The sequence below is a fragment of the Acinetobacter sp. YH01018 genome, assembly GCF_013420295.1.
Lineage (GTDB): Bacteria > Pseudomonadota > Gammaproteobacteria > Pseudomonadales > Moraxellaceae > Acinetobacter.
Window position 1 is genome coordinate 1 of the sequence record NZ_VOYL01000002.1, and the last position, 115343, is coordinate 115343.

At 42.9% G+C, this 115343-nt stretch carries 104 protein-coding genes, 4 tRNA genes, 1 pseudogene and 1 riboswitch (1 of these 110 running past the window's edge); of the genes and pseudogenes, 73 read left to right on the top strand and 36 right to left on the bottom strand.

Annotated features, from left to right (window positions below):
• The first annotated feature begins 1059 nt into the window (after positions 1-1059).
• A complete protein-coding gene (locus tag FTT83_RS00965; RefSeq protein ID WP_086196545.1) occupies positions 1060-1524 on the top strand; it encodes a MarR family winged helix-turn-helix transcriptional regulator in 465 nt (154 codons plus the stop codon).
• Between the two features lie 367 nt (positions 1525-1891).
• Here the strand turns inward: FTT83_RS00965 and FTT83_RS00970 are convergent, their stop codons facing one another.
• A complete protein-coding gene (locus FTT83_RS00970) occupies positions 1892-2083 on the bottom strand; it encodes a DUF3565 domain-containing protein (RefSeq protein ID WP_086196544.1) in 192 nt (63 codons plus the stop codon).
• Positions 2084-2199: 116 nt separating this feature from the next.
• On the opposite strand from FTT83_RS00970, the gene gshB reads away from it, so the two are divergent.
• From gshB to lpxC, 8 genes are all read left to right on the top strand, one after another.
• Complete coding sequence (gene gshB, locus FTT83_RS00975) at positions 2200-3150, top strand: glutathione synthase (protein ID WP_166170600.1); 951 nt, start codon at positions 2200-2202, stop codon at positions 3148-3150.
• A 326-nt stretch (positions 3151-3476) separates the two neighbouring features.
• The gene (gene murG / locus FTT83_RS00980; RefSeq protein WP_180174310.1) at positions 3477-4574 is read left to right on the top strand and encodes an undecaprenyldiphospho-muramoylpentapeptide beta-N-acetylglucosaminyltransferase; all 1098 of its coding nucleotides are present in this window, start codon (positions 3477-3479) and stop codon (positions 4572-4574) included.
• A 14-nt stretch (positions 4575-4588) separates the two neighbouring features.
• The gene (murC, locus tag FTT83_RS00985; RefSeq protein WP_180174311.1) at positions 4589-6037 is read left to right on the top strand and encodes a UDP-N-acetylmuramate--L-alanine ligase; all 1449 of its coding nucleotides are present in this window, start codon (positions 4589-4591) and stop codon (positions 6035-6037) included.
• A gap of 56 nt (positions 6038-6093) precedes the next feature.
• Positions 6094-7023, top strand: a complete 930-nt coding sequence (locus tag FTT83_RS00990; protein WP_086196540.1) for a D-alanine--D-alanine ligase — start codon at positions 6094-6096, stop codon at positions 7021-7023.
• A 3-nt stretch (positions 7024-7026) separates the two neighbouring features.
• Positions 7027-7881, top strand: coding sequence for a cell division protein FtsQ/DivIB (locus FTT83_RS00995; RefSeq protein ID WP_180041877.1), 855 nt, complete (start codon positions 7027-7029; stop codon positions 7879-7881).
• A gap of 71 nt (positions 7882-7952) precedes the next feature.
• A complete protein-coding gene (ftsA, locus tag FTT83_RS01000) occupies positions 7953-9215 on the top strand; it encodes a cell division protein FtsA (protein WP_086196538.1) in 1263 nt (420 codons plus the stop codon).
• A gap of 159 nt (positions 9216-9374) precedes the next feature.
• Positions 9375-10565, top strand: coding sequence for a cell division protein FtsZ (gene ftsZ, locus FTT83_RS01005; protein ID WP_086196537.1), 1191 nt, complete (start codon positions 9375-9377; stop codon positions 10563-10565).
• Positions 10566-10689: 124 nt separating this feature from the next.
• Positions 10690-11592, top strand: coding sequence for a UDP-3-O-acyl-N-acetylglucosamine deacetylase (lpxC, locus tag FTT83_RS01010; RefSeq protein WP_166170614.1), 903 nt, complete (start codon positions 10690-10692; stop codon positions 11590-11592).
• 97 nt (positions 11593-11689) lie between these two features.
• Here lpxC and FTT83_RS01015 read toward each other — a convergent pair whose 3' ends face one another.
• A complete protein-coding gene (locus tag FTT83_RS01015; RefSeq protein ID WP_166170616.1) occupies positions 11690-12130 on the bottom strand; it encodes a DUF721 domain-containing protein in 441 nt (146 codons plus the stop codon).
• A gap of 109 nt (positions 12131-12239) precedes the next feature.
• On the opposite strand from FTT83_RS01015, the gene FTT83_RS01020 reads away from it, so the two are divergent.
• The 10 genes from FTT83_RS01020 to recJ all read left to right on the top strand — a co-directional run bounded on the left by FTT83_RS01020 (position 12240) and on the right by recJ (position 25997).
• On the top strand, positions 12240-12929 hold the full coding sequence (locus FTT83_RS01020) for a M23 family metallopeptidase (RefSeq protein ID WP_180041879.1): 690 nt from the start codon (positions 12240-12242) through the stop codon (positions 12927-12929).
• Between the two features lie 268 nt (positions 12930-13197).
• Entirely contained in the window at positions 13198-15912 is a 2715-nt protein-coding gene (gene aceE / locus FTT83_RS01025) for a pyruvate dehydrogenase (acetyl-transferring), homodimeric type (protein WP_180174312.1), read from the top strand.
• A gap of 2 nt (positions 15913-15914) precedes the next feature.
• On the top strand, positions 15915-17909 hold the full coding sequence (locus FTT83_RS01030; RefSeq protein ID WP_180041883.1) for a 2-oxo acid dehydrogenase subunit E2: 1995 nt from the start codon (positions 15915-15917) through the stop codon (positions 17907-17909).
• 225 nt (positions 17910-18134) lie between these two features.
• A riboswitch (yybP-ykoY riboswitch) is annotated at positions 18135-18279 on the top strand.
• 74 nt (positions 18280-18353) lie between these two features.
• Complete coding sequence (locus tag FTT83_RS01035) at positions 18354-18932, top strand: TMEM165/GDT1 family protein (RefSeq protein WP_180041885.1); 579 nt, start codon at positions 18354-18356, stop codon at positions 18930-18932.
• Positions 18933-19113: 181 nt separating this feature from the next.
• Entirely contained in the window at positions 19114-19911 is a 798-nt protein-coding gene (locus FTT83_RS01040; RefSeq protein WP_086196618.1) for an MBL fold metallo-hydrolase, read from the top strand.
• Positions 19912-20006: 95 nt separating this feature from the next.
• Positions 20007-20372 carry a YkgJ family cysteine cluster protein gene (locus tag FTT83_RS01045; RefSeq protein WP_180041887.1) on the top strand — a complete coding sequence of 122 codons (366 nt, stop codon included), beginning with the start codon at positions 20007-20009 and terminating at the stop codon, positions 20370-20372.
• A gap of 332 nt (positions 20373-20704) precedes the next feature.
• Positions 20705-22171 carry an IMP dehydrogenase gene (gene guaB, locus FTT83_RS01050; protein WP_180041889.1) on the top strand — a complete coding sequence of 489 codons (1467 nt, stop codon included), beginning with the start codon at positions 20705-20707 and terminating at the stop codon, positions 22169-22171.
• Positions 22172-22296: 125 nt separating this feature from the next.
• Positions 22297-23628 (top strand): phosphoglucosamine mutase, encoded by a 1332-nt coding sequence (gene glmM / locus FTT83_RS01055; RefSeq protein WP_180176157.1) that lies wholly within the window; start codon positions 22297-22299, stop codon positions 23626-23628.
• Between the two features lie 9 nt (positions 23629-23637).
• Positions 23638-24294, top strand: coding sequence for a pyridoxamine 5'-phosphate oxidase (gene pdxH / locus FTT83_RS01060; RefSeq protein ID WP_166170627.1), 657 nt, complete (start codon positions 23638-23640; stop codon positions 24292-24294).
• On the top strand, positions 24294-25997 hold the full coding sequence (recJ, locus tag FTT83_RS01065; RefSeq protein ID WP_180042028.1) for a single-stranded-DNA-specific exonuclease RecJ: 1704 nt from the start codon (positions 24294-24296) through the stop codon (positions 25995-25997). The genes pdxH and recJ overlap by 1 nt, the downstream gene beginning before the upstream one ends.
• A gap of 43 nt (positions 25998-26040) precedes the next feature.
• On the opposite strand, the gene FTT83_RS01070 is transcribed toward recJ, so the two are convergent.
• Both FTT83_RS01070 and FTT83_RS01075 read right to left on the bottom strand, forming a co-directional pair.
• A complete protein-coding gene (locus tag FTT83_RS01070; protein ID WP_180041891.1) occupies positions 26041-26874 on the bottom strand; it encodes a putative porin in 834 nt (277 codons plus the stop codon).
• A gap of 173 nt (positions 26875-27047) precedes the next feature.
• A complete protein-coding gene (locus tag FTT83_RS01075; RefSeq protein WP_180176158.1) occupies positions 27048-27836 on the bottom strand; it encodes a putative porin in 789 nt (262 codons plus the stop codon).
• Between the two features lie 419 nt (positions 27837-28255).
• On the opposite strand from FTT83_RS01075, the gene prfB reads away from it, so the two are divergent.
• The 5 genes from prfB to FTT83_RS01100 all read left to right on the top strand — a co-directional run bounded on the left by prfB (position 28256) and on the right by FTT83_RS01100 (position 33310).
• Positions 28256-29351 (top strand): peptide chain release factor 2 gene (gene prfB / locus FTT83_RS01080; RefSeq protein ID WP_143222687.1). Its coding sequence is split into 2 segments (ribosomal slippage): positions 28256-28327 and positions 28329-29351, totalling 1095 coding nucleotides; the frame shifts between segments, so codons are not numbered across the junction.
• A 232-nt stretch (positions 29352-29583) separates the two neighbouring features.
• Positions 29584-29886 (top strand): helix-turn-helix transcriptional regulator, encoded by a 303-nt coding sequence (locus FTT83_RS01085; protein WP_086196522.1) that lies wholly within the window; start codon positions 29584-29586, stop codon positions 29884-29886.
• A gap of 39 nt (positions 29887-29925) precedes the next feature.
• Positions 29926-31002 carry an alkene reductase gene (locus tag FTT83_RS01090; RefSeq protein WP_180176159.1) on the top strand — a complete coding sequence of 359 codons (1077 nt, stop codon included), beginning with the start codon at positions 29926-29928 and terminating at the stop codon, positions 31000-31002.
• Positions 31003-31112: 110 nt separating this feature from the next.
• A complete protein-coding gene (locus tag FTT83_RS01095) occupies positions 31113-32393 on the top strand; it encodes a 3-deoxy-D-manno-octulosonic acid transferase (RefSeq protein WP_180176160.1) in 1281 nt (426 codons plus the stop codon).
• A gap of 203 nt (positions 32394-32596) precedes the next feature.
• Positions 32597-33310, top strand: coding sequence for a 16S rRNA (uracil(1498)-N(3))-methyltransferase (locus FTT83_RS01100; protein WP_180041899.1), 714 nt, complete (start codon positions 32597-32599; stop codon positions 33308-33310).
• Here FTT83_RS01100 and FTT83_RS01105 read toward each other — a convergent pair.
• Both FTT83_RS01105 and FTT83_RS01110 read right to left on the bottom strand, forming a co-directional pair.
• On the bottom strand, positions 33293-34270 hold the full coding sequence (locus tag FTT83_RS01105) for a mechanosensitive ion channel family protein (protein ID WP_180041901.1): 978 nt from the start codon (positions 34268-34270) through the stop codon (positions 33293-33295). The two genes, FTT83_RS01100 and FTT83_RS01105, sit on opposite strands and share 18 nt — an antisense overlap.
• 110 nt (positions 34271-34380) lie before the next feature.
• Positions 34381-34962, bottom strand: coding sequence for a DUF805 domain-containing protein (locus FTT83_RS01110; RefSeq protein WP_180041903.1), 582 nt, complete (start codon positions 34960-34962; stop codon positions 34381-34383).
• A 296-nt stretch (positions 34963-35258) separates the two neighbouring features.
• On the opposite strand from FTT83_RS01110, the gene acs reads away from it, so the two are divergent.
• A complete protein-coding gene (acs, locus tag FTT83_RS01115) occupies positions 35259-37202 on the top strand; it encodes an acetate--CoA ligase (RefSeq protein WP_180041905.1) in 1944 nt (647 codons plus the stop codon).
• Positions 37203-37332: 130 nt separating this feature from the next.
• On the top strand, positions 37333-38514 hold the full coding sequence (locus FTT83_RS01120) for an acyl-CoA dehydrogenase family protein (protein ID WP_180041908.1): 1182 nt from the start codon (positions 37333-37335) through the stop codon (positions 38512-38514).
• A 1151-nt stretch (positions 38515-39665) separates the two neighbouring features.
• Here the strand turns inward: FTT83_RS01120 and FTT83_RS01125 are convergent.
• From FTT83_RS01125 to msuE, 3 genes are all read right to left on the bottom strand, one after another.
• Entirely contained in the window at positions 39666-41081 is a 1416-nt protein-coding gene (locus tag FTT83_RS01125; RefSeq protein ID WP_180041910.1) for a sorbosone dehydrogenase family protein, read from the bottom strand.
• A 232-nt stretch (positions 41082-41313) separates the two neighbouring features.
• On the bottom strand, positions 41314-42420 hold the full coding sequence (sfnG, locus tag FTT83_RS01130; protein WP_180041912.1) for a dimethylsulfone monooxygenase SfnG: 1107 nt from the start codon (positions 42418-42420) through the stop codon (positions 41314-41316).
• Between the two features lie 35 nt (positions 42421-42455).
• On the bottom strand, positions 42456-43190 hold the full coding sequence (gene msuE / locus FTT83_RS01135) for an FMN reductase (RefSeq protein ID WP_086196511.1): 735 nt from the start codon (positions 43188-43190) through the stop codon (positions 42456-42458).
• Positions 43191-43566: 376 nt separating this feature from the next.
• Between msuE and FTT83_RS01140 the strand changes: the two genes are divergently transcribed.
• The gene (locus tag FTT83_RS01140) at positions 43567-44217 is read left to right on the top strand and encodes a response regulator transcription factor (RefSeq protein WP_086196617.1); all 651 of its coding nucleotides are present in this window, start codon (positions 43567-43569) and stop codon (positions 44215-44217) included.
• Between the two features lie 70 nt (positions 44218-44287).
• On the opposite strand, the gene FTT83_RS01145 is transcribed toward FTT83_RS01140, so the two are convergent.
• Positions 44288-45055, bottom strand: coding sequence for a hypothetical protein (locus tag FTT83_RS01145; protein ID WP_166170780.1), 768 nt, complete (start codon positions 45053-45055; stop codon positions 44288-44290).
• A gap of 425 nt (positions 45056-45480) precedes the next feature.
• The gene (locus FTT83_RS01150) at positions 45481-48972 is read right to left on the bottom strand and encodes a PAS domain-containing hybrid sensor histidine kinase/response regulator (RefSeq protein ID WP_166170778.1); all 3492 of its coding nucleotides are present in this window, start codon (positions 48970-48972) and stop codon (positions 45481-45483) included.
• Between the two features lie 182 nt (positions 48973-49154).
• Here FTT83_RS01150 and FTT83_RS01155 point away from each other — a divergent pair, with 182 nt between their 5' ends.
• The 3 genes from FTT83_RS01155 to FTT83_RS01165 all read left to right on the top strand — a co-directional run bounded on the left by FTT83_RS01155 (position 49155) and on the right by FTT83_RS01165 (position 52174).
• Positions 49155-49484, top strand: coding sequence for a DUF485 domain-containing protein (locus tag FTT83_RS01155; protein ID WP_092820469.1), 330 nt, complete (start codon positions 49155-49157; stop codon positions 49482-49484).
• Between the two features lie 4 nt (positions 49485-49488).
• Positions 49489-51204: a cation acetate symporter gene (locus tag FTT83_RS01160; protein ID WP_180041914.1), complete on the top strand. Its 1716-nt coding sequence runs from the start codon at positions 49489-49491 to the stop codon at positions 51202-51204.
• Between the two features lie 274 nt (positions 51205-51478).
• On the top strand, positions 51479-52174 hold the full coding sequence (locus tag FTT83_RS01165; protein WP_218948839.1) for an ion channel: 696 nt from the start codon (positions 51479-51481) through the stop codon (positions 52172-52174).
• A 47-nt stretch (positions 52175-52221) separates the two neighbouring features.
• Here the strand turns inward: FTT83_RS01165 and omp33-36 are convergent, their stop codons facing one another.
• Entirely contained in the window at positions 52222-53100 is an 879-nt protein-coding gene (gene omp33-36 / locus FTT83_RS01170; protein WP_180041916.1) for a porin Omp33-36, read from the bottom strand.
• Positions 53101-54486: 1386 nt separating this feature from the next.
• On the opposite strand from omp33-36, the gene FTT83_RS01175 reads away from it, so the two are divergent.
• Complete coding sequence (locus FTT83_RS01175; RefSeq protein WP_180041918.1) at positions 54487-56190, top strand: GGDEF domain-containing protein; 1704 nt, start codon at positions 54487-54489, stop codon at positions 56188-56190.
• Positions 56191-56221: 31 nt separating this feature from the next.
• On the opposite strand, the gene FTT83_RS01180 is transcribed toward FTT83_RS01175, so the two are convergent.
• The 3 genes from FTT83_RS01180 to uvrA are packed head-to-tail and all read right to left on the bottom strand — an operon-like array spanning position 56222 to position 60032.
• Positions 56222-56656, bottom strand: coding sequence for a hypothetical protein (locus tag FTT83_RS01180; RefSeq protein ID WP_166170774.1), 435 nt, complete (start codon positions 56654-56656; stop codon positions 56222-56224).
• Complete coding sequence (locus tag FTT83_RS01185) at positions 56646-57146, bottom strand: hypothetical protein (RefSeq protein ID WP_166170773.1); 501 nt, start codon at positions 57144-57146, stop codon at positions 56646-56648. The genes FTT83_RS01180 and FTT83_RS01185 overlap by 11 nt, the downstream gene beginning before the upstream one ends.
• A gap of 54 nt (positions 57147-57200) precedes the next feature.
• Positions 57201-60032 (bottom strand): excinuclease ABC subunit UvrA, encoded by a 2832-nt coding sequence (gene uvrA, locus FTT83_RS01190; protein WP_180041920.1) that lies wholly within the window; start codon positions 60030-60032, stop codon positions 57201-57203.
• A gap of 246 nt (positions 60033-60278) precedes the next feature.
• Here uvrA and FTT83_RS01195 point away from each other — a divergent pair, with 246 nt between their 5' ends.
• Together FTT83_RS01195 and FTT83_RS01200 are read left to right on the top strand one after the other, a co-directional pair.
• On the top strand, positions 60279-60632 hold the full coding sequence (locus FTT83_RS01195) for a DUF1304 domain-containing protein (RefSeq protein WP_180042032.1): 354 nt from the start codon (positions 60279-60281) through the stop codon (positions 60630-60632).
• A 64-nt stretch (positions 60633-60696) separates the two neighbouring features.
• Positions 60697-61012, top strand: a pseudogene (locus tag FTT83_RS01200) (GlpM family protein).
• Positions 61013-61348: 336 nt separating this feature from the next.
• On the opposite strand, the gene tenA reads toward FTT83_RS01200, so the two are convergent.
• Positions 61349-62020 (bottom strand): thiaminase II, encoded by a 672-nt coding sequence (gene tenA, locus FTT83_RS01205; protein ID WP_180041922.1) that lies wholly within the window; start codon positions 62018-62020, stop codon positions 61349-61351.
• A gap of 242 nt (positions 62021-62262) precedes the next feature.
• Here tenA and FTT83_RS01210 point away from each other — a divergent pair, with 242 nt between their 5' ends.
• The 7 genes from FTT83_RS01210 (at position 62263) to FTT83_RS01240 (ending at position 69983) form a co-directional block, all read left to right on the top strand.
• On the top strand, positions 62263-63348 hold the full coding sequence (locus FTT83_RS01210) for a DUF475 domain-containing protein (RefSeq protein WP_180042034.1): 1086 nt from the start codon (positions 62263-62265) through the stop codon (positions 63346-63348).
• Positions 63349-63495: 147 nt separating this feature from the next.
• A complete protein-coding gene (locus FTT83_RS01215) occupies positions 63496-64860 on the top strand; it encodes an MFS transporter (RefSeq protein WP_180041924.1) in 1365 nt (454 codons plus the stop codon).
• 51 nt (positions 64861-64911) lie between these two features.
• Positions 64912-65499, top strand: a complete 588-nt coding sequence (gene ssb / locus FTT83_RS01220) for a single-stranded DNA-binding protein (protein WP_180041926.1) — start codon at positions 64912-64914, stop codon at positions 65497-65499.
• A gap of 214 nt (positions 65500-65713) precedes the next feature.
• Entirely contained in the window at positions 65714-66277 is a 564-nt protein-coding gene (gene ahpC / locus FTT83_RS01225; protein ID WP_180041929.1) for an alkyl hydroperoxide reductase subunit C, read from the top strand.
• A gap of 268 nt (positions 66278-66545) precedes the next feature.
• Entirely contained in the window at positions 66546-67421 is an 876-nt protein-coding gene (locus FTT83_RS01230; RefSeq protein WP_180041931.1) for a pirin family protein, read from the top strand.
• Between the two features lie 426 nt (positions 67422-67847).
• Entirely contained in the window at positions 67848-69146 is a 1299-nt protein-coding gene (locus tag FTT83_RS01235) for an FAD-dependent oxidoreductase (RefSeq protein ID WP_166170758.1), read from the top strand.
• A gap of 3 nt (positions 69147-69149) precedes the next feature.
• Positions 69150-69983, top strand: a complete 834-nt coding sequence (locus FTT83_RS01240; protein WP_180041933.1) for a cyclopropane-fatty-acyl-phospholipid synthase family protein — start codon at positions 69150-69152, stop codon at positions 69981-69983.
• Positions 69984-70063: 80 nt separating this feature from the next.
• Here the strand turns inward: FTT83_RS01240 and FTT83_RS01245 are convergent.
• Positions 70064-70139 (bottom strand) — tRNA-Thr (locus tag FTT83_RS01245).
• 131 nt (positions 70140-70270) lie between these two features.
• On the bottom strand, positions 70271-70498 hold the full coding sequence (locus tag FTT83_RS01250) for a hypothetical protein (RefSeq protein WP_086196493.1): 228 nt from the start codon (positions 70496-70498) through the stop codon (positions 70271-70273).
• 186 nt (positions 70499-70684) lie between these two features.
• Between FTT83_RS01250 and FTT83_RS01255 the strand changes: the two genes are divergently transcribed.
• The 3 genes from FTT83_RS01255 (at position 70685) to FTT83_RS01265 (ending at position 71463) form a co-directional block, all read left to right on the top strand.
• A complete protein-coding gene (locus FTT83_RS01255) occupies positions 70685-70825 on the top strand; it encodes a hypothetical protein (RefSeq protein ID WP_180041935.1) in 141 nt (46 codons plus the stop codon).
• A gap of 60 nt (positions 70826-70885) precedes the next feature.
• Positions 70886-71077 (top strand): hypothetical protein, encoded by a 192-nt coding sequence (locus FTT83_RS01260; RefSeq protein WP_180041937.1) that lies wholly within the window; start codon positions 70886-70888, stop codon positions 71075-71077.
• Between the two features lie 128 nt (positions 71078-71205).
• The gene (locus FTT83_RS01265; protein WP_180041939.1) at positions 71206-71463 is read left to right on the top strand and encodes a hypothetical protein; all 258 of its coding nucleotides are present in this window, start codon (positions 71206-71208) and stop codon (positions 71461-71463) included.
• Between the two features lie 172 nt (positions 71464-71635).
• Here FTT83_RS01265 and FTT83_RS01270 read toward each other — a convergent pair.
• Positions 71636-71726: transfer RNA gene (locus FTT83_RS01270), tRNA-Ser, on the bottom strand.
• Between the two features lie 121 nt (positions 71727-71847).
• Here FTT83_RS01270 and FTT83_RS01275 point away from each other — a divergent pair.
• Positions 71848-73725, top strand: a complete 1878-nt coding sequence (locus FTT83_RS01275; RefSeq protein WP_086196470.1) for a potassium transporter Kup — start codon at positions 71848-71850, stop codon at positions 73723-73725.
• An 86-nt stretch (positions 73726-73811) separates the two neighbouring features.
• Here FTT83_RS01275 and FTT83_RS01280 read toward each other — a convergent pair whose 3' ends face one another.
• Entirely contained in the window at positions 73812-74513 is a 702-nt protein-coding gene (locus FTT83_RS01280) for a hypothetical protein (RefSeq protein ID WP_180041974.1), read from the bottom strand.
• 255 nt (positions 74514-74768) lie between these two features.
• Between FTT83_RS01280 and FTT83_RS01285 the strand changes: the two genes are divergently transcribed.
• Both FTT83_RS01285 and FTT83_RS01290 read left to right on the top strand, forming a co-directional pair.
• Positions 74769-75878, top strand: a complete 1110-nt coding sequence (locus tag FTT83_RS01285) for a DNA/RNA non-specific endonuclease (protein WP_180041976.1) — start codon at positions 74769-74771, stop codon at positions 75876-75878.
• 69 nt (positions 75879-75947) lie between these two features.
• Positions 75948-76193: a hypothetical protein gene (locus FTT83_RS01290; RefSeq protein ID WP_166170710.1), complete on the top strand. Its 246-nt coding sequence runs from the start codon at positions 75948-75950 to the stop codon at positions 76191-76193.
• A gap of 153 nt (positions 76194-76346) precedes the next feature.
• Here the strand turns inward: FTT83_RS01290 and FTT83_RS01295 are convergent, their stop codons facing one another.
• A complete protein-coding gene (locus tag FTT83_RS01295) occupies positions 76347-77348 on the bottom strand; it encodes an AraC family transcriptional regulator (protein WP_180041978.1) in 1002 nt (333 codons plus the stop codon).
• Between the two features lie 105 nt (positions 77349-77453).
• On the opposite strand from FTT83_RS01295, the gene FTT83_RS01300 reads away from it, so the two are divergent.
• Positions 77454-78050, top strand: a complete 597-nt coding sequence (locus tag FTT83_RS01300; protein ID WP_166170706.1) for a sterol desaturase family protein — start codon at positions 77454-77456, stop codon at positions 78048-78050.
• A gap of 376 nt (positions 78051-78426) precedes the next feature.
• On the opposite strand, the gene hisF is transcribed toward FTT83_RS01300, so the two are convergent.
• Complete coding sequence (gene hisF, locus FTT83_RS01305; RefSeq protein WP_320159621.1) at positions 78427-79188, bottom strand: imidazole glycerol phosphate synthase subunit HisF; 762 nt, start codon at positions 79186-79188, stop codon at positions 78427-78429.
• 110 nt (positions 79189-79298) lie between these two features.
• Here hisF and FTT83_RS01310 point away from each other — a divergent pair, with 110 nt between their 5' ends.
• Genes FTT83_RS01310 through FTT83_RS01320 form a run of 3 tightly spaced genes read left to right on the top strand, consistent with a single transcriptional unit; the run spans position 79299 to position 81311 of the window.
• Positions 79299-80249: a homoserine kinase gene (locus tag FTT83_RS01310; RefSeq protein WP_180041983.1), complete on the top strand. Its 951-nt coding sequence runs from the start codon at positions 79299-79301 to the stop codon at positions 80247-80249.
• A gap of 14 nt (positions 80250-80263) precedes the next feature.
• Positions 80264-80887 carry a DUF1294 domain-containing protein gene (locus FTT83_RS01315; protein ID WP_086197727.1) on the top strand — a complete coding sequence of 208 codons (624 nt, stop codon included), beginning with the start codon at positions 80264-80266 and terminating at the stop codon, positions 80885-80887.
• A 31-nt stretch (positions 80888-80918) separates the two neighbouring features.
• On the top strand, positions 80919-81311 hold the full coding sequence (locus FTT83_RS01320) for a hypothetical protein (RefSeq protein ID WP_166170700.1): 393 nt from the start codon (positions 80919-80921) through the stop codon (positions 81309-81311).
• Positions 81312-81620: 309 nt separating this feature from the next.
• Here FTT83_RS01320 and FTT83_RS01325 read toward each other — a convergent pair whose 3' ends face one another.
• Positions 81621-81980 carry a helix-turn-helix domain-containing protein gene (locus FTT83_RS01325; protein ID WP_166170698.1) on the bottom strand — a complete coding sequence of 120 codons (360 nt, stop codon included), beginning with the start codon at positions 81978-81980 and terminating at the stop codon, positions 81621-81623.
• 96 nt (positions 81981-82076) lie between these two features.
• Here FTT83_RS01325 and FTT83_RS01330 point away from each other — a divergent pair, with 96 nt between their 5' ends.
• Positions 82077-83408 (top strand): APC family permease, encoded by a 1332-nt coding sequence (locus tag FTT83_RS01330; RefSeq protein ID WP_180041985.1) that lies wholly within the window; start codon positions 82077-82079, stop codon positions 83406-83408.
• A gap of 47 nt (positions 83409-83455) precedes the next feature.
• Positions 83456-84868: an FAD-binding oxidoreductase gene (locus tag FTT83_RS01335; RefSeq protein ID WP_166170694.1), complete on the top strand. Its 1413-nt coding sequence runs from the start codon at positions 83456-83458 to the stop codon at positions 84866-84868.
• A gap of 184 nt (positions 84869-85052) precedes the next feature.
• Here the strand turns inward: FTT83_RS01335 and FTT83_RS01340 are convergent, their stop codons facing one another.
• The 5 genes from FTT83_RS01340 to hisB all read right to left on the bottom strand — a co-directional run bounded on the left by FTT83_RS01340 (position 85053) and on the right by hisB (position 88829).
• Positions 85053-85955, bottom strand: a complete 903-nt coding sequence (locus FTT83_RS01340) for a DMT family transporter (RefSeq protein ID WP_218948842.1) — start codon at positions 85953-85955, stop codon at positions 85053-85055.
• Between the two features lie 78 nt (positions 85956-86033).
• Entirely contained in the window at positions 86034-86765 is a 732-nt protein-coding gene (gene hisA, locus FTT83_RS01345) for a 1-(5-phosphoribosyl)-5-[(5-phosphoribosylamino)methylideneamino]imidazole-4-carboxamide isomerase (protein ID WP_086197722.1), read from the bottom strand.
• Positions 86766-86832: 67 nt separating this feature from the next.
• On the bottom strand, positions 86833-87510 hold the full coding sequence (locus FTT83_RS01350; protein WP_180042038.1) for a 3'-5' exonuclease: 678 nt from the start codon (positions 87508-87510) through the stop codon (positions 86833-86835).
• Positions 87511-87618: 108 nt separating this feature from the next.
• Positions 87619-88236 carry an imidazole glycerol phosphate synthase subunit HisH gene (gene hisH, locus FTT83_RS01355; protein WP_166170690.1) on the bottom strand — a complete coding sequence of 206 codons (618 nt, stop codon included), beginning with the start codon at positions 88234-88236 and terminating at the stop codon, positions 87619-87621.
• Positions 88236-88829 (bottom strand): imidazoleglycerol-phosphate dehydratase HisB, encoded by a 594-nt coding sequence (hisB, locus tag FTT83_RS01360; protein WP_086197720.1) that lies wholly within the window; start codon positions 88827-88829, stop codon positions 88236-88238. Before hisB ends, hisH begins: the two co-directional genes overlap by 1 nt.
• An 88-nt stretch (positions 88830-88917) precedes the next feature.
• Between hisB and FTT83_RS01365 the strand changes: the two genes are divergently transcribed.
• The 6 genes from FTT83_RS01365 (at position 88918) to FTT83_RS01390 (ending at position 92472) form a co-directional block, all read left to right on the top strand.
• Positions 88918-89295 (top strand): GNAT family N-acetyltransferase, encoded by a 378-nt coding sequence (locus tag FTT83_RS01365; protein ID WP_166170689.1) that lies wholly within the window; start codon positions 88918-88920, stop codon positions 89293-89295.
• 195 nt (positions 89296-89490) lie between these two features.
• Positions 89491-89566, top strand: a tRNA-Phe gene (locus tag FTT83_RS01370).
• Positions 89567-89701: 135 nt separating this feature from the next.
• Positions 89702-89777: transfer RNA gene (locus FTT83_RS01375), tRNA-Phe, on the top strand.
• 332 nt (positions 89778-90109) lie between these two features.
• Entirely contained in the window at positions 90110-90610 is a 501-nt protein-coding gene (locus FTT83_RS01380; protein ID WP_225530211.1) for a hypothetical protein, read from the top strand.
• A gap of 325 nt (positions 90611-90935) precedes the next feature.
• The gene (locus tag FTT83_RS01385; RefSeq protein WP_166170688.1) at positions 90936-91670 is read left to right on the top strand and encodes a class I SAM-dependent methyltransferase; all 735 of its coding nucleotides are present in this window, start codon (positions 90936-90938) and stop codon (positions 91668-91670) included.
• Between the two features lie 271 nt (positions 91671-91941).
• Positions 91942-92472 carry a hypothetical protein gene (locus FTT83_RS01390; protein WP_180041987.1) on the top strand — a complete coding sequence of 177 codons (531 nt, stop codon included), beginning with the start codon at positions 91942-91944 and terminating at the stop codon, positions 92470-92472.
• Between the two features lie 94 nt (positions 92473-92566).
• Here FTT83_RS01390 and FTT83_RS01395 read toward each other — a convergent pair whose 3' ends face one another.
• Entirely contained in the window at positions 92567-93175 is a 609-nt protein-coding gene (locus FTT83_RS01395; protein WP_166170687.1) for a hypothetical protein, read from the bottom strand.
• A gap of 397 nt (positions 93176-93572) precedes the next feature.
• Here FTT83_RS01395 and FTT83_RS01400 point away from each other — a divergent pair, with 397 nt between their 5' ends.
• Together FTT83_RS01400 and tehB are read left to right on the top strand one after the other, a co-directional pair.
• Entirely contained in the window at positions 93573-93845 is a 273-nt protein-coding gene (locus tag FTT83_RS01400; RefSeq protein ID WP_086197715.1) for a hypothetical protein, read from the top strand.
• Between the two features lie 203 nt (positions 93846-94048).
• Positions 94049-94915 carry an SAM-dependent methyltransferase TehB gene (tehB, locus tag FTT83_RS01405; protein ID WP_180041989.1) on the top strand — a complete coding sequence of 289 codons (867 nt, stop codon included), beginning with the start codon at positions 94049-94051 and terminating at the stop codon, positions 94913-94915.
• Positions 94916-94936: 21 nt separating this feature from the next.
• Here tehB and FTT83_RS01410 read toward each other — a convergent pair whose 3' ends face one another.
• The 5 genes from FTT83_RS01410 to FTT83_RS01430 form a co-directional block, all read right to left on the bottom strand.
• On the bottom strand, positions 94937-96046 hold the full coding sequence (locus FTT83_RS01410; RefSeq protein WP_180041991.1) for an ImmA/IrrE family metallo-endopeptidase: 1110 nt from the start codon (positions 96044-96046) through the stop codon (positions 94937-94939).
• Positions 96047-96085: 39 nt separating this feature from the next.
• The gene (locus FTT83_RS01415; protein WP_180041994.1) at positions 96086-96787 is read right to left on the bottom strand and encodes a hypothetical protein; all 702 of its coding nucleotides are present in this window, start codon (positions 96785-96787) and stop codon (positions 96086-96088) included.
• A 159-nt stretch (positions 96788-96946) separates the two neighbouring features.
• On the bottom strand, positions 96947-98119 hold the full coding sequence (gene fadA / locus FTT83_RS01420) for an acetyl-CoA C-acyltransferase FadA (RefSeq protein ID WP_180041996.1): 1173 nt from the start codon (positions 98117-98119) through the stop codon (positions 96947-96949).
• Positions 98120-98131: 12 nt separating this feature from the next.
• Positions 98132-100285 (bottom strand): fatty acid oxidation complex subunit alpha FadB, encoded by a 2154-nt coding sequence (gene fadB / locus FTT83_RS01425; protein WP_180041998.1) that lies wholly within the window; start codon positions 100283-100285, stop codon positions 98132-98134.
• Between the two features lie 439 nt (positions 100286-100724).
• The gene (locus FTT83_RS01430; RefSeq protein WP_180176161.1) at positions 100725-101774 is read right to left on the bottom strand and encodes an AAA family ATPase; all 1050 of its coding nucleotides are present in this window, start codon (positions 101772-101774) and stop codon (positions 100725-100727) included.
• A 189-nt stretch (positions 101775-101963) separates the two neighbouring features.
• On the opposite strand from FTT83_RS01430, the gene uvrC reads away from it, so the two are divergent.
• From uvrC to pgsA, 3 genes are all read left to right on the top strand, one after another.
• Entirely contained in the window at positions 101964-103763 is a 1800-nt protein-coding gene (gene uvrC / locus FTT83_RS01435; protein ID WP_180042002.1) for an excinuclease ABC subunit UvrC, read from the top strand.
• A gap of 109 nt (positions 103764-103872) precedes the next feature.
• Complete coding sequence (locus FTT83_RS01440) at positions 103873-104667, top strand: acyl-CoA thioesterase II (RefSeq protein WP_166170680.1); 795 nt, start codon at positions 103873-103875, stop codon at positions 104665-104667.
• Between the two features lie 108 nt (positions 104668-104775).
• Positions 104776-105363 (top strand): CDP-diacylglycerol--glycerol-3-phosphate 3-phosphatidyltransferase, encoded by a 588-nt coding sequence (gene pgsA, locus FTT83_RS01445; protein WP_166170679.1) that lies wholly within the window; start codon positions 104776-104778, stop codon positions 105361-105363.
• A gap of 628 nt (positions 105364-105991) precedes the next feature.
• Here the strand turns inward: pgsA and FTT83_RS01450 are convergent.
• Positions 105992-106264, bottom strand: a complete 273-nt coding sequence (locus FTT83_RS01450) for an oxidative damage protection protein (protein WP_180042004.1) — start codon at positions 106262-106264, stop codon at positions 105992-105994.
• A gap of 11 nt (positions 106265-106275) precedes the next feature.
• Positions 106276-107706 (bottom strand): argininosuccinate lyase, encoded by a 1431-nt coding sequence (gene argH, locus FTT83_RS01455; protein ID WP_180042006.1) that lies wholly within the window; start codon positions 107704-107706, stop codon positions 106276-106278.
• On the opposite strand from argH, the gene FTT83_RS01460 reads away from it, so the two are divergent.
• The 10 genes from FTT83_RS01460 to FTT83_RS01505 form a co-directional block, all read left to right on the top strand.
• Entirely contained in the window at positions 107697-108854 is a 1158-nt protein-coding gene (locus FTT83_RS01460) for a sensor histidine kinase (protein WP_180042008.1), read from the top strand. The genes argH and FTT83_RS01460 overlap by 10 nt on opposite strands.
• A gap of 52 nt (positions 108855-108906) precedes the next feature.
• Entirely contained in the window at positions 108907-109647 is a 741-nt protein-coding gene (locus tag FTT83_RS01465) for a LytTR family DNA-binding domain-containing protein (protein ID WP_166170677.1), read from the top strand.
• Between the two features lie 107 nt (positions 109648-109754).
• Positions 109755-110672, top strand: coding sequence for a hydroxymethylbilane synthase (gene hemC / locus FTT83_RS01470; RefSeq protein WP_086196451.1), 918 nt, complete (start codon positions 109755-109757; stop codon positions 110670-110672).
• Between the two features lies 1 nt (position 110673).
• Positions 110674-111453, top strand: coding sequence for a uroporphyrinogen-III synthase (locus FTT83_RS01475; RefSeq protein WP_180042010.1), 780 nt, complete (start codon positions 110674-110676; stop codon positions 111451-111453).
• Positions 111450-112292, top strand: coding sequence for a hypothetical protein (locus FTT83_RS01480; protein ID WP_180042012.1), 843 nt, complete (start codon positions 111450-111452; stop codon positions 112290-112292). The genes FTT83_RS01475 and FTT83_RS01480 overlap by 4 nt, the downstream gene beginning before the upstream one ends.
• Positions 112293-112299: 7 nt before the next feature.
• Entirely contained in the window at positions 112300-113493 is a 1194-nt protein-coding gene (locus FTT83_RS01485) for a heme biosynthesis protein HemY (RefSeq protein ID WP_166170672.1), read from the top strand.
• An 11-nt stretch (positions 113494-113504) separates the two neighbouring features.
• Positions 113505-113939 carry a thioesterase family protein gene (locus FTT83_RS01490; protein WP_086196447.1) on the top strand — a complete coding sequence of 145 codons (435 nt, stop codon included), beginning with the start codon at positions 113505-113507 and terminating at the stop codon, positions 113937-113939.
• Between the two features lie 139 nt (positions 113940-114078).
• Positions 114079-114405, top strand: a complete 327-nt coding sequence (locus tag FTT83_RS01495) for an H-NS family nucleoid-associated regulatory protein (RefSeq protein WP_086196446.1) — start codon at positions 114079-114081, stop codon at positions 114403-114405.
• A gap of 184 nt (positions 114406-114589) precedes the next feature.
• Positions 114590-115333 (top strand): type II secretion system protein N, encoded by a 744-nt coding sequence (gene gspN, locus FTT83_RS01500; protein WP_180042014.1) that lies wholly within the window; start codon positions 114590-114592, stop codon positions 115331-115333.
• Positions 115334-115335: 2 nt separating this feature from the next.
• Positions 115336-115343, top strand: the start of a protein-coding gene (locus tag FTT83_RS01505) for a type II secretion system protein N (protein ID WP_180042016.1). 835 nt of this gene lie beyond the right edge of the window; only the first 8 of its 843 coding nucleotides appear in the window; its start codon is at positions 115336-115338; the stop codon falls past the right edge of the window.

Genomic DNA, 115343 nt, shown 5'->3' on the forward strand with positions numbered 1-115343 from the left:
CTCATGAAATACGGTATTCTGATGTGACAAAACCTGAATCCTGGTCGTTAAAGTGTTTGTTTGCACTCATATTTTAACTGTTAGGACTCAGGTTTTTTTATTTAAAGCAAACTATGGGACAGCAGTGGCCATGTGCTTCCTTTTTTGTCATTTTAAGAAAATAAGAGATAACTTAAAAAAATCGACTAAAAAAGTACTCAGGCTTTAAACAAAGCTCTAGTCATATTCATCTTTTGTTTGTTTTTAGGTTGAAAGAAGACGCCAATACATGCTATTGAAGTTGAGCACCGTTTTAATCTATACCCTCTAAACCGGTATTTATTTAGGGCTAAGACTAGAAGATTTAAGAGAGACTTACCCCTTTTGCTCAGGCTCCGTATACGGATAGCTCTTAAAATTTTGCGACAAAGAAAACCCGATTTTTCAGAGTAAAATTCCACTTTAAATTTATTCTGTATAAAAATATCTAATAAATTCATGATTAGTTAATAAATTATACAAAATGCATATTGTAAGTTAGTAAAAATAGATTATTTTTCATTCTATTTTATAAGGTACTGTGATTTTATACCCTAAAGGTATAAAATTTTTATAGATAAAAATGCTAAATTAAACAGTATTTTATTTTTATTAATAAATATAAAAAGACTATAAATTAAATTATAACTTATTTTTTGATAATAAAAGTGCAAAAAATGGAGGATTTTTCCAAAATAAATTACTGTAAACTTTGTCAAATTTTTACACATTTTCAGAAATAAAATGGTATTTTTGTGATAGATCATTTAACCATTAAAATGATTTAATCGGCTTGCATAATAACAATAGATAAATATAAAAGGGATCTTCATTTAAACTTTGGCTCTCTAATTCTTTTTATAAAAAAGAGGCTCACAGAAGCGAAAAAGAATTAGAGAGTTAATATTAACTGAGAGTGAGTAGAAAATCTTAATACCAGATATTAAATGGATAAAAGTGTAACCTAAAACTAAAGAAGCTAAAATACAATGCGTCTTTAAAATAATTTTAATGGTCTTAATATATTAAAAAGGTGAGATTATGGCAAAAAAGTACAATAAATTTTTATCTGGATCTGCAGATTTTAATTTAGAAAATTCTCTGTATCACTGGATTACTCAAGTACATGCTCAATATATACAAAATGTTGATCATGCATTAAAGAAATATGGTTTAGATAATTCGCGCCGTCGTATCTTGCTGGCATTACAATCCAAAAATAAGGCTAGCGTATCTGATCTGTCGGAAATGTTGATTTCTAAAATGTCGACCACCACCAAAGTGGTCTATCGCTTAAAAGAAGAAGGATTAGTAAATACTTATTGTTGTGAAGATGATGCTCGAATTACGCGAGTATTATTAACAGATAAAGGACAACAAATGATTCAAAAAATTAATGATCTCAGCCTGGTCGTATTAGAACAATCTTTTGATGGCTTAACACCGCTACAAATTGAAAAAATGCTGGATAACCTGAAACATATTTTTAAAAATCTTGCCCCTTAAAATAAATTAAAGTGCATAGCTATTTAAATAAATTGCTCATGATTTTTTATTGTGAGAATAAAGAGGATTTTTTTTATATTAGAAATAAGTTAATCGTTATAATTTTAATAAAATTATGAAAGGTTATATTCTTTAAGGTTAATAAGGTAAATTTTTTGTTAAATAAAAATTAAACTGGTTGGGGTGAATATGATTGATGAAAATTTTATTTTTTAAATATTTTGATTTAAATTATCTGTACTTTATTATTTAAGCAGTTTTAAATTTCATAAGGTTAAAATAAAATTATTTTTTAAGATGGGGTAAATAAGATAGAATATTATATTCTGCATAAGTATTTTATTATTTATCCTTTATGGATTTATAATTAAATTGGTTCTTCACATTTCCTACACTCCAACATTATTCCTAGTTTCTCTTTTCGACCTTGTTCAGTTATCACCCATGGGCGGTTTTGCCAAGGCGGATTATGTCGAACATGCTGGGTATGGCCACAGGCCAGGTCTGCAACCCAATGGTTTTCTTCATCTAAATGAAATCCAAGAATCGCTTGTTGCATGAGGTACTCCTTGCCGCTTTCAAATGATTCGATACAAGCTTTATTAAAATTGAGAAAAAAGAAAGATTAAACTCCGTTATACTTTTCTCAAGTTAAAAATACATGAGCAGATCGATATGCGCGTACTTGTTGTGATGGATCCCATCGAAAATGTAAACCTGAAAAAAGATTCTTCTATGGCCATGCTGTGGGCTGCCAGCCGTCGTGGGCATGAGTTGGGTTATGCATTACAGCAAGATTTATATATCGATCAAGGTAAAGCCTTCGGTTTGATTTCACCCCTGAAAGTGTTTGAAGACTATAACCATTATTATGAATTGGGTGAAAAGAAAAAAGAATCGATTGCAGCTTATGACGTGGTGTTGATGCGTAAAGACCCACCTTTTGACATGAATTTTGTTTATACTACGTATATTCTGGAACAGGCTGAGCGTGAAGGGGCGTGGATTATTAACAAGCCGCAAAGCCTGCGTGACTGCAACGAAAAATTATTCGCCACCCAGTTCCCTGAACTTCAGGTTCCGACTCTGGTGACCTCAAATGAAGGGCTAATCCGCGAGTTTCTAAAAGAACAGGTGGATGTGATTGTAAAACCACTGGACGGGATGGGTGGTACAGGCATTTTCCGTTTGTATCAAGATGGCATCAATATTGGATCGACCATTGAAATGCTGACCAATAACGGTACCCGGCCGATTATGGCGCAGCGTTATATTCCGGAAATTGTTGAGGGTGATAAGCGCATCCTGATGGTAAATGGTGAGCCTATACCTTACTGTTTAGCCCGTATTCCGCAAAATGGTGAAGTGCGCGGCAACCTGGCAGCCGGTGGTCTGGGTCAAGCCCGTCCCTTAACTGAAAATGATAAAGCGATTGCGGCAAAAGTAGGCCCTTATCTCAGAGAAAAAGGCCTGATTTTTGTGGGATTAGATGTAATTGGCAATTATGTGACAGAAATCAATGTTACTAGTCCAACCTGTATTCGTGAGATTGATGCACAGTTTGGTACATCTATTGCCGACGATTTATTTGCTGTTCTGGAAACAGGTTTAAAAGTAAAAGCATAAGTCTGATGTTTATAAAAAAGAGTTCCTAAAATAGGAGCTCTTTTTTATTCTGTTTGATCCGTTCCTTTTCTTGCTTTTTATTTTGGGATACAAAGGGACTGGAATTTATGCATTGTTCAAAAGACGGGTCATAAAATTGCTTAAAAAATATATATTTTGCTCGATTATCAATAAAACTAGTTTAAACTTTAAAATCTGAAGAAAAAAACAATGAAACGCATGTTGAAAAAAAGTAAATAACCTTTCACGGTTATGCGTTTGTGATTACAATTGTTAGCTTAAAATCAAATTTCGTTATTCCTATTTTAGAATTGAAGAATTAGACTGTGACCGAAGCAACGCAAACAAAGCCGAAACATGTGATGATGATGGCTGCCGGAACCGGTGGGCATGTTTTTCCAGCACTTGCTGTTGCCAAAGAATTACAGCAGCAAGGAATTCAAGTGTCCTGGTTGGCAACGCCGACAGGCATGGAAAACCGCTTATTAAAAAATCACAATATTCCAATTTACCAGATTGATATTCAGGGTGTACGTGGTAATGGTGCTGTGCGTAAGTTATTGGCACCGTTTAAAATTTTAAAAGCTACCTTAAGCGCCATGCGCTATATGAAACAGCTGAAAGTCGATGCCGTAGCCGGTTTTGGCGGTTATGTGGCTGGTCCTGGTGGTTTGGCTGCCCGTGCCTTGGGCATTCCCGTGATTATTCACGAGCAAAACGCCATTGCAGGTTTTACCAATACCCAGTTATCACGTATTGCCAAAAAAGTGTGTCAGGCATTTCCCGGTACTTTTGCTGAAAGTGCAAAAATTGTGACTACAGGCAATCCGGTCCGTAAAGAAATTACTGAAATTTTAAGTCCATCCTGGCGTTACCAGGAACGTGAAAAAGCTGGTTTGCCGCTACGTGTACTGATTGTCGGTGGCTCACTTGGTGCGCAGGCATTGAATGAGCGTGTACCGGAAGCGTTAAAGCAGCTAAACGTACCATTGAATGTGTATCATCAATGTGGTCAAAACCATGCCGAGACAACCCGTGCCCGTTATGCTGATAAGCCGGCATCGTTGCAGGTGGAAGTCCAGCCCTTTATTGAAGATATGGCTAAAGCCTATGCTGATGCCGATCTGATTATTTGCCGGGCCGGTGCTTTAACCGTGACAGAAATTGCAACGGCAGGTGTGGCAGCTGTTTTTGTGCCGTTACCAAGTGCGGTCGATGATCACCAGACGGCGAATGCCAAATTTTTAGCCAAAACTGGTGCGGCAAAAATTTGCCCGCAAGCCACTTTAACCCCGGACAGTTTAAAAGAACTTTTAGTCCCGTTGATGAATCGCCAATTGTTGTCTGAAATGGCAGTCAAGGCACGTCAACAGGCTCAACCAGATGCAACCCAACACGTGGTTCGTTTAATTCAAGAATTGTAAAATTAGAGTAATATATGTCTCCATCTACTCCTGCTGATCAAGCAAAAAAGTTAATCAAAGTGCCTGAAATGCGCCGTATCAAACACATTCATTTTGTCGGAATCGGTGGTGCAGGGATGTGTGGCATTGCAGAAGTATTGAAAAACCAGGGCTATCGAGTGTCTGGTTCTGATATTAAGGCCTCAAAAACCACGGCTCAGCTCGAAGAAAACGGTATCAATGTTTATATCGGCCATGCGGCTGACAATATTAAAGATGCCAATGTACTGGTTGTTTCAACGGCGATTGATCCGGAAAATCCGGAAATCAAGGCAGCGATTGAGAGTCGTATTCCAGTGGTTCGCCGTGCAGAGATGCTTGGTGAGCTGATGCGTTACCGTCACGGTATTGCTGTTGCTGGTACGCATGGTAAAACCACCACGACAAGTTTGGTGACTTGTATGCTGGCAGAAGAAAATCTTGATCCAACGTATGTGATTGGTGGTTTGCTGAACCGTACCGGTGTCAATGCGGCACTGGGTGCCAGCCGTTATATCGTGGCTGAAGCAGATGAGTCAGATGCATCATTCCTGCACTTGCAGCCTATGGCCACCATTGTGACCAACATCGATGCGGATCATATGGATACCTATGGCGGTAGCTTTGATGTGTTGAAAGATACTTTTGTCCAGTTCCTGCAAAAACTTCCATTCTACGGCCTGGCTGTGGTGTGTGGTGATGATGCCAACATCCGTGAAATCATGCCGCGTATTGGCCGTCCAGTGTTGACTTATGGTTTTAATGAAGACAATGACATCCGTGCTGTCGATGTCGATCAGGACGGTATGCGTACTCACTTTACCGTGCTGCGTAAAAATCGTGAACCGCTTCGTGTGACGGTGAACCAGCCGGGTCTGCATAATGTGCTTAATGCCTTGGCAGCAATAGGTATCGCTACGGATGAAGGCGTTTCTGATGGCGCGATCTGCCGTGCATTAGAAGGTTTTAGCGGTGTAGGTCGTCGCTTCCAGGTTCAAGGTGAATTTGAAATTGAAGGTGGCAATGTGAAACTGGTGGATGACTATGGTCACCATCCTAAAGAAGTCGAAGCTACCATTAAGGCTGCGCGTCAAAGTCATCCAGACCGCCGCCTAGTGATGATGTTCCAGCCGCATCGCTTTACCCGTACCCGCGACTGCTTTGATGACTTCGTCGATGTATTGTCACAAGTTGACCAATTGTTATTGCTGGAAGTGTATCCTGCAGGCGAGAAGCCGATTGTCGGGGCAGATAGTCGCAGTCTGGCGCGCAGTATCCGTTTGCGCGGTGAGGTTGAACCGATTTTGATTGATCCTGTAGATGGCAATTTACAAAATGTGATGCAAAAAGTGTTGCAGCCAAATGACTTGTTATTAACGCAAGGCGCAGGTAATGTGGGTGCGATCTCGGTTGAGCTTGCACAAAATAAGTTGTATTTAAAATAATCACTTTGTGTGTTTTTGAGTGTGATTGTTCAGTTATAAAGTTTAAGGATATAAACGTGGCAAATGCTTCAAAATTCGGTAAAGTTGCCGTATTGCTTGGTGGTAAATCAGCTGAGCGCGAGGTTTCTCTAGATAGTGGTAAAGCTGTGCTTGAAGCATTGGTGCGTTCGGGCGTGAATGCCGAAGCTTTTGACCCGCAAGAGCGTAGTGTAACTGAATTAGTGAACTATGACCGTGCTTTTATTGTCTTGCATGGTCGCGGTGGTGAAGACGGTCAAATCCAAGGTACATTGGAATGGTTGAATATTCCTTATACCGGTACCGGTGTGCAAGGTTCTGCGATTGGTATGGACAAGGTGAAGACCAAGCAGGTCTGGCAAGGTTCGGAACTGCCAACGGCACCCTATCGCATTGTGACCAAAGATTCTGATCTGGATGCCATAGTGGACAGCATTGGTCTGCCGTTTATTATCAAACCGGTACATGAAGGTTCAAGTATTGGTATGAGTAAAGTTGAACGTAAGGAAGACTTTGCCGATGCGATTGCTAAAGCCACTGAACACGATGCCGTGGTGATGGCAGAAAAATGGATTACCGGCCGCGAATTTACCATTGTGATTTTAAATGGCCAGGCTTTGCCGATTATTCGTCTGGAACCGCCAAAAGATGTGGCATTCTATGACTATGAAGCTAAATATAACCGTAATGACGTGCAGTACGGCATTCCGTGTGGTTTAACCGAAGAAGAAGAAAAACGTCTGCAAGCTTTGTGTTTACGTGCCTTCCAGGCCGTAGGTGCAAGTGGTTGGGGCCGTATTGATGCCATGCAGGATGAACAGGGCAACTTCTGGTTACTGGAAGTGAATACTGTTCCGGGCATGACCAGTCATTCTCTAGTACCAAAGGCGGCAAAAGCTGTAGGCTATAGTTTTGATGAGTTATGTGTGGCGATTTTAGAACAGACTTTAACGGCTGCGGCTCACTAGACTATGGCTCAACTCCCTGCTTCAATGCGTCGTAAACGAGCAGCAATTACCTCTATTCATGAGAAGCCACCTACACCCAAGGAAAAGCTTGCGAATTTGGGTGGCTGGTTATTGTTGCTGGTTGCACTTGCCGTATTGGCAGTGGGGATTTATGGTCTGTATGGTGTCATGACGGATGCCCAAGTGGCTAAACTGAGTGTGGTGGGTACCCGCTCAGAGGCTGAAAATCGCCAGGTCATGACTCATGTTGCACCCAAGGTGACAGAAAATTATTTTACCTCTGATCTGGAACAAATCCGCGATCAGGCTTTAGAGTTGTCTTGGGTGGATCGCGTGGTAGTCTCACGTGCATGGCCAAATTCAATTCGTGTACGCGTCATGCCGCATCATGCCATTGCCCGTTGGGGAACCGGACGGCTATTGAGTGACAGTGGTGATATTTTTGCAGAAGTGGTGCCGCAGAATAACCAGAAATTACCTTTACTGCATGGTCCCGCTTCTCAGTCAAAAATGATGATGCGTCGCTACAATGAAATTAACCAGTTGTTCCTGCCGGTCAACATTCGTTTAAAAGAATTATATTTAACAGAACGTATGACCTGGTTCATGCAGTTTGATTCGGGTTTGCGCATTATTGTCGATCAGGATCAGACCATGGGTAAACTTCAACGCTTAAGTCATCTGGCACAAAGTGATCTAAAACCGGTTTGGGCTAAAATTTCATCAGTAGACTTGCGTTATAGAAACGGATTGGCCATACAATGGAAGAATGCAGCACCCCCGAATATTGTAAATGGTCATTTTGTTGTAACGATTGATGACACAAGCATTGCAGATACAAGAACGGTAAAGCCATAATTGAGCGGCTTTATATAAAATAGAGGCTTAAGGCCATAAATTAACTAAACACGTAATGGTAGTAGTAGATAATGAATGAAGCTGTTCCCTCGGTTGTTGCGATTGACATTGGGACACACAAAGTTTCAGTTTTGATTGGTAAGGTACATGCGCCAGACAATATCCAAGTGATTGGGATGGCAACAGCTCGTAACCGAGGCATGAATAAAGGGAAAATTGTAAGTCTCGATAAGGTCATCACTGCAATTAAAAATGCCGTACAAGAAGCAGAAGATATGGCTGAATGCCGGGTGCATTCTGCTTGGGTTTCCATTCCAAGTGCAGAATTAAAAAGCTTTTATGCCTCAGGCCGTACTCCGATTGAAAATGGCGACCACACAATTACAACAAGCGAAGTGGTTCGTGCACTCGAATTGGCCAAAGCCAGCCATTTAACTTCAGACCATTATCTGGTGAGTGCGGTACCTTTAGGTTTTGAACTGGATGATTCTGCTGAATGGGTGCAAAATCCGATTCGCATGTCTGCACATAGCATGATCGGGCATTACCAGCTGATGATGTTGCCGATCAGCACCATGCAAAATCTGGATCGTGCATTGAAAGGGGCTAATATTGGCGTGGAGAAAATGGTGGTTTCCTGTTTGGCAACAGCTGAAGCCAGTTTGCTGAAAGATGAAAAAGAATATGGGGTATGTTTGGTCGATATCGGTGCCGGTACCACCAATATTGCCGTTTATCTGGATGGTCGTCTGGCATTGACGCATACTTTGCAGCGTGGGGGAGAGCATGTCACCCGTGATATTGCTGCGGTATTGCAAACCACCACTGAAGAAGCTGAACGGCTGAAATTGTTGTATGGCTGTGTTGACCTGAAAGTGGTTAAACCTGACCATATGATTCAATTTCAGGGCATTGATGGTCCACAGACCATTAGCCGTATTGAATTGGCAGAAATCATTATTGCGCGTTATGAAGAAATTCTGACCCAGGTTCATCAAGAATTAAAGCAGAATGGGGCAATTCATGGTCTGTATCATGGTGTAGTTCTGACGGGTGATGCTAGTCAAATTGAAGGTATGGTGAATTTGGCACGTCATATGTTGGGGGTGTCAGCGCATTTAGGCAATCCACCAGTACAAGTACATGCTGATGAACAGAATCAGGCGGCTTTGCGCCGTTCACAGTATGCCACTGCTGCCGGCTTGTTGATGTTTAGCCAAAGTGATACGCAAGATACTATTGTAGAAGCGACAGATCCTGAAAAACTGACTCTATTTAAGCGGGTCGGTCGGGCATGGTCAGCGTTAAACAATCAGTTAAAATCGATATTTTAAGTGAAATTTATTGGGAATATTGTAAGGAAGTTGTTCGTCTAACGGCTTGCACTTGACAAGCGTGTGGTTGGACAGCATCCTAAACTCAATTTTTATTAAGATCAAGGCAGTATACGGGCTTAAGTGACTGCCAATTACGAATTAGGAAATCCAAAGGTCATGGCCTCATTTGAATTTTTAGAAGATGATCAAAACGATAGCAACGGTCAAGCCCGTTTCACTGTATTTGGTGTTGGTGGTGCTGGTGGTAATGCCGTGCAACATATGCTTGAATCCGACATTCAGGGTGTAAAATTTGTTTGTGCCAATACCGACAAACAAGCTTTAGACCGTATGAATGCGCAATTCAAAATCCAGTTAGGTGAACAAAGCACGCGTGGTCTGGGTGCCGGTGCAAATCCTCAAGTGGGCCAAACCGCTGCTGAAGAAAGCCGTGAGCTGATTCGCCAGCATCTGGAGGGTACCGACATGGTATTTGTCACTGCCGGTATGGGTGGTGGTACAGGTACGGGTGCTGCGCCAGTTGTTGCTGAAATTGCCAAAGAAATGGGCATTTTAACTGTGGGTGTGGTGACGACTCCGTTTAACTTTGAAGGTAAGCGTCGTCAACAGTCGGCAGAAAAAGGCATTGAAGCTCTGGAAGCACATGTCGATTCATTAATTATTATTCCTAACCAGCGTTTGCTTAAAGTCTTCCGTGACATTTCCATGAAAGATGCTTATAAAAAGGCAGATGATGTATTGCTGAACGCAGTGCGCAGTATCTTTGATCTGGTGGTTCGTCCCGGTCATATCAACCTTGACTTCGCCGATTTGAAAACTGCCATGAGTACGCGCGGTTATGCGATGATGGGTGTGGGTTCAGGTCGTGGTGAAACACGTGCCCGTCAGGCGGCTGAACAGGCTATTCGCAGCCCACTACTGGATAACGTGACTATTATGAATGCCAAAGGCATTTTAATTAACGTCACCGGTGGTGATGATGTGACCTTCGGTGAAATTGAAGAAATTACCGATGTCGTCAACCAGATTGTCGATCTGGATGAAGGTCAGGTGTTCTACGGTACGGTCTTTGATCCAGATGCGCGTGATGAAATCAGTGTCACTGTAATTGCAACTGGCTTAACCCGTAATTCAGCGGACTCTGCAGATACGGTAAAACGTCCATCAGTACAGTCTGCAACACGTCCAGTCAATCATACGGCTCAGGCTGTTGTTGAAGATGATGATGTGCCAGCCATTCAACGTCAGCAAAATGAGGCAGGAACGGCACCTGCTCCAGCAGTCGGTTCAGCCCGTCCAACGCCAATGAGTATTCAGGATTACTTGAAAAATCAGCAACGTAAATAATGGTAAATTTATGCAGAATGCATAAATTCAACAGAAAAGGTAGTCGCAAGACTACCTTTTTATTTTTTATCAATGGCTAAATATGCTAACGTATAGCGGTTTGATGAGCAGATGATAGAAAAACATGTTGAAACAACGTACCCTACAGCGTGTCGTGAAAGCGAGCGGTATTGGTCTTCATAGTGGGCAAAAAGTCTTAATTAACTTTGTGCCGCACCATGTGGATGGGGGTATTGTATTTCGACGTATCGATTTAGATCCGCAGGTGGACATTCCTGCAGACGCCATGCTGATTCAAGAAGCATTTATGTGTTCAAACTTGGTTCAGGAAAATGCCAAAGTCGGGACCATTGAGCATGTCATGAGTGCCATTGCAGGACTGGGGATTGATAACCTGATTATTGAAGTTTCGGCTTCAGAAGTTCCGATTATGGACGGTAGTGCTGGTCCATTTATTTACCTGCTGATGCAAGGCGGACTACAAGAACAGGATGCACCGAAAAAATTTATAAAAATTTTAAAACATGTTGAAGCATTCATTGATGATAAGCGTGCAGTATTTCATCCTCATGATGGCTTCCAGCTCAACTTTACCATTGATTTTGATCATCCTGCATTTAAAAAAGAATATCAGTCAGCAACCATCGACTTTTCTACCGAAACTTTTGTCTATGAAGTCAGTGGAGCACGTACTTTTGGTTTTATGAAAGATCTGGATTATCTAAAAGCCAATAATTTGGCCTTGGGGGCGAGTCTGGACAATGCCATTGGGGTAGATGAAACTGGTGTGGTCAATGAAGAAGGGCTTCGCTTCTCAGATGAATTTGTCCGTCACAAAATTCTGGATGCAGTCGGGGATTTATATCTCTTAGGCCACCAGATTATTGCCAAATTTGATGGGTATAAGTCCGGACATGCCTTAAATAATCAATTATTACGCAATGTTAAAAGTGATCCAAGTAATTACGAAATTGTAACATTTGATGACATTAATCAATGCCCAATTTCTTATGTAAGTGTGACATAAGTTATTGTCTTTTAATGCACACGTTATAGTATAACAAAATGAATTGTTAAGCAGTTCACATGTTTTTTTTCTTAATTCAAAGATATGCCTGTATTGGTTACTTTTTATTTCTTGCCAAACGTAGCATAGCTTGGCTAAGCTTAGGGTCGCTTACAAAGTCGGCAGCACCACGCAGTAAGTCTTGAGTATCTGGACTAAGGGATCGGGACAGAGATTGGGGTTTTAAAGGGGGTTGCGTCTGAATTCTTAATCGTACTTGCAATTTTTGTAAGTCTTTAAATTCAGGTAATTGTAACAATTGTGAGATATATTGCTTTTGAAGATAGGCAAGCTGGCTAATCATGGCTTGATTTGCACCCGTAATCGTCAAAATGCCATGTTCATAACAAACAACTTGCCATTGCTCCGGTTGGGGCAATATCGGTTGAATGAGTTTTGTAAGTTTCTGCCATGCAGCAACTTGTGTAGAGAGAAACGTAAAGTTTCCTGTTTTTAAGTGTTTTCTTGTTTGTTGAAAGATGTTAACTGGTTCCGACATACATTGTTCCTACATACTTGTGTCTTAATCTTACGCACTTCTTTTAGTGGATATCAAGGAAGAGATCACGCAAGGACATTGACTAAGAACAGTTAAAAGAGGTTTTTTTATGCATACGCGACGTATTTTATTAGCGTTTTCATTGGCAGCTTCTGCCGCATCTGTGGCTTTTGCAGATTTAGTTGAATTAAATCCTAGCTCTAACAATGCATCGGAAGATCGTATTGAACAATTGACCCGTACTTTGGCGCAAGGTTCTTATGCAGAATCAAACGATATTGATCTTCCTGCTGAAACCAGAATGAATGTTCAATTGCGTGAAAAAACAATTGAATTAAACAATGAATCTTTAGCGAAAAAATATCGTTCAACCAGCTCAAAAACTTATTCTGGTAGTGCTTACTCCTGGTTGGTGTCTCATCCTCTTCCAGACATGAAACGTGTGAGTTCCAACTTTGGTGGCCGTACCATGGGCGGTCGCGCTGAAAATCACTCCGGTCTGGATTTGTCTGCACCAAGCGGTACACCTATTTATGCCACTGGCCCGGGTGTAGTGACCAAATCAGGTTGGGGTACAGGTTATGGTCAATACGTAGAAATTAATCATGGCAACGGTTATTTGACCCGTTATGCACATGCATCACGTTTGATTGCCCGTGTTGGTGATCGCGTAGAAGCTGGTGAACATATTGCCAATGTGGGTTGCACGGGTCGTTGTACCGGTCCACATTTGCATTATGAAGTCGTGAAAGATGGACAACGCAAAAATCCATCAACTTATTTAGCAATGTTGCCATAAGTTGATAAATACAGATTTGTATATTCGTTAAAGAGTAACTCTAGGACCTTTAGAGCTTTCGAATATAATAGTATCATTCAAGAGAATAGTTATTGTATAAAAAACCGCCTTTATTGGCGGTTTTTTGTTTTATTGCGTAAAGAATGGTCAACGAGTATTTATTATCTAAATAATAGTGGTATTCCGTATTCAGCTGTAGCGATAACTGATGCCCTCTAAAGTATGGTACATATAGAGACTATAAATAAGCTCAAGGAATAGGTGAAATATGGCGTTTTATGGTGATACCGACGCGCAAGAAACCCAAGAATGGCAAGATGCATTTGACTCGGTTTTACAGCATATGGGTACAGAGCGTGCTGCATTTTTGTTAGAAAAGCTCTATCAGCGCGCGATTGCCAAGCATGTTCCTATTCAGCGTCTAAATACTCCTTATCTTAATACCATTTCAGTTGAAGAAACCCCGGCTATGCCAGGCGACCAGGATATGGAGCGCCGTATCCGTGCCCTGATTCGCTGGAATGCATTGGCAATGGTGTTACGTGCCAATAAAACCGGTGACGACCTGGGTGGTCACTTGGCCAGCTTTGCATCTTCTGCAACCTTATACGATGTTGGTTTTAACCACTTCTTCCGCGCCAATAGCGACCATTTTGGTGGCGACATGATCTATTATCAAGGTCACTGTGCGCCAGGGATTTATGCACGTTCATTCTTGGAAGGCCGTTTGACTGAAGATCAACTGAACAATTTCCGCCGTGAAGTGGGTGGCAATGGTTTGCCAAGTTATCCGCATCCATATTTGATGCCGGATTATTGGCAGTTCCCGACCGTATCCATGGGTCTGGGTCCGATCATGTCGATCTACCAGGCGCATATTCAGAAATACCTGATGAACCGTAGCCTGATTAAAGAAGAAGACCGTAAGGTTTGGGCTTACCTCGGCGATGGTGAAATGGATGAACCGGAAAGCCTGGGTGCAATTTCTCTTGCCGGTCGTGAAAAGCTGGACAACCTGATTTGGGTGGTGAACTGTAACCTGCAACGTCTGGACGGTCCTGTTCGCGGTAATGGTAAAATCATTCAGGAACTGGAATCCTTGTTCCGTGGTGCCGGCTGGCGCGTGATTAAAGTGGTGTGGGGACGTCATTGGGATCCGCTGCTTGCCAAAGATGAATCCGGTGCTTTAAAAGCCGTGATGGAAGAGGCTGTGGATGGGGATTACCAGCGTTATCAGGTGAAAGGTGGGGCGTATACCCGTGCACACTTCTTTGGCAAATATCCTGAAGCTGAAGAGCTGGTGAAAAACCTAAGCGATGAAGATATTGATAACCTGAACCGCGGTGGACATGACCCGTACAAAGTGTTTGCAGCCTATGCCGCGGCAACCCAGGCCAATGGTCAGCCGACCGTCATTCTGGCAAAAACGGTTAAGGGTTATGGTCTGTCCGAAGAAATTGAAGCGGTCAACAAAACGCATCAAATCAAGAAAATGCAGCTTGAATCATTAAAGTATGTACGTAACCGTTTCAACCTGCCATTTACCGATGAACAGCTTGAAGAAGTTCCGTTCTACCGTCCAAGTGAGAACTCGCCTGAAATTAAATATATGAAGGCACGTCGTGAAGCGTTGGGCGGTTATTTACCAGCGCGTCGTAAAGAAAGTGAATCATTGGCGATTCCTGATCTGTCTGTCTTTGATGCCGTATTAAAAGGTTCAAATGGCAAGCAGCAATCAACGACGATGGTGATGGTGCGTTTAATCTCGGCATTGTTAAAAGAAAAAGCAATTAAAGACCGCGTTGTGCCAATTGTACCGGATGAAGCCCGTACCTTTGGTTTAGAAGGCATGTTCCGTCAGCTCGGTATTTATGCTGCTCATGGTCAGAAATATACCCCTGAAGACCAAGAACAGCTGATGAACTATCGTGAAGCCAAAGATGGTCACATGTTGCAGGAAGGGATTAATGAAGCCGGTGCGATGAGTGCATGGGCAGCCTTGGCGACCAGTTATTCAACCAATAACCTGCCAATGATTCCGATGTACATGTACTACTCGATGTTCGGTTTCCAACGTATTGGCGACATTGCCTGGGCAGCCGGTGACGCTCAGGCACAAGGTTTCTTGCTGGGTGCAACCGCGGGCCGTACCACATTGAACGGTGAAGGCTTGCAACATCAGGATGGTCATTCGCACATTCTGGCCAACACTATTCCAAACTGTGTGTCTTATGACCCATGTTTCGGTTATGAACTTGCGGTGATCGTACACGATGGTTTGCAACGCATGTATGTCAATCAGGAACGTGTGTTCTATTACCTGACTGTCATGAACGAAAACTATGAGCATCCTGAAATGCCGCAAGGTGTGGAAGAAGGCATCAAGCGCGGTATGTATCTGCTTGAACAGGATGATAAAGCCACTGTTCAGCTGATGGGTTCCGGTGTGATTCTTCGTGAAGTGATTAAAGCAGCGAAAATCTTGCGTGATGAATACCAGATTCACTCAAACGTATGGAGTGTCACCAGCTTCAACGAACTGGCACGTGATGGCATGGCTTGTGAAGAATACAACCGCCTGCATCCATTGACTGAAGAAGCGAAGGAGTCTTGGGTGTCACAACAATTGCGTGATACTGACGGTATTGTGGTTTCTGCAACCGATCATATGCGTGCATACAGTGAACAGATCCGTGCCTATCTTCCAGACAACCGTCCATTCGTAGCCTTGGGCACCGATGGTTACGGCCGTTCCGATACCCGTGGCAATTTGCGTAGTTACTTCGGTGTCGATGCTGCGCACATTGTCGTGGCAACCTTGAAGAAACTGGCTGATGAAGGTGAAGTTGATGCGCGTTTGGTGAAAGATGCCATCTCCAGCTTCGAACTTGATACTGATCGTCCAGTCGCTTGGGCACCTCAAGCACACCCTGAAATTCAGGCGGTTGCGGACTATAAAGAACAATCAGGTGAGGAGAACTAAGCATGCAAATCAAAACACCTGATATTGGAGTTGATAAAGCCACCGTTGCTGAAATTTTGGTCAAAGCGGGCGATAGTGTCGCGGTAGATGACAGCCTGGTGCTACTTGAATCGGATAAAGCCTCTGTTGAAGTGCCAAGCACTTCGGCAGGGATTGTGAAAAGCATTACAGTTGCAGCAGGCGATGTGGTTTCAGAAGGTTCGGTCCTGATTGAACTGGAAGCTGAAGACGGTTCAACTGGCGCAACTGAAGCCCAGGAAGCAGATGCTTCACAAAAGACTTCGGAAAATACCCCGACATCTTTGCCTGATCAGGAAATTATGCAGGCACTGGCATCCCATCAACCAGCAGCTTCTGCACCGAAGGCTCCGACTGGCAGCTCTTCAATTGTTGAAGTGCAAGTCCCTGACATTGGGGTAGAAAAAGCCCTGGTCGGCGAAATTTTGGTCCAGGTAGGCGATGAAATCTCTGTTGATCAAAGCATTGTGGTGGTGGAATCTGATAAAGCCACTGTAGAAGTGCCAAGTACTGTTTCAGGTACGGTTGAGAGTGTTGAAGTTCGGGCAGGCGATACAGTCAAAGAAGGTGTGGTTCTGCTCAAAGTGAAAACTGCATCTTCAGCTGCTGAAGATGCACCAAGTACAGCTTCTACAACAGCATCTTCTACAAAAGCGCCAAAAACAGAAACATCAGTTCAGGCACCTGTAGCCTCTGCACCAAGCGGAGACGTTGAAATTGCTGTGCCTGATCTGGGTGTAGATAAAGCTGTAGTGGCGGAAATTTTAGTTCAAGTCGGTGACACGGTTGAGGCGGATCAAAGCATTATTGTGGTTGAGTCCGATAAAGCGACCGTTGAAGTACCAAGCTCATCGGCAGGGGTGATTAAAGCCATTCACGTACAAATGGGGCAAAATGTCTCACAAGGCATGGCTCTGGTAAGCATCGAAGCGAAAGGGCAAGCAGCTGCTGTAGCTCAGCCAGCCAAAGCTGCACCTGCTCCGGTAGCAGCGCCACAAGCGGCTACATCTGTAGAACAAGCACCCGTTCAATCGCCTGATAAGCTGAGCAAAGAGCAGAATGCCGCCAATGCCAAAGTCTATGCCGGTCCTGCGGTGCGTAAGCTGGCGCGTGAGTTGGGCGTGGTGTTGGCTGATGTGAAAGCATCTGGTCCACATGCACGCTTGATGAAAGAAGATGTTTTTGCTTATGTAAAAACACGCTTAACTGCACCTCAAGCTGCACCGGTAGCACAGGCCGTAGCACAAGTTTCTGGTTTGCCTAAACTTCCTGATTTTAGTGCTTTTGGCGGTACTGAAGAAAAAGCCATGACCCGTCTGCAACAGGTATCTGTGCCGCAATTGTCATTGAATAACTACATTCCACAGGTGACCCAGTTTGACCTGGCCGATATTACCGAACTTGAAGCATGGCGCGGTGAACTCAAAGCCAAGTTTAAACAAGACGGTATTAGCCTGACGATTCTGGCTTTTATTGCCAAAGCAGTCGCTCATCTGTTGAAGGAAGAGCCGTATTTTGCAGGCCATTTGGCAGACGATCAAAAATCGGTATTGCTGCGTAATGAAATCCATATGGGCATCGCGGTAGCAACACCAGATGGTTTGACTGTGCCGGTACTGCGTAATCCAGATCAAAAATCAATCAAGCAAATTGCAGTTGAGCTGGGTGAGCTGAGCAAGAAAGCACGTGACAAGAAATTGTCACCGAAAGACTTGCAAGGGGCGAACTTTACCATTACCAGCCTGGGTTCAATTGGCGGTACCGCATTCACACCATTGGTGAACTGGCCTCAGGTGGCGATTTTGGGTATTTCACCAGCCACCATGCAACCGGTCTGGAATGGTACAAGTTTTGATCCTAAGCTGATGCTTCCATTGTCATTGTCTTATGACCACCGTGTGATTAATGGCGCAGATGCAGCACGCTTTACCCATAAGCTGACCAAATTGTTGGCGGATATCCGTAGTCTGTTGCTCTAATTTCAGTTTAGGCTACAAAAAACCCTGCTTCGGCAGGGTTTTTTTATGAAAGCTTTGGTATTGAGACATACGCAGACTCATTCTTATGATAGGGATAAGATGGTTAACACAGCCGCTTAAAATGATCTTTAATCCAATTTTTGCCATGAGTCGCAATGTTTAGCATTGTCCTGAAATGATATTTTTAAAGTCATTTGAAAATTTTTATCTTTCAGCTTAAAATGCATGCACTTCATTGGGGAGTAGCCGCTTTTTACGCAATGTAAAAAGGTGATGGTCAACATAATTGTTCCACAGAACATGGTCATCATAGCAAAGAACCAAATGATCTTTTGATCATGATTTTCTTTTTGTTGGCAAGACCTTTGATTTACCACTCTGCTCAATTTGGCTAGCAGGAGGGGTGAGTCACAGGTTTTATTATGCTAGCCAGAGAAATACATCATGCTTTCAGCCTTCCTGATTTCTTTAGCTGTTGTTGCCTTGTCTGAAATGGGTGACAAAACTCAATTGCTGGCTTTGCTGCTGGCTGCGCGTTTCCGTAAACCTGTACCAATTCTGATAGCAATTTTTCTGGCGACCGTGGTCAACCATGGTGTTTCCGCTGTACTGGGTCAATGGATTACCACTGTTCTGAGCCCGACCGTATTGTTATGGATTGTTTCTCTTGGATTTATTGGGATGGCGGCCTGGATGCTGATTCCAGATGAACTGGATGATGAAACTGAAAGCATTAATAAATGGCAAAAATATGGCGTCTTTAGTGCCACGTTTGTTTTATTCTTTCTGGCAGAAATTGGTGATAAAACCCAGATTGCTACCGTCGCACTTGCCGCGCGCTTTGACAGTATAGGCTGGGTAACATTGGGAACTACACTGGGCATTATGCTGGTCAATGCTCCTGCGGTTTTTATTGGTAACAAACTGGCAGAAAAACTACCGATTTCACTGATTCATAAAATTGGTGCAGTTGTGTTTTTAGTGATTGGTGTGGCGGCACTGGTACAACATTATTTCTTTTAAATTTGAATAGCATTAAAAAAATCCTGGCATTTTTGTCGGGATTTTTTATTGTGAAATACCACACAATTTACTGATAAATCTACCAGTATTCAGATGTTATTTTGTTGTAAATTTCCATGAATCCCTATATGTTGAGAGGAATTAAAAATTTAGTTTAAAAACGATATTTTGGGGAATGGGTATGGCGTTTGATCGCACCACATCACAGGTACTATTTGATAATGGTACGCATAAATGTATTAGTTTTACCAGTTTAGTGAAAGGTGAAGGTGTACAGGCAAACCAGTTTCTAATCTTGGATCATGAACGTGCTGCAGTGCTTGATCCAGGGGGCGACTTGACCTATGTTCCATTGACCATGGAGCTGAACAAATATACCCGTCTAACCAATCTTGATTATGTCATGGCCTCCCATCAGGACCCCGACATTATTACTTCTATGCCACGCTGGCTGGTCTATACCGAGGCCAAAATAGTAGCATCAAAATTATGGGCACGTTTCTTGCCACATTTGAGCTCGGCTTTCATGAGCGACCGGATGAAAGGGAACTGGCTGGATCGTCTGGTTGAGCTGCCTGACCATGGTCAGGTGATTCCGTTGGGTGAATCGAGCATTGTTGCCGTTCCGGCACATTTTCTGCATTCGGTCGGTAATTTCCAGTTTTATGATCCGATTGCCAAAATTCTGTTTTCTGGTGATATGGGCGCATCCATGGTAGATGATGTCTCTAAACCGCTGGAAAATTTTGCTGCGCATATTCCGAAGATGAAAGGCTTTCATCAACGCTATATGTGTTGCAATAAAGTGATCCGTCTGTGGGTACAAATGGTTCGTAGCATGGATGTGGAAATGATTGTGCCACAGCATGGCACGCCATTTATTGGCAAAGAGCAGATCCATCAATTTTTGGACTGGATTGAAACCTTGGAATGCGGCACCGACCTGATGGACGAAAGCGTATTTACCTGTCCTGAATAGTTCAAGAAAATACAAAATTTTTCTTGAGTCAAAAAACAACATTTTTTATATTTTCTATCCCCAAAAACTTTTTTGATGACGAGAATTTATAAGAAATGTTGTCTCAAGTTCCTGCACAGGATGCATGTTTAAGCTGTGGCGCATGTTGCGCCTATTTTCGGGTTTCATTTTATTGGGCAGAGGGAATTCCAATGCCCGAAAATTATACTGAACCTGTCACAGCAGTCTATTCATGCATGGCAGGAACCAATCAAAAAAATCCACGCTGTATCGCGCTAGAAGGCAGCATAGGTGAACAGGTCAGTTGTGGCATGTACCAGCTGCGCAGTTCCTCGTGTAAAGAAGTGCAAATTGCCGATGAACAATGCAACAAGGCCCGTATGGCCCACAATATGATTCCCTTTATCCAGATTGAGGTAGAGGATGCCGAGAATGATGATAGTTTTGAACGTGTCAGCTAGATCGTGATTCGTCATCCCAGAATAAAAAAGCAGGGCCCTGGCTCTGCTTTTTTATTTAAAAACACACGGTTTTGATGGGTAAAGCCACGATTAGAGCCTTTTGCACTGGTTAGGGGGCTTGCGGTGTCTAGGTGATACAGCGCGAGGTTTTTTGTTGTTCAGTCTGAATGAAATACTGATCAGGAAATTCAGCCCGAATTGCGGTATTTAAATTCAAAAACCCAATAATATTCAGTAATCTAAATTTATTTTACATTGCTGCCTGAAATAAGCATGAATAAAATTGTTTTTTTTGTTTATAATAGCGCACGGAAATTACCAGTGAGACTGTTATGTTGACCATCGTTCAAGAAGCTTTAACCTTCGATGATGTCTTATTACTCCCTGCCTACTCAACTGTTCTCCCAAAAGATGTCTCCTTAAAGACACGCCTTACTCGCGGCATTAACCTGAATATTCCTCTTGTGTCAGCAGCTATGGATACGGTGACTGAATCCCGTATGGCAATTGCAATGGCGCAAAATGGCGGTATTGGTATCTTGCACAAAAACATGGACATTGCTGCGCAAGCTGCAGAAGTACGCCGTGTGAAAAAATTTGAAGCGGGTATGGTGAAAGATCCTATCACCGTAACGCCAGAAACCACTGTTCGTGAACTGATCGCAATCACTCAAGCCAACAACATCAGCGGTGTGCCTGTGGTTAAAGATGGCAGGGTTGTCGGTATTGTGACGGGTCGTGATACACGTTTCGAAACCAATCTGGAACAACCTGTTAGCAATATCATGACTGGTCAGGACCGTCTGGTGACTGTTCGTGAAAACGAATCAAAAGAAAATATCCAGGCACTTCTACAAAAAAATCGCATTGAAAAAGTATTGGTGGTGGGTGATAACAACGAACTGAAAGGTTTGATTACGGTCACTGATTTCCGTAAAGCGGAACTTTATCCAAACAGCTGTAAAGATGACCTCGGTCGTCTACGTGTCGGTGCGGCAGTCGGTACTGGCGCAGAAACACCAAGCCGTGTTGAAGCACTGGTTGAGGCGGGTGTAGATGCCATTGTTGTCGATACAGCCCATGGTCACTCTGCAGGCGTGATTGAGCGTGTTCGCTGGGTAAAAGCCAACTATCCGCAAGTTCAGGTGATTGGCGGTAACATTGCCACTGGTGATGCTGCACTTGCGCTTCTTGATGCCGGTGCTGATGCGGTAAAAGTGGGTATCGGTCCTGGTTCGATCTGTACTACACGTATTGTTGCCGGTATTGGTATGCCACAAATTTCTGCGATTGACAGCGTTGCCAATGCATTGAAAGACCAGATTCCTTTGATTGCAGATGGCGGTATCCGCTTCTCTGGCGATATGGCGAAAGCAATTGGCGCCGGTGCAAGCACCATCATGGTCGGTTCATTGATGGCTGGTACTGAAGAAGCACCGGGTGAAGTAGAATTCTTCCAGGGCCGTTATTACAAAGCTTACCGTGGTATGGGTTCATTGGGTGCAATGGCGGGTGCAACAGGTTCTGCTGACCGTTATTTCCAGGACGCTAAAGCTGGTCAGGAAAAACTTGTACCAGAAGGTATTGAAGGTCGCGTACCTTACAAAGGCCCTATGGGTAACATCGTTCATCAAATGATGGGTGGCTTGCGTTCTTCTATGGGTTATACCGGTTCTGCAACCGTGAACGATCTTCGTCAAAATGCCAAGTTTGTGAAAATCACTGCAGCTGGTATGTCTGAATCACACGTACATGATGTGACCATTACTAAAGAAGCACCGAACTACCGTGTTGGTTGATTTTTAGTAATCAAATTCAGGAAAAGCCGTCATTTATATGACGGCTTTTTTGATTTTGGTGTAAAGTATTTGCATGAAAATGGGATGGTTAATTTCCCTATAAATGTATAAGAAGTGAGTAGAAAATGAGTTATTTTGGAACAGATGGAATTCGTGGAAAGTTTGGGGAACTTCCGATTACACCTGAATTTGCCCTGAAGTTGGGTTTTGCGGCAGGTAAAGTTTTAAAACAGTTCAGTAATAAGAAAAAACCGATTGTTGTGTTGGGTAAAGATACGCGTTTATCAGGCTATATTTTAGAATCTGCATTACAGGCCGGTCTAAATGCGGCGGGTGTATATGTGCATTTGCTTGGTCCTTTACCTACCCCTGCGATTGCCCATTTAACCCGTGCTTTACATGCCAGCTTGGGGATTGTGATCTCAGCTTCGCACAATCCTTATTTTGATAATGGAATCAAATTCTTCTCTAGCGAAGGCAAGAAACTGCCGGATGAATTACAGGATGCGATCAATAAAGAGCTCGAAAACGAACTCAAAATTGAAGATACCGCAAACCTAGGTAAAAGTGTGCGTGTAAAAGATGCCAATGGCCGTTACATTGAATTCTGTAAATCGACTTTCCCTTACCATTTTGACCTCAGTAACCTGAAAATTGTGGTGGACTGTGCCAATGGTGCTGCCTATAACGTGGGGCCATCGGTGTTTAAGGAACTGGGCGCCAAAGTCGTAGCACTTTATAATGAACCGGATGGCCTAAACATCAATCAGGACTGTGGTTCGACCCATCCGGAAAACCTGCAAAAAGCCGTGCTTGAACATCAGGCAGATTTGGGTATTGCCTTTGATGGCGATGCAGACCGCGTGATTATGGTGGATAAAAACGGTCAGCAAATTACTGGTGATCATATCCTGTACATTTTGGCTACTCAGGGCAAGCACAAGCCGGCAGGCATTGTCGGTACGGTCATGAGCAATATGGCACTTGAATTGGCTTTGGAAAAAGCCCAGGTTCCATTTGTCCGTGCCAGCGTGGGTGACCGTTATGTGTTACAAGCCTTGGACGAAAAAGGTTGGGTCATTGGTGGTGAACCATCAGGCCATATTCTGACTTTAGACAAGAGTACGACAGGTGATGCCATTATAGCTGCCTTGCAGGTATTGACTGTCATGGTCGAACAGAAGAAAGCCTTACATGAACTGGTTGAAGGTTTCCATTTATTGCCAAATGTCTTGGTAAATGTACGTTTGCAACAAATGTTTGACCCGTATGCTGTGCCTGCATTGGTGGCTGAATTTGATCGGGCTGCAGCACAATTAAAAGGCCGTGGTCGTTTACTGATTCGTAAGTCAGGAACGGAACCGGTCATTCGGGTGATGGTTGAAGGGGATGATCTGCAAGAAGTCACGGCTTTGGCCAATCAGCTTGCAGACAGTGTACGTTCTAACGCAGTATAAGGGAACAATATGAGTGATCTGATTAAAGACTTGAGCGAACTGCGCTTGAGTTACCAGAAAGGGGAATTACACGAAACTCATGTGGCTGAAAATCCGCATGAGCAATTCTTGAATTGGTTTAACCATGCTTTAGAAGCACAACTGCATGAACCCTATGCCATGTCGCTCGCAACTGCGAGTGCACAAGGCCGTCCGCATGTGCGTACCCTATTATTACGTGGTGCGACTGAAGCAGGTTATGATTTTTATACCAATTACGACAGTCAAAAAGGCCTGGATTTGGCAGACAATCCCTATGCCGAACTGTTGTTTTATTGGCCTGAGCAAGAACGCCAAATTCGTGTCGGCGGCCGCGTTGAAAAAATCTCTTTAGAGGAATCAACAGATTATTATCATAAACGCCCGCGAGACAGCCAGATTGCAGCGCATATCAGTACGCCACAAAGTGGTGTGATTGTCAGTCGTGAGGAACTACAGACTCGTTTTCAGATTTTGCAAGATCAGGTGAGCGATAAAGCAGAATTGGCAAAACCTGAATTCTGGGGCGGCTATCGCCTGCAACCGGATTATTATGAATTTTGGCAAGGTCGTCCTAACCGTTTACATGACCGCTTGTGTTATGAAAGAATCGACGGTAAGTGGAACTTACAACGACTCATGCCTTAATGCCAAAAACACTGATTCAGCAAAGACCGTTCATTACACGCCCTGAAAACTTCCAGGGCGTGTCACCGTTTATTGCGCAAATTTTAGCGCGCCGTGGTGTGCAATCGGAACAAGAACTTGAACTGAAATTGAAGCATCTTTTAGCGCCGACCATGAAAGGTTTGGATGCTGCCATTCAGTTGATGGATCAGGCCATTGATCAGCAAAAGAAAATTGTCATTGTGGGAGATTATGATGCCGATGGGGCCACCAGTACGGCATTGATGATTTTAGCTTTACGGGATATGGGCGCGAATGTCGCGTATCTGGTGCCGGATCGTTTTAAATATGGTTATGGACTGACGCCTGCAATTGCCGACCTGGCTTTTGCCAATTTCACGCCTGACCTTTTGATTACGGTAGATAATGGTATTTCCAGCCATGCCGGGGTGGAACAGGCACAAGCACATGGCATGCAGGTGATTATTACTGATCATCACCTGACCACCAAAGAAACGCCTAAAGCCGAAGCTGTGGTCAATCCGAACCAGTTGGGCTGTGAATTCCCCAGCAAGGCTTTGGCTGGGGTCGGGGTGGCGTTTTACCTGCTCGCCAATTTGTCCAGTTATCGCAGCCAATTAGGAAAATCGACCTCAAAAGTGGCCCAATATCTCGATCTGGTAGCTTTAGGCACTTATGCCGATGTGGCCAGCCTGGATTATAACAACCGTATTCTGGTCGATGCCGGGGTCAAGCGCATACGGCAAAATCAGTGTCGTGCGGGAATTAGCGCATTGCTGGATATTGCCGGACGTGATCCAGCTTCTTTAAATGCTCAAGATTTGGGTTTTGTTCTGGGACCACGGATTAATGCGGCTGGACGCATGGAAACCATGGACATAGGGATTGAATGTCTGCTGGCTGCCGATCTGCAAACCGCTTATCCCTTGGCACAACAATTAAATCAATTGAACACTGAGCGCCGACAGGTCGAGAGCCAGATGAAACAGGAGGCTTTGTCTGAGCTTACTCAGCTGGAGCTGGACCAAGAGCATTTACCAGCTGTGCTCATTCTGTTTGAGCCACATTGGCATCAGGGCGTGATTGGGATTGTGGCCGGTCGCTTAAAAGAACAGTTTCATCGCCCCAGTATTGTTTTTGCCTCCGATGAAGATGGTATACATATTAAAGGCTCTGCCCGTTCTATAGAGGGCGTACATATACGCGATGCGATTGAAATGATTGCCGAGCAGTATCCCCATTTGGTCAGCCATTTTGGCGGACATGCCGCCGCTGCCGGTTTGACCATTCAGAAACAGCATTTTGATGAATTTAAGCAGGTCTTTGAGGCTTTAATTTCAAATATGGATGAGTCACTGTTTCAGGCCACTTTATGGACTGATGGTGAATTACCGACAGAACATTTTCACATTGAAACAGTCGATTTTCTGCAAAATTTAACCCCCTGGGGGCAAAAGTTTCCATCGCCGATTTTTGAAGGGATATTTAAGGTTCTGGATTATCGCTGGCTGAAAGAAATGCATTTAAAGCTGCGTCTGGCTTTGCAAGATGGTCAAATTGTGGAAGCCATCGCCTTTAATGCACGTGACAAGTTTGAATTTGATGCCATGCAGGGCAGTGTACGACTGGTCTATGAAATTGATAAAAATGAATTTAATGGCAACGTCAGTTTACAACTACGCGTGATCCATTTGGAACAATAAAAAAACCGCTCAATTGAGCGGTTTTTGTTTTTAATCTTAAAGCTTAAAAGCGGAAAGTACCGTTGATTCCAAAAGAGTCCCCACCATCAGTTGTCGTGTAATTCATACCGGCAGCAATGACTGGAGTAAAGAATTTCTGACCACGAATACTGAAAATGGTATCTGAATCTTCAATCGTTGAGTCAGCGAAGGAAATACCAACACTAAGTGTAGGATCGAGGTAAAGGTCTGCACCTAGACGATATGCAGTTTCATCTCCAAAATATGTTGCTCCCTCAAAATTGGTAAAATGATTGCCAATTTGAGTGACGTATTTTGCGCGCAAAGTCACAGCAGTCTCATCTGCTACAGAGGCTAGATTGGTAAAAGTGTCTATGAAACCATTTTTTGAAACATATACTGGATCAATGTTTTCTTTAGAAACACCTGCAGCTAACAGTAAGCCGTTAACTGGTAGGTAACCTGCTTCAATTGCATAACCTGTATTGTCATCAGATGCTTTAGCAAATTCACTTTCAACAGTCACTTCAGCACGATTTAAGCTTCCAGAAACATAAAACTGTGAGTTAGGGATAAAGAATTCACCATTAATACCTACAGTATCAATTTCTAAATCTGCAAAATCATCATCAGTACGGGCATTGGCATAGCCAATACCGATATTGCTTGCTTTGCCTAAAAAAGCTGCTTCAGCTAGAGGAGCATTTCTAACTTGAACCCCATTTAAATAATATTTCCCGCCAATTGCATAAGTATCAATGTCGTTACTGTCATCAATGTCGGTATTTTCATATGCAGCATTAATTTCAGCTTGATAAGCATGTGCAGTTCCTAGGCTAGCCAAAAGTGCTGTAGCAAGAGCAAGTTTTTTAAGCATTTAGATTTCTCTCTTTGTTATAAAAATATGACTGTTTCTTGAACAGTTGTAACAAAGTGTACAGTTTATATTTGCCCCGTCAATGTGCAAAAACTATCTAAATGCTTTATTACAGAGCAAAAAAGTGGCCCATCCGAAGATGGGCCACTTGATGAAAAGGAGTTAAGGCACGCTTAGAAGCGGTATTTAGCAGCTACACCGAATGAGTTGTAGTCGTTATTACCCACTTCACCGAAACCAACTCGACCTTCAAGGCTGACTTGTTGGTTAAAGAATTTACGCGCATTAATGCCAAATTCATTTTGATCAGTTAAGTCGTTGTTGTAGTAATCCGCACCAACACTTAATGATTTATCAATGAAGTAATCGGCAGCAAGATTGAACTCGTCTAGATCACCAAATGATGCGCCTGCTTCAAGGTTGATATCTTTACCATTACTCAGCTGGGTCACGTATTTGGCACGAACTGTAGGATCTACACCATCATCATTGTCGTTGTCATATCCTTTTACACCAGCGGCAATTAATAGGCCTGGTGCTGGAAGATAACCGACTTCAGCAGAATAATAAGTGGTATCAAAGTCATATTTTTGACCCAATACATCATGATATTCAGTATTGTTACGGCTTACATCACCACCCAGATAGAAATCTGAGTTTGGAACATAAACTTCAGCACCCACACCATAAGTGTTGTCATCTACATCGCCACGATCGGCAAATGTTGCGTGTGCATTGACGTTGCTGGCACGGTCAAGGAATGCCGCTTCTGCAAGTGGCGCATTACGAGTTTGTACGGGGTTAAAGTAATAAGTACCATCTACACCGAAGGCACTACCTGAACTGCCGTTGTCTGGATCAATATAAGCTGCTGCTGCACCGACTTCGGCCTGGTAGGCATTGGCTGTACCTGTGACTGCTAGAGCAGAAAGAAGTGCTGAAGCAATGGCTAATTTTTTCATGGATACTACCCCTCAAATTTCGGTTAAAAATAATACATTTTTTGTTACAACTTTTAGTCTAGAGCAAAACAAAACTAGGTCAATCCACCCAAGGTTACAGAAATGTTTCTAAGGTAATATTGTGTAATTTATTTTTAACAAGTATTTGAAAAATATAAAAATATTAAAATGTTTTGTTTTATTAAAATTGTGGAGGTTTTATGAATTTAGACGTTTTTTACATAAAAAACCGAGTATTTTGTAACATAAAAATGATTTGAATCTTAAAAATGCTCTCCTGATTAAGTGTTTTTTATAAGCTGTTTTTATGCATTATTTGCTCAATTGTTATTGAATTAAAGCCCTCTAAAACTGCATCGATGCTCTGTGTTATAATTGATGGCTATTTAAGCCTAATATTCTGATTGAGAGTAATTCACGTGGAAATTAATCCTTATCTAAACCAATTAAAAGACTTAAACGACCGTGGTCTGACATTACGGGGGTATCTTTGACTACGATCTGAAAAAGGAACGTTTAGAAGAGGTTCTGCGTGAACTGGAAGATCCGGCGATCTGGAATGACCAAAGCCGTGCCCAAGCCATGGCCAAAGAAAAAGGCGAGCTTGAGAATGTACTGAATGTACTGGATGGTTTAGCTACTCAGCTTGAAGATGCCCAAGCCATGCTTGATCTTGCTGTAGAAGCGGACGAAGAAGCCATGCTGGAGGATGTTCAGGCTGAACTTGATGTTGCAGAAGCGGAACTGGCAAAACTTGAATTCCGCCGTATGTTCAGTAATCCGATGGACCCGAATCCATGTTACGTGGAGATTCAGGCTGGTTCAGGCGGTACGGAAGCACAGGACTGGGCTTCAATGCTGCTTCGTATGTACTTGCGCTGGATTGAACGTCATGGCTTTAAAGCCGAAGTGATGGAAGAATCTGACGGTGATGTGGCCGGAATTAAATCGGCGACCATTCGTGTGGAAGGCGAGTATGCCTATGGCTGGCTGCGTACCGAATCTGGTGTACACCGTTTAGTGCGTAAATCGCCATTTGACTCGGGTAACCGTCGTCATACTTCATTCTCTGCCGTGTTTGTATCGCCAGAAGTGGATGACAACATTGAAATTGATATTAACCCGGCAGATGTACGTACCGATACTTATCGTGCATCCGGTGCTGGTGGTCAGCACATTAACAAAACCGACTCTGCGGTACGTTTAACCCATGCACCAACCGGTATTGTAGTGGCCTGTCAGAACCAGCGTTCACAACATGCCAACCGTGACCATGCCTGGAAACAGTTACGTGCCAAACTCTATGAATTAGAGATGAGCAAACGTAATGAAGCGGCGCAGGCGTTGGAAGATACCAAATCTGATATCGGCTGGGGCAGCCAGATTCGTTCATACGTACTGGATGACTCGCGTATTAAAGACTTGCGTACCAGTGTAGAAACCTCGAATACTGGTGCAGTACTGGATGGTGATCTGGATAAATTTATTGAAGCCAGCCTGAAACAGGGTCTATAAGTTTATTGCGTGGAAAAGCAGAGGCGGGTTCTCTGCTTTTTTAGCTTTAACATTTGTCGATCAGCAGGATGAATGCCCCTGACCAGACAATGCTAGAATGATCTGGATTTGGATAAAATGACAGCAATTTACAAAATGACTCATAGTATCGATAATTTTCGATATTAATATCGCATAAATTCGATATAATGATTTTTGCGAAAGTGCTGATCATGAACATGAGTGAAATGAGATGGACACAGAAGCGATTTATAAAGCCTTAGCCAACCCGATTCGACGTCAGATTCTGCAATGTTTAAAAGAACCTGAACGTTTCATTGCCACTGAAGAATGTGGCAGTGATTTCAGTCGTGGTGTATGTGCAGGGCAGATGGAAAAAATCGCGGATATTTCCCAATCCACCATGTCCAATCACTTATCGGTGTTGCAACAGGCAGGGCTGATTCAGGTGACCAAATATGGGCAATGGTCTTATTTCTCTCGTAATGAAGCACTGATTCAGGAATTTTTACAACATTTACAGCATGCGCTTTAGACTTTAATCAGTCTAGGCCAGCTGTAAGAGGATGGCTTGATGACAGATTTTTCTACCCCAATTCAATTTGGTGAACTCAAACTTAAAAACCGTGTGGTGATGGCACCACTGACACGTAGCCGTGCTACCGCAGACCGTGTTCCAACGGCCATGATGGCGGAATACTATGCACAGCGTGCTAGCGCAGGTTTAATCATCTCCGAAGCGACAGTGATTTCAGAAGAAGCCAACGGTTATGAAAAAACCCCGGGTCTGTTTACTGATGAGCAGGTAGAAGGCTGGAAACTGGTTACCAATGCAGTGCATGGTAAAGGTGGTTTGATCGTAGCACAGTTGTGGCATGTGGGACGTGTCTCCCATCCTGACCTGTTAAAAGGTGAAACACCAGTTTCAGCCAGTAATGTGAAGCAAGCTGGCTATGTCAGCCTGCTGCGTCCGAAACGTGAATATGTGGTGCCACGTGCCCTGGAAATCTCAGAAATCCATGCCATTACCGAACAATACAAACAAGCCGCCATTAAAGCCAAAGCGGCCGGTTTTGACGGGGTAGAACTGCATGCCGCTAACGGTTATCTGATCGACCAGTTCCTGCAAAGCAAAACCAATCAACGTGAAGACATTTACGGTGGTTCGGTAGAAAACCGTGCCCGCTTCTTATTAGAAGTGGTGGATGCACTGATTGAAGTGTGGGGCGCAGGCCGTGTCGGTGTACATCTGGCACCGCGTGGCGATGAGCACGATATGGGAGATGTCAATCCTAAAGAAACCTTTGGTTATGTCATGCAAGAATTGGGTAAACGTCAAATTGCCTTTTTCTTTACCCGGGAATATTTGGCCGATGACAGCATCAGTCTTGAAATGAAGGCGCGTTCCAACAGTGTGCCGTATATTGCCAATATGCGTTTAAGCCGTGAAGATGCGCTTGAGCTGCTGGCATCAGGTAAAGCGGAAGCAGTGTCTTTTGGTAAGGCTTATATTGCCAATCCAGACCTGTTTGAGCGTTTGGTGGAAGATGAACCACTGAATGAATTGAAACTGGAAAACATGATTGGAACCGATGTGGCAGAAGGCTATATTGACTATCCATTCCTGAATAAACAGCTTGCTGAAAGTTAAGCAGCTACTTCCATAAAACAGAATAAATGATGTCACAGAGCAGAATTCATTAACATGTGAAGGCTGCTCTGTTATATTTTGCCGATTGAACATGATTTGAGGCAACTTGTTTGGCTACTCCTTTTTGGTACAACGCGGCACTTACTCTAATTAAGCCATTGTATAAATGGCAGATTAAAAAACGTGCGCTGACTACGGAGCAATTGCAACAAGAATGTCTTGAGCGCTTTGGTCCATTTCAACAGCCGAAAAACCTGCATGCTCTTTGGTTTCATGTGGTGTCGGTTGGAGAAACCAACGCAGCCCAGCCTTTAATTGAACATTATCTCAAACTCGGCCATCCGGTACTGGTCACCAATACCACCAAGACGGGTCAGGCTCGGGCCAAGTCACTGTTTCTAAAAGCACCTTATGAACATTTGTTTCAGGCCGTGTATTTGCCTGCCGATCAGAAAAAATTAGTTCATGCGTTTTATCAAAAATATCAGCCCAAAGTATTGGCTTTGGTAGAAACTGAAATCTGGCCGAATTTAATCGATCAGGCACAGCAATTTAAAGTGCCATGTTTACTGATTAATGCCCGACTTTCGGAAAAATCGGCCAAAGGCTATGCCAAGGTTCAAGGACTGACTCAAGGCATGTTGAAGGGTTTGGAACGTTTGCTGGCTCAAGATCAGGCGACTTTAGATCGTTACCGTAATTTAGGTATGGCAGTAAAGAAAAGTCAGGTACTCGGCAGCATTAAATTTGATATTCATGCACCGGACAGTTTTATTCAACAGGCACAGCAATTGCAGCAGGACTGGAATTTATCGGCACGGAAAATAATCACCCTTGCCAGTACTCATGCGCCTGAGGAACAAAAACTGTTAACGGCTTTCAAGCCTTATCTGGCACAACATCCAGAACTGCTGGTCATTGTGGTGCCCCGTCATCCGGAACGCTTTGATGAAGTGTTTCAGCTTGCACAAAATCTGAATCTAAAAACCAGTCGTCGCAGTGCAGGGGAAGCTATTCAGTTAGATACCCAAGTTTATTTAGCCGATTCGATGGGGGAAATGTGGCTGTGGTATGCACTTAGCCAAGCCTGCTTTGTCGGCGGCTCGCTGAATGAACCGGGTGGCGGGCATAATATTCTGGAGCCGATTGCCTTAAATGTAGCGACGGTTTTGGGTAAAAATTATTTTAACTTCCAGAGCATTGTCGATGAATTTGTTGCTGTAAACGGTGTGAAAATCGTGGAAGATGCAGAGCAGGCCGCGCAGGTTTTAATTGAATTGTTAAATGATCGCGTGACCGCAGACCAGCTGAACCAGCATGCGCAGAAAATTATGTTGCAGAACAAGGGTTCTTTAGCCAAACATATTGCGGTGATTGATCAGTATATTTAAATATTTCAAATGCACCATACGGCCTCATTTTGACAGAAAAGTTTAAATGTTGATTCGTAGGTAATCTCTACTTTTGAGGGATCAAAAGTAGCAAAAATCCTTTGCTGATCTGATACAGCATCCATGCTGTACAGATCAGCGGGCGACATCCCTGTCGCCTTCCGCGTATCCTAATATGTTGAATGATTCTTTAGCAGAAGATTATGAATATTGTCCTCCTTGACCCACGCCAAACTGAATCTGAATACTGGTCCATTACCAGCAAACGTCAGTTAGAGCATCTACAGCAACATCTAGAGATTACTGTAGGTGATACGCTCAAGGTGGGTATTCGTGAGGGGAAACGCTATCTCACCGAAATTGTAGAAGTGACCGAACACGCTATAAAATTAAAACCGCTCAAAGAAGAAGTTGTTCCAGCCAAGTTGCCAGTAACTTTAATTGTCGCCATGCCACGTCCGAAAGTGCTGCGCCGCCTGATTATGGATAGCGTGACGTTAGGGGTGGAAAAAATGATTTTGCTGCATAGCTATCGGGTGGATAAAAGCTATTGGCAAACCCCATTTCTACAGCAGCTGGATCATTATGTCACACTGGGTCTGGAACAGGCGGGGGATACGGTTGCACCGCAAATTGAAATCCATAAACGCCTTAAACCTTTTGTTGAAGATGTGCTGCCCGGTTTAATTACGGCAGAATGTCCTGCTTATGTGGCCCATCCTTATGTAGAGCAACCCATGCCTGTTGCCATTGATCATCCCTGTACCATCGTAATTGGCCCAGAGGGAGGTTTTATCCCTTATGAAATTGATTTACTCATAAAAAACGGCTGCAAGGCAGTCAGCCTGGGCAACCGTATTATTCGGACCGAAACGGTAATTCCTTACGTATTGGGCCGCTTATTTAGCACGTGCTGATTCAGCGAGTTCTGTCGTGTCATTGCCACGATAGATTTTGACTTCCTGTACCGGATAAGGAATCGAAATTTCATGTTCAGCAAAGGCTTTAATCACGCGTTCCTGAACTTCGCTGATTGAACCTGCAGTGGTGGTTTCTGTAGTATCGACCCACCAACGTACATTCAGGTTAATCGAGAAGTCTGCAAGTGCATTGACGTTTACTGCAAATCCAGGCTGGCTCAAAATGGTCGGGTCTTTATCTAAAATGCTTAAGATAATGCTCTTGGCTTTTTGTACATCATCTTCATAACCAATCCCCACCACAAATTCACAACGACGCCGTTGATAGGCCGTGTTTACAGTCACGGCACTGGTATATACTGTCGCATTGGGAATCACGATGCGGCGGCCATCGGGAGAACGTAAGTAGGTTGCACGAATCTGGATATCCTCAACCGTTCCTTCCATGCCCGAAACAATAATGTCATCGCCAATTTTGAACGGTTCACCCAGCAGGATTAAGATGCCAGAGAGCAGGTTCTGGAAAATGTCCTTGAACGCGAAACCGATGGCAACAGAACCAATCCCCAGAGCACTCATCAGCTGACCCGGGGTAAAACCTGGAATGGCAATGACCATGGCAATTAAAAATCCGATAAAGATGATGGCTGAGCTGCCGACACGGTTTAGCACCAGTACCAGGTTTTGTTTGGTGTAACTACGGTCAGTGAGTGCTTTACGGACAAAGAGCTTAAACAGTTTTGACAGCAACCAGAAAATGCTGAAGACCACCAACGCGATACATAAATAAGGCAGGCGTTCCCAAAAGGCATCAACAAATTTGTCGATGGTGGAATAGGCATCATTGTATTTTGCTGTATGTTCAATGACAGTTTGCGCTGTCTTTTCTGTTGCTTCTTGCAAAAGTTGAGAGGTGTCCTGAGTTACCTCATTTAAGGCGTTTTGTTTTTCAGCCACAAGTTTTCCGGATGATGATCATTGCCGGACATTTTGCCTGAAACTGAACAAAAATTTAACCAACCGTACATCGTATTCACTGCCGTTTTGTCAAAAATTGTCAGTCAACTTTAGAAATATTGTGTACCTTTTTGAATGACCTGTGGCGGTACTTCCAGTTCGCCGGTACCGAACATATAAGACACCATGCTGCCTGAAGCCAAGAAACTCAGTACCGTGATGATGATCATCAACCAGGCCAATATTTTTTCCCAGACCGGCGTTTCACGCGGCAATCCATAGGTGTTGATGCCTTTGGTCCCGGCACCCAACAGCAAATACAGCCCCATAAAAATATTCACCAGTGGCAGTAAAAACAGCAGGATCAGCCAGCCGCTACGGTTCAGGTCATGCAGGCGGCGTACCGTAATCACGATCAGAAAATATAGATAAAGCACCAGAATGACCACAAAACCCAGTCCGGCGATTCCTGTCAGGGTATTGACGAACTGATTGTCCATGGACAAGGTATGCATATTAAAAATGCCCAGTGCCAGACTGAAGGCAAGGGTGGCAAAGAAAGCAATCAGATGCACAAACCCATACCAGCCAATTGAACTCAGACGACCGAAACGACCTTCCGGAGAAAGCGGATTATCTGCCTTGGCCTGTTGGGATCGGGAAAAAAATGGGGAGGCATCTTGCGGTTTCATACGCTTTTTCCGGTTAAAATAAAAATAAGAAAATGATGAATTCTGCAAAGTTAGAACACTATCTTCTGCTTAAATTATAAGATTAAATAAACAGATCAGATACGAATAAAACCATATTTTTTGTTGAATACGATAAGGGGTATGTGTTTTAAATTGTATAAATAAACTACGACCAAAGCATGATTGAAGCGGTTGAAAAATAATCGTCATACTGTAGATATGCAGTCAATAAATAAAGCAATAACAACGCGGCATAGCATCTCGTGATGAGATGAATAAGATCAAGGAAGTAAACAATGAATGAGATCTATCCTGTACCAGAAGAATTTAAAAAAACCGCTCGCACCAATGAGTCTGAATATTTCGAGCGTTATCAGAAATCCATCACGCAGCCTGATGAATATTGGGCTGAACAGGCCAACAAGCTGGACTGGATCAAACCTTTTACCCAGGTCAAAAATACCAGTTTCGACAAGGACAATTTTAAGATTGAATGGTTCGCTGATGGGCAGCTGAACCTCAGTGCCAACTGTCTGGACCGTCATCTCAAGGAACATCCGTATAAACCGGCCATTATCTGGGAAGGCGATCACCCGTCCCGTCACAAGATTATTTCCTTTAACGAACTTTATGATGAAACCTGCCGCTTTGCCAATGTGCTGAAAAAGAACGGGATTAAAAAAGGCGACCGGGTGGTGCTGTATATGCCGATGGTTTCGGAAGCCGCGATTGCGATGCTGGCCTGCGCCCGGATTGGCGCGGTGCATTGTGTGGTGTTTGGCGGTTTTTCTCCCGATTCACTGGCCAGCCGGATTGAGGACAGCCAGGCCAAAATGGTGATTACTGCCGATTCCGGCATGCGCGGCGGCAAGCCGATTCTGCTCAAAGCCAACGTAGATGAAGCCTTGAAAATTGCCGGAACTGAATCGGTTGAACATGTGATTGTGGTACACCGTACCGGCAACCCGATTGAAATGCAGCCCGGGCGTGATCTGTGGTATCACATGGAAATCATGTCGGTGAATGAAATCTGTCCGCCTGAACCGATGAATGCCGAAGATCCGTTATTCATTCTGTATACCTCGGGTTCGACCGGCAAGCCGAAAGGGGTGTTGCATACGACCGGTGGCTATCTGACTTATGTGAATTCCACTTTCCGAGAAGTGTTCGATATCAAGCAGGATGATGTGTTCTGGTGTACTGCAGACGTGGGCTGGATTACCGGACATTCCTATGTGATCTATGGCCCGCTTTCCAATGGCACCACCACGGTGATGTTTGAAGGCGTGCCGCAATACCCGACCTGGGCGCGTACCGGTCATATTGTCGACAAGCACAATGTTTCCATTCTCTATACGGCACCCACGGCGATTCGTGCCATGATGCGCGAAGGCGATGCCTTTGTTCGGGAAAGTGACCGCAGCAGCTTGCGTCTGATCGGTTCGGTGGGTGAGCCGATTAACCCGGAAGCCTGGAACTGGTATTACACCGTGGTCGGTGAAAGCCGTTGTCCAATTGTCGATACCTGGTGGCAAACCGAGACTGGCGGAATCCTGATTTCACCTTTGCCGGGTGCAACCGATTTAAAACCGGGTTCTGCAACCCGACCCTTGTTCGGCATACAACCCGCCATCGTTGATGCTGAAGGCAAGGAACTTCAAGGTGAAGCCGAAGGCAACCTGATCATCAAGGATTCCTGGCCGGGTCAGATGCGTACCATTTGGGGTGATCCTGAACGTTTTATCGAAGCCTATTTCTCGACTTATCCGGGGACGTATTTCACTGGAGATGGTGCCCGCCGTGACAAGGATGGCTATTACTGGATTACCGGACGCGTCGATGACGTACTGAATGTTTCTGGCCACCGTTTGGGTACGGCAGAAGTGGAAAGTGCTTTGGTGGCACATGAACATGTGGCTGAAGCGGCGGTGGTCGGTATGCCGCATGATATTAAAGGTCAGGGTATTTGTGCATTCGTCACCTTACAGGCAAATTTTGAGGAATCCGAAGAGCTGCGTAATGAACTGATCAACTGGGTGCGTAAGGTTTTGGGACCCGTAGCTACACCGGATGCCTTGTATTGGGCACCAGCTTTACCGAAAACCCGTTCCGGTAAAATCATGCGCCGTATATTAAGAAAAATTGCCGCCAATGAACTGGACACTTTAGGAGATACTTCAACCCTGGCCGACCCACAGGTGGTGGACAATCTGATTGCAACGGTCTATCCCGATAAATAAGTCATTTATAAAAATACCGCCTGAAAATGAGGCGGTATTTTTATTTTATGTATAAGCACAGCAGGCATTCAGATAAAGCAGCAAAACATCATCTGCTAAGCTAAAAATATAGCAATAATCAGATCATATTATGAATGTTTCATCCCCGCTTTTAACGTCAAATCCATTACACATCGCTCAACAACTGGCGGAACAGTTTGCAACCACGGCTGCGGAACGTGATAAACAGGGCGGTAACCCAAAACAGGAGCGTGATTTAATCCGTCAAAGTGGTTTGCTGGGACTTGCCATTCCAACCCAATATGGCGGACAGGGTGCAGGCTGGAAAACGGTATTTCAGACTATTCAGGTCATTGCCCAGGTCGATAGTTCACTGGCACATGTTTATGGTTTTCATCATTTACTGATTGCGACGGTGCAACTGTTTTCACAGCCTGAACAGTATGGCAAATGGTTTGAGCAAACCGCACAAGAAAACCTGTTTTGGGGCAATACTTTAAATCCATTAGACCGACGAACGATTGCAACCCAAGTGTCTGAAAATGAATATCTATTTCATGGTGACAAAAGCTTCTGTTCAGGTTCGATCGATTCTGACATCTTGCTATGCTCAGCTTATAATGATGAAGGTAAATTGCTGATAGGTGTGATTCCGACAGCCCGAGAAGGGGTGAGCTTCTTAGGTGACTGGAACAATATGGGACAACGCCAGACTGACAGCGGTACCAGTCATTTTGAGCAGGTCAAAATCCAAAAAGATGAGTTATTGCTCAATCCGGGACCCCTGAGTACGCCGTATTCGAGCCTACGTCCGCTGATTGCGCAACTGATTTTTGTGCACCTGTTTTTAGGCGTAGCAGAAGGGGCTTTTGCAACTGCCAGACAAACCGTACAGAGCCAAAAAGCCTGGTCCAAATCTTTGGCTGAAAATGCCGTGAATGACCCGTTTACGCAAAAACACTTTGCCGAGTTTTATGTGCAGCTGGAAGGGGTACGTTTACTGGCAGCTAAAGCGGTTCAGAGCTTACAGACGGCATGGGATCTAGGCAATGACCTCACTGCTGAACAGCGCGGTGAAGTGTCTATTGCAATTGCGACTGCCAAAATTGCGGCGACCAATACCTCGTTGTATATCACACAAAATATTTTTCAGGTGATGGGTGCACGTGCCACCACAGCCCAATTAAATCTAGATCGTTTCTGGCGTAATGTGCGTACCCAAACTTTGCATGACCCGGTGGATTATAAATATCAGGAAATTGGGGAGTGGGTGTTAACGGCTAAAGTTCCTGATCCGAGTTTTTATTCATAATGAAATAAGAAAATGCCATTTTACGAAATGGAGCCTTTTTACTTCTAGATTTAAAAAATGAATTAAGAGCGTGGAACGTGAAAAATCACTTAAAAAAGCCTAATTTGTGAAGATTAGGCTTTTTAATTTTACTTAAATTATTGATTTATAAAAAATAAATTTCAATTTCGTATAAGGTGTATTATGTTAATTTTAGAAAAACTAAAATTTAGTGAGTTTTTTTGTGAGTAATAATGCATTAACGTGGTTGGGGCTCTTACTTGGATTCCTACTCTATCCAATAATTATGTTCTTTCTGCTCGCTCAAAGACACAGTGGTTTAAACTATATTAATGATTTATCTAGTTTTAATAAAATAGTTGTTTTCATATCTTGTGCTTTAATATTTCTTATACCAACTTGGAATGAAAGATGTCTTATAGACAGTGAAGGGAAAAGCCCACATTGGTATCAAAGATATTTTGTGCCTTTGATATATTTCATAATTGGAACCATTTTTACAGGAATGTTCTTCATTTTAATTATTAGATAGCTTTTCCAAATGACCTCTATAGCTAAATTAATTTTTATGATACATTCTTATAATTATAAGATATTGATATAATTAACTTTATTAAAGATATTCTTCGTAACATGCAAAATCAGTTTAGCTATATCTAACATAATGGTCGTTATACGAAACGATTTTTAAAATATTATTGTTTGTCAAACACTTAAATCCATAAATCCATAAATCCATAAATCCCAAACCCAAGAGATCAAAAAACACACGTTTTAACAACTCGTGTGTTTTTTAGCCGCATCTGTAATGTTCTGTCAATAAAGTTGATCAATAAAAATTCAATTTTATAATTTTTGGTGGGTTATTAATTCTTCCGGGACAAAAAGAATGCCCATATTTTATGGATGAAAAAATGTCCGTTTTTGTACGCTTTGGCGCACATCAATTTAAGGATTTTGCGGATGGGCGCAGCCGAGTTTTTTTCCTATGATGAATTCATACAGGAACAGGATGTTCCGGAACATAAAACAACAATAAAACGTTCATACACCAGGATTGTGAAGCAAGACAGGAGTCATGCTTAACTACCCCATACGAAAAAGCCCGACAGGATGTCGGGCTTTTTTTATATCATTTTATTCAGCCACAATTACTTTGCTGCCTGTTCTACGGTAGGTGGTGAACTCACAGGCTGTTGACTCGCAGAAGCAGGGCTAATCGTTTTATTGACTGGCCGGTTATCCATCATTGTCCCGATAGGCGATACGCGCCAAATTATATTGCCCACATCATCAGCGACCAATATTGCCCCCGAACGATCAACTGCTACCCCAACAGGCCGTCCAAGTGCCTCACCTTGATCATTTAAAAAACCGCTTAATACATCTTGCGGCTGACCTGAAGGTTGGCCATTTTGAAAGGGCACAAAAATAACCTTATAGCCGCTATGCGGTTTACGGTTCCATGAGCCATGTTGACCAATCAGCGCACCACTGCGATATTGCGGCATTAATTGAGCCGTATAAAATGTCAGGCCTAAGGAAGCCGTATGGTTACCCAGAGCATAATCAGGTTTAATCGCACGTGCGACCAGCTCAGGATTTTGAGGTTTGACCCGCGTGTCTACATGTTGGCCATAATAACTATAGGGCCAGCCATAAAAAGCACCATCCTTGACTGAGGTCAGGTAATCGGGCACCAGATCATTGCCAATTTCATCGCGCTCATTCACGACCGTCCATAACATGCCACTCTGTGGTTGCCAGTCCATACCATTGGGATTGCGCAGCCCTGTGGCAAATGGCCGTGCTTTGCCACTGGCAATATCAAATTCCATAATCAAGGCACGCCCGACTTCTTTATCGAAGCCATTTTCCGCCACGTTACTGTTTGAACCTACGGTAATATAGAGTTTGCTGCCCGCAGAATTGGCAATGACGTTTTTGGTCCAATGATGATTGAGCGGGCCACCGGGTAAATCCAGTACTTTGCTGCCGCTTGCGGTAATTTGAGTTGCACCTTTTTGATAAGGAAAGCGTATTAAGGCATCCGTATTGGCTACGTAAAGCGTATTGCCGACCAGCGCCATGCCAAACGGAGAGTTCAGATTTTGTAGAAATATGGTTTTTTGATCAGCCACACCATCGCCATTACGATCACGCAGCAGGCTAATACGGTTGGCACTCTGATGCGATGATCCGGCACGTTTCATCATCAGCTTCATGATTTTGCCTCTAATGCCCTTGCTGTCATCAGGCTTGAGCGGTGCATCGGTTTCAGCCACCAGCACATCGCCATTTGGCAATACATACAGCCAGCGCGGATGTTGCAGTTCTTTGGCAAAGGCCTGAACTTTCAAACCCGCAGCAGGAGTGGGCATGGTATCGGCAGGCCAGCCTTTGGCCGGTGCGATATTCACTGTAGGAAACAGACTGGATTGGGGTTCAGGCAGATGAGGGTATGGACCATAACTGTCTGAAATTGGAGACCTGGATGGCGACGCACATCCGCTTAATGCCAGTACAATGGCAGCACCCGCAAGGGGCAGTAAGAATTGAGCAGACATCTTTATTTCCAGCTTATTTTTTGCCGCTATCGCCTTACTTTAAAATTTCGTTGCGGCGGTCACCATGCTGTTCTTGTTTTTTCTGGTTGCCGATTGGTTATTGCGTTCGGTTTGAGCGAAGGTAGCTCTGCTTCATAAGCAAAAAAATCCCTCAAGCCGAGTCTTGAGGGAAGATTGGAGATGCCTTTGATTATTGTTTTTTAGTTCATCAACTGTCGCTTAATCATTCAGCTTAAGCGGACTTGGCGGTCACAACGGATAGCTGTTGCGCTTCCAGTTCACGAACCAATGGCAATACTTTTTGTCCGAAATATTCCACTTCTTCAATAAAATGCAAGAAACCAGACAGGATCAAGTCCACACCGACTGCTTTCAGTTCAACAATACGTTCTGCAATTTGCTGCGGCGTGCCAACCAAATTGGTTTTAAAGCCATCGTTGTACTGCACCAAATCTTCAAAGGTCGATTTTGCCCAGTTACCTTCACCCTCTGCTGTTGCAGCACCCGCTTCACGGGTGGCATCTCCAAAAGATTTCACTGCCTGGACATTGGCTTTGGCCACAATTTCCTGAAGAACAGCTTGGGCTTCTTGTTTAGTATCACGGGCAATAATGAAAGCATTAACCCCAATTTTCACGGCATGGTTATTGGCTTTGGCTTTTTCACGGATATCGTCGATCTGCTTTTTCAGCTCTTCCGGTGTATTGCCATTGGTAAAGTACCAGTCCGATACACGCGAAGCCATATCTCGTGCTGCACGTGAGCTACCGCCCTGAAAGATTTCAATATGCGGTTTTTGTAGCGGTTTTGGACTGAGGGTGTAATCTTTGAATTGATAGTATTGGCCATCAAAACTGAAATGATCCTGCGTCCAGATACCTTTAAGACTACGGATAAATTCTTCTGAACGTGCATAACGCTGGTCATGTTCAGGCCATTCTTCGCCAATGGCATCAAATTCACCGCGGAACCAGCCACTGACCACGTTAATGGCAATACGCCCATTGGTCAGGTGGTCAATGGTCGCCAATTGCTTTGCAGCAAGCGCAGGCTTCCATGGACCTGGCAAAATTGCAGCGATCACTTTGAGTTTTTCAGTTTTGGCCAGGATGCCATGGCTGAAGCTAACCGATTCATGCTGGTTTTCTGCGTTATAACCGGCAGTAAAACGGATTTGGGTTAAGGCATAGTCAAAGCCGCTTTTTTCCGCAGCTTGAGCCAGACGGACGTTATAGTCATAACTCCAGTCCGTACGCTGTTCAATATCGCTGACCACCAAACCACCACTGACGTTTGGCACCCAATAAGCAAATGTAATGTTTTTATCTTGTACTGACATTCTGTCTACCCTCAGGATGTAATTTTTTAGCGCTCTTAAGCGACTTGTGACTTCGGTGCTTTTTTGCTGTGCAGGCGCGCTTCGGCAGCATCAAGGCTTGGCACTGCAGCAGAAGGAAGGACTTCTTCTTGTTCAATTTGCTTGTTGATACCCAGGTTCTGGTTGGCTAGCTGAGATTTCTCTTTGACCACTTCAGCACGCTGGCCTTTGGCAGGTGCCCATTCAAGAATTGGCAATGCACGTGCTACTGCGAGGGTAATGCGGTCACGCAGCAGTTCACTGTGAATGGTATATTCAGGGGTAAAGTCACGGTCTGTTGCATAGACACCAATCGGTAAGGTTTGTGCCTGGAAAAAGCTGAACAATGGACGCAACTGATGTTCAAGCACCAAGGCATGACGTTCGCTACCTCCTGAAGCTGCCAGCAATACTGGTACATCGACCAGTGCCGTCTGTTCTACAAAGTCAAAGAAGTGCTTGAAAAGTCCGGTGAATGAAGCACGGTAAACTGGTGTGCCGACAATCAGGGCATCTGCTGCTTCAACTGCGGCCAGATCATCCTGTACACGTTGTGGCAACTGGTTACGGTAAATTGCACCGCCCAGTAAAGAACCGATTTCGCTAAATTTAATAAAATGAACATGAATGGGGGTTGCTTCACCGAGTTCATCAATAATGGCTTGTACCAGTGCCTCGGTTTTAGAAGGATTGTTTAAGCCGCCTGATACAGCAACAATATTCAACGGTTTTTGCGCATTTAAAATAGACATTTGGGGATAACCTAAAATATAAAATATCGGAATAGCTTTATTAATCAACAGCAGGCATATTCTGTAAAATAAGCAAATCAAGAAAAGTTATCTTATTTTGAGATATAAAGGAAAAAGTCACCAAAATGTGCTTTTATATGATTTAGTACGTTGATTTATATATTTATCTTGCTTACTGATAAGTATTTTAAATTGGCCGATAAAATTTATATCAAAATATGATTAGGTTTGATGATTTTGCGAAAAACCTTGAAAAAAGGGGATTTTTGAGAAAATAATCTCATATCAGATGAAAAAAGTTATTCATTGCATATCCTTAATAGCACTAGTGTGGTTAGAATAGCTCTTAATGTGCACAAGATCTTTCATGCTGCTTATGAATATTTTAATCGTTGATGATCATCCACTGTTTCGTCATGCCTTGATTCAAGCCGTTCGTTATAGCTTGCCGCAAGCGCAAATTCAGGAAACAGCTGCAGTAAATGAGTTTTATGAACGCTTAGATAATGGGCCGGAACCAGATTTGGTTTTACTGGATCTCAATTTGCCGGGAGCTTCGGGCTTTTCGGCTTTGGTGCATGTTCGTGCACAATACCCGTCCATTCCGATTATTGTGGTGTCTGCACATGAAGAAGTGTCAATTATTCAACGTGCCATAGCCCATGGTGCAATGGGTTATATTCCGAAATCTGCGCATCCAAGCCATATTGGTGAAGCGATCCGTCAGGTACTGGAAGGAGAAATCTGGTTACCGCCAAATTTACCTGCCAACATGAATTTTGACCCGCGTGCAGCGGATGAAACTGCACTGGCAGAACGTATTCAGTCACTTACACCGCAACAATTCCGTGTATTGATGATGGTGGCGGAAGGTTTGCTGAATAAACAGATTGCTTATGAGCTGGATGTTTCTGAAGCGACCATCAAGGCCCATGTCACGGCCATTTTCCGCAAACTGAATGTGCAAAACCGTACTCAGGCAGTATTGGCCATCAGTGCCCTGAATATTGAAGAAAAGAAAATGTAATCTGCTGAATACAGCATTCAACGAAAAAGGCACTTGATCAAGTGCCTTTTTTTGTAATCAGTGCTTTAGATCAGGCAACACAGCTTTGTCTGGGAGTACTGTCGGTGCAAAATAAAGGATTGAGTGCACATTGCAGATCATCAATTTGCTCTTGAGAGACATAGGCTTTCTCTTTCAGATATTCAGCCACACTGTCATCGCGTAAACTTAAAAATGCGGCATCATAAACGCCCAAATCGACAAACAACGCTGCGGTTTCCAGACTGTTAAAGCGGTCTAAATAGACATCACTGCCATACAGCAGGAAAATATGATCTTCATTGGCATGGGGATTGATTCCTAAATGCTTTGCCAATTCCAGTGGTGGGGTTTTAATAAACAGCAGATCAGAGAGTTCATCAAACTGGGTGGTATCGAGCAGATTCTGATCGGTTTTGACTTTTCCAAGCCATGCCTTAAACACCAGCACCGCACCACCACGCAATAGCATGCTCCAAATTTGGTGACGTACTGTATCTGTCAAGTCTCTAGCTTCGGCTGCTAAAGACTGAATCAACTTGTCTTCCTGTTCAGCGAGGCGATCAAATAAACCTAAACCTTGCGGTTTATAGGCTGCAGGGCTAAAGACATCAAAATTCAACTCATCGAAGACCTGTAAGGCAAGCGGGACAGCACTTTGATACAAGGTATTCAGGGCTTGAATATGAGTGTCCTTTAAGTGGCTGGGTTTAAATAGTTCGGTCCATTGAATTTCGGGTAACAGGGCATTGGCCCCATATTGACGATAAAATTGTTGCGATTGATCTATGCCATAACTTCCGGCTTCAGAAATGTTCATCTTAAACTCCTGTATTTTCTATGATGATCAGTTTCGTGGGCCGTGTTTTGAGGCAGTCTGATAGACAGATTAAACTGACCATTGATTACTCTCATATATGAGCTTGGCTGACCGCAAACGAAATACGACTAAAGTTATATAATGGATTTTTACTGTAAAAATATTTTTAATAATAATAACTTGAAAAATTGTAACTAATTATACAAATGTATATTTAAATTTTGATCATCTTTGCCATAGGAAATATGACATTGAATTTTCTGGTCAATAAAGCGGTAGCCAAAATAAAGAAATTGAGCAGTTTTGCCTAAAATGAAAAATAAATTGCCAGTTAGGTTAATAGAGGGTGTTTTTATGTAATGAAAACACCCATTTCACATACATGAAATGGGTGTTTGATCTGTAGTGATTTCTGAATAAAACGCTTAAGAACCGGAAATTTTTAAGCCCGATAACCAGGAACGCAGCGATGCTGGTTTTAACGGTTTTTTCAGCAGCACAATATTGAGATCTTTCAAATGCTGTGGCAGTTCAGGATCGGAATCTGCGGTAATCAATGCCACAGGAACCTGTTCCTGACGGTTGGCCAAAATGAAATCCAGACCAATTTTATTGTTGTTCAGGTGCTGATCGACCAGCCAGACCTGAATATTTTCTTGCTGGATCAGCTCTAGGGCCTGTTCGGGTTCAGTGGCTTTAAAGACCTGATAACCCCATTTGGTCAGTAAGGTCGTCATTCCTTCCAGAATGGTTTCATCATTATCTAGGCATAGAATCTTGTAGGCCTTGCTTTTCAGTGGGGTGGCCTGTACAGGTGCTGCCACGACTTTAGGTGCATCCACGATTGGCACTTCAATCATAAAACACGAGCCCTTGCCATATTCAGAATAGACATGTACCGGGTAGTCCAGCAGGCTGGTCATACGCTGCACAATCGCCAGGCCGAGTCCAAGACCTTGCTCGCCCCAAGGCGAAGTATGGCCACAGCGTTCAAATTCCTGAAATAGTTTAATGCGCTGTTCTTCGGCAATCCCGGGGCCGGTATCCCAAACCCCAATCCGGATATGGCGTGGTTTTTCGCTAGAGCGAAGTACACCAACTACAACCTTGCCTTTAGCGGTATAGCGCAGGGCATTGCTGACAAAGTTTTGAATAATCCGGCGAATCCACTGTGGATCGGTGTCGATCCAGAACTGTGCATCATGCACGCTGAATTTAATGCCACGTTGTGCGGCAATAGATTTAAATTGCAGTTCCAGATCACTTAACAGGTCATGTAAGGGATAAGGCTGACGTTTCGGCTGGATGGTACCGCCTTCGAGACGGGCAATGTCCAGCAGGGCAGACAGCATGCTTTCCGCACCATGCAAGGCACGGTCCAGCTGTTGCAGGGTTTTACGGTCTTCATCCGACTGTACGCTTTGTTCTAAAGCGGTACTGAACAGACGTGCTGCATGCATTGGCTGCAACAGGTCGTGACTGGCTGCTGCAATGAAACGGCTCTTGGACATGTTGGCACGGTCAGCCTGTTCACGGGCGAGTTGCTGCTCGGAAAGTGCATCGGCCAGCTGTTGGGTGCGGTCTTGTACCCGCGCTTCAAGTACGGCCTCATTTTCACGGAAAGCGGTAATATCGGCAAAGGTGGTGACGAAGCCGCCGCCTTCAATGGGATTACCTCGCATCTGGATGACGCGGCCATCTTTACGGATCCGTTCAAATTCATGCGCGCTGCCCATGGCCATCCAGTGAATCCGTTTGCGCACGTGTTCTTCGACCGAACCCGGCCCGCATTCACCGCGCTCGGCGTTATAACGGATCAGGTCGGCAATCGGACAGCCGACATAGACAATATCTTTAGGATAATCAAAAAGTTTAAGGTATTGATTGTTCCAGGCCACCAGACACATATTTTCATCGACCACGCTGACCCCCTGGGTCATATGGTCAATCATGGTCATGATCAGGTTCTGGTTAAAGCGTTGCCATTGTGAGGCCTGATCCAGAATATTGGCGACCTGACCGAGTGCCAGACCATTATTCACCATGGCTGTGGTGAGTAGGGTACGCGCCGAAGCAGCACCAATGGTTCCGGCCAGATACTGTTCGGTAAAACGCCACCACATGCCATTGGCATTGCTGTTTTCATTCAGGATTACGTTGTTTTGAGCACAGAACTGCTGAAAGGCATGAGTGGCCGGTCCTTCACCGGTAATCCTTTTGGCCAAGGTAATTAAATCGCCTACTTTCAGGCGGGCAACATCCTGGTGAGAGTAATTGATTTCACTTGAGGCATTGTGGGTCGGCAAAGGTTTGGTTTCATAATAGAAGAAACTTTCCGCCTGAATTTGCTCGGCAATACTGGGACGGAAAATTCGTGACACCCACACATACAGCACGATATTCAGACCCAATGCCCAGGTCACGCCATGGGTGAGGGGAGCAAAAGACTGAAAACCAAACAGTGCTTCGGGGCGTAACCAGTCCATGCCTAAAGGCCCTGCAAGCAAGAACTGCTGGCTAAAATGGCTGTATTCAGCAGGCAGGCTGCGCAGTACGGTAGGCAACAGCAAGGTATAGGCCCACATGACAAAACCGGCAATTAGACCTGCATATACGCCCTGTTTACTGCCACCACGCCAATACAGACCACCAATCAAGGCTGGAGCAAATTGGGCCACGGCACTGAAGGCTAGCAAGCCAAATACTGAAAGCTGGTCGATGTCATTAAAGAAATGGAAAAACAGGAAACCCAGCAACATGACCGCTAAAATACACACCCGGCGGGTAAATTTCAGCACCAGAGGCAGACGTTTGTCATGACGCGAAAGTATGCCGGTACGCCATAAGGCAGGCATAATCAGGTCATTACTAAGCATAATCGACAAGGCGACTGAAGAGACCAGCAGCATTCCCGTAGAAGCAGAAAACCCCCCCAGGAAAGCCAAAAGTGTCAACCACTCCTGATCATAACTGAGCGGCAAGGACAGTACAGCGACATCAGGAATCGCAAGAAAATGCGGTGCAGCATGCAAGGCCCAGCTGGCAATTGGAATAATCGCCACTGTGGTCAGAATCAGATAAGTGGCAAACCAGCGACGTGCACCGCGAATATGTTTTTCATCCCGCAGTTCAACCACCGCAACATGGAATTGTCGTGGTAAGCAGATAATCGCCAAGGCTGCGAGTAAGGTTTGCACCCAGAACGTTTCGGGAACACCAAACAGCTGAACCTGTTTAAAGGTTTCTGCGACATCCGTGGAAATTTGCCCCAGGTTTTCGGGGGCATCAAAGACAAAGAACAGAGCCACACACAGCAGGGCAAACAGTTTGACAAAAGACTCAAATGCCACGGCCAGCATTAAACCGCCATGCTGTTCGGTATTGGCAATTTGTCGGGTACCGAACAGCATGGCCAGAATGGCTAAAATTCCAGTCAAAAACAGCACACTATTGGTGGTGCTTTGTATGCCGGTATTCTGTTGCAACACTACAGCAGCACTCAAGGCAATCGCTCTGAGCTGCAAGGCTAAATAGGGAATAATTGCGATGACTGCCAGAATGGTGACCAAGGATGCCAGAGGGCCGCTTTTGCCATAACGTGCAGCCACAAAATCTGCAATGGAAGAAATGGCATGATGCTGCCGCACACGTCCCAAACGGCGCCAGATATCATAACCCACACCGACAAAAATCAGGGGCCCAAGGTAAATGGGCAGGAAGATAATGCCTTCACGCACCGCAGCCCCGGTTGCACCGTAAAATGTCCAGGATGAGCAATATACCCCTAAGGTTAGACTAAAGAGAAACATGCGACCGCGGGTACTTAGGCGACTGGCGTGTTTTTCACCAAAAAATGCACAGATAAAGAGTAACGCGATATAAAGGGCGAGCACGCCGATAATGAGCCAACTATTCATATTGCCTACAGCATAAATTTATGTCGTAATAATAACCTATCTAGTAATCTTGCCGCTTTAATTGATCAAAATTTAACACCAAAGTAGTAATTACAAGAACCTAATAAGATTGTTAAGTTAGATAACGAAATAATTCGAATTAAAAAAATCACCTATGGCTGGGTGCACACAGGAGCATGATTATGGATGAGGCACATGTAGAACGTATTCTACAGAATCCCAAATTTAAAGAAATGGTCAGCAGAAAAAGCAGATTAAGTTGGACATTAACAATCATCATGTTGATTGTTTATGTCGGCTTCATGCTTTTAGTTGGTTATAACAAAGAATTCTTAATGAGTTCGGTTAGCGGCGGCGTTACCACTGTAGGTATGCCACTCGGCTTGAGCATTATTGTATTGTCTTTCATTTTATGTGGTGTTTATTCATATATTGCAAACAATAAACTGGATGCATTAAATGAAGAAGCGATGCGAGAAGTTGAAGCAATTGCGAATGAGAAAGGACAGTAATCAGATGAAATGGAATTCATTGAAAGCGCAAGCACTCGCTGCTTCTACGCTACTGATGTCAGGTATGGCAATGGCAGGTCCGGATTTGGGTGCAGCTGAACAGCAAGCAACCAACTGGCATGCGATTATTATGTTCGCGATTTTCGTGGGCTTCACCTTGCTGATTACCAAATGGGCAGCAAGACAAACCACCAGTACTGCAGATTTCTATACTGCAGGTGGTGGTATCTCAGGTTTCCAGAATGGTCTGGCGATTGCCGGTGACTATATGTCAGCAGCATCATTCCTGGGTATTTCCGCAATGGTATTCAGCTCAGGCTTTGACGGTTTGCTTTACTCACTCGGTTTCATGGTGGGCTGGCCAATCGTATTGTTCCTGGTCGCAGAGCGTTTACGTAACCTGGGTAAATTCAACTTGTCTGACGTGGTTTCGTTCCGTCTGGAAGAAAAACCGGTACGTACTCTGGCAGCTCTTAGCTCTTTGGTTGTTGTTGCCTTTTATCTGATTGCTCAGATGGTTGGTGCAGGTCAGCTGATCAAGCTTCTATTCGGTCTGAACTACAACATTGCTGTGGTGATTGTGGGCCTTTTGATGATGGCTTACGTAATCTTCGGTGGTATGCTGGCAACGACTTGGGTACAGATCATCAAAGCGGTGATGTTACTTTCAGGTGCAACTTTCATGGCTTTCATGGTAATGAAAGGCGTGGGCTTCAGCTTCACCAACATGTTTGAACAATCAATCCAGGTGTTCTCTAAAGTACATCAAATAAGCCTTGCGGAAGCAGGCAATATCATGGGCCCAGGTAAACTGGCTGCTAACCCGATTGATGCAATTTCACTTGGTCTTGCATTAATGTTTGGTACAGCAGGTCTACCACATATCCTGATGCGTTTCTTTACCGTAAAAGATGCGAAAGAAGCACGTAAATCAGTGGTTGTGGCTACAGGTTTCATCGGTTACTTCTATCTTTTAACTTTCATCATCGGTTTCGGTGCGATCCTTTACGTATCAAACAACCCGCAATTCATTGATGTAGCGAAAATGGCTGTAACTGGCAAGTTGGAGCTTGTTGGCGGTAACAACATGGCTGCAGTTCACTTGTCTGATGCTGTTGGCGGTGACTTGTTCATGGGCTTCATTTCAGCGGTAGCATTCGCAACGATTCTTGCGGTTGTGGCTGGTTTGACCCTGTCTGGTGCTTCAGCAATTTCACATGACTTGTATGCAAACGTATTCAAGAAAGGCCAAACGACTCCTGAATCTGAACTGCGCATGTCTAAAATTGCAACTTTAGGTCTTGCGATCTTTGCGATGATTTTGGGTATCCTGTTCGAGAAACAAAACGTTGCCTTCATGGTGGGTCTGGCATTCTCGGTAGCGGCATGTGCCAACTTCCCGGTACTGGTACTGTCAATGTTCTGGAAAGGTTTGACCACTCGTGGTGCGGTAATTGGTGGTGTTGTAGGTCTTGTTGCTGCAGTGACTCTAATCATCTTGTCTAAAGCGGTTTGGGTAGATACGTTCGGTATTTCTGAGACACCAGTCAACCCATTCAATGGCCCAGCAATCTTTGCAATGCCATTATCGTTCCTGTGCTGCTGGTTGTTCTCTGTGACTGACAGCTCGGCTCGTGCGCATGCAGAACGCAAAGCTTTCGATGCACAGTATGTACGTTCACAAACAGGTATTGGTATCTCTGGTGCATCAGATCACTAAGATACAGTTACTTTAAAAAAAGCCCCATCAGGGGCTTTTTTTATGACTTGAGCAAAGGGAACACAACGTGATTGCAAGGCTGGGCTTCGGTTCTCAATCCTATTGTTAGAATGGATGAGACTCTCTTTTATCAAACATAAATCTGGCAAAGAAGAGGGCGACTTTTATCATTTTTCTACAAATGTTTTACTTGCAGCTTCAAGCATTCATGCTAAGTTGATTAAAAGAAACATAAAAAATTCAGGCATAAAAAAGCAATATTCTGGAGCAGAAAATGCAGGCAATTATTGATGTGTGGAAGGTATTTCGCGTATTGCCTTCAGCTTGGCTACTTTTATTACAATTTATTATTTTGATCCTGTCCGTTGCAGTCAATTACAGCATGCCTTACCGTACGCTCACCTGGCTATTGGGGGTGCTGGTTTTACTGGTCATTGCCAAAGTGATTAAACAAACCCCAATGTTTACCATTTTAGGCTTAAGTTTCGTGAGTGGCGCCGTGATTTTTTCTTCCCTGATGTTATTAGGCATAGAAAATCTCTGGATACAGGTTATCGCCCATGGCTTTGAAGCAGCCGCTTATTTTAGCGCGGCTTATGGTCTGTTGCGTTATATGTTTGAAGACCGCTATTTAACCCGAGATGAACTGTTTGCTGCGGGTGCGGTATTTACCCTGTTGGCCTGGGGATTTGCATTTTTGTATAACGTTTGCCAGCTGCTGGCACCGGGAAGTTTCCTGAATTCCAACGTTGCAGGTTTACAAAGCTGGCTTGATTTATTGTTTCTGAGCTTTAGTTTACAGTCCGCAACCGGCTTATCGGATTTAATGCCTATAAGTGCCCCCGCACGGGTACTGGCACTATTGCAAATGTTTTCTGGGGTGATGTATCTGGCCCTCATTGTTTCACGCTTGATTGCCTTGCAATATATTGCCCATTTACCCAAGCATCCTACAGATAAAGACCAATAAAAAAGGACGCTTAAAGCGTCCTTTTTTACTCTTTTTCTAATTCAAAATTAGAAACGGAATTTAGCGTTAACGCCTACAGTTTCTGTATCGTATACAGAACCTTTTTCAGCATTCGCATTTACGTAAGAAGCACCAACTGCAACAGCAGGAGTGATGAAGTAATTTACGTTTGCACCCCAAGCTGAGTCTGGTGTACCAGCAAAGCTAGATTCAGCATAAGAAGCACCAACGCTTAACTTAGGCGTAACGAAAAGAGTTGTACCTAGGTTATAAGCAGTGTCGTCACCGTAAACTAAACCAGATTCAAAACCGATTGCCATGTTGGTTCCGTCAATAGCACCAACATATTTGGTACGTGCAGTAATTGCATCTTGATCTTCACCGATCGTAGCAGTTTCACCAACTGATTTAACAACGCCATTAGCCATAACATTGAATGCATCAAGAGCAGTTTGATCAGCAACGCTTGTATAACCTACTGCAACCAAGAAATTAGGCGCAGCAAATGCACCAAGTTCTAAGGCATAACGGTCGCCTTGATCATCAGTGGCGTTGTTATTTTTGCTGTCTAAAATTGTGTGGCTATAAGAAGCGCTAGCATATACAGGTACAACTTGAGTTGGCACATAAGCTTCAGCTTTAACGCCATAGTTATGAGCGATAACGTCGATATCGTCTGAACCTAACTCGCCGTAATTATAAGCAACAGATACGTTAGATGCTTGGTTTAAGAAAGCTGCTTCAGCCAATGGGCCTTTAGAAGAGTCAACATCTTTAAGGTAATAAGTACCTTGCAAACCACCGGTGAAATCTTTGTCATTTGCTGTGGTGTCGATGTATTCAGACTGACCTTGTACTTCTACTTGATATGCTTGAGCACCGGTCATGGCTAATAATAAAGCAGTGGCTAAACCGAGTTTTTTCATATTAATTTCCAATTCTATTTTCTATTGCAGGTGAATTAAACTACTTTTATTGTATTGTAACAAAACATTAAGTCAATGAACTAAAAGAACATTATTTTGTTATTTTTTTGTTATACATAATGTAATTGGTTGAAAAAAGTACGATTAAACTGTGTCAGGTCAACTTGAAAAATTTGTTTTTAGAACAAATGAATATGAACATTTTTAAAACTTATTTTTTCAGAAATATGCAAAAAATAAGGACTTTGTATAATGTTAAATTGGATTAAATTTAAAAATTAATTGTAAAATCCAATTGAAATATACTTTATTGCATGATCTGTATGGCATTTTAAGGCTATTCATTTGATTCTAATAATAAAATTCACCTAAAACGGGATGGGGTTGGTTGAAAAATGCACAAATTGTAATTTATTTAGTGCAAATATCGTGCTGTTGTGATGAATTTTAAATCTTACTGTTTTGATAGGCTTTACTTTTATAACGGTTTTTACGATAATGTATCTATCAATTCATACTACATTGCAATAATGTGATGATGATCTGATTCTCCATAAACAAGTTTTTGTTTTATATGCCCAACTTTCCCCAAGGTTGGGTTTTTTTTTATGTCAGAAAAATATTGCAGTTGGCTGCGAAATAAGAACAGGCAATAAAAATGGAAGCATAATCATATTAATAGCAAAACTTATTTTTAGTCATTAGAGAGTGAATCCTTAAGTAGAAACCCTAGGATTAACTTTTATTGCACCAATATGGTGCTTAATGTGGAGCGGGAATTAGATTTTTCTTGAAATTTAAGTATAAAAAACCCCAATTTTCAAAGAAAACTGGGGTTTTTCGCCAAAATCTTCGGAAAAATTAAAAAATCTGCTGAGAATATATTTAATTTGCCCTAATGAGGTGCATTATGCACTTATTTGTGGCATGTGTAAATATTTTCTTATCATGCAAGTAGCAATATTTAGATAAGCAGGTAATTTAAACAATATAAATTGGGGGCTTCCTAGAAATAGTCCTGCATTATTTTGTCGAGATCTTTAAGGGAAACAGGATTTTCTATTTAAGCGGCTTGCTTAACTGCAATTTATAGATATGCAAAATTTTTAATTGCACTCAATGAAAAGCAGTTTGCTACTATTGGGGGAAAGAATAAAAATTGAGTTGAAACCCTACAGATATGCACTGGATCTTAAAGCTTTATTAAAGAATTTAGATTTTTTTTAACTTTTATTTTAAAAAATATTATAAGTGGTTGATAGAATGCAGATATTTAAAAATATTGATTAATTTTTAACTCTTTTTAGATCAAAATCGTGTAATATATTTATATATAATTTGAGTATGATCACAGGTCATTTGGTGTGTATGGTGAGTAATTAATTTATGTATAAATTACGCTCGGAACATATCAGCCGGCGACTGTTTTGGTCGATGATCATTATCGCACTGTCTCTTTTGTTTTTATCTGTTCCCTTAATTGTCAGTAGTTATCATAGCTATCAGAAAGCAGATCGTGCCTTAACTGAAATTTCTGCGCTTCGTGCTGTAGCTGATTTAGCCAATAAAATTTCCCGTGAACGGGCACCTGCTAATAAGGTGATGTCGAGTAGTGCCGATGAACTCGAAGAAAATATAAAAGAATTAGAAGCTTACCGGAAAGAAGTAGATCTGCAGATTGAGCAGACAAGTGCAATTTTAGCTACGGCAGGTTTTTCTGTTCAGGCTCAAGCCTTATCTTCTCATGTAAAAGGGGCTTTGGCTCAAGGTCGTCATGCGGTCGATGTTTATAGTGCCTTGCCGCGATCTGAACGGAGTGCAAGACAGCTGGATCAGGCGATTCAGCAAATGTTTAAGGCATGGGATAGTTGTAAAGCAATTATAGAAAATGTATTGGTACATTCTGAAGCTAAAGGAACTTCAGTCTCAGACTACTATACGCTGATATTAATTTTGGCTGATTTACGTGATCAGGCTGGTCGAACTGCCTCTAATATTATGGCAGCAGTGACTTTTAATGAAAAAATCCCCGAAGATAACTTGGCGCGGTCATTGCAGACGCAACATCAGGCCCATTATTTATGGGCTTTAGTGAATATCATACAGCCTGAGCAGGATAAAACCCCAGAATATCTAGCTTTACATCAGCAGGTAAAAGCACAGTTTTTAGATCAAGGTATTCCAATAGTTACTCGTCTGATGAATGAAAGTATCCATAATCAGGCCTATTCATTGACCGGTACGCAACTCACAGAAGCAATCGTTGATAAATTCCTGACAGTAGTCAATCTGCAAAGCTATATTCTGGATTACAGTGTTACGGTGGCTCAAGCCCAGAAGAAACAAGCCCAGCAAAAACTGATTTTAACTTTACTGGTGGCACTGATCTGTTTGGTCGCGGTTTCTTTTACCATGATCTATGCGCGTAATCATGTTTTTATACCGTTACTTAAAGCCAGAAATACAATTCTTCGACTGGCACAGCATCAGGGTATAGAGAGTAAACAGACACCATTATCTGTTAAACCAATCACCTTGTTAGATGCCCTTACAGAATTAAAGCGGGTGCTACAGCAGCGTGACGCACTGGAATTTCAGCTCAGAAATATTGCCAATACGGATAATTTGACGGGTGTATCTAACCGTTTGGCTTTAGAGGAATATATCCGTTATCTGGAGAATAAGCCGAATCAATTCAAGCACACCGGCTTAATCATTATTGATATCGATGACTTTAAGCATGTGAATGATACTTTTGGGCATATTGTCGGTGATGAAGTCATTAAACTGATTGCAGAAAAATTGCAATTGAATGTAAGAGCTTCGGATTTAATTGTTCGTTATGGTGGTGATGAATTTTTGGTTTTAATCGAGCACATTAATTTTCCGGAGGCTTGGGCTATTGCCAATAAAATTCTTCAGGAGATTGGCAGATCTGAACTGTATATTGCTGAATTAAACCAGAATATTCGTATTTCTGTTAGTGCTGGAGTAGTGGTAGGGGGAGCATCGTGGATGTCACTACTGGAAAAAGCCGACAAATCATTATTTCAGGCTAAGGCAAATGGTAAAAATAAAGTGGCGGGGTGATCTAGTACAAATAAAAACCACCCTCACTATTTTAAATCTCCCAATCATCTAATGGTCGATTTAAGTTATTAGCTTCTACAGGTGCCCAAGAAACTAACTTTTCCCATAGTTTAGTATCGAATCTATCATCCAAATATGTATATCTTAATATTCTGATCAGCTCTGAACGATATCCTTTACCTCCAAACTTATTTTCTAGATCATAAAACGAGTATAGGTTTCCCTTGAGCCATTCTTCATCAATATAGTTAACAATTTTATTTATTTGCTCTGATGTAATTTTATAACAAGATATAAAAGGATCTTTGTCTCCTTCATGTTGAAAAAAAGGGAATAAATCATTTGCTATCGCATAAATATAGGATTGTGAAAAGCCAATTTTTTCTCCATAAATTCTATAATTCATAGTAATACTTAGTTTTCTATTTTCGTACAAAGCTTGGATTAGTTGCTCATTAGTCACCATCTTTTACGACTCCATCTATATTTCTTAAAATTTCATTGATTTGACTAACTATGCTTTGAATAGCTAATTGGATAGTTTGGACATCAGCATTAATATCGATAGTCTGAATATCCGATTGAATTTTTTTGATTTTATGTTCGTAAGGGTGGAAAATCACTTGACTAGAAATTTCATTTAGAAGGTGGTTAAGCTGACTTAGATGTGTATTTAATTTTGAGCCTCTATTGTTGTAATTTCGGGTATATTTTTCTGAAAGTATACTTCTAATTTCTTTTAGTCTCTGAGCATCTCTATCTAATTCTCTACGATTAATAACATTCTTAAGTTCTTGTTTTATATTTTTCGCATGTTTTTCTGCATCCAAAGCTGAATTCTTAGAGTTTTGTGAAGCTTTATATGATTTGTGAGCTTGATATATGCTAATTCCAGTTGCAATACAAGTAGCAACAACCCCAATAAAGGCTATCCAATTAAAAAAATTTTCAGGCATATCGAGTACAAAGAATAGTTATATTGGTTAATTCTTTGTACTCGATTTTTATTGTTATTTCAACAACGGCTTCAAGAACTTAGCTGTATGTGAAACTTTAGATTTCACCACTTCTTCAGGTGTACCTTCAGCAATAATCATCCCGCCACCAGCACCACCTTCAGGACCCAGGTCAATCACCCAATCCGCAGTTTTAATTACATCCAGATTATGCTCAATCACCACAATGGTATTCCCCTTGTTGCGTAGCTCATGCAGAATGTCGAGCAGCTTGGCAATATCGTGGAAATGCAGACCCGTAGTCGGCTCATCCAGTACATACAAGGTTTTACCGGTATCACGTTTTGCCAGTTCACGCGCGAGTTTGACCCGCTGTGCTTCACCACCGGAAAGGGTGGTTGCAGACTGACCTAAGCGAATATAACCTAAACCCACCTGATTCAAGGTTTCCAGACGGCGGTGAATCACCGGGATGGCCTCAAAGAAATGCATGGCATCTTCAACGGTCATTTCCAGTACGTCGGAAATGTTTTTGCCTTTATAGCCGACTTCTAACGTTTCACGGTTATAACGCTTGCCATGACAGGCATCGCAAGGCACATACATATCCGGTAAGAAATGCATAGCTACTTTAATCATGCCATCACCTTCACAGGCTTCACAGCGGCCGCCTTTCACGTTAAACGAGAAACGTCCTGCGGCATAACCGCGAGCTTTGGCTTCAGGGGTTTGGGCAAACAGTTCACGAATCGGGGTGAACAGACCCGTATAGGTTGCCGGGTTAGAACGTGGGGTACGTCCAATCGGGCTTTGGTCAATGTCCACGACTTTATCAAGGAATTGCAGACCATCAATCGAGTCAAATTTTTCTGCGGTTAACGTGGTTGCACCGTTCAATTGTGTTGCGGCCAGTGGTAACAGGGTACGGTTAATCAAGGTTGATTTACCCGAACCCGATACACCGGTGACACAAGTCATCACGCCTAAAGGAATGGTTAAATCGACATTTTGCAAGTTATGACCGGCCGCGCCCATCAGCTTGATTTGCTGTTCCGGTTTTGGTGGCTGAGTTCGAACTTTCGGAACCTCAATTTTTAACTTGCCTGAAAGATATTGACCGGTGAGCGAGTTTTCATTGGCCGCCAATTCTTCATAGGTTCCTTCGGCAATCACATGACCGCCATGCACGCCAGCACCCGGACCAATATCAATAATATGGTCGGCTGCACGAATCGCATCTTCATCATGCTCAACCACCAGGACGGTATTACCAAGATCACGCAGGCGAACCAGTGTTTCCAGCAGACGGTCATTATCACGTTGATGCAAGCCGATGGATGGTTCATCCAGCACATACATCACGCCCATCAGGCCGGCACCAATTTGCGATGCCAAACGAATACGCTGTGCTTCACCACCCGATAGGGTTTCGGCAGAGCGCGACAGACTGAGATAATTCAAACCCACTGAAACCAGAAAATGTAGACGTTCGCGGATTTCCTTGAAAATCTTGTCGGCAATTTCGCCTTTGGCACCTTCAAGATTTAAATCTTGATAATAGCTTTCGGCATCGCCAATCGACATTTTGGTAATCTGCGCGATGGTTTTGTCTTTGACACGAACGTTACGCGAGATTTCATTCAGACGTGAACCACCACAGGCATCACAGGCTGCATTGGAAAGATATTGAGCCAAATCATCACGTACATAGTTCGATTCCGTTTCACGGTAACGACGTTCCAGATGTGGCAAAATACCTTCAAAAGGTTGCACCCGGTTATGTTTACGACCGCGTTCATCGATATAACTTAAATCGACTTTCTCCTTACCGGTACCGTAAAGGAATTTTTTCTTGGTATCGGCATCGAGTTCATTCCACGGCGTATCTAAAGAAAAGCCAAAATGGGCGGCGACTTTTTCAATCATGCTGTAGTAATAAGGACGCTGTCTGTCCCAGCCACGAATCGCACCCTGGCTAATCGAAATTTCAGTATTGGGAATCAGCTTTTCTGCACTGAAATGGCTACGCGTACCTAAACCATCACAGACCGGGCATGCCCCAAAGGGATTATTGAAGGAGAACAGGCGTGGTTCCAGTTCGGCAACCGCACGGTCACATTCCGGACAGGAGTGCTTGGCAGAGAATACCCGTTCAGGTTGCTCGCCTTTCATCCAGGCCAAAATGGCAATATCACCGCCCAGGCGCAGCGCAGTTTCAAAGGATTCGGCAATCCGGTTACCCAAGTCATCACGTACTTTAAAACGGTCAACCACCACTTCAATGGTGTGCTTTTTCTTTTTGTCCAGTTCTGGTGGAGTATCAATTTCAACAATTTCACCATCCACACGCGCACGGACAAAGCCCTGACTTTGCAGCTGTTCAAACAGGTTGCTGTATTCACCTTTACGCTCACGCACCACAGGGGCCAGCAGCATCAAGGCTGTACCTTCTTCCAGACTTTTTACCGCATCGACCATTTCTGATACGGTTTGTGCCACCATCGGCAAGTCATGTTCAGGGCAATAGGGTGTGCCGACACGGGCATATAGCAGACGTAAATAGTCGTAAATTTCCGTGATTGTTCCCACAGTTGAACGCGGGTTATGGCTGGTCGATTTCTGCTCGATGGCAATGGCCGGACTTAAACCTTCAATCGAGTCGACTTCCGGTTTTTCCATTTGCGAAAGGAACTGGCGTGCATAAGCAGACAGTGATTCCACATAACGGCGTTGACCTTCAGCATATAAGGTATCGAAGGCGAGGGATGACTTACCTGAACCCGAAAGTCCCGTAATCACCACAAACTTGTCGCGTGGAATATCGAGAGACACATTTTTCAGGTTATGGGTACGTGCACCTCGAATACGGATGTGACTTTGGCTCATGCAATGATCCTAGAAAATTCATCAAAAACCTATATATGATAGCGCATGAAAAATGTTCAAGCTGTATTAAAAAGAATTTAAACGACATTTTGTGTCGGACTGGTCAATGATTGAAACTCAATGCATGGAAATGGTCTTTCTCTGTACCTGCAAGTCATAGATTTAGATATTGAAATTCAGTATTTCAACCGATTCACCGTTAAAATGCAAAATATCGTCTGAAAAATAAAAAACGGAAATCTCATGATTATTACAAAAGTTCTGATCGCCCTGATTGCGGTGTTGCATCTTTATATTTTAATTTTGGAAATGTTTTTGTGGGATAAACCTCTGGGTATGAAAGCCTTTGGCAATACTGCAGAAAAGGCAAAACTCACCAAGGTGCTGGCACAAAATCAGGGTCTGTATAATGGTTTTTTAGCCGCAGGCCTGATCTGGTCGCTACTTGCGCCTGCAAGCTATGCACCTGCACTGGCAAATTTCTTTTTGGCTTGTGTGCTGGTTGCTGGGATTTATGGCGGTATTACCGCAAGTAAAAAAATTATTTATATTCAGGCATTGCCTGCACTGCTGGCTTTGATGGTGCTGAACTTAGTTTAAGTAAACGATATTTTGCAGCTTAGACTATGCGGCTTAATCAATTGATCAGTTCGGATGAGTCAGGATGCTGGCTTTATTTTTGAAATGTATTTTAGGGCAGCGGTTGTACTTATTGTTTTCCTTCTGTCCAAGAGTAAAGCGTTTTATATCGCCGGTTTAGTGCCATTCTTTCCGACTTTTGCCCTGATTGCCCATGTGATTGTGTCGCAACAGTAGGGTGCAGAAGCTTTGCGTAAAATGGCATTATTGGGTTTATGGTCTTTAATTCCCTTTATCTGCTGATGGTTTATATGCTGGCAAGCAAAATGTTGATGTGGTCCTGTTTAAGCATAGCAACCCTTTGCTGGATTGTGGCTGTGGTAGGGCTGATTTATGGCTGACAGATGTTTCAGCATTAAAAAACAAACAATGCATTTTTATGACTAGTAATTAGATAACTTGTGAAAATCACAAAACATTCAATATTAGATTTTTAAAAATCAGCACTGCCTCATTTAACTGATTCAATTTTTATGCCTTTGCGTAGGCATTACCTCTACTTTTGAGAGGTCAAAAGTAGACAAAAACCTTTTGTTTCCCATACACGACATCCTGGTCGTGATGGGAAACGTGTGGCATCCATGCCACACTCATGAATCCAATACTTGCTAAATTTATTTTCTATTTTGGTTTTATGAGAAACTTGTAGTGATTGAAAAATGACTTATAACAGAAGTCTATTCATCCACACCTAACCACTGACGTTGATCATAAGCACTATCCCAGAACAGCCATTCCAGTTTGGCAGCTGTAGTATAAGCATGATGCATTTTCTCTAAAGTATCTGCATCACAACGAGCAGCTACGCTATCAACCGTCGCAATTACGTTACGAACTGCCTGATTAAACTCTTCACCGGCATAGGTATCAATCCAGGCCTGATAAGGATTATTGGGAATGGAGTGCTGAACAATTGCTTTGCCCACTTCGGCATAAATCCAGAAACAGGGCAGTAAAGAAGCCAGCACCACCGGATAGCTTTCTGACCAGGCTGTGGCGGTTAAAAATGAAGTGTAATGATGACAAGCCAGAGTCAGTGGCGTGGTTCTAAATTCTTCTTGGCTAATGTCAAATTCCTGCATAAAGTCAGCATGCAGGCTGCGTTCTACCACAATGGCAATCTTGGCGGCATCTGAAAACTGCATGACATCTTCCGCTGTAAATGCTTTTGCAGCACAGACCGCCAGTGCACGGCCATAAGCCAGTAAATAATGCGCATCCTGAATCACATAATGACTAAAAATATCTTTGCTCAAAGTCCCTTGTGAAAGTTCTTGGTTAAATGGCAGGGCTAAAGTTTTTTCGTATAAAGCCAAGTTGCGTTGCCATACATCTTGAGAAAAGCTCATGTCATCATCCTGTCGATGTTAAAAGAAGAATTTACAGAAGGCGGGACTATAACAAGAGTTTTCAGCTCAAGATATGCAGTAGAAAAAATAGTGTATTTGTACTCAAAAAAAAAATCATACCAAGAACTTTGGATTAAAGTAAAAAAAGCCGTCATAATTGAAGCGATCAAATTTCAAGTGCTCTCTTTTAGGTTCTGCCCAATGCACTTGATATAAATTATTTGTCTATAGGTCGATTTATCATAATGAAACATTTTGGTTTCTCCATTATTTTTACCATCGTGTGTCTGGCTATATCTGCATACTGGGGATTTACACATGGCCCGGAAGCAGGGGTAAAGACCATGTTCACGGCACTGACCATTACGGCTATTTTGGCTGTTATGGAAGTGTCTCTTTCTTTCGATAATGCGGTGGTGAATGCCTCTGTGCTCAGAGGCTGGGATCATTTCTGGAAAATGATTTTCTTGACGGTTGGTATCATCATTGCCGTATTTGGTATGCGTCTGGTGTTCCCGATCGTCATTGTTGCCGTAACTGCTGACATGGGCATGCTCGAAGTCGTGAAAATGGCCCTGAATGATCCGATCAGTTATTCCGAAAAGCTGATGGCCCATCATGCGGAAATTGCAGCCTTTGGTGGCTCATTCCTGTTACTGGTGTTCCTGAATTTCTTCCTGGATAGCGAAAAAGATACCCACTGGTTCAGATGGCTGGAAGCGCGTTTATCCAATCTGGCTAATGTACCGGCAATGTCCGTCTTCCTGGCTTTAATTGGCTTGCTGATCATGGCAGCCAATGTAGAAGAGGCCACACGTTTAGTGGTGACCATGGCCGGGATTTGGGGAATTGTGATTTACATTGGGGTTCAAGTATTAAGCCACTTGTTAGGCGGTGAACCTGAAATTGATGAAGATGGCAATGCAGTGGCACATGATGCCAGTGGTGCATCTACAGGCGTTATTAAAGCCGGTTTAGGTGGTTTTATTTATCTGGAAGTGCTGGATGCATCATTCAGTTTTGATGGTGTAATCGGTGCTTTTGCCATTACTTCAGATGTGGTGATCATCATGCTCGGTCTGGCGATTGGTGCCATGTTTGTGCGTTCGATGACCATTTATCTGGTGGAAAAAGGTACCTTGGATGCTTATATCTATCTTGAACACGGCGCACATTATGCTATTGGCGCTTTAGCCTTCATTATGCTGGCCAGTGGTACCGGTGTGCATGTACCGGAAGTGGTCACCGGTTTAATCGGTGTGGCATTTATTGTTTGGGCAGTGATTGCTTCCATTCAATATAGCAAACGTCAAGAACGAATCGGTTAATGGTTTTTTAAGAAAACCGAGTACAATAGGGACGCATGAAAATGCGTCCTTTTTTATGGTGGTTCATTCCTGAAAAATCAGCATTTATAATATGAATGTTGTAGGATAATCCATCGAAATGAATTTTATAGACCCAAGCTAATTGATATGATGAATGCTTTAGAACGCCGTTCAACCTTTGCCTTAAGCAGTATTTTTGCACTGCGTATGTTGGGCTTGTTCATGATTATTCCTGTGTTTTCGGTGGCAGGGCAGTCATATCAAGGGGCAACCCCTGCACTGATTGGTTTAGCTGTTGGGGTCTATGGTTTAACCCAGGCCATTTTACAGATTCCATTTAGCTTGCTGGCCGACCGTTTTAGCCGTAAGCCTTTGGTGATTATCGGTTTATTGTTGTTTGCACTAGGCGGTGCAGTCGCAGCGATGTCCGAGAGCATTTATGGCGTGATCATTGGCCGTGCCATTGCTGGTGGTGGTGCAGTTTCTGCGGTGGTGATGGCACTTTTGGCCGATGTGACCCGCGAAGAACAACGTAGCAAGGCCATGGCAGTCATGGGCATGAGTATTGGTGTATCCTTTATGGTGGCCTTCAGTCTGGGGCCTTGGCTGACCAGCCTGGTAGGAATTTCTGGCCTGTTTTGGGTGACCACCCTTATGGGTTTGGCTGCCATATCGATGCTGCTCTTTGTTCCTAAAGTGACCCGTCATCATAAAAATTACCAGCAAGGTTATGCTGCACAGTTGAAACAGGTATTGAAAATGGGCGATTTAAACCGTCTGCATGTTTCAATTTTTGCCTTGCACCTGTTGCTGACTGCAATGTTTGTCTATATGCCATCGCAACTGATTCAGTTTGCTGGTATTCCCTTATCCAGTCATGGTCTGGTGTATTTGCCACTACTCATTATTAGCCTGTTTTTTGCCTTTCCGAGCATTATTTTGGCGGAAAAATATCGCAAAATGCGCGGCATTTTTCTGACGGCAATTGGCGGAATCGTATTGGGCTTGCTGGTACTGATTTTTGGTTATGAATCCAAATATGTTTTATTGGCAGGTTTGGGGTTATTCTTTATTGCCTTTAACGTCATGGAAGCCTTATTGCCTTCATGGTTATCCAAATCTGCACCAATCCAGTCCAAAGCGACAGCCATGGGCGTAAATTCCAGCAGCCAGTTTTTAGGGGCATTTTTTGGTGGCATGATTGGCGGTCAACTCTTGTTACTCAATAATACCTCATTGGGCTGGAGCATTTTGGCGGGGATCGCGGTGGTCTGGTTATTGATCAGCTTTGGTTTGGCCCAGCCGCGTTATCTTTCTTCATTGGTATTGGCCTTGCCCGAGACAAAACAAACGGATGAGTGGACTTCTCAACTTTTGGCAATTCGTGGTATTGAAGAGGTTGTGGTGATGTCCGACCAGCAATTTGCTTATGTTAAAATTGATAAACAGCTGATAGATGAAGCTGCGCGACAAGATTTAACGCAGTTGTTGGGTAAAGAGGTAGCCATTTAAGCATAACTCTTATAAAGTAAAATATAGAAATGAATAGGAAGTGTACGTCTGATGCGTGGTGTTAATAAAGTTATTTTAGTTGGAACTTTAGGTAAAGATCCTGAAACCAAAACTTTTCCAAATGGTGGTTCTCTGACTCAGTTTTCAATTGCAACCAGCGATTCGTGGACTGATAAAAATACGGGTGAGCGTAAAGAGCAAACTGAATGGCATCGTATTGTGTTGCATAACCGCTTAGGTGAAATTGCACAGCAATATCTACGTAAGGGTTCAAAAGTTTATATTGAAGGTTCATTGCGTACGCGTCAGTGGACAGACCAAAGCGGTCAGGAACGCTACACCACAGAAATTCGTGGTGAACAGATGCAAATGCTGGACAGTAACCGTCAGCAAGGTGAACAAGCTGCGAGTGGTGATAACTCGGGTTATAACCAGCCACGTTTCAACAATAATCAAGGCGGCTATAACAACAATAATAACAACCAAGGCGGTTATGGTAATCAGGGTGGTTATAACAACAACCAGAACAATCAAGGTAATAGTTATGGCAACAACAACCCGGGTGGTTTTGCACCAAAACAACAGCCTGCACCAGCAGCAGCTGCACCGGCAGATCTAGATGATGATTTACCATTTTAATAAAATTAAAAAGGCAAGTCGTCATCCAAACCCTTTGTAACAGCAAAGGGTTTTTTTATTGTCTAAACCAATCAACTGTAAAAATCAGATAGAAATTTTAAATCTAAAAATCCGATAATTTTTATAAAAAAGTACGGTTTTACCTATTTTAAAATCTTTCGTATTCTAGCTTCACCAGATAAGCAATCCCGGAAACGAGCTAGAGGAGTATCTCATGAGTTTAATTAATACTGAAGTGAAGCCATTCAACGCAACAGCATATAAAAATGGTGAATTCATTGAGGTGTCTGAACAGGACATGATCGGAAAATGGTCAGTGGTATTCTTTTACCCTGCAGACTTCACTTTTGTTTGTCCAACAGAACTCGGTGATTTGGCAGATAACTATGCTGAATTCCAGAAAATGGGCGTAGAAATTTATTCAGTATCGACAGATACCCATTTCACTCACAAAGCTTGGCACGATTCTTCTGAGGAAATCAAGAAAATCCAGTACACCATGCTGGGTGACCCAACTTGGACCTTGGCGAAAAACTTCGAAGTGTTAATTGAAGCTGAAGGTCTGGCAGACCGTGGGACTTTCGTCATTGATCCGGAAGGTAAAATCCAGATTATCGAAATCAACGCTGGCGGTATTGGCCGTGATGCGCAAGAACTTTTACGTAAAGTGAAAGCTGCACAATATGTCCATGCTCACCCCGGTGAAGTTTGCCCGGCAAAATGGAAAGAAGGCGATGCAACCCTTGCACCCTCAATCGACCTGATCGGTAAAATCTAATCTTAAGTTAAAATACTCTCTTAAAAAAATCCAGGACTTCGATTCTGGATTTTTTTATGCAGGTTCTGGGTAAAAGAGCAAGATAGATCATTCTGACTATATGACAATGATGATATTGATCTGAATGAAATAATTTTTTGTATTAAATTTGAGGGGGAAAAATCCATTATTCCATTCTTGCGACGCTGTATATTGCGCTGTGGCTAGGCTGGAATCTTTAAAAAATCTAAGATAAGTGCATATTGTTTCCTAGAGATAGGAGTTTGAAATGAAAAAAATAATTGGCGTTTACCGCAACCAGAACATGCATTGGGTGGGTGACGGTTTTCCAGTAAAAAACCTGTTTTCCTATGATCGCCTAGGGCAGGCAATCAGTCCATTTTTACTTTTGGATTATGCAGCACCCTACCATTTTAGCCCAACGACGCAGCAGCATGGGGTCGGCTCACATCCACATCGCGGCTTTGAAACCGTGACCATCGCCTATCAGGGTGAAGTGACACATAAAGACTCGGCAGGTGGTGGTGGAACCATTCAAAGCGGTGATGTGCAATGGATGACGGCAGGAGCAGGTCTGGTACATGAAGAATTTCATTCAGCCGAATTTGCCCAAAAGGGTGGCCTGTTTGAAATGGTGCAGCTTTGGGTCAACCTGCCTGCAGCAGACAAAATGACCGCACCGAAATATCAGGCCATTACAGCAAAAGACATTCCAGTCATTAAGTTTGAACAGAATGCAGGGTATATCCGGGTGATCGCCGGAAACTATGCCGGGCATACAGGTCCTGCTTCAACCCATAGTCCGGTCAATGTCTGGGATGGTGAATTAAAAGCCGAGCAGATTCAGCATCTGCATGTACCTGTCGATCATAATGTGCTGCTGGTGTTGCTGTCGGGTGAAATGCAGCTGAATGGAACGCAGCAGGTACAGGACAGCTCGATTGTGATGTTTGCTCAAGATGGCGAAATTGATATTCGACTTGAGGCACTGCAAGACAGCAAATTCCTGCTACTGACTGGCCAACCGCTCAATGAGCCAATTCAAGGCTATGGACCCTTTGTGATGAATAGAAAAGATGAAATTATTCAAGCATTTAATGATTTTAATAGTGGTAAGTTTGGTGAAATTCCGGTTACAGATTAAGTCGGTATTCACTGGATTGATTCAAAAAGAAACAGCCCCTAAAAATTGAGGGGCTTTTTTGCGAACTGAATTTTTTGTTGTCGGTATATTTGTATAGTTGTGGCTGATGAAAACGTGATGGAGTTATCAGGTTTTAACTTTTTCTATCATAATAATATTGAAGGGTTTTGTAAAACGTTAGTTAAAAAAATGGTTAATATATATTACTTTTTTTAAAGGTTTTTTGTTTTTTATGCTTTAAAAATAAAATAATTTATTAAATTTATTTCAAGGTTTTTTCTATATAAATAAATGTAATTTTTGACTTTATGTGCATCATGATGAGTTTTGTTAAAAACATACATTCTGGAATATTTTAATACCGCCTTTTAAGCTGGCTTGGTTCATAATTTCAATAATCTTATGTGTAACTGACGGATAATAATTTTGGATATTGCAGTTATTGGCAGTGGCATGGCTGGGCTAGCTACCGCAAGAATTCTTAAAGATGCAGGACATAGCGTTACTATTTTTGAAGCCTTGGCAGGTCGTGGTATGGATAGCCATAGCATTGAATTCGAGGGCGGCCTGATTGATGCCCCCCTGCGTGTCATGAACCCGCATTTGTGGAAAAACACCCTCAGTCTGGCGGCCTATCTGGGTATCCAGACCTTTCCTGTACGTACCTATATGGCATGCAGCTGGTTATTTGAAGATCGCACCGAAACCTGGCTGACCACCTCACGCAGCCGTATTGGTAATTTTCCGATTATTAATAACCGTAAAGGCATTCAGCAATATGGCTGGCGCATGGTGAAAGGCATGCTGCAGTTGAAGACGGCGATTGCGAAATTCTTCAGATCGAAGCACCAGGACATCACCTTGGCTGAATTCATTAATCATAATGATATCGAAGAAGTGTTCTGGCATGGTGCCGTAATGCCGGTGCTGTATACCATTTGTACTTGTAACCCGAAAACCATTGGCGAATGGCCTGCCAAACCCTTGCTGGTTTTCTTGCGTCAATTGACCGATGGCGATGCCTTGCTGCGTCTGCAGGGCGGTACACCAGCCCTGGTCGACAAGCTGATTGAAGGCATTGAAATTCGTGGCGGTTCTGCCATTACCCATATTCAACAGCAACAAGAAAGGGTATTGATTGAAAATGAGCAAGGCGAACAGCAGCTGTTTGATCGTGTGATTGTCGCCACACCGACCAATAAAATTGAAACATTCCTGGATAACCAACAATTCGCTGATGATATTGCGCTGTTAAAGAAATTTAAATTTGAGCAGGGCCAGCTGGTGATTCATACCGATCAATCGGTAATGCCACCAAAACGTAAAGATTGGGCTGTACTCAGCTACATGATGGACCGTAAATTTACCCGTCAGCAATTTACCGTCTGGCTGAATTCGGTTGAGCCAACCTTGGTCGGTAAATCGCCCGTATTCCAAACCTGGCAGCCGGTGACAGAGATTGATCCGAAAAAAATCATCTCCTCAGTGAGCTTAACCCGTGCTGTAGTAGATTCACAAACAGTAGCTTTAAATAAAGAACTGCAAGCCCGTCATCATGATTTAAACCGCAAAGTGTTCTATTGCGGTTCATGGTCTTGTGATGGATTGCCTGTACTGGAATCTGCCGTGACTTCAGCCATGCATATTGCAGAGATTTTAGGTGCACCATTGCCGTTTGCCGGATTAAAACCTAAAGTTGAGGTTGCTCCACAACTCGGCTACTAAGATATGAAATGGCTTCAAGCGATTCGGCAGAAACTTCCTCAACATAAATACGCAATCAATGCGAAACAGTTAGGAGATGATGCCGTACTCGCCTGGAGCAATCTGGGTTATTGGGATGATGCAACATCGTCCTATCCAGAAGCTTGCCGTCAGTTGGCAGATCAATTGGCGCAAGCTGTATCTTTAAATGCCAAAGATCGACTGCTGGACTTGGGCTGCGGGCAGGGGGCAAGTTTACTGTACTGGCAACAGCACTATCGGCTTCGGCATATTGAAGCCGTGGAACTGCAAGCCAGTTGTGTCATGCAAATTCAAAAACATTTTCCGCACATTACGGCCATTTACCCGCAATCCTTTTTAAATTTAAAACAGATTCCTTTTCAACAGCGCTTTGATGTGGTGCTGTGCATTGATGCTGCTTACCATTCCAATTTAAATTCATTTCTCGATTCAGTGGACAGTGTTTTAAATTCAAAAGGCCGACTGGGTTTCCATTATTTAATCTTGTCCGAGCAATGGCTGAATTTAAATGCACTACAAAAGCAAAAATATAAGTGGCTGCTCAAGGCTGCAGATGTGAATCTGGAGCATTTGATGACGGCATCTGGATTAGAACAGACCTTGCAGCAACATGATTTTAGCAATATTGAAATTCGGGATTTGTCCAAAGCCGTTTTATACGGATTTGCAAACTACTTTCAACATTTGCGGCAATCGCCAAAGCAGCGCACAGGTGTGGATGCCTTTAAAATTCGCATGACTGCAAAACTCTGTCAGCAGCTGTATCAGGATGGGTTAGTCAATTATGTACAGATCAGTGCAACAAAGAATGCCTGAGACTGGGATAAAGTTCTAATTTTTAAAAGCAAAGTACAAAAACAACAAAGCCTCACTAAAAAGCGAGGCTAAGTATAAAATGGTGCCGGCACACGGATTCGAACTGTGGACCTACTGATTACAAGTCAGTTGCTCTACCAACTGAGCTATGCCGGCAACGTGCAGAGAATAATAGCGAATTTCGTTGAAAACGCAAGCCAAAAAATGAGCGGTTGAATAGGGTAAATGGATTTGGATATTTTAAATCACCCGTTATTTAAATTCATGTCCTGTTTCAATTGAACCGGTTATTTACTCCTTAAAATCTGGTCCAGATCTTGAGCACATTCTTCTAAGGTTAAAGCCATATCGATTTGCATTTGTGGTTTAAGTTCGCTGGCCAGTTTTCGCCATTGTTCGATCAGTCGCAGGGCTTTTTGAATTTTATGTTTATTCATATCCTTGGCAATCGTTGGAGTATAACCACCACGTTTAGCATTCTTGATTTGTTTGACATAATTATTGCTGGTATTCATATCTACTCCCGAATAGCAGTTTTTCTATGTGTTCAATGTGCTGTTACAGGTCGATTTAAGGTTCTGTTATATGATTGTTATCATGGAAATATTGCATTTATATGATCATATCTCAACAGGTTTATTTACCTGCTGAGCTTGCGAAATAATAGCGTGCAGTAATTGTGCCATTTAGGTGACATGTGAATGAAAGATCGGACTTTGCAGGCTTTTGGTAATCAATGTGAAGCTGATTTCATCACGGTTGTTGCAGATCAATCATCTAGAAAATTCACAGTTACAATGATGGAAATTGAAACATGGCTGGAGTTGGAAGATTCAATTTAAGGCGTAGATTAATGCTGATGTAGCGCAACTGATTAATGGCAATGCACAGGAAAGATAACCATGACTGAACAAGATAACCCACAACCAGATCAGCAAAAACAGCCTGTTCCTTTAATTCAACATCCTGACCAGCAGAAACACCCTAATCCACCCAACCCTCAACCGGATCAACCCGACCAGCATATCGGGACAGCCAATCTGCAAAAAAATCCGGACGAACAGCCTGAAAATCCAATCAGACAACAGAAATAAAGGATTGCTGTGGGTCTTGAATGAGGCATCCCATTCTTATTATTTCATCAGTAGGGATAAGTAACTTTTTTCTGGCAAAGTGCTCTGATGAGGGATGTTTATCAATAAGCTCAAGGAAAATATATAAGATGACAAAATGGACCAAAATGATCAGTACTGTCGTGGTACTTATGTTTATCGCCATTGCTGCATTGCTGTATTTTCAGTCCAACAAAAAACAGGAATTTGGTGGCTTTGAGGAGGGTACAGAGCAATACTATGGTTATCGCTATGCACAAGACAATCTTAACTCTGTAGATCAATGTGATGATGATAAAGATGATCCGTCCATGAATTTCAACGAGGAATTTTTTCAGGGATGCCAGAAATATTTTGAAGATAAATAATGTTTCAAAAGCAGAGAATATAAAAACCTCAATCTTGACGATTTTTCCCAGTTTATTTTCATGGTTTTAGAACTGCTGGGTATTTTTGCTGAATAGTATACGATAAAAAAAGGCTTAAACCCTTTAGATTTAAACCTTTGTACACTGCGTTGGATTGCAGTTCTTTCGAATTTGGCGGTGAAAGAGGGATTCGAACCCTCGATACGCTATTAACGTATACACACTTTCCAGGCGTGCTCCTTCAGCCACTCGGACACTTCACCATTGCGCCGCGATGATAGCGAAAAAAAGCCCTTCTGCCAAGTTGAAACAATTGATTTAGAGCAAAAGTTTTTGCTCAATGATATCATTGCGAAAAAATAGTGTTCAAAACGAAGACGAAATATGCAAAGTACTGCACAAAAAGCCGCATTGCCCGCGATTACTCTGGCAGCATTAGGGGTTGTGTTTGGAGATATTGGAACCAGTCCACTCTATGCGCTGAAAGAATCATTCCATACAGTACATGGCTTGGGGATTAACCCTGAAAATGTATTGGGTATTTTGTCGATTATTTTTTGGACCATGACACTGGTCATTACCATTAAATATGTCGCCATTGTTATGCGTGCAGATAACAATGGTGAAGGCGGAATTATGGCGCTGTTGGCCCTAAATTTGCGTAATACAAATTTTAGTGATCAAAAAAAGTTACTGTTAATTGCGATTGGCTTTATTGGTGCTTCCCTGTTTTTTGGGGATGGCATCATTACCCCCGCAATTTCAGTGTTATCTGCAGTTGAAGGGCTTTCTATCGCTACAAATGTTTTAGACCCTTATATTATACCAATCGCCATTACGATTGTGACCATATTGTTCATCATGCAAAAGTATGGAACAGCCTTTGTGGGCAAGTTTTTTGGTCCAATAACTTTATTATGGTTTTTAGCACTCGGATTCTTGGGAATCTCTAGCATTATTCAGACTCCTGTAGTTTTGGGGATGTTTAGTCCACATTGGGCTTTCCAGTTTATTGTCACTCATCCCTTAATGACCTTCTTTATTATGGGTGCGGTCGTACTGACCGTGACAGGCGGGGAAGCCCTGTATGCCGATATGGGCCATTTTGGTCCTGTTCCTATTCGCTTGGCATGGTTTTTTGTGGTGTTACCTTGTTTGTTAATTAACTATGCAGGTCAGGGGGCATTATTACTTCGCGATCCAAGTGCAATTCAAAATCCATTCTATTTGTTGGTACCTGAATGGGCTCTATACCCCATGATTTTCTTGGCAACGATGGCCGCGGTCATTGCCTCTCAAGCTGTTATTTCAGGGGTGTTCTCTTTAGCACGTCAAGCCATTCAATTGGGTTATTTACCACGACTAACCATTAAACACACCTCAGACTCAGAACAGGGACAAATCTATGTGCCTTTACTGAACTGGGTTTTACTGGCCTCTATTATTGTACTGATCTTGATTTTCCAAACCAGTTCACGCTTATCTCATGCTTATGGTCTGGCTGTGACCATGACCATGTTATGTGACACCTTACTGATTGCTGTGTTTATTCGTTACACATGGAAATGGAACCTACCGAAACTGATGCTGCTGATTACTCCATTCTTGGTATTGGACTTGGTATTGGTAAGCGCAACCTCACTCAAAGTATTCTCTGGGGGATGGGTTCCACTGTTGATAGGTGGAATTGCTTTCCTTCTATTAATGACATGGAAAGAAGGGCGTGAACTGACCTTCGCCAAGCTCCAGCAAGATACCTTACCTTTAGATATATTCGTGCAAAGTATCGATGAGCAAGCCAATTGGGTAGAAGGGGAAGCTATATTTCTCACGGGTACTCCCACCGTGGTGCCGCATGCCATGTTGCATAATATGAAGCACAATAAGGTCTTGCATCAGAAAAATATTATTTTGACGGTTAAAATTCAAGATGTTCCTTACGTCGCTGATCAGGATCGCTTCCAAGTAGAAATGATGAATCGCCATTTTTATCGGGTTGAACTGTTTTACGGTTTTAAAGATGAGATGAATATTCCGCAGGCACTCGAAGCGGTCTACCAATCGATTGAACTTGAATATAATTTGATGCAAATCAGCTTCTTTGTTTCGCGTGAACGAATTATTAGTACAGTGGGTGACGGTATGGCCTCTTGGCGCGAAAAGCTGTTTATTTCGATGCAGCGCAATACCAGTCCGGTGAGTGACTTTTATCGGATTCCTCCCAATCGTGTGGTTGAATTAGGCAGTCAAATCGAAATCTAAGTTTCAGATCGTATAGACAATAAAAAACCAAGGTGGAAAATCCTTGGTTTTTTATTTGGAGGATGAAAGCCTGAAAAAGAGCGTGATTAGTTCTCTGTTGCCTCTGTCATTGGTACTTCAGGAGAGACCTTTACCGGAGCATCGATTACAGCAGCTTCTGGTGCTGCTTGTACTGCATCATCTGGCTGTGTTGCTTCAGGAGTGGCTGCAAAGGCTTCCTGGGTTGCAGTGGTCTCAACATGATTTGCTGGTGCGGCAGCCGCAGATTCATTGCTTAGTTCTGCTTGAGGCATATTTGCTGCATTGACTTGTGCATCAGCAGCAGATTGATTGACCGGCGCAGTTGCAATCTGTTGATCTGAACCTTGTTCCGCCTGTTGTGCAGCTAATTCGCTATTCTGTTGTATCTGATCTACATGGTCAGATACAGCCTGAGCTGTTTGCTCAATAGCAGATTCATTTGCTTGTGCGCTAGATGAATCAACTTGTGCTGCTGTATTTATCTCTGAGCTTTGTGCCACAGTTGCATCTGAAGCTGATCTGGCTTGTGCTGCGGTTTCAGAACTCGCTGCATTTGCCTTGGTAGCAACTTGACCTGCATCCACAATGCGGATTTGACCGCTAGCCACTAATTCTTCAATCGAACCTGCCTGACCATTTACTGCAGTGCTTACTTTGACTTTAGATAGACTTTCTAAGGTATCGCCCGGTTGAATGGCTGGTTCTGCGAATGCCGTTGCACTCATCATTCCTGTAACCAGACTTAAACCTAAAAGCTTAAAATGCATAAAATACTCCGTAGCAATCATTATTCAGATTTTTTGCGTATTTTTACCTTGTCATAAGCAGCATCGGTTTTTCAATCAAACATACGTAAAGCTCTTAAGACTGGTTAGAAAAGCTTTAGAAAATGAGACAGACTGTTACAACAACTGTGCTTTTGTTGAACAGTTTTAGGCTAATTGTTAAGCAAATAAAATTTGCTACATATACTTCATTTTCACTGCTTGTTAAGCTCGTGAAAAATGAGGGTTGGTCTCAAAATGGCAGTCAAGAAAGGTAAAACGGGTCAATCTGTAATGCAAATTTTAAAGCGGAATAGTTTAAAAATTATCTTGGGAGTAGTTGCAACCAGTAGTTTTGCAATTGCCTTTGGACAAGAAAGAATTCAACAGCTGATTTCATTGCCATCAGTCTCCAACTCGGCCTGTCTGGATCAGTTTTACCGCGATATTCCGCCGTATCTGGCCAAAAAAAGCCTGACTAAAAATACTTTTCCGCTGTGCTTTAATGGCTTTAACGTGATGTATTCGGGGGTATCGAAAACACCTTTATGGGTGGCAGAAGCCCTGACGCCACAACGCTTGAGCCATAAAATTCCACGTGAAGACAATTTCCATGAAGAAACACGTCTAAAGACAGAATATCGAGCGACCTTGGCAGACTATAAAGCTTCGGGCTATGACCGCGGACACATGGCACCCAATGCCGATATGCCGAATAAAGATGCGCAGTTTGACAGTTTCTCATTAGCCAATATGGTGCCGCAAGCTCCGAAGAATAATCAGCAGGTTTGGCGAGAGCTGGAAGAAGCGACTCGTGCGATCGTGACCAAGCAGAAGCAGGATGTCTATATTGTAACGGGACCGGTGTATTCAGCTAAAAAATTGAAGACAATTGGTAATGGGGTGATTGTTCCAACAGCGACCTATAAAGCCATCTATATCCCAAAAACAGGGGCAGCAGGGGTGTACTATGCCGACAATACCCTGAAAAATACTGCACCGAAAGTGCAGGTGATTAGTATCTGTGCTCTGGAAGATCTGACAGGAATTAATATTTTTCCCCAGTTAACCGAAGACCAGAAGCGCAATACTTACAATTTGCCACTAAAGGCAAGTGCAGTGAAAGCAACTCAGAAAATTGCCTATTCACATTGGGATGCAGAAAGCCAATGTGCCGAAGAAGTCAGTGCAGATGAGCTTAACGCTTTGCAGAAAAAGTTTAAATCTTCCTCCGCAAGTTCAGCAAATTTAACCCCTGCACAAGAGAATAACGGCAGTGCAGCAACGAACGGTTCAAATACCCAAGATGCGATTATTAAACAGTTGATTGAAGGGCTTTTGCAGTACATTTTACAGTTGTTGAAATAAGTCTTTCTTAGGTAGGATGAAAGTCGTCATCCTACCTTTTTAATAACAACAAAGATCAGTGAGAATACAATGTTCAAGCCTTTTGAAAATGGTACCGAATCGCATGCCATTCACGACCTCACCTTAGAAAATCAAGAAGACTGTGTCAGTATTTATGGCAATTTACAGCTAACCAAAGATCAGGCCGGGCTTCAGGCAGCGAAAGCCTTGCAGGCTTTTGTCAATGCTGTGGTCAGTGCTTTGGAAAATGAAGCTCATCTTCCGGAAAAAATTGACCGTCAGAATGAACAGGAAATTGAAAATCCATTTTTATAAGCAGCGCTTATGTTCCATGTGAAACATAAAAAAAGCTCACCGACGTGAGCTTTTTTATTCTTCAGGATATTTTATATTAATCGGGAATTGCTGGTTGATTAATCATAACATGCTGAATAGATATGACATGCATCTGACGATTTGAAGGCGATTTTATACGTATTGTTGTTGTCGCCATTGCTGCGGTGTCATGCCTGTCCACTTTTTAAAAGCACGCTGGAAGGCACTTTGCTCGGAATAGCCGAGCAATAAGGCAATTTCTTGCAGGCTGAGATGCCGATCTTTTAAATATTGCTCCGCCAATAAATGTCGTACTTCCTGCATACGCTGCTGATAGGTGGTGCCTTGTTGTTGTAAATGGCGTTGCAATTGCCGTACCGACATACTGAGCTGCTTGGCAATCGGTTCGATTTGATACAGGTTTTTTTGCAGTCCGGTGAGAATAGCTTGTTGCAGACGTTCATCTAATTGGGTGGAATTCGGAAGTTTATCCAAGAGTGCCTGAGCTTGCTGCATCAGCAAATGTTGCAGGGTTTGGTCTCCTTGACGAAAAGGCTTGGCGAGCTCGGCAACTGGTAAAATAATTTGCGCCACAGGCTGAGAAAAACGGACTTTGCAATGGAAATACTGTTCGTATAACGCGACATTCTTGGGTGCCGGATGGGTAAAGTGAACCTCATGAATATGAATATCTTCAAATTCCATAGAATGTTTCAGGAACTGAAACATCACGGCAATTGCGATTTCATTGCTGACTTGAGTGGTCAGATGAAAAGGAACACTTCCCCAGCCAATGGCCAAATAATCCCCCAGCATGTCGGCTTGTAAGGGGCTGCCATCATAGATCAAACGATGCAGGTCATGATAACGATACAAAGCTTCACCTAAGGTATTACAGGACAGGGCAATATAGGCAATGATGCCGAGATGTTTGGGTTGTACATATTCGGCAATCTCTAAGCCGAGTGCAGGAATTTTTAAATGCTGATCTACATCGGTCAGTAATTCGCGCCAAAGACAAAAGTCAAAGCGTTCCAAGTTCTGAACTTGTTCAAGTTTTTCAGAAATGGCTAAGCCTTTGGCCTGACTATAGGCATAAAGTAAATGCCCAAGTCCGCCATATACAGAGCCTGTGTAATCTTTAAACTGATGCATATTGATCTTTTTATTGTCGTAATTTGTCAATGAAGTTTTATTTTAAGGTCAATATTTAGCACATTTCATTGCCTATATTCAATACAGAATAGGGAGAAAGCGATAATGTGGAAAGGTTTCTTGTTGGGTTTGGTGGTGGCCAATGGCTTTGAATGGATCGCACACAAATATATTTTGCATGGCACACATCGCAGTGGAAAGCCGCGTTATAGTCCGGTGCCAGACAGCATGAAATCACATTGGGAGCATCATCGTGAAGTCAGAAAAACGGCATTTCATGACCATGGCTATGTCGAAGGTCTTGCCAATTGGCGCACTAAAAATGAAATTATTTCACTGACTGTGGTTGCGGGCGTTTTTGGCACGCTATTTTATCCGGTCTCCAAAGGCATGGCACTGTCTACGGTATATAGTGCCTGTAATTATTATTATATTCACCGCCGCGCCCATTTAGAGCCAGAGTGGGCCATGAAAAAAATTCCTTGGCATTATGATCATCATATGAATTCCAATCAGGATGCCAACTGGTGCGTGACCAAACCCTGGTTTGATTACATTTTGGGAACTCGGGTGATTTCAGCCCCAGAATTGCAGGAGGAAAATCCCTTAGGAATTTTGCTGCCCGACATAGTTTCAAATCTGTTGAACGGTATAACCGAGCGTTATTTTCCGGCGAAATGGGTGGAAAAACAGGGTAATTAGTTATTTTTTTAGAATGAAGTGTAAGTTTTATCGATCAGGAAGATATTGCGCGATAAAATAGCTAGAAGTCACGACTGCCGAGATCTTGTCGTAATTTGTCAATATTTTCAGTATTAATAGTCAATGTTTTTATTATTATTTGTTATATATTTGTTTTCGCAATCAGGCTGGCCCAGTTAAGTTGACGAGTCACTGTATATGTCATTTTACTGTTTTTCTTTTCAAGAAACCGCGCTGTAGTTTTCTTGGTTTATAGGGAGTCTTCAAGACTCCCTTTTTTTATCTGCACTTTTTATGCGGGTCTGATTTCAGAGCTGGTCTATAAATAAAAAAGAGTGGAAAGGACCACTCTTTTTAGATTAACTCGTGTCACTTCTTAGAGACGCATTTCAATCCCTTGTGCAGCCAGATACTGTTTGGCTTCCTGAATGGTGTATTGACCAAAGTGGAAAATAGAAGCTGCAAGTACTGCATCTGCACCACCCTTAAGAATACCATCAGCCAAATGCTGCAAGTTACCCACGCCACCAGAAGCAATGGTTGGAATGGTGACACGGTCATTGATGTTACGCATTAAGGCCAGATCATAACCGGCTTTGGTGCCATCGGCATCCATAGAGGTAATTAAAAGTTCGCCCGCACCGTAATCGGCCATTTTGACTGCCCATTCAATGGCATCAATGCCGGTCGGTTTACGGCCACCATGGGTGAAAATTTCCCATTTATTGTCGCCGGTTTTTTTGGCATCAATCGCCACTACAATACATTGGGCACCAAAGCGTTGCGAAGCCTCTTGAACAAATTCCGGGTTAAATACTGCAGCCGAGTTAATGCTGACTTTATCGGCACCGGCATTCAGCAACAGGCGGATATCTTCCACCTTACGCACACCGCCACCTACGGTTAAGGGAACAAACACGCTTTCGGCCATGCGTTCAACGGTACGGTAAGTGGTATCGCGACCACTTGAGGTTGCAGTAATGTCCAAGAAGGTAATTTCATCGGCACCTTGTTCATTATAACGGCGTGCTACTTCGACCGGATCGCCTGCATCACGAATATCAAGGAACTGTACGCCTTTCACCACTCGACCATTATCTACGTCAAGGCAAGGAATAATACGTTTAGCAAGCATAATTTTTTCCAAAAATAACAGCCGATTATGAAACTTCGCCACGAAGGTGCTACACCTTGGTAGTTGTAGCAGGTATTCTATCAAAATTATGTAAGTTTTTTTGCAGGTTTTCTATGTCGGTTTATACCCCTTTGACTTTACAGGAAGTTCAGGCGTTTGCAGCACCTTATGGATTAGAGGTGCTGGAGCTGATTCCGATTCAAGGCGGGATTCAGAATACCAACTATTTTTTAGTCTGTGAAAATGCAAAGCAGTATGTACTGACCGTATTTGAAGAGATGGATGAGCAGGGCGCCGCAGAACTGGTTCCGGTACTGGAGCATTTAGGTCAGCAAGGTTTAGCCGTGCCTGTACCGTTAAATTATGCAGGGCAGGCTATTCATCCTTTAAAAAGTAAGCCTGCGCAGATAGCACCACGCATGATGGGTAAGCACCCCATGCCAGCAACTTTGGAACAGGCACAGGCCATTGCTGTGGCTCAGGCGAAAATCCATATTGCCTTACAGGGTTTTCCACTGGAACGGGCCGAATATCGTAACCACAATTACTGGCTTCAAGTGGCGAAAGAATTAAAACCGACTCTAAATCCTGCCGATTCTATTCTGCTCAGTGAAGTGCTGGGGCTTTATGACGCACTCACTGCCGTCTATCCAAACCGTCCCAAAGGCTTTATTCATTCCGATTTGTTCCGTGACAATACCTTGTTTGAAGGCAATGAATTGAAAGGAATCCTGGATTTTTACGAGTTAAATAAAGATGAATTTCTGTTTGATATTGCCATTACCTTAAATGACTTCTGCACCGAATATCCCGAGGTGCATTTAAATGAAGCGAAAGCCCACGCTTTTTTAGAAGCTTATGAAACGGTGCGTCCTCTGACTCAGGATGAAAAATCCTGTCTGGAAATTTATCTGGCCATGGCGGCAGCACGGTTTTGGCTGATGCGTTTACAAGTCGCACAAAAAAATGCACAACAAGGACGTACAGGAGATGATATTCTTCAGAAAAATCCTTTGGAAATGCGTAATATGCTGGTAGAACGACTAAAATTTGTGACGGCTTGATATAGGATATAAAAATGCGTGATCAGGGGCGATTGGTCGAATGGTTTGATGAAAAAGGCTATGGTTTTATTCAGCCCAATGATGCCTCGAAAGATCGCGTGTTTCTACACATTAAGGATTTTGCCCGTCAAGGGCCCCGTCCGATTGTGGGTTGTGCGCTTGAATATACGGTCTTGCTGGATGGAGATGGACGTTATCGTGCCCAGCAGGTGACTTATCTTAAAGCGTCACAAACCAAAAAAAATGTGAGCAAGCCAAAGCTCTCCAAGCAACCGGCACAAAAATTAAAACCGATGCAAATTGCCTGTATCGGTTATATTTTGGCTCTGGCCGTGTTTACCATAGCGGGTTTATTAAGTGGCATGGTGCTGTTATTTATTAGCATCATTAATGCCATCACTTACTGGATGTACGCTCAAGATAAAGAAGCTGCCTTGCAAGGTAATCGCCGCGTACCCGAGCAAACCCTGCATCTGCTATCTTTTCTGGGCGGCTGGCCTACGGCATGGCTGGCTCAGGAAAAGCTGCGTCATAAAACACAAAAACAACCCTTTAGAAAGATTTATTTTTGTACTATAGCCTTAAACATACTTTTGATTTTATGGCTGATTTCTCCTTTTAATGTGCTGAAATTTTAAAAGGGGGAACGATTACTTAAAAGGTATAATAATGAATTATTCTATCGATCAAGATCCCAACCGTACCCTGACTTTAATTCTTTATATCCTGTACATTATTGCCATTTTTACGGGAGGCTTATTGGCCGTTGTTGCCCTGATCATTAACTATATAAAGCGCAATGATGTACGGGGTTCCATTTTTGAAAGCCATTTTAGCTGGCAAATCCGGACCTTCTGGTGGTATCTGTTTTGGAACCTGATTGCCTTTATTCCTTTTATTTTCCTGTTTTTTACCGGTGAAAACATGGATGTATTTACTGGGGTTGCCTTAGGCGCAAGTGTATTTTGTTTGCTGGTGATTGGCATTTCCTGGATCTGGATTGTCTATCGTGCTATTCGCGGTATTATTTGTTTGAATGACAATCAGCCTATGTATCAATAACAACAGATCTAAAAAATGAAGGTGGCAATAGCCACCTTTTTTATGCGCTATAATGAATCATCTGTTTAAACAGATGCATTAATTTAATTCTTTTGTAAAAAATCAGTTTACCTTTTTAACTTTTATAGCATACTTTTTTAGTTAATCTACTTTACTTTTTTAATATTTAAAATTTACTTTTTTATTTTAATAGTTTTACTTTTTTAATATTTATAGTTTACATTTTTAATAAAATAACTTTACATTAATGTACATTTATTTATATAAATTTAATTTCTTTTTTTATTTTAATTTAGACGGGTTTTAGGCTTAAGAATAAAATCGACCGCGACGGCGGCGTAGTCCTAAAACATGAATTGCGCGCACCAAAACCGCATACGAAACTGCGTAGCCAAAACGTTGCTCAAATAATATTACAAGGTCGCTAATATTCTTAAATTTTGTATTTTTTACAAATACTTGAAATTCATCCCAGTCTTTAATATGACTCGGTGCACCGCGGTTTTTTGCCGGTTTTGGCACTAAGTCTCCGGTTTCTTCTTCCAGCTTGATCCATGCATCCAGTGTCACACGAGAAATGTTGAATTCTTTGCATACTGCAACTTTGTAATCAGTTTTTTTATACATTTGAATGGCTGCTTTTCGAGTTTCTAAACTGTACTTTGGCATTTACTCGTACCAGGATTAAATATTTATTTTTTATTATATGGCATAGTCGTTGCAAATGAACAAATAACTCAAATAAATAATGTTAAGGTGACAGCTATGGAGAAAACACAAGTCTCTTTCAAAAAAATGTCGTTATGGCAAGTCGTCATCCTTGGTGTGGCCTATATGACCCCAATGGTGGTGTTTGATACTTTTGGTATTGTGTCCGGAATCACCGATGGCCGGGTACCCTTGGCTTATATTTTTGCTTTGGTGGCGATGCTGCTGACTGCATTTAGCTATGCACGCTTTAGCCGGCAAACTGAAAAACCCGGTTCTGCCTATACCTACACCGCAGAATCTTGTGGAGCCAAAGCTGGCTTCTTTGTGGGCTGGTGTTCCTTGCTCGACTACATCTTGCTGCCTTTAGTGAATGCCTTGTTGGCCGGGATTTATCTGGAAGCGGTTATTCCCAGCGTACCTTACTGGATGTGGGTCACGCTGTTTGCAGGCCTGGTCACACTCATTAACTGTTTCCGCATTAATTTCCTTGCCAATCTCAGTCTGGTCTTTGTGATCGCACCTTTATTACTGATGGTGCTATTCATCTATCTGGTGATTCGCGGTGTAGGTGAGGGACAAGGTTATGAGCATGTGTTGACTCTTGCGCCGTTATTTAATGGTGACAGCTCCATCCTACCCTTGATTGCAGGGGCATCCATCCTGTGCTTTTCATTTCTGGGCTTTGATGCGGTGACCACCATGTCGCATGAAACTCAAGATCCGAAACGAACCATTCCACGTGCGGTGATGCTCACTACACTGTCAGGCGGTATCATTTTCCTGACGGCATCCTGGTTTATTCAACTCTATTTTCCAAGCAATGTCCGTTTTAACAACCCGGATGAAGCCTTGCCTGAAATTGTGCTGTATGTCGGTGGAGCATTGTTCCAGTCGGTATTTTTGTGTGCACAAATTATGAATACCTTTGCTTCAGGTCTGGCAACCCATGCCAGTGCATCCCGTCTGATTCATATTATGGGTAAAGATGGTATTTTTCATAAAGAAACTTTTGGGCAAGTTCACAGCAAATTAGGTACACCGCTTTATGCAGTACTGTTGGTTGGTTTGATTTCTCTGACGGCCATCGCCCTTGACCTGGCAACTGTGGTGAGCATGATTAGTTTCGGGGCCTTGATTGCCTTTACCGCAGTCAATTTTTCAGTTTTCGTCAAATTCTATGTCCGTGAGCAGCAACGCCACGGGATGAAAAATATCTTTTTAAACCTGATTTTACCGTTTATTTCGGTCGGCGTGATCATGTGTTTATGGTTCAACCTGGAGCGTTCCGCACTGTTGTTTGGTTGTGGCTGGCTGTCTGTCGGGATTGTGATCTTCCTGTACAAAAAACTGAAAAAGCAAAACATTGTGATTGGCAATGCCTACTAAAAGATTGCCGCAAATTTTGAAATGAATTGAAGATGGGAAGAGTGAACATGAATATACAAAAGCCAGTATTTTTAAATGACGTAGAATTTAAAGCCAGCATAAACCAGCAAAGTGGCAAGGAATGGAACTGGATTAATCCAAAGCATGGTGCATTTGGGCATCCTGCGAATTACTATGAAAGTTCACTGGAACAATGGCACCAGTTTGATGCCTTGAGTGCCGATATTGAATGTGATGTGGTGGTGATTGGTGGCGGCTTGCTGGGTGCTTCGACGGCCTTACATCTGTCTGAGCAGGGGGTGGAGACGGTTCTGGTCGAGAAAAACCGGATTGGCAGTGCGGCTTCTGGAAGAAATGGCGGGCAATTGACCCCAGGCTTGGCACGTTGGGAAGCGGCAGAAATGATTGAACATTTCAGTTATGCAGATGCCAAAAAACTCTGGCACTTTACCTCAACCGAAGCGATGTCCTTAATTGATTCGATTGCAGACCAATACAATCTGGACTTGCAGCGTAAACGTGGCCATATCACCGCTGCCGTACATGAAGGGCATCTGGTTGGTTTAACTCAAGGTGCCGATGCACGCAAGTTTTTGGGTGAGGCCCATACTCAAGTAGTGGGCAAGCATGAGCTGAAAGAACACATTGCCTCTGACAATTATTGTGGTGGTTTGCTGGATGCTCTGGGTGGACATATTCATCCCCTGGCTTTAAACCGCGGTCTCATTTATGGTTTCTGTAAAAATGGCGGCAAAGTCTATGAGCAAACTGAAGTCACTGTAGTAGAAGAACGGGAAGATGGTATTTATGTGACCACCACCAGTGGCGTGATCAAAGCCCGTAAAAGTGTGGTGATGGGGGTGCATCATGCCTCCTTTAAGTTGCTGCAAAAGAATAATCAGACCACGATTCCGTTCTATACCTATGTCTGTACCACAGCTCCATTAGAATTTGATTTAAAAGAATTATTACCAACAGATGCACCTGTCTATGATACGCAATTCCAGATCGACTATTATCGTGGTGTATCGCAAAACCGCTTGCTGTTTGGTGGGGAGGGGACAGGTTCATGCTGGAATCCTGAAAAAACCCATCAGTATTTATTGGGCCGGATTCAACATGTATTTCCGCAGTTAAAAAGTGTCGAGCTGGATTTTGTCTGGAGTGGAACCACTGACCTGACCATGAATGGCGCGGCAGATAGCCGTAAGTTTGGTAACAAATTCCCCATCTATGCCGTACAGGGCTGGAGCGGTCATGGCGTGGCGCAAACGGTACGTATCGGTAAGGCGATTGCTGATGATTTCTGTGGCAAAGCGGATGACTTTAATATGCTGACCCGTATTCATCATCAGGATATTCTGTTTGGTCGTGCACTGGCACCCGTGGTCATTCCGGTAGCAAAAAGCGCCTATGGATTGGGTGCGTTGATTAATCCGGGGAAGATGGTGTCGTTTTAAATATCTCTTTCCTTCCACAAAAACCGATAATGATTCTTCCTCTCCCTGTGGGAGAGGATTGGGGAGAGGGCAATATTTTCAGTGAAAAATTCGAATTTCTCGTGCTCTTGAAATTAACCTTTCCTAACCGCTCCTGGAAGATGAGGAATTTTCTTTAGAGAAATATTCAGCAGAAAGAGATCTTTTAAGGATTCACTTCTTTATTTTTCTTCAAAAACTTCGGTTTCCATTCACTGACAATGACCCCTAAAACCACCAACACCCCACCAAGGATGGCCAGTAAGGGCAAACGCTCCCCCGCAATACGACCAATTAAAGCTGCCCAAACTGGCTCACCGGAATAGATGATGGCAGCTTGCGCAGGGTCGACTGCACGTTGTGCCCAGTTCATCACCAGTTGAATGGCGGCACTAGCAAAACCTAAGCCAGTTAAAATGATCACCAGAGGCCAGGAAAAAACTGGATTCCAGCTTTCACCAGCCAAAGGCATCATGCAAAAAGCAAAAATCGAGGCAAAGCCGAGTTGAATCACGGTGACACGGCGGACATTGACTTTACCGGCAAAAAATCCGATCAGAATAATTTCCATCGCAATAGCGACTGAACCCAAGAGGGTAATGATCTGACCAAAGCTCAGCTGGATTGCACCAAACCCATTTCCGGTTAAAAAGACCAGACCTAAAAAGGCCAGCACTGTGCCACACCAGGTCATGAATTGCGGGGTTTTACGGAACAATAGCCATAAAAGAATCGGCACCAGAGGTACATACAGCGCGGTTAAAAAAGCCGATTCACTGCTGCTGATGCTTTGTAGTCCAATGGTTTGCGTGCCATAACCCAGCGCAATCACCAGACCAATGACAGCTCCTGCGGCAATTTCTTTCAGTTGGATTGCGGTTAAATCCTTCCAGGAAAACAGGCTGACAAACAACATGGCAGCAGCAAAACGGCAACCGACGAAAAACATCGGGCTGGCAAAGTTTAAGCTATATTGCACGGTGATAAACGAGCCACCCCAAACCAGGGTAATTAAAATTAAGGCAAGTTGCGGTGCTTTGGCTTTCAGGCAAGAGGGAAAATAGGACATGCTTACACAGGAAGTGATTTTTAAAAATATCAGAAATAAAAAAGAGGTCCGAAGACCTCTTGGAGATACATCACGGAATTAAAGTGATTGTTCATCTAACAGTAATTGCGCTTCACGAAGGTTCAGTGTGCCTTCGTAAATGGCGCGACCGGTAATGGCACCTAAAATGCCCGGCTGGCCTTTCAAGTTACGGACATCATCCAGATTGGTCACACCACCAGAGGCAATCACAGGAAGACCTGAATAAGTCGCCAAGTTAACAGTTTGCTCGATGTTTACACCCTGCATCATACCGTCACGTGCAATGTCGGTATAGACAATGCTTGATACGCCAGCATCAGCAAAACGTTTTGCAAGGTCAGTCGCTTTTACATCTGTGACATTGGCCCAGCCATCGGTTGCCACCATGCCATTCATGGCATCGATACCGACAATGATGTGGCCGGCAAATTTCTTGCATGCTTCTTCCACAAACTCAGGATTTTGAACTGCTTTGGTCCCGATAATCACAAAAGACACACCGGCATCCAGATAATGTTCAATGGTTTCCAGTGAACGGATACCACCACCAATTTGAATTGGCAGCTCTGGTTGTGCTTTGGCAATGGCTTCAACCACAGGTTTATGAATCGGTGTACCTGCGAAAGCGCCGTTTAAATCCACCAAATGCAAGCGACGTGCGCCTTCATTGACCCAATGCTGTGCAGTTGCAACCGGATCGTCAGAGAATACGGTATCGTCTTCCATACGGCCTTGTTTTAAACGGACACATTTGCCATCTTTCAGGTCAATTGCAGGGATGATCAGCATGCTTTCGCTCCTTGCCCAATCTTATTGAATTCATTGTGTTCCATCTTAGCAAAGTATTGGCAAATCTCTAAGCATGAGTTGCAGCTTTTATTTTGTTGGGGCGAATGCGTAACTTTAATGTGGTATTGGGAATATGTTTGGGCAGCAAGCCTAAGCGCAGTAATTCTTCAAACACTAAAACCGGGGCATAGGCATCGGCAGCCGCATAGTCAATCTGCTGAGGAGTCAGCGTTTTACGTGCCCAGTTCGAGGTGCTGGTTTTTTTACTTTTGGGAAAGTTCACCTGAAATAGAAGTGCCATGGCATTTTTCAGTCCCATTGGATTGGTAAAGCCAAAAGCAGAAAAGCATTTCGACAGTTCAATCACACTGTTTAGTTCAATACCTTTTTTACGGAATAGATGGGCATCATTTTTTAAGCCAAAGCCAACTTTAATCTGGTCACGGCTGGCAAAAATCGGCTTTAAAAATTCCCAAATCTCATCATTCATTTGGAACAGGTAGGCTTTGTCCAAGGTCGCCAGCTGAATCAGATGCGGTCCGGTTGCAACTTCGCCCTTTTCAAAGGTGGGTTTGGATTCGCTGTCAAAACCCAGAACAGCATAGTGTGTTAATTCTGCTTCCAAAGCATGACATTGTTCCAGGCTGTGAATTACCTGAATCTGTTGCATCGGAAGGTTTTTAAATAAAGGGAAGGCCTGAATTTGTTCTTTGCCGGGCAGGGTGTAAAGCAGTTGCTCTTCCATAATCATCAATAGTTTTCTTGGTTTGTATTCAGCTTAATCGCTTTTCGTATTTTAGGCAAAATAAAAGCCCAGTCGAAACTGGGCTTTTTAAAATAAGTTGGAAGAGCCTTAGATATCCCATTCCACAAAGTTTTTCAGTAACTGCAAACCGGCAGTATGACTCTTTTCCGGATGGAACTGGGTAGCGAACAGGTTTTCTTTATGCAGCGCCGTACAGAACTCTAAACCATAGTCACAGGTGGCTGCCACAATGCTCTTGTCTTCAGGTTCAACATAGAAACTATGCACGAAATAGAAACGCGCATCCTGTTCAATGTCTTTCCACATTGGATGGCTTGGGTCTGCCTGATGCACCTGGTTCCAGCCCATGTGTGGCACTTTTAAACCGGCCATATCCGGGAAACGCTTTACTTCACCGGCAAAAATACCTAGCGCATCTGAACCGCCATTTTCTTCCGAGTGTTGCATTAAGGCTTGCATGCCGACACAGATCGCCAGCACAGGCTTATTGAATACGGCATGGCGTACCACTTCATCAATACCTGCTTCATGCATGCCTTGCATACAGTCACGCATGGCACCGACACCCGGAAAGACGATTTTATCGGCTTGGGCAATCAGTTTGGGATCATTGGTAACATCTACAGTTGCGCCGACATGTTCCAGGGCTTTGGCTGCGGAGTGTAAATTTCCCATACCATAGTCAAGAAGGGCAATACGGGTCATTACAAAGTACCTTTGGTTGAAGCAACAGTATTTTCTGCACGTGGATCGACTTCACAGGCCATACGGAGTGCGCGGGCAAATGCTTTAAATACGCTTTCGATCTGGTGATGGCTGTTTTTGCCTTTCAGGTTATCAATGTGCAGGGTCATTAAGGCGTGATTCACAAAACCTTGAAAAAATTCAGAGAATAGATCAACATCAAAGCTGCCAATACGTGCGCGAGTGAATGGAATATCCATCCACAAGCCCGGACGACCAGATAAATCAACCACAACACGGCTTAAAGATTCATCCAGTGGGGCATAGAAGTGACCATAACGACGTAGGCCTTTTTTATCACCCAGGGCTTGGGCAAATGCCTGACCTAGAGTGATACCACAGTCTTCTACGGTGTGATGGTCATCAATTTCCAGGTCACCATCACAATGAATATCAATGTCAAATAAGCCGTGTCGCTTGATTTGATCAATCATATGATCTAAAAATGGAACACCTGTATTGAGAGTGCCTTGACCTGTACCATCAAGATTCACACGAACTCGGATTTTGGTTTCGTTAGTGTTTCTTACCACTTCACTGATACGTTGCGTCATAGACACGTTCCTCAAAAACGATGATGTAAAATGTTTTTTTCGCGATGACGAAATTATCGCATATTAGATTGCTCAGGAGGGTTAATCAATGCCTATTACCGTACATGCTTATACTTCACTAGAAAATGACGAAGTGCGCAGCCAGCTTGAGCGACTGTATGACACCAGCCCGGAATTTGGGGATGGGCAGGATGCCATTGAACAACTAGAGCAAAACTTGGCTCAGTATACCTTAGTTTACACAGCAGAATTTAATACTAAACTGATTGGGGCAATTTGGTGTACCGGGCAGGGGGAAAGCCGGACGCTGGAAAATATTGTGGTCCATCCAGCTAACCGTGGACGTGGAGTCGCAGAACGACTGGTCAGTGAAGTGTGCCGAATGGAAGAAGAAAAAGGCGTGAAGAGGTTTGAACCGGGCTGTGGAGCCATTCATCGCTGTCTGGCACATCTGGAAAAAATTTAAGCCTGATAAAAATAAAAAAGCAGCCATGGTGCTGTTTTTTTATGCCTGAAAATAATGCTGGCTTAGATGATCCATTGAATTTTAAATAAAAAATAAGCAAATAAACATCAATTTGCCTTAAAAGTAAGCACTTGCTTGAAAAAGCTAAAAACCTGCTTGACTGAAAAACACTTAAACTGTTTAATACGCGACATCGGCGTGATAGCTCAGTAGGTAGAGCAACGGATTGAAAATCCGTGTGTCCCCAGTTCGATCCTGGGTCTCGCCACCATATTTAAAATCTATTTCAAGATTTCAATCCCTGATCCCATCAGGGATTTTTTTTGGGTAAAAAATATTCGATTAAATAAAAATGTCATGAATTATATTGACTATTGAGAACAGATACGGCTTAATACACCGCATCGGCGTGATAGCTCAGTAGGTAGAGCAACGGATTGAAAATCCGTGTGTCCCCAGTTCGATCCTGGGTCTCGCCACCATATTCAAAAAAACCTCAAACACTGTTTGAGGTTTTTTTTTCGCCTCTAGGTTGGTCATAGAGAATTATAATTACATGCAAAGCGCATTAAAATTCCAAGAAAAATTGCATACCCATAATAGATTCAAGAAAGTGAAAAAGACCGTTTATCCGAGTCAAGGTGAGCCAAAATTGATTTTCAGGTAGGCTATAAAACGTATACGGTTGCAGTGAAAAATTTTTTTCTTGCATGGTGTAAAACTGCATTGTCCTGAAATTACGTTGCGAGACAAGTTTATGAAATTTATAAAAATATATCCTTTGCTGCTGATATTGGGCTGTCCATGGAGCATGATGGTCCACGCGGATGACGCGGTGACCTTACCCACCCTGCACGTACTGGCCGAGCCAGAGTTACGTACAGAAACCGGGATTGTGCCGTATCAGAATGATGAAAAAAATCTCCGTGCTTTACAGCATCAAGTTATTCGTAATTCACGTGAAGCACAAAACTTTATGATCGACAGCCATGTGGTTGCCAATCTGGAAATTCAGCCCTTACAAGCACAACCCGACCTAAATTCGTTATCGCCCTTTCTACAACAGTATGTATTGAGTATTGCTCAGGGTTTACAGTCGAGTGATCCTACACAAGGCTTGTATATTATGTTGCAACCCTTTGGTATAAACCGTAGCAACAGTATGCAGCATATTGATCGTAGCAATAGCAACAGTATGCAGCCCATCGATCGTGATATGCATATACAGCTCGACCTGAAAAATGTCAGCATTGGTACGATTGAACATTCTATAAATAATTTTTCTGTACCTGAGCTACCGACACCGAAAAAGTAATCATTTTTCTTTTGAAAAAATCCTTAGCTTTGCCAGCGAAGCCTATATTTGCCGCCGCGAGAAAGTGGCAAATGCCTGCGCAGTTGAAAATTGGGGCTGTTTTCAGCCTGTGAGCTAGTCATGTTCTTCAGAGATCATTACTCCGTTATATGCTCAGCCAGTCGGGAACCACCGGGTCAGTTTTAATCCTGCCCAGAGCTGGAAATTGGCTCCATACGATGTTAAATATTATCAATTGAATGATCAGCGGGTGCTCATTGCCCAGACCAGTTTTAGAATTGATCAGGTCATTGATTAAATTTATAAATATTATGAGCATCGTTAAATGAAAGATCTGTTTTCTGATGACAGCTTGCGCTATAAACAGGCCCGTCCGGCTTATTCTGCAGAAATTGTCCAGGAAATTTTAAAGCATGTACCTGAACGAACTTTTGCCTGGGATTGTGGTGCCGGTTCGGGGCAGTTTACCCAGCTTCTGGCACCGTATTTCGAGCATGTGGTGGCGACTGATATTAGCGCAGCGCAATTACAGCAGGCCCCTTATTTTGAAAATGTCAGCTATCAGCTACAGGTGGCAGAGCAGACCACGATTCCGGAGCACTCCGTCGATTTGGTGACGGTGGCACAAGCGATTCACTGGTTTGATTTCGATGCATTCTATAAAGAAGTCAAACGGGTGCTTAAACCTCAAGGGGTGCTGGCGGTTATTGGCTATGGTCTCATTCAGGTTCAGGATGCGGCAATCAATGCCTTGGTTCAGCAGCTGTATGCTGAAACCTTAAAAGAGTATTGGGATCGTGAACGCCGTTATATTGATGAGCTGTATCAAACCATTCCGTTTCCTTTTTATGAGCAGGCAGTTCCAGAGCTGCGCCTGGAATATCGATGGACTCCGCAGCAGCTGATCAGTTATTTAAACACCTGGTCGGCGCTCAAGCATTATCACGACCACAACACGGATGACCCGCTGCAGCCGATTTCAGAGGTTTTGCAAGCAGGACCAGAATACTTAGATGTAACATTTCCTGTACTTTTGCGCGTCGGAATGCGAGAAAAATAAAGATTATGACGGAATTTTTATGTCAGCAGGGCAGCCTAAGCAGGAGAAGATAAAAATCTGATTTATAGAAACATGGTTCAGCACAGCACTTTTTTATAGACGCAGATTTGATGTTTTTTCAGTAGGTGAAATGAACCGGTTTTTTAACGAAAGTTAGAATGTCTTGCAAGACCACTGGTCCGGGGCAAGTGGCTGAAAGGCGCATAAACTATACAATTATAGCTGTCGACGGTTGTTTATTTACTTCAATTCATTGTTGAGTAGAACTGCCATGAAGCTGCTAAAAAATTTATCCTGCGCAATTGTCATGATTACCGCAAGCTTTTCTATTTCCTCTGCTTTTGCCGATATAACGGATACTACCGGATTAATCCCCTTAACAGACTCCAAGTTAAGCGCTGAAACCACGCGAGTTATTGAATATCGTGAAGATCCTCAAAGAGAGCGAGTTTTGCAACATAGAATTATGCAGATCCAGCTAGATACACAAAATTTTGTGGTTGACCCCACTATGTTGATGACCATCGATCTAGTTCCTGAAGCACCTATGCCAGACATCAACAGCTTGCCATGGGTATTGCAGCAATATGTTCTGGCGATTGCCCGCGGTTTGCAGTCACCTGATCCACGAGAAGGTCTGTATATTATTCTTGCACCTTTTGGGATAGACCGTAGAGCAGTCAATGTACAAATCGCTAGAGAGCAACTTTCCTTGGGTATTCTGGAAAATACCTCACAAAATGACATCATCAGACAGTTGCAACAACAGCGAACCAATACACCGAATAATGCTATTCGCTAGTTGGGCAGTATGTGGATCACCATCTTTTTCACGCTAACTAAAAAAGGATGCTCATGAATGGCATCCTTTTTACGGTTAAAATGCGCGATGCAGATTAAGCCGCAGATTTTTTAAACCAAGAGAAGAAGCCTTTTTTCTCAGCTTTGACTTCAGTTTTAGCAGCATCTGCTTTTTCAGCAACGCTTTCTTTTACTTCAGCTGTTTTGGCTACAGTTGCATCTTTTGCAGCGACAGTTTTAGCAGCAGTGGCATCTGTTACTTGAACAGTTTTAGCAACAGTTGCGTCTTTCGCTTCCACCGCTTTTGCTACAGCTGCGTCTTTAGTTGCTACAGTTTTAGCTACAGCGGCATCTTTAGCGGCTTCTGTTTTGTGAGCGGCAGTTTGAGTGGCAACGACAGCTTTTTCTTTTGCTACTACGGTTTTAGCAACAGTGGCATCTTTTAGCTTAGCTGTTTTGGCTACAGTTGCATTTTTGGCAGCGACAGTTTTATGTGCAGCAGTTTTGCTTTTAAGCTCAACATTTTCTTTTGTTGTAGCAGCTGCTGCTTTAACAGTGCTTGCGGTTTGAATGGTGTCTGCTTTTACTTGTGCTTTTAATGCGGCAACCTTGGCAGCTGGCGTGGTTTCTACAGCAGTAGCAGCCATAGCAGAGGTTGTACCTGCAACTACAGCGATAGTGATAGCAGTTTTAATCATATTCATGGGAATTACTCAATCGTGAGAATTAAGAGGTTTTTTGTACTGGTTATATTAATGCTAGGGCGATTCATTTTTTAAAAGGGAACACGTTAGTTGGGCCTAATTGTGTGAATATTCAACTAAAATTACAGATGGATAACATGATGTTGCAGGTGAGTTACATTGCTTTTAAGTTTTTAGTTGGGTCCGGGTTAAATTAAAGAGAAATGGATATTTTTGATGAGCACATGATTTGTTTTTCTTGCGTTTTTCCCGGCAAAGCGATCATGCCGTTGAATATCTGCGTTTCATCTTTTTAAACATGACAGTTTTGCAATAAGACTGTCATTTGTTATTCAAATTCGGTTGCTAGATTAAAACCGTTGCAAAGGTCACATTATAAAATCTAGGCAGGTGAGTCATGAAAACCCTACACGTTTTTGATGATATTCAGCATGTATACAGTGAATTTGTTGAAAATAAAAAATACCCAAAACTGGAAAGCCTGAACAATTGGGGTAAAAACCGTTTTTTCTTTAATCAATACTTTAAAATGATTGAAGATTGGCATCATACCGAGCAGATTGTGATTCAGTTCAATCAGCAGTATTACAGTCTGGATACCGGTAGCGCCCCTGACTTTATGGACCAAGAAAAATATATGGAATGGTTGCGCGAACAACTGCTGCATTAAAAAATATTTATCTCGCTTTTAAAGTTTCCCCAAAAACTGTCCGTATCGGGCAGTTTTTGTTTTTCTATAGGGTTTTTAGTTTGCCTGAATGGCATCTCATTGGCTTATTTCATTCTGCTGTGGAACGGGCTATGCTAAAACATAGATCATCAACTGATTGAGTCAGCCCGACCACCGACCGATGCTTTGGAGTACAGCCTTTTATGCAACAGCTGATTTGTTATAAAGAACTTCCTGTCTGGACACAACAGACTATTCCGCAAGGGTTTAAAAAACAGCACAATACCAAAGCCGGTACCTGGGCAAAACTGACGGTATTCAAGGGCGAGCTGCATTTTGCCATGCTGGAAGAATCGGGCGCGGTAAAGTCTGAGCATGTTTTTAACCCAGAGCAGCAGCCTCCATTTATTGAACCGCAGGCGTGGCATAAAATTGTTTCCGCCAGTGACGACATTGAATGTCAGCTCCAATTTTACTGTCTGCCACAGGATTATTTTTATAAAAAGTATCAGCTTTCACCCACTCACTCGGAAATTTTGGCTGCTACGCCGTATTTGCAAGGTGGCCGTGCCTTGGATGTGGGATGCGGGCAGGGGCGTAATGCACTGTATTTAAGCCAACATGGCTTTGAGGTGGATGCCTGGGATGTCAATGAAAACAGTCTGCAAACCTTAAGAAAGATCATTCAGTCTGAGCAGATTGATAATATTCATGTGCAACAACGTGATTTAAATGCAGACCCAAGTATTAGTGGCCGTTATGACTTTATTTGCTGTACCGTGGTGATGATGTTCTTGCAGGCCCAAACGGTTAGACCTTTGATTGCACAGATGCAGCAAGCAACCGAAATAAATGGCTTTAACCTGATTGTCTGTGCGATGGATACCGATGATATTCCTGCGCAGCCTGACTTTCCTTTTACGTTTAAAGCAGGCGAGTTAAGTGCCTTGTACGCGGGCTGGAAGATTGTGAAATACAATGAAAATGTCGGTGAGTTGCATCGGGTCGATGAGCAGGGCAATCGGATTAAACAGCATTTTGCGACGTTGCTGGCGCAGAGGGTTAAATAAAAAAAATAAGCTCCTAAGAGCTTATTCAACGATTTTTAATTTTGGTCTTTTTGAGTCTTTATATTCTTTAAATAAAGTTAGGGAGTTAAATGTTAAGTTATCAAAGTCCTCTTCAGAAATACCAATTTCACTAAGCATATCATTAACTGAAAAATTACCCTTTGCATCTAATAATTTTAACAATTTTAGATGCAAAATTGACTGATCATGATGAGTTGGGTGGGGCTCATTTTTGTGATAACCTAAAGAATTGATCTTCATACAATTGCTTCTGTAAACCCAATCTGTCAGTCGATTCAGTTTATGTGATTTGTAATTAATAGCTTGTAGTGAAACGCGCCAATAACTTTTATATTTGAGCATATTATTAATGCTCATTTCTTTCGGAGCTAATAAAAGAAAACTTTCATCAGGCATTAAAAAGCAAGAGGCAAAGCGATCAGCTTCACTTTCGCGTTTTTTATAATCGATTTCATCATTTGGTGTTTGTGTATCATAAATATGCAAAAAAATATGAGCTAATTCGTGTGCGGCATCGAATCTAGTTCGTTCTGCAGATTTAAAAGTATCCAAAAGGACAAATGGCTGTCCATCAAGCGAAATAGATAAAGCGTCGACTTCTCTAACATTTAATGGGAGTGAGAAAACTTTTATTCCTTTAAGCTCCAATAAGGAAATAATATTATTAATAGGCTGTACACCTAATCCCCATTCACTCCTTACGCGTAAAGCAGCGATTTCTGGTGAGTCTTCACTATCTGGATCAAGGTTGTAATCATCTAAGATATTAAAAACCGGCAGGTTTTTAATATTTCTAGAAAAGTAAGAGCTAATAGTTTCTGCTAAAGAAATATATTCTGCAATTGCATTTGAATGGGATGCTTTGATTCTAGCTCTTGCCCTGAAATTCACTTCAGACATACTGAAGGTTGTTAAATTTTTAACATCAAAAAATGACAATGGAACATTAAAAAGTTGAGAAGCCTTTTTCCAAAAATCATGAGGTAACGTTCTTTCCCCACTTAAGTACTTTTTAAAAGTTGCTAATGGAATATCTAAGGCTTCAGCTGTTTTAGAATGACTGAAACCGCGCAAATTTTGCGCGGCTTTAATACGGTCAAGTTGATACATACAAATTCTCGTTAAAGCAAATTATTTAACTCATGGGAATTAAATAGCTTGTAAATCTCCGAAGTCATCTTCGGTAATCGGATTATTCTCATCCGGAATTGGTGCTTCATATGCTTCTGGAGCATTAGGAGAGTCAGACACGATTAATCTTAAAGTATGATTAATCGGGTAGCATTTAGTTTTTTCACCTTCAGATGATACCTTATAGATACCAGTGGCATATGCGATTTCAAAAGGTAAAAAGTCGCTATTTTCTAGATCAAGTAGAGTACTTGGTTGATAGTAAACTATAAAAGTTCTAAAAAAATTAGCATCTGCATAATGTGATTTGTTTGCTAATAATTTGAGTTCAGTTGAGTGACCTTTATGGCATTTAGAAGTGATGACATTTAATTCATTACCAAAAGCCTCATCTAAAGGAGACATAAATATTAACTGTACATTTTTAGCTTGATGCACAAGGCAGGGTTGTCGATTTTTATAAATCAAAGACCACCCAAATGGTTCTAAGGCTGTAGTAGCATGTTCACAGATATCTCCCCATCGCCCCATAGCACGACTAGGATTTATTTTCTTACGAAGAGCATACGCATTATTAGCTAAACGGAAAGCTTGTTGTAAACCCTCAGTAATATCAAGTCCGAGTTCAATGAGCTTGTTATTAGCTTCATCTCCTCGTAAGACCTCACAAGGAATTTGATTTAAGTCATTCCAATTTATACTATTAAACGCATGCTGCATAAAAACCTCAAGAAATAAAAATGTATCTAAAATATAGCATCATTTGATGAATAAAAAAGGTTACAAAACTGAGCTTTTATTCTAATTTTGTGTCGAAATATTTCATGAAAAACCCCGCAATAAGCGGGGTTTCTTTTTATCTCAGTATTTAATTAAACATTAAACACGTTCGATAATCGTTGCGATACCTTGACCCAAACCAATACACATAGTCGCAAGACCAATTTGTGTATCTTGTTGTTCCATCACGTTCAGCAATGTAGTCGTGATACGCGCACCAGAACAACCCAATGGGTGACCCAAAGCAATTGCACCACCGTTCAGGTTCACACGGTCTTGCTGGTCATAAATGCCTAAGCCTTTAAGAACAGACAAACCTTGTGCAGCGAACGCTTCGTTTAACTCAAAAGTTTGGATGTCAGAGATCGACAGGCCAGCACGTTTAAGCGCTTTTTGCGTTGCTGGAACTGGACCGTAACCCATGATCGCCGCGTCACAGCCTGCAACCGCCATAGAGCGGATGACAGCACGTGGTTTAAGACCAAGCGCTTGAGCACGTTCAGCAGACATCAATAACATTGCAGAAGCACCGTCAGACAACGCTGAAGATGTCGCCGCAGTTACAGAACCGCCTTTAGGGTCGAATACTGGACGTAATGCCTGGAACGCTTCAAGGTTTGCATCTGGACGAATGACTTCGTCGATGTCGCACAGGATTTTGAAGCCATTAGCATCATGACCTTCAATACCAATAATTTCGTTCTTGAAACGGCCTTCCTGAGTTGCAGCCCAAGCGCGGCGGTGAGATTCCACACCAAACGCATCCTGTTCTTCACGAGTGATACCATTCATGCGACCTAACATTTCAGCAGTTAAGCCCATCATGTTAGATGCCTTGGCATAGTGCTTAGACGCTTCAGGGTTGATGTCGATGCCGTGCATCATGCCAACGTGGCCCATATGCTCTACACCACCAATGATGAAGATATCACCCTGATTGGTTGCAATTTGCGCCGCAGCAGCATGGATTGCCTGCATAGATGAACCACAAAGACGGTTAATCGTTTGACCTGCAACAGTTTTAGGCAAGTCAGCCAATAAACCAATGTTACGGGCAATGTTCATACCTTGTTCAAGCGTCTGGTTGACACAACCCCAGATCAGGTCTTCAACTTCGTTGACATCAAACTGGTTACGGGCAACCAAAGCACGAACCAATTCAGCAGACAAGCTGTCAGCACGTACATTGCGGAACATACCGTTTTTGGATTTACCCATTGCTGAACGTACACCATCAACGATGACAACGTCACGCGGATTTAAAGTAGCCATTCACGTTGCTCCTTAACCGTAGAATTTTTTGTTGTTAGCAGCCATGTCGCGCAACATTTGTGGCGCTTCATAAGCCTTACCTAAGTGAGCGTATTTGTCGCAAAGTGCAACGTATTCAGCAACACCTGTTTGGTCGATGTAACGGCATGGACCACCGCGGAATGGAGGGAAACCGACACCCATGATCATCGCCATATCTGCTTCAGAAGCAGTTGCTACAATGTTGTCTTCCAGGCAACGAACAGTTTCGTTACAGAAAGTCAGCATCATGCGGTCAATGATTTCCTGAGCATCGAATTCGCGTTTTTCCGCAGTTGCCACAGAAGCAACCAGCTCATAAGCAGTTGGATCAACCACTTTGGCTTTTTTGCCTTTACGGTCTAATTCATATTTGTAGAAACCAACGTCGTTCTTTTGACCCAAACGTTTTGCTTCGTACATGGTTTGAATCGAACCTTTAAAGTCCGGTTTCATACGGTCAGGGAAGCCTTCAGCCATCACTTCTGCACCGTGAACGCCTGTGTCGATACCGACAACGTCCATCAGGTAAGCAGGACCCATAGGCCAGCCGAATTTTTCCATTACTTTATCGATTTGCTGGAAGTCTGCACCATCTTTAAGAAGAAGGTCGAACGCACCGAAGTAAGGGAATAATACACGGTTCACAAGGAAGCCCGGGCAGTCGTTCACCACGATTGGGGTTTTACCCATTTTCTGAGCTAACACAACAGTCGTTGCAATCGCTTCAGCAGAAGTTTTCTCACCACGGATCACTTCAACCAGTGGCATCATGTGTACCGGGTTAAAAAAGTGCATACCGACGAAGTTTTCAGGACGTTGCAGGTTTTCAGCCAGACGGGTGATTGAAATGGTTGAAGTGTTAGAAGCAATGATCGTGTTTTCACGAACGTTCTTCTCGGTTTCAGCCAGTACGATACCCTTCACTTTAGGGTTTTCTGTTACCGCTTCAATCACGATATCCACTTCTTTAAACTCTTCGTAGCTTAAAGTCGGGCGGATGCGAGCAAGGGTTTCACCCATTTGTGCAGGTTTCATTTTCTTGCGTTCAACTTGTTTTGTTAACAAGCCATTCGCTTCTTTCATACCCAATGCAAGTTGTGGATTACCAATGTCTTTCATGATGATTGGTGTGCCTTTGCTTGCCGCTTGGTAAGCAATACCACCACCCATGATACCCGCACCAAGTACAGCTGCCTGGTTTACAGGATGAGCACCTTTTTCATATTTCTTAGAAGTTTTCTTCACCACCTGGTCGTTGATGAATAGACCGATCAACGCGCCAGCTTGTGGAGTTACCGCAGCTTTAGCAAAACCTTCAGCTTCTACTTTTAATGCTTCGTTACGTGGAAGGCTTGCACCTGCCTGTAAAGAATCAAGAAGAAGTTTAGGCGCAGGGTATTGCGCAGGGTTTGCTTTTGCAAGTACCGCACCTTTCGCCGTATTGAACGCCATCATTTGTTCAAGCGGGTTCAATTTAATAGGGTCTAATTTTTCCTGGCGTTTTGCTTTCCAGTCTACACGGCCAGTAAGTGCTTGTTTAACCAGGTCAATCGCAGCGTCAGTAAGTTTGTCCGCAGCCACAACCGCATCTACAGCACCGTCTTTAAGTGCAGCAGCAGGTTTTTTAGGCGCAGCTATTGCCATCCATTCAACCGCATTGTCGATACCAATAACACGGCTTAAACGAACAGTACCACCGAAACCAGGGTAGATGCCCAGTTTGATTTCTGGAAGGCCGACTTGAGCCGCTTCTGACATCACACGGTAGTCACAGACCAAGCACATTTCAAAGCCGCCGCCCAATGCCATACCATTGATTGCAGCAACTTTAGGAATCTCTAGATCTTCAAATGCATTGAAGATGTCGTGAACAGGCAAAGCCCAATCCACAATCGCTTGTTCGCCTTGAGCGAAGTTTTCACCAAATTCAGTGATGTCTGCGCCAACGATAAATGTTGATTTACCTGAAGTAACAACTAAACCTTTAATCGTGCTATCTGCTTTTACAGCTTCAATGGCAGCTTTAAAATCTTCAATTGTTGCACGGTTAAATTTGTTGACCGACTCACCTTGTAAGTCAAAGCGGAATTCTGCAATTCCGTCCGAAAGCATTTGGACGGTAATGGCATTGCCAGCGTGGATCATGCCTGATCTCCTTTATTTTGGAGGACTTCTAAGTTGATGTTGTGAAGCATGTACGCCTTTTTTCCTGCGTACATTTATGCTTCGCCAATCTTACGATAACTATATCCAAAAAGAACATAACAAGTTGTATCAAGCCGTGACGCTAGGGTCATCAATTTTTTTCAACAAATCCTGAGGCTTGGCAACCCTATTTTTACTGTAGCTGTTAAAAATGTAATGAACTTTTTGTTTAGATTAAGGTTTTCTAATAATGTCGTGCTTATTTATAGCGGGTACAAGTGTGCTATTTCAAGTTTTTTATGGCCTTGTTTTGGTCAAAATAGTCAATCGATCCCAATTTTCAGCGCAGCGTAGGGAGCTTGAAACTGAAGTAAAAGTGACATATTTGCAGTCAAATACCTGTTTGAGTATTTGACTACAAGCATGAGGATAACAAGGATTATTCGGGCTGAATGATCAATTGCCCATCTGCATAGCTTAAAGTGAGCTGTGTTTTTTCCGGATAATTTAAAAAATACACCGCCAGAATTGGTTCCAGTTCAGTGCGCATTTTGCGGGCTAAATGGCGTGCACCAAAACGGATGTCATGATCTTTATAAAAGTGTGCTTTGGCTGCATCGGTCAAAACCACCTGACGTTTTTGATGCTGCAGGCGCTGATTCAGTTTTTGCAGTTCAATGTCCACCAGTTTCGGCAGGGCATCATCCTGTACCGCCTGATAATGCAAGGTGCGATCAATGCGGTTTAAAAATTCCGGATCGAATTTCTTAAACATCACTTTTTCAATAATGGTTTTGGTCGGCATTTTTTTCAGGCAGATATCCTGCATTTTCTTGGGCAAGAAATTCAGTTTATCTAGATATTGCTGTGCTGCCTGTGCACCAACATTACTGGTCATAAAGATCATGCAGTTACGAAAGTCGATGGTTTTAGTGCCTGAAGTGAGGGTCAGCTTTCCGGTATCCAGTACATTCATTAAACCGCGAATGACTTCTGTGGAGGCTTTCTCCAGCTCATCAAATAGCACAATCCCCGGGCGGGTATGACTGCCTGCAATGGCGGTTTCATCAAACAGGCTATGACCTTCTTTGGAGCCGACATAGCCCGGAGGTGCACCGGTAATGGCTGCCGCATAGTGTTCTTGTGCCAGAGTGTTCATATCGATGCGGCAAAAGGCATCAGGACGGCCGTAAATTGCTTCGGCAATCAGGCGTACCGTTTCAGTTTTACCGACACCGGTCGGGCCGAGCATCAAGGTCACGGACAAGGGACGCTCGGGACTGGAAAAATCGGCTTTGACCACGTGCAGCATTTTTTCAATTTCATTCAGGGCAGCATCCTGACCAATAATGCGCTGTTTCAACAGCTGCATGACTTCAAGTGGTTCAAAATGAAAACGCGGCTTGCCAATCAGTTTATCTTTTTCAGATGTGCTATGCGTTGCAGTGTCGGGTTTGACGATATGCATGGCGTGATTGGGAGTCGTCATTCAGTTTGATCCAAATTGTTCAGATGGCTTGAGCATAGCAAAATAAGCGCAATTTACTTATAGCTTTTAGCAATCAGGTGATTGCTGGAACTTTGTATGATCGTGATAAAAACAGACCATTCGCTTGAAAATGGCATGAAAACCATCACATCATGTAGCAAAGTTTATGCAATTTAAATCAGGCTGAATGTGAACGAAAACGCACGAGAACATATTGAAAAGATTCTGGCCCATATGACCACTTTACCGGGCGTGTACCGTATGTTGGGTCAGGATGGCGAATTGCTGTATGTCGGCAAGGCCAAAAATCTGAAAAACCGTGTGTCCAGCTACTTTGTCAAAACCATTGAACATCCGAAAACGCAGGCTTTGGTGGCGCGTATTTATGATATTGAAACGTTGGTAGTTCGTTCGGAAACCGAAGCTTTATTGCTGGAACAAAACCTGATCAAGCTACATCGTCCGCCGTATAACATCATGCTGCGCGATGACAAATCCTATGTCTATATTTTTGTGTCCAGTGACAAGCCTTATCCGCGTATTGCGGCCGGTCGAGGCAAGGGCAAACATCAGCTCGGCAAGTTTTTTGGACCGTATCCGAGTGCCTATAATGCCCGGGATACACTGGTGGTGCTGCAAAAACTGTTTAATGTACGGCAGTGTGAAAACAGCTATTTCTCCCAGCGTAAACGTCCGTGTTTGCAGTACCAGATTAAACGCTGTAGCGCGCCCTGCGTCGGTTTAATTAGCCCTGAAGAATATAAAAATGATGTAGACAACTCGATTCGCTTTTTACAGGGTGATACCAAAGAATTGAATCAGGAATTGATTCAGAAAATGGAAGAAGCCGCTGAAAAGCTCGAATTTGAAAAAGCTGTATTTTATCGTGATCGTATGGCACTGCTTCGTGATGTGCAATCGCAACAGGCGATTTATAAACTCAAAGGTGAAGCCGATATCTTGGCGATTGCCTATCATGCCGGGGTGACCTGCGTGCAGATCATGCATGTACGTAATGGCAAAATGCTGGGGGGTAAAAGCTATTTCCCGGATATGCTGGGTGATGATCTGGGCCAAATGCTCTCCGACTTCATGGCGAACTTCTATTTTCAGGTGGCGGATGAAGTACCTGCTGAGTTGATTATCAATGTCGAGCTTCCGGACCGCAAAGAGCTGGAACAGGCCTTGCAACAGGAATTCGGCAAGAAAGTCCAGATCAAGCACAATGTCCGGGAAACCCGGGCCGAATGGCTGGAATTGGCCAATATGAATGTGCAGCACGCCATTAAAGGCCAGCTGGCCAATCATTTTGAACTGAATGAGCGTTTTCATCAGCTGGAACAGGTGGTGGGACGTCCGATTGACCGGATTGAATGTTTTGATATCTCGCATACCATGGGTGAAGCCACGATTGCTTCCTGTGTGGTGTTTGATTCGGGCGGTGCACGAAAACGCGATTACCGCCAGTTTGCCATTGATGATATTACCGGCGGTGATGACTATGCGGCCATGCGTCAGGCACTGACCCGCCGTTATAAAAAAGCCATGCTGCCGGATTTACTGTTGATTGACGGCGGTAAAGGTCAATTGCATATGGCTATGGAAGTGATGCAGGAGTTGGGGCTGGATGCCTTTATGGTCGGAGTTTCCAAGGGCGAGGGGCGTAAACCTGGTCTGGAAACCTTGCATTTTACTGATGGTACAAAAATCCAGTTGCCAGAAGACCATAAAGCCCTGCACCTGATTCAGCAAGTACGCGATGAAGCACACCGTTTTGCCATTACCAAACATCGGGCCAAACGCGACAAGAAACGTGGCTCGTCGGTACTGGAAGTGATTCCCGGACTGGGGCCGAAACGCCGCCGTGACTTGCTGACCCATTTTGGCGGTATACAGGGGGTACTGAAAGCATCGGAAAATGACTTGAAGCTGGTGCCCGGGCTGGGCGATGTGATGGCTCGTACCATTTATAAGGTATTGCATGAATAAATTCGGACAGATTGGCCAAAGTGCTCACTGACGCAGCAGTCATTGATCATTCACAACAGTCCAAAATAAGTGAAAGATAGAGCCAATAAAAAAATCCAAGGGACGAAGGATGTCACTGCGCCAATTATTCACTGCGATCGAACAGGACGAATGGGTCGATATTCCGCAAGGCTGGTTACAGGGGCGCACCATTTATGGTGGACTGGTGGCCGGGATGATGATGCACAAAGCCTTGCTGGCGGTTGCAGATGCAGAAAAACAGTTGTTAAGTACCAGTGTGACCTTTGTTGGTCCAGTGCAAATGGCAGCGGTCCAGTTGAGTGCTGAAATTTTACGTCAAGGTAAGTCCGTGACCACGGTTGAAGTACGGCTCTGGCAGGACGATGCTGTGCAAAGTATTTTGATTGCCAGTTTTGGCATGCATCGCCAGTCGACTATTTCCGTACAACAGGAACGACTTGCACCTGAATTTCCTATGCCTGAGCAATTAAACATTGCGGAGCATCATCCTTTAGCCCCGGAATGTTTTGGACAGATGGATCTGGTCTGGGTAGATGGACAGTATCCATGCACTGGCAGTGTGAAACCTGATTTTAGTGGCTGGATGCGTTTTAATCCGGATCGGCATGACAATCGGGAAATGAGCATCGCCGACTTGATGGTGGCCTTCGATATGTGGCCTCCTGGCGTTTTGCCGATGTTTAAAACATTCGCACCGGCCAGTTCGCTGACCTGGCATGTGACCTATGTGCACCCTTTAAACAGTCATCTGCATGATTGGTTTAAATATAAAGTATTTACCGATTATGCAGCTGAAGGTTATTCGACCGAGTATGCTCATCTTTGGGATGCAGCAAACAGATTGATTGCGATTTCAAGACAGACAGTTACCGTGTTTGCCTAGTGACACTTTATAGCAATTCGTATAAAGTGACTCTCACTAACGATGAATCAATCCTCAAAATATGTGTGGTTTTTCATTGTACATAAAGGGGAAAAATTGGCGGTGTCTATGACTACAGGTCGCATCCTGAATATTCCAAATATCTTGACTTTGGCGCGTATCGCTTTAATACCTGTTTTCTTGCTGGTGGCCTATTGGCCCCCTGCAGTTGGTGTTTCAGGTCATGATGCAAATATGACTCGTCACGTTATTTTAACAGCCATTTTTGTCATTGCTGCTGTAACCGACTGGTTTGATGGCTATTTGGCCCGCTCACTCAATCAAACCTCCGCATTTGGCCGTTTTTTAGATCCTGTCGCAGATAAGCTGATGGTTGCAGCTGCATTAATTGTTCTGGTGCAATGGCAACCGAGCATTTCTATGGCCTTTGCAGCAATCGTGATTATTTCGCGTGAAATTACGGTTTCTGCCTTACGCGAGTGGATGGCAGAGCTAGGGGCACGTACCAGCGTGGCTGTCTCGACTGTAGGTAAATATAAAACCGCTTTCCAGATGATTGCGATTTCAGTATTTTTACTGAATTGGCAACCATTTGAAATGCTGGCTTATGCATTGCTTTACACTGCTGTAGTGCTGACGTTATGGTCGATGTTTATTTATTTAAAGGCTGCATGGCCCTATTTAAAACAGCCCTAGGTTCAGCTTTAAAAATAAAAAACGTCCTAAAGGGGGCGTTTTTTTATTTCTATAAGCCTTTCGGGGAAAGATAAGGATTAAAAATAGCAAATAAAAAAAATCCTAGATTTTGGGGGAAACCTAGGATTGAAATCGGGGATATTTATAGTTGTTATAAGATGTTTAACCATCTACTTGAAACCAAGTATAGGGGAGGACAACTGCCAAATCATGTAGGTTATTGTATTGTAATGTATCGTTTTATTGAGAAATGTAGTTTTGAATTACAGTTATTTCTAAATGTTTAAAAGGTTTATGGAATAAGTAGAATTTTTAAAATTACCAAATAAATAGAAAATGAATGCCTAATTTGGATTTTTCAGAAAAAATAAAAAGGCCCTATAAGAAATGTTTTTGACAATTACATTACCCGGAAACGAATATCGTTAGCATGGATTTAAGTGAATAGCTTCCTCAGCTAAAAAGGGAATCTTTTCAGATTCCCTTTTGATAATCAAAACTACGCGCTTCGCTTGTCTTGCGTAAAATTCAGATCAGCTTAAAAAAGAATCCCCTTTATTGGGGATTCTTTTTAGATTAAAGCCTGCGCGAGCAAAGCTCTTGCCTTGCGGAGCAGTGCTCCGCTTAATCACGCCTCAGGCTTTAGGCCCTCAGCTTTTTCCAGTGACTCATCATTGTTAAAGAATTTCTCACGCTGTTCTTCAAGAAATTTTTTCGCATCCGGTTCAAACACGTTTAGGCGTTTTTCATTGATGAGCGTAGTTTGATGCTTGAGCCATTCCTGCCAGGCTTGTTTGGACACGGTGTCAAACAGTTCCTGACCCTTTACCCCCGGGAAGGGAGCAAAGTCTAAACCTTCCATTTCTGTTTGATACTTACGGCAAAAAACTTGTCGAGACATATCCGTTTTCCTTAAGCGTAGAGTTTTTCTAAACGAGCGTAAGCACGAGCAATCGCTGCTTCAACCTGTGCAGGTGCCGTACCACCAATGTGGTTACGTGCATTGACAGAGGCTTCAAGCGTCAAGGCTTTTTCAAACACATCAGCTTGAATCAGACCAGAGAACTGTTGCAGCTGTTCAAGTGTCAATTCAGACAGGTCTTTACCTTCTTGCACACCTAGCGCAACTGCTTTACCGACAATTTCATGTGCATCACGGAAAGCCACGCCATTTTTCACCAGATAATCTGCAAGGTCAGTTGCAGTCGAGAAACCGCGAAGCGCTGCTTCACGCATGATTTCGATATTTGGAACCAGTGCAGGAATCATGTCGGCAAAAGCCATCAATGAACCACGAACAGTATCGATTGCGTCAAATAATGGTTCTTTATCTTCCTGGTTATCTTTGTTATAGGCCAAAGGTTGACCTTTCATCAGCGTTAATAGACTCATCAAGTCGCCGTATACGCGGCCAGTCTTACCACGAATCAACTCTGGAACATCCGGATTTTTCTTTTGCGGCATGATTGAAGAGCCGGTACAGAAACGGTCTGGAATGTTGACAAATTTGAATTGCGCAGAAGTCCACAGAATCATTTCTTCAGACATACGTGACAAGTGCATCATAATTAAAGATGCAGCAGCATTGAATTCAATACCGAAGTCACGGTCAGACACGGCATCCAGCGAGTTTTCACACACGGCTTCAAAACCTAAAAGCTGTGCGGTGTATTCACGCTCGATCGGATAAGTGGTACCTGCAAGTGCAGCAGAACCAAGCGGCAAGCGATTCACACGCTTACGGCAGTCAATTAAACGTTCAGAGTCACGTACCAGCATTTCAAACCACGCCATCAAGTGGTGACCAAAAGTCACAGGCTGAGCGGTTTGCAGATGGGTAAAGCCCGGCATAATGGTATTGGTATTTTTCGCCGCCAGACCCAAAATGCCTTTTTGTAATTTTTGCAATAACTCTAAAATCGCATCAATTTCATCACGTACATATAAACGGATGTCTGTCGCCACCTGGTCGTTACGGCTACGACCGGTATGCAGTTTTTTACCGGTGATGCCAATACGACTGGTCAAGCGCGACTCGATATTCATGTGCACATCTTCTAGGTCAATGCGCCATTCGAATTCACCTGCTTCAATTTCAGCTTTAATGGTGTTTAGGCCGTTAATGATGTCATCGCGTTCTTGTTCTGTTAAAACGCCTACTTTGGCAAGCATGGTTGCATGCGCAATAGAACCTGCAATATCTTGTTTATAAAAGCGTTGGTCAAATTGAACAGATGCTGTAAATTCAGCAACAAATGCGTCAGTAGCTTCAGAGAAACGACCGCCCCACATACCCGAAGTTTGGGCTTGTGACGGATTTGAGGAATTAGAAGATGTGGTCATATCGGCTCAATAAAATAAAAAGCAGTAATTTGAACAAGAGTATAGCAAATTCAGAATCACTTGCCGAAAAACAAAGCGATCCAGCTTCGACCTATACAGATGATCGGAAAAACAATGACGCCTATTTTTTTACGAAAATAGGGCATTGGCAACATCTAATTGAATTATTTATTGCCAGCAATATTTTGGCGGTCATCTTGGCTCTGGCAGAAGCACAATCCTGGACGGCTTTAAGTGTGGGTCGTCTGCTGCAATATATATTGTTCATTGATTGGGTTTTACTGGCTTTTGTTGCCTTGATTGAGCGCCTGCAGAGCAAAATCCAGCACTTCAGTTTTGGGCAGACCCTGGTTGCGGGCTTTGTTTTACTGCAGATTATTGTGTTATTGACCACGGTGGTGTTGAACGGTGTTATTTTCTTTGGACAAAATTTTCAATTCCAGCATTTGACGTTACAGGTTTTATTCGATGGCGCTGGATTACATCTCAGTTATGGGGTGCTGATTGGAAGTTTTTGTTTTCGCTATCTTTATATGCGTGAGCAATGGTCGCGTCAGCAAAACAGTGAATTAAACGCACGTATTCAGGCCATGCAGGCGCGGATCCATCCGCATTTTTTATTTAATAGCTTAAATACGGTGATCAGTCTGATTACCATTGATCCGGATAAAGCGGAACAAATGTTACTGAATTTATCACAGTTATTTCGGGCCAGTTTTAAAGAACTTAAACTGGTGCGCTTAAAAGATGAAATTGAACTGTGCCAGCGTTATCTGGCCATTGAACAGATTCGCTTGGGGGATCGCTTACAGGTAGAGTGGAAATATGACGATGAAGTTCTATTTTCTCAGATACAAATTCCTTTATTAACTTTACAACCTTTAGTGGAAAATAGTATTTTTCATGGAGTTGAAAAATTTCTAACAAAGAGTACGATAAGCATATTGATTGAAATATTGCAAAATCAAGTCAATATAGTCATTACTAATCCTTATGCACAGGATAAAATAAATTTACGACAGGGACATGGTATTGCAGTTGAAAATGTTAAGCAGCGGCTTGAAGCTTATTATGGGCACTCTGCAACTTTTCAGACATACGCGGGGAAGGGAATATTTACCACAGTTGTGCAATATCGATATAAATAAAAGATCATAGTTAACCTATAAAAAAAATGATGTTGACTGTGAAGGAGGAGAAATGGACATCCTGATTTGCGATGATGAACCTCTCGCCGTAGAGCGCTTGTCACGTTTAGTTACGCAATTGGGACATCAGGTGGTTGCCACTGCAAGTTATGGGCAGCAAGCAATTGAAATGACTCAATTCTATGAGCCGGATGTAGTACTGTTAGATATTCAAATGCCTGAAATGGACGGCTTGAGCTGTGCTGAATATTTGCGCCAGCTTGATCCTATGCCCGCCATTGTTTTTTGTACGGCTTATGATGAACATGCTTTGGAGGCATTTAAGTCGCATGCAGAAGGCTATTTGCTAAAACCGGTGATGCAGCAGGAATTGCAACAGGTATTAGATCATTTAACAAAACTGACTCAAGCACAAATGAGCAACTTAAAACAAAAAGAAGATATGGACGAACTCAATATAAAACGCCATCAGATTGTTGCGAAAACCTATCGTGGTGTGGAATTGATCCCTGTAGAAAATATTTATTATTTTTTGGCAGATCAAAAATATGTCACGGTACGGCATAAAAATGGCAGTGTACTGATCGATGAAACCTTAAAAGATCTGGAAAACGAATTTGGCGACCAGTTTATTCGAATTCATCGCAATGCTTTGGTTTCAGTACATTTCCTGGATGGTCTTGAAGTGATCAGTTCGGGACAGTATCAAGTGCGTTGCCGTGAACTGGAAGAACGCCTGGCGGTCAGCCGACGTCATCTGCCCAATTTAAGAGAACGCATCCAAAAGATCTAAATCTGTTTTCATAAATTTAGGTGACAAGGAGAATGCAAATTTACTTGCATTTTCCAGTCAGCACGTTAAGTTTACACTAACGCACTTATTGACTGTTTCTTGGATTTATGAAGATTTTGAAGATTGCAACTCGACAAAGCCCGCTTGCTTTATGGCAGGCGGAACATATTCGTGCCCGTTTGGAAGCATTACATGCGGATCTTAAAGTTGAGTTAGTGACCTTCGTCACCCAAGGTGACAAAATTCTGGATACGCCTTTAGCCAAGATTGGCGGAAAAGGACTTTTTGTTAAAGAGCTGGAAGCAGCCCTGCTGGATGGCCGTGCAGACTTGGCGGTGCATTCAATGAAAGATGTGCCGATGGCTTTGCCTGAAGGACTGAGCCTTGCGGTGATCTGTGAGCGTGAAGATCCGCTGGATGCCTTTGTGTCTAATACTTATGCAAGTTTTGATGACTTGCCACAAGGCGCCAAAGTGGGTACATCGAGCCTGCGTCGTAAAAGCCAGATTTTAAAAGCCCGTCCCGATTTGGAAATTATCGATTTACGGGGTAACGTGGGGACGCGTTTATCCAAACTGGATGCAGGTCTTTATGATGCTATTATCTTGGCAAGTGCGGGTTTAAAGCGTTTGGGGCTGGCTGAACGTATTCGTCATACGCTGCCAGCGGAAGTGAGCTTGCCGGCAGTTGGACAGGGGGCGCTTGGTCTGGAATGTCGTGCGGCAGATCAGGCTGTGCTGGAGCTTATTTTACCACTGTTACATCGCGAAACTGATGTGTGTGTACGTGCAGAACGCGCATTTAATGCCTATTTGGAAGGGGGCTGTCAGGTCCCGATTGCAGGGCATGCGACTTTAATTGAAGGTCAATTACATATTGAAGGTCGTGTTGGTAGTGTAGATGGTGCGACTTTATTAAAAGCTAAACTGAGCGGAACACCTGAACAGGCTGTAGAGCTGGGTGAAATGCTAGCGCAAAAATTAGTTGAACAAGGCGCTGGCGATTTATTGAAAGCCCTATATTAATATGCTGTTTATCAATACACGTCCGCAGGACCGTGCAGAAAGTTTGAGTCATGCCTTACGTATGGCTCAAATTGAGGTGTTGGATTTACCTTTATTGCAATTGCTGCCTCGACCCTGGTCAGCTGACTTGTCTGAACTTTATCAGCAATTGCCTGCTGCTCAGGTGATTGTGGTGGTGAGTCCCACGGCCGTGCAAATCGGCATGGATTATTTAAAACAATCATGCATAACGCTGGATCAGCTTAAACATATTCAGTGGATTGCGGTCGGGGATCGCACTGCTCAGGCTCTGGCACAATATGGTATTTCTGCCGAAGTCCCCAAAGTTGAAACATCGGAAGGAATGTTACAGCTTCCTGTTTTACAAACCCTCAATTCAGGTCAGTGTCTGGCTTTTTGGCGTGGTGAAGGGGGGCGGATGTTTATGATGGATCAGTTAAAACAGCAAGGCATGCGAATTCTAAATTTTGTTTTATATGAGCGCCGTTGTCCTGTATTTACTCAGCAAGATTTAGCTAATGTATTATCTTTATTAGAAAAACAAAAACAGTATGCTATGGTAGTCAGTAGCGAAGCGGGTTGGTTAAACTGGATTCAGCTCATGCAACATCAGAGGCACCTTATTGCAAGAGGGCATTATTTGGTTTTAGGGGAGCGCCTGTATCAAGTTGTTTCGAATTATAAAAAAAATCATGCAACATGTTTTAATATCACGCGACTACCTGATTTAAAAACAGATTCAATTCTGCAGAAGCTTGTTGTTGTGCAAGGGAACACATGAAGAAAATACTCATTTTATTATTTATTTTAAGTCTACTGTGGATTGCTAAATTAAGTTATGACTTATTCAATCTTACTGCACAACAAACAGAATTAAATACCAGTCTGCATCGAATTGAACAGAATAATGCAAACTTAAATGATCAATTTGTCGCTTTACAGCGCAAAGTCATGCTGACAGGAGAGTCTGCACCGGCAAGTTCGCAGGCTGCAGAGAATTTAAAAACCATTCAGGCGGCAAGTATTGATCCTGTTGTGGTGATTAAACAGCAACTAGAATTAATTGAATTTATGCTGCAACAACAACAGTTTACTGCAGCTCTGGATAAATTAACCCGTTTGGATCAAAATCTTGAGCAATATGCCCTCGCGGCACCATTGAAGCAAAGCTTGCATCAGGTGATTGCCAAAGACCATCAGCTTATTCAGCATTTTGTCAGTGAGCGGATAGCTCAGCAAATCAAAGTGGATGCGCTTATTCAGCAACTTGATGCTGCGCTGGCCCAAGAGTTACATGCACCCCAATTAAACGCGAGTCAGGCATCGGGTAAATCTTTCTGGCAACGTTGGCTAGTGATTGAACCTGCGAAACAACCTGCTACGGCGCTTATGCAGCGTCCGTTAATTTTAAAAGAAGCGCAGCTCCGACTGCTCATTGCGCAACAAGCCTTAAAACAGGGGCAATATTTAGAGTATCAAAAATCCCTGACTGAAATTATTCAATTATTAAATCAAATCCCCGATGAGAAGTCGCGACAGCTGATTCAGAATATCCAGAAGATCAAAGGATTTACAGTTTTGCCTACGCCTAGTTTAAATACACGTGCATTATTGGGATGATAAATTCATGAAGCAGATTTTACTGGCCTATGCTTTTATCAGCCTACTTATTATCGCAGGTTTAAGTGTTTTAAGTTATGGGTATGGCGCAGGTTATGTTTATTTATACTGGCGTGAATGGCAAATTCAAACCAATATCTGGATTATGTTTATTATTCTGGCCAGTTTAAGCCTGTTGATCCAATTATTGTGGTTGCTCATTAAACGTTATTTAACCCGGGAACAACGAAAGCTGGAAACGGTTTTTAATTTTAAAAACTTGCACCCTTATGAACAGTTGGCAGTAATTTGGTTATTAGAGGCGGCACAAGATCAACATCAATTTATTCAAAACGTCTTTTCTCAATCGGGTTTATTAAAGGGGATTATTGGTTCACGTTTGTATTGGATGCAGCAGCAATATCCCCAAGCGCTTGCCATCTTAAACCAAAGTAATGCCATGGCATTTGAATTGGCCGAAATACAGCGCATAGAAATTTACCTGTCGCAAAATGATGGTGAGCAAGCATTAACCCATCTTGAATTCTTAAATCAACATGAGCTTTCACCCTGGTTAAAAGATGTAAAAAGTGCATATGATTTAAGATTAACCAGTTTATGGGAAAAGTTTGCCATTCAGTTTCCCTGGATGTATTTACGCTCGACTAAATATGGACATCTGGGCACAGAAAAAAAACGGGAATGGTTACAGCAATTATTGGTTAATTTTGATCAGGCTAATATCGAAAGTTTGCAAAATTTGCAACAGCGCTATTTAGACTTGCAGGACCAGATTTATAGCCGTGATTATGAGATTAAAGTGTTATGGTTAAAGCTGTTATCACGTATGCCGGAAATGAGCCAGCAGCATGAAGCCTTGGTCTTACATTTACTGGATCAACAGTTTAATCAAGACGTTTTTTATTTATGGTTCCAGCAGCAATTATTAAAGCAAAGTCCGGATTATTTAATGGTTGAGCAACGAATTGACTATTGGGAAAGTAAATATCCTTCTTTACCTGTATTTGCCTTTGTGAAGTGGCATGTATATACCGCTACTGCAAGAGCGGCTGAAGCTGACCAATTGCTGGAGTTATACCCAGATAATGTGATGATGAATTATTTAAGAATTAAATCTACTTTAAAAGGTCAGGATGATTTGATTAAGCAGTTAAATTTAATTTTTGAAAATAATGCAAATTTTGTTGAAATAAAAATATAAAGGTAAGAAATATGCTCACTCTGTCCGATTATCCGGTGATTTATGATCAGTCTGTTGCTTGGGGCGATATGGATGCATTTGGGCATGTAAATAACGTGATGTATTATCGTTATATCGAAAGTGCCCGCATTTTTTATATGGATGTCTTGAATATTTTTGCACAGGATGTTTATACAGTGGTTGCTTCTAACCAATGCAAATATATTAGTCCGCTATTTTATCCAGACCAGCTTAAAATTGGTGTGCGTGTTGAGGAAATTCGTAATAGTGCCTTTCGTATGAGCTATTTATTATGGAGCGAGTCGCAACAAAAAACTGTTGCCGTGGCAGAAGCAGTGATTGTTTGTGTAAATAAGCACAACATGCTTAAAACGGAAATACCAGAAATTATTCGCCATAAAATTACAGAAATTGAGTTAAGCGTAAAACATTTAATTTTAAATTAAGGTTTTTCCAATATAGTGGGCTGTAAAATCTATTTAGCTAATTTTTATTATTTAAAAAATTCTATTGAATGTTTTAAATAATAAAAATATTATGAGCTAGTTTTAATTAAAAAAATATAAAGCCTTTTTTGGAGTTAATATGATGCCTGACATTAGTAATTTATCTGTTGAAGAGTTAAAGCGTTTACAAGTTGAAGCTGAAGCATTAATTGCTTCTAAAAATGATCAGGCAGTTGAAGATGCCTATCAGCAAATTTTGGACATTGCTGATAACGTTGGTTTAAGCATTGAACAAATTTTAGAGTTTGGTGCCACCAAACGTAAGAAAAGTACACGCAAATCTGTAGAACCACGTTATCGCAGCAAAAAGAATTCAGCAGATACTTGGACTGGTCGTGGTAAACAACCGCGCTGGTTGGTTGCAGAACTTGAAAGTGGTGCAAAATTAGAAGATTTTCTCATTTGATGGAAATATTCATCAGATAGTCATCTAATCGAATTAAATTAAAAAAACCAGGCTTTTAAGCGTGGTTTTTTTATATCTATTTTTTATCACTTGGAATTGGCGTTGAGAAAAAAGTGTGCATAATGGGGTAGAAATATAATATTCGTGTTAAGGGAAGAATAATTGACATGTGGGTCGTGGTGGGATGATTAAAAAACCCAAATATATCACCTGGTGGATTTTCTCCGTCAGCATCTTTTTAATGTTCATATTACTCCAAATTCCAGCGGCTTGGCTGATTTCAAAATTTTATAAAAACAACCAGATTTTACAAAACGTCAGCGGTAATATTTGGCAGGGGCAAGCAGATTGGCAGAAGGGTAATTTAACCGGGTCGTTGAGTTGGAAAACACGTCCTCTGGATATTTTTTTGCTGCGTTTGGGGGCAAACATAGAGTTACATAGTGGGAATACCCAGCTGGATGCTGTTGTTGGCTATGGTTTTGGCAAAAAAATAATGGTCCATGACTTGAATGGCCAGGTTGCGCCGGAAACGCTGAAACATCTGGTAGAATGGCAGTGGCCGGCCAATGCCATCCAATTGCAGGATATCAATTTTTCTTTTAAAAAAGAACAGGGTTTTGCCGGGGCTGAAGGTCAGTTGCAATGGGCGGGTGGCGAGCTGGTTTATAATTATGCCCAGCGTCAGGACCGAATGAATATTCCTTCCTTGAAAGGAAAATTGTCGGATGAAAATAATAAGCTGGTTTTTGATATCCGGGATCAGCGTGATCAAAAGCTGATGGCATTGGAACTGGATCAAAACGTGATGCTCGATCTGCGGTTGACTCAACGTCTGCTGCTGAATATCTCTTCCTATAATGGTAAAGCTGGTTTGGATACCTATGTGGTGAGTTCGCGCCAACCTTTGTTTAAAGGTGGCCTCTAATAATGAATCA

What these genes read in the sequence shown, in the direction of transcription:
- FTT83_RS01300 (WP_166170706.1), top strand. Translation starts at nt 77,454, where the DNA reads ATGTGGAAAGGTTTCTTGTTGGGTTTGGTGGTGGCCAATGGCTTTGAA.
- omp33-36 (WP_180041916.1), bottom strand. Translation starts at nt 53,100, where the DNA reads ATGAAAAAACTCGGTTTAGCCACTGCTTTATTATTAGCCATGACCGGT.
- FTT83_RS01430 (WP_180176161.1), bottom strand. Translation starts at nt 101,774, where the DNA reads ATGACGACTCCCAATCACGCCATGCATATCGTCAAACCCGACACTGCA.
- uvrA (WP_180041920.1), bottom strand. Translation starts at nt 60,032, where the DNA reads ATGAGCCAAAGTCACATCCGTATTCGAGGTGCACGTACCCATAACCTG.
- guaB (WP_180041889.1), top strand. Translation starts at nt 20,705, where the DNA reads ATGTTGACCATCGTTCAAGAAGCTTTAACCTTCGATGATGTCTTATTA.
- FTT83_RS01465 (WP_166170677.1), top strand. Translation starts at nt 108,907, where the DNA reads ATGGACATCCTGATTTGCGATGATGAACCTCTCGCCGTAGAGCGCTTG.
- FTT83_RS01125 (WP_180041910.1), bottom strand. Translation starts at nt 41,081, where the DNA reads ATGTCTGCTCAATTCTTACTGCCCCTTGCGGGTGCTGCCATTGTACTG.
- FTT83_RS01070 (WP_180041891.1), bottom strand. Translation starts at nt 26,874, where the DNA reads ATGCTTAAAAAACTTGCTCTTGCTACAGCACTTTTGGCTAGCCTAGGA.
- FTT83_RS01240 (WP_180041933.1), top strand. Translation starts at nt 69,150, where the DNA reads ATGAAATGGCTTCAAGCGATTCGGCAGAAACTTCCTCAACATAAATAC.
- FTT83_RS01385 (WP_166170688.1), top strand. Translation starts at nt 90,936, where the DNA reads ATGAAAGATCTGTTTTCTGATGACAGCTTGCGCTATAAACAGGCCCGT.
- acs (WP_180041905.1), top strand. Translation starts at nt 35,259, where the DNA reads ATGAATGAGATCTATCCTGTACCAGAAGAATTTAAAAAAACCGCTCGC.
- FTT83_RS01475 (WP_180042010.1), top strand. Translation starts at nt 110,674, where the DNA reads ATGCTGTTTATCAATACACGTCCGCAGGACCGTGCAGAAAGTTTGAGT.
- FTT83_RS01280 (WP_180041974.1), bottom strand. Translation starts at nt 74,513, where the DNA reads ATGCATTTTAAGCTTTTAGGTTTAAGTCTGGTTACAGGAATGATGAGT.
- ahpC (WP_180041929.1), top strand. Translation starts at nt 65,714, where the DNA reads ATGAGTTTAATTAATACTGAAGTGAAGCCATTCAACGCAACAGCATAT.
- murC (WP_180174311.1), top strand. Translation starts at nt 4,589, where the DNA reads ATGTCTCCATCTACTCCTGCTGATCAAGCAAAAAAGTTAATCAAAGTG.
- FTT83_RS01400 (WP_086197715.1), top strand. Translation starts at nt 93,573, where the DNA reads ATGAAAACCCTACACGTTTTTGATGATATTCAGCATGTATACAGTGAA.
- FTT83_RS01365 (WP_166170689.1), top strand. Translation starts at nt 88,918, where the DNA reads ATGCCTATTACCGTACATGCTTATACTTCACTAGAAAATGACGAAGTG.
- FTT83_RS01100 (WP_180041899.1), top strand. Translation starts at nt 32,597, where the DNA reads ATGAATATTGTCCTCCTTGACCCACGCCAAACTGAATCTGAATACTGG.
- FTT83_RS01260 (WP_180041937.1), top strand. Translation starts at nt 70,886, where the DNA reads ATGACTGAACAAGATAACCCACAACCAGATCAGCAAAAACAGCCTGTT.
- FTT83_RS01275 (WP_086196470.1), top strand. Translation starts at nt 71,848, where the DNA reads ATGCAAAGTACTGCACAAAAAGCCGCATTGCCCGCGATTACTCTGGCA.
- FTT83_RS01185 (WP_166170773.1), bottom strand. Translation starts at nt 57,146, where the DNA reads ATGCCTGAAAATTTTTTTAATTGGATAGCCTTTATTGGGGTTGTTGCT.
- pgsA (WP_166170679.1), top strand. Translation starts at nt 104,776, where the DNA reads ATGACTACAGGTCGCATCCTGAATATTCCAAATATCTTGACTTTGGCG.
- FTT83_RS01085 (WP_086196522.1), top strand. Translation starts at nt 29,584, where the DNA reads ATGGACACAGAAGCGATTTATAAAGCCTTAGCCAACCCGATTCGACGT.
- FTT83_RS01480 (WP_180042012.1), top strand. Translation starts at nt 111,450, where the DNA reads ATGAAGAAAATACTCATTTTATTATTTATTTTAAGTCTACTGTGGATT.
- FTT83_RS01090 (WP_180176159.1), top strand. Translation starts at nt 29,926, where the DNA reads ATGACAGATTTTTCTACCCCAATTCAATTTGGTGAACTCAAACTTAAA.
- pdxH (WP_166170627.1), top strand. Translation starts at nt 23,638, where the DNA reads ATGAGTGATCTGATTAAAGACTTGAGCGAACTGCGCTTGAGTTACCAG.
- argH (WP_180042006.1), bottom strand. Translation starts at nt 107,706, where the DNA reads ATGACCACATCTTCTAATTCCTCAAATCCGTCACAAGCCCAAACTTCG.
- FTT83_RS01255 (WP_180041935.1), top strand. Translation starts at nt 70,685, where the DNA reads ATGAAAGATCGGACTTTGCAGGCTTTTGGTAATCAATGTGAAGCTGAT.
- FTT83_RS01265 (WP_180041939.1), top strand. Translation starts at nt 71,206, where the DNA reads ATGACAAAATGGACCAAAATGATCAGTACTGTCGTGGTACTTATGTTT.
- recJ (WP_180042028.1), top strand. Translation starts at nt 24,294, where the DNA reads ATGCCAAAAACACTGATTCAGCAAAGACCGTTCATTACACGCCCTGAA.
- FTT83_RS01040 (WP_086196618.1), top strand. Translation starts at nt 19,114, where the DNA reads ATGGCGTTTGATCGCACCACATCACAGGTACTATTTGATAATGGTACG.
- FTT83_RS01315 (WP_086197727.1), top strand. Translation starts at nt 80,264, where the DNA reads ATGCGTGATCAGGGGCGATTGGTCGAATGGTTTGATGAAAAAGGCTAT.
- FTT83_RS01290 (WP_166170710.1), top strand. Translation starts at nt 75,948, where the DNA reads ATGTTCAAGCCTTTTGAAAATGGTACCGAATCGCATGCCATTCACGAC.
- fadA (WP_180041996.1), bottom strand. Translation starts at nt 98,119, where the DNA reads ATGGCTACTTTAAATCCGCGTGACGTTGTCATCGTTGATGGTGTACGT.
- FTT83_RS01485 (WP_166170672.1), top strand. Translation starts at nt 112,300, where the DNA reads ATGAAGCAGATTTTACTGGCCTATGCTTTTATCAGCCTACTTATTATC.
- FTT83_RS01075 (WP_180176158.1), bottom strand. Translation starts at nt 27,836, where the DNA reads ATGAAAAAATTAGCCATTGCTTCAGCACTTCTTTCTGCTCTAGCAGTC.
- FTT83_RS01110 (WP_180041903.1), bottom strand. Translation starts at nt 34,962, where the DNA reads ATGAAACCGCAAGATGCCTCCCCATTTTTTTCCCGATCCCAACAGGCC.
- FTT83_RS01175 (WP_180041918.1), top strand. Translation starts at nt 54,487, where the DNA reads ATGTATAAATTACGCTCGGAACATATCAGCCGGCGACTGTTTTGGTCG.
- FTT83_RS01150 (WP_166170778.1), bottom strand. Translation starts at nt 48,972, where the DNA reads ATGAATAGTTGGCTCATTATCGGCGTGCTCGCCCTTTATATCGCGTTA.
- FTT83_RS01350 (WP_180042038.1), bottom strand. Translation starts at nt 87,510, where the DNA reads ATGGAAGAGCAACTGCTTTACACCCTGCCCGGCAAAGAACAAATTCAG.
- FTT83_RS01335 (WP_166170694.1), top strand. Translation starts at nt 83,456, where the DNA reads ATGAATATACAAAAGCCAGTATTTTTAAATGACGTAGAATTTAAAGCC.
- FTT83_RS01165 (WP_218948839.1), top strand. Translation starts at nt 51,479, where the DNA reads ATGCAGGCAATTATTGATGTGTGGAAGGTATTTCGCGTATTGCCTTCA.
- FTT83_RS00995 (WP_180041877.1), top strand. Translation starts at nt 7,027, where the DNA reads ATGGCTCAACTCCCTGCTTCAATGCGTCGTAAACGAGCAGCAATTACC.
- FTT83_RS01380 (WP_225530211.1), top strand. Translation starts at nt 90,110, where the DNA reads ATGGTCCACGCGGATGACGCGGTGACCTTACCCACCCTGCACGTACTG.
- sfnG (WP_180041912.1), bottom strand. Translation starts at nt 42,420, where the DNA reads ATGTCAGTACAAGATAAAAACATTACATTTGCTTATTGGGTGCCAAAC.
- tehB (WP_180041989.1), top strand. Translation starts at nt 94,049, where the DNA reads ATGCAACAGCTGATTTGTTATAAAGAACTTCCTGTCTGGACACAACAG.
- FTT83_RS01310 (WP_180041983.1), top strand. Translation starts at nt 79,299, where the DNA reads ATGTCGGTTTATACCCCTTTGACTTTACAGGAAGTTCAGGCGTTTGCA.
- ssb (WP_180041926.1), top strand. Translation starts at nt 64,912, where the DNA reads ATGCGTGGTGTTAATAAAGTTATTTTAGTTGGAACTTTAGGTAAAGAT.
- FTT83_RS01490 (WP_086196447.1), top strand. Translation starts at nt 113,505, where the DNA reads ATGCTCACTCTGTCCGATTATCCGGTGATTTATGATCAGTCTGTTGCT.
- FTT83_RS01395 (WP_166170687.1), bottom strand. Translation starts at nt 93,175, where the DNA reads ATGAATATGATTAAAACTGCTATCACTATCGCTGTAGTTGCAGGTACA.
- FTT83_RS01410 (WP_180041991.1), bottom strand. Translation starts at nt 96,046, where the DNA reads ATGTATCAACTTGACCGTATTAAAGCCGCGCAAAATTTGCGCGGTTTC.
- FTT83_RS00970 (WP_086196544.1), bottom strand. Translation starts at nt 2,083, where the DNA reads ATGCAACAAGCGATTCTTGGATTTCATTTAGATGAAGAAAACCATTGG.
- FTT83_RS01285 (WP_180041976.1), top strand. Translation starts at nt 74,769, where the DNA reads ATGGCAGTCAAGAAAGGTAAAACGGGTCAATCTGTAATGCAAATTTTA.
- FTT83_RS01340 (WP_218948842.1), bottom strand. Translation starts at nt 85,955, where the DNA reads ATGTCCTATTTTCCCTCTTGCCTGAAAGCCAAAGCACCGCAACTTGCC.
- FTT83_RS01230 (WP_180041931.1), top strand. Translation starts at nt 66,546, where the DNA reads ATGAAAAAAATAATTGGCGTTTACCGCAACCAGAACATGCATTGGGTG.
- FTT83_RS01145 (WP_166170780.1), bottom strand. Translation starts at nt 45,055, where the DNA reads ATGAACATTTCTGAAGCCGGAAGTTATGGCATAGATCAATCGCAACAA.
- FTT83_RS01495 (WP_086196446.1), top strand. Translation starts at nt 114,079, where the DNA reads ATGATGCCTGACATTAGTAATTTATCTGTTGAAGAGTTAAAGCGTTTA.
- hisA (WP_086197722.1), bottom strand. Translation starts at nt 86,765, where the DNA reads ATGCTGATCATCCCTGCAATTGACCTGAAAGATGGCAAATGTGTCCGT.
- FTT83_RS01155 (WP_092820469.1), top strand. Translation starts at nt 49,155, where the DNA reads ATGGATGAGGCACATGTAGAACGTATTCTACAGAATCCCAAATTTAAA.
- tenA (WP_180041922.1), bottom strand. Translation starts at nt 62,020, where the DNA reads ATGAGCTTTTCTCAAGATGTATGGCAACGCAACTTGGCTTTATACGAA.
- hemC (WP_086196451.1), top strand. Translation starts at nt 109,755, where the DNA reads ATGAAGATTTTGAAGATTGCAACTCGACAAAGCCCGCTTGCTTTATGG.
- ftsZ (WP_086196537.1), top strand. Translation starts at nt 9,375, where the DNA reads ATGGCCTCATTTGAATTTTTAGAAGATGATCAAAACGATAGCAACGGT.
- lpxC (WP_166170614.1), top strand. Translation starts at nt 10,690, where the DNA reads ATGTTGAAACAACGTACCCTACAGCGTGTCGTGAAAGCGAGCGGTATT.
- FTT83_RS01295 (WP_180041978.1), bottom strand. Translation starts at nt 77,348, where the DNA reads ATGCATCAGTTTAAAGATTACACAGGCTCTGTATATGGCGGACTTGGG.
- FTT83_RS01330 (WP_180041985.1), top strand. Translation starts at nt 82,077, where the DNA reads ATGGAGAAAACACAAGTCTCTTTCAAAAAAATGTCGTTATGGCAAGTC.
- FTT83_RS01325 (WP_166170698.1), bottom strand. Translation starts at nt 81,980, where the DNA reads ATGCCAAAGTACAGTTTAGAAACTCGAAAAGCAGCCATTCAAATGTAT.
- glmM (WP_180176157.1), top strand. Translation starts at nt 22,297, where the DNA reads ATGAGTTATTTTGGAACAGATGGAATTCGTGGAAAGTTTGGGGAACTT.
- hisB (WP_086197720.1), bottom strand. Translation starts at nt 88,829, where the DNA reads ATGACGCAACGTATCAGTGAAGTGGTAAGAAACACTAACGAAACCAAA.
- gshB (WP_166170600.1), top strand. Translation starts at nt 2,200, where the DNA reads ATGCGCGTACTTGTTGTGATGGATCCCATCGAAAATGTAAACCTGAAA.
- FTT83_RS01045 (WP_180041887.1), top strand. Translation starts at nt 20,007, where the DNA reads ATGTTGTCTCAAGTTCCTGCACAGGATGCATGTTTAAGCTGTGGCGCA.
- FTT83_RS01460 (WP_180042008.1), top strand. Translation starts at nt 107,697, where the DNA reads ATGTGGTCATATCGGCTCAATAAAATAAAAAGCAGTAATTTGAACAAG.
- FTT83_RS01450 (WP_180042004.1), bottom strand. Translation starts at nt 106,264, where the DNA reads ATGTCTCGACAAGTTTTTTGCCGTAAGTATCAAACAGAAATGGAAGGT.
- hisH (WP_166170690.1), bottom strand. Translation starts at nt 88,236, where the DNA reads ATGACCCGTATTGCCCTTCTTGACTATGGTATGGGAAATTTACACTCC.
- FTT83_RS01215 (WP_180041924.1), top strand. Translation starts at nt 63,496, where the DNA reads ATGATGAATGCTTTAGAACGCCGTTCAACCTTTGCCTTAAGCAGTATT.
- gspN (WP_180042014.1), top strand. Translation starts at nt 114,590, where the DNA reads ATGATTAAAAAACCCAAATATATCACCTGGTGGATTTTCTCCGTCAGC.
- FTT83_RS01440 (WP_166170680.1), top strand. Translation starts at nt 103,873, where the DNA reads ATGTCACTGCGCCAATTATTCACTGCGATCGAACAGGACGAATGGGTC.
- ftsA (WP_086196538.1), top strand. Translation starts at nt 7,953, where the DNA reads ATGAATGAAGCTGTTCCCTCGGTTGTTGCGATTGACATTGGGACACAC.
- FTT83_RS01250 (WP_086196493.1), bottom strand. Translation starts at nt 70,498, where the DNA reads ATGAATACCAGCAATAATTATGTCAAACAAATCAAGAATGCTAAACGT.
- aceE (WP_180174312.1), top strand. Translation starts at nt 13,198, where the DNA reads ATGGCGTTTTATGGTGATACCGACGCGCAAGAAACCCAAGAATGGCAA.
- FTT83_RS01160 (WP_180041914.1), top strand. Translation starts at nt 49,489, where the DNA reads ATGAAATGGAATTCATTGAAAGCGCAAGCACTCGCTGCTTCTACGCTA.
- FTT83_RS01015 (WP_166170616.1), bottom strand. Translation starts at nt 12,130, where the DNA reads ATGTCGGAACCAGTTAACATCTTTCAACAAACAAGAAAACACTTAAAA.
- FTT83_RS00965 (WP_086196545.1), top strand. Translation starts at nt 1,060, where the DNA reads ATGGCAAAAAAGTACAATAAATTTTTATCTGGATCTGCAGATTTTAAT.
- FTT83_RS01320 (WP_166170700.1), top strand. Translation starts at nt 80,919, where the DNA reads ATGAATTATTCTATCGATCAAGATCCCAACCGTACCCTGACTTTAATT.
- msuE (WP_086196511.1), bottom strand. Translation starts at nt 43,190, where the DNA reads ATGTCTATTTTAAATGCGCAAAAACCGTTGAATATTGTTGCTGTATCA.
- FTT83_RS01390 (WP_180041987.1), top strand. Translation starts at nt 91,942, where the DNA reads ATGAAGCTGCTAAAAAATTTATCCTGCGCAATTGTCATGATTACCGCA.
- fadB (WP_180041998.1), bottom strand. Translation starts at nt 100,285, where the DNA reads ATGATCCACGCTGGCAATGCCATTACCGTCCAAATGCTTTCGGACGGA.
- FTT83_RS01035 (WP_180041885.1), top strand. Translation starts at nt 18,354, where the DNA reads ATGCTTTCAGCCTTCCTGATTTCTTTAGCTGTTGTTGCCTTGTCTGAA.
- FTT83_RS01020 (WP_180041879.1), top strand. Translation starts at nt 12,240, where the DNA reads ATGCATACGCGACGTATTTTATTAGCGTTTTCATTGGCAGCTTCTGCC.
- FTT83_RS01415 (WP_180041994.1), bottom strand. Translation starts at nt 96,787, where the DNA reads ATGCAGCATGCGTTTAATAGTATAAATTGGAATGACTTAAATCAAATT.
- FTT83_RS01180 (WP_166170774.1), bottom strand. Translation starts at nt 56,656, where the DNA reads ATGGTGACTAATGAGCAACTAATCCAAGCTTTGTACGAAAATAGAAAA.
- FTT83_RS01120 (WP_180041908.1), top strand. Translation starts at nt 37,333, where the DNA reads ATGAATGTTTCATCCCCGCTTTTAACGTCAAATCCATTACACATCGCT.
- FTT83_RS01030 (WP_180041883.1), top strand. Translation starts at nt 15,915, where the DNA reads ATGCAAATCAAAACACCTGATATTGGAGTTGATAAAGCCACCGTTGCT.
- FTT83_RS01140 (WP_086196617.1), top strand. Translation starts at nt 43,567, where the DNA reads ATGAATATTTTAATCGTTGATGATCATCCACTGTTTCGTCATGCCTTG.